Consider the following 113,988-nt stretch of genomic DNA (forward strand, 5'->3'; position numbering starts at 1 on the left):
GCGGCCCTGGAGTGTGTACAGGGCCTTGATGAGCCTGGACTCCACCGGCATGGGCCGCAAAGATGTGTCGACGACGGCCCAATCCTGGATTCACCCGTCGGTCGATAAGATGGACCATGCGCTGGAAAGCGCCCTGGAACGCCTTTCAGTCTCCTTCGAAGGAGGCCTGACCCCAGCCAACCTCTGACCATTTCAACACCAAGATCAGCCGCTAAGCTGGCACTCCCGGCGCGGTGGGCTGGAGGGCGGAAAGAGCGGCGGCTACCAGGGGATGGGCGTCCGTGCCGGACCGGACGGCGGCTTCGATCACGCGACCCCTTCCGGGCAGGGGCAGGAGCGCCGTCCCAGGTGGGGGATCCACGCAGAGCAGGCTCGGCAGGATCATGACTCCGAGCCCGATCGAGATCAGTGACAATGCCGCGTGGAGATCGCGATAGCTGTGCTCGACCGCAGGTGTGAAACCGGTGCTCCGGCATGTGTGAAAGAGGATCTCACGACATGCGCTCGGCCCAGGAGTCGCCACCCATGCCTGGTCTCGGAGTACGGCGATGCCGCCGCGTTCGACTGCGCCGCGCAGGGCATTGGGTACGGCCACCATGAGCGGGTCATTGAAGAGGGGGTAGAGCGTAACCCCTGCGGGCAAGGGGGTGCCGAGTTGTTCGTATCTATAAATGATCGCCAGATCGAGGTCGCGCCGTTTGAGGAGAGAGAGGCTTTCCTCGGGCTCCGCTTCGAGGATACAGGGCCGTAGACGAGGATGCCGGCTCTGAATCGTGGCGGCGAGCGAAGTGGCGACGCCTCGCAGCGCGCTGGTGAAACACCCGATGACGATGTTCCCGCTGATCTGGTCGTCGAGCGCACGTACCGCGCCGTGCGCACGCTCAAGGGCCGCCAGTACGTGCTCGCACTGGGCGGCCAGAGCGACTCCCGCGGCGGTGAGGCGAACCGTGCGGCCTTCCCTGATCAGAAGTTCGGCTCCCGACTCGGCTTCGAGTGCCCGCAGTTGCTGGGATACCGCCGACGGGGTGACCTGGTTGAGCTCGGCAACCGCGGTAACCGTGCCGTGTTCGGCGAGGTCCCGCAGAAGGATCAGCCGCTTCACATCCAACATGAGCTTATCTTAAAAGGCTTTTAAACATAGGTAGCTGGACTTAAACGTACGCTCCCCGTCATAGTCCCCGTCATGGGTCGTGCCAGTTTGTGGATGCGTGGAGGGAGGCGGCGGTGATACCTCTGGTGCTCGGGGTCCGCCAGACCGGCGGCGCGAGCGTCGTGCACGCGTTGTGCGATGGGGTTGGCACTTTCTTCGAGCCGCTCTTGTCCGCCTTTCCCGACGCCGCATCAGCCGAGGTCTCCCGCGCGGCCGCGCTCGATCCGGAGGCTATTCAGCGTGACGGCAGCTGGCGGCTGCACTTCCACGCCTTTCTCATTCAACTGGACGACGGCAGCACCATCCTGGTGGACGCGGGGATCGGCGACGTGGACGCGCCGGCGAACAGTTGGGCACCGACGCCGGGCCGGCTGCCGGACAACCTGGTGGCGCTGGGTCTGACGACCGCGGATGTCGACACGGTGGTGCTCACCCACCTGCATTCCGACCACGTCGGCTGGTCCGTATCCGGAGGCCAGCCGGGTTTTCCCAACGCGCGGTATGTGGTCCCCAGGGCGGACCACGATGCGGTGGAAAGGCTCAACCCGCGCATACGGGATGAGATCTTGAGACCGCTCGCCGAGGCCGGCCAGCTCGACCTGTGCGAAGGGAGTGTACGGCTGCACCGGCAGGTGATTACGATGCCGACACCAGGGCACACCCCTGGCCACACCTCGGTGCTGCTGGAGCACGGCGATGAGGCGGTCGTGTTCTCGGGCGATGCTGTTCTCAACGCGTTGCAGCTGGTCAAGCCGCACTTGCGTATCGCTACGACGACGACGCACTGGCGGCCCGGGCCACACGCCTGTCCCTCCTGGAACGCCTACGGTCGAGTGGCGCCTGGCTCGCCACCTCGCACATGACGGAGCCTTTCGCGCGCGTGTGAGGCGTCGGTGCTGGATCCAATCGGGGACCAAAGTACACAGGCGCCGGGACCGCTGGGCCGCCGGATGCAAGGTAAGGAGTCTTGAGAGATGATCCGTCCCGCAAACACGGTCGAAGCGCGGGTCCTGGATGCCGTCGACGATGCGGAGATGGTGCACCTGCTGGCTGAGGCCGTGCGGATTCCCAGCGTCACCGGGACCGACGCTGAGTCGGATCTCCAGCACTGGTGCGCCCGCCTGCTCGCCGAGACCGATCTCGACGTCGACGTCTGGAAACTCGACTTGTCTGCGCTGAAGAAGGCGGACGGCTTCCCCGGCATCGAGGCGCCGCGCACTGAGGGGTACGGCGTGGTTGGTGTGACCGAAGGGGAGGGCGTACCGGCTCTCGTGTTGCAGGGGCACGTCGACGTGGTTCCGACGGGTGACCTGGCCAAGTGGGAGGGCCACGACCCGTTCACTCCACGGATCACTGGGAATGTCCTGCACGGCCGCGGGGCCTGCGACATGAAGGCCGGGCTGATCGCCAACCTCGCTGTGGTCCGAGCGCTGCGAAGGGCCGGCGTACGCCTCTCGCGCCCACTCGCGATGCACTGCGTGGTCAGTGAGGAGGACGGGGGCCTGGGGGCGTTCGGCACGCTGGCCCGTGGTCACACCGGAGAGGCAGCGGTGATCACCGAGCCGACCGGCGGCAAGGTGATCAGCGCCAACGCCGGGGCGCTGACCTTCCGCATTGAGGTGGGGGGCATGGCCGCGCACGGCGCCACCCGGCACGAGGGAGTCAGCGCCATCGAGGTGTTCTGGCCGGTGTTCGAAGCGATCCGCAAATTGGAGGCAGAGCGGAACACGCGGCTTCCCGCGCTCTTCGAGGGCAACCCACTGCCGTACCCCATCGAGATCGGTACCGTCCGCGCAGGCGACTGGCCGAGCAGCGTGCCGGATCTGTTGGTGGCCGAGGGACGCATGGGTGTGCGACTGGACGAGGATCCCGCCGACACCCGGATCTCGCTGGAGGAGGCGGTCATGACGATCGATCACCCCTGGCTCCGAGCGTACCCGCCTGTCGTTTCGTGGCCAGGCGGGCAGTTCGCGAGTGGGCGCCTGCCCGACGGGCATCCGCTGCTCGGCGAGATCTCACGCTGCGTCGCCGACGCGACCGGCGTCATCCCGGTGGAGGGAGCTGCGTCTTACGGGAGCGACCTGCGACTCTACGCGGCTGCGGGGATTCCCTCGCTTCACTACGGACCGGGTGACGTACGGTTCGCGCACGCGCCCCGGGAGCAGGTCTGGTTGCCGGAGTTGAGGGAGGTGGTTCGTGTGCTCGCCCTGCTCGCCGTACGCCGCTGTGGTGCGTACTGAGATCCTTGTACCGATTCCTCCAGCAGCACCGCGCAACTTCTAGTGATTCCCTGGCCAGGAAGCCCGTACAGGCCGGCGACGGCGTCGACCACCACCGTGCGAAGGAGTTGGCAGAGCATCAGCACCGGCCACATCGGCTGGCCCAGGTGGCTAACAACACTTGGAGCTTGTGCAGCATCTTGCAGAAGCTCAGGCCGCGCCAGCCGCTTTTGGGCTGGTCAACCGCAGCTCAGTGAGGAACAGGTGGGTAGCCGAAGCCAGGGTGACATGGCGATGCCAACCGGGTCGAAGGCAACGCGAACCGGATCATGAGGATCAAGAGGGACGGCAATGGACGCGTCGGCTTCGATCTGCTGCGCCTTCAGATCCCCACGCCGAATGAGCATGATCACGCTCTGTCGCCGGGTCACAGGAAGTGGATCAGAACCGAGCTTAAGGGCCATTGACACACGCACACACCACGGAATCTTGGCAGAGCCCCTGAAGTGGCGATCTCACGGGGAAAGCGCAGCGTGTCGCAAGAGGCACGACAGCTGTGAGAGAGAGTTGTGAAAGGTGATTTCTGAATACTGATGGCTGCCAGGTTCGCCCTTAGATCATATGGAAAGGGAGGAAGGTACTTTGAAAATCAGAAAAGGTATCGTGATGGCGATCGCCGCCGTTGGATTGGCGGGTGTCGTGACCTCTCCCGCGCTGGCCGCGACGGGGCGTCTCGTCCTGAGTGGAGCCGACGGTTATCAGAGGGTTGTCTCCAACCCGCCGGCCGGTTGCATCTCGACCGGCACGGGATTCATGCAGGTGGCAAATAGGACGAACGTCCCAGTCTCCGTTTATGATGGTGCGGTGTGCAGTGGGCCGCCCTTGGTCATCGCGCCGGGGGCGGACGCCTACGTGGGTCTTCGCCACAGCTTGTCCGTCCCTCGGTGATAGGCGGGCGCCACCCTCGCGGTCGCCGTCGGCGCTCGCCATAGGCGCCGCTCCCGCTCGGACCGCTTCATCGTCGGTCGAGGTCATCGCGGCTGGTGCACGGATCGCGCTGGGCCTCAGGGCATGCAGCGTGCTCGGGACAGGATCCTCGAACTCTTGACCCGGTCGCGGGTGCTGTTGAGCAACGACGTGGTAGCGCAGGAACTCAAGGAGTTTCTGCGGGGCGGAGTGGCATACTTCCAGTGCGCACACTCAAATCTCCCTTGCAACAAGATCAGGGAGTACGTCACTGAGCGGATGGCGATCTTCATCGGAAAGCGACACAAACGCGGGCGCCTTTGAGGCTGAACACGGTCGCCTACTCTTCGCCCAATCGACTCGGGTTGATCTCCCCGTCCGGAACCGGTGGCACCTGGGCCAACAAGCCCTCGCGGGAGAGACCGCATGCCGACGGTGAACGGCGTCGGTGAGCTGGGTGCGGGAACTGAACCCCAGTTCGAGGTAACGGACGCAGGAGAAGGAATGACCTGGCCCCGGTCATCAGGGAGAGCACAGCCGACCGGGAAACCGGCGGACGTGCCCGTCCCCCCGATATTCGACGGCGCCGGACCTTGAGGCCAGGCGCCGCCGCGGATGGCCAGGTCAGCCGTGCGTGGAGCCGCTTGTGGCTGATGTGTTCAGCTGCGCGCTCGTCCGGCCGGTGAGCTCCTCGAGGGAGACGTTGTGCCGCGACCCGTCCTGGAGGATTGCCGTGACGCTCTTGACGCCGCCACGAGGTGAGAGATCCCCGCGCTCCACCGTCGTCGGCGAGTCCGGCCACCAGGCGGCGAAGTAGCCGCCTGTGACGGTCGCGGTGACGCTGCCTTTCGTCTCCGTGGTGAGCTCCAGGCCTATCACGCCGGCGCCGATCCTGCCGGTCACGACACGCACGCTCTCCTCACTCGTGCTCATGACCGTGCCGAGGTCGGCCCGCGCCGATCCCGCGGGAACCGGCGCAAGCGGTTGTGCGTCGGGCCCCGGCATGCTGCCCGTCGAGCCGACGAGGTCGCCGTCGCGGAGCAGGCAGGTGATCTCGGCCAGATGGCTGCCGTCGTCGTTGACGTAGACGAGCGTCCATGGTCCCCGGCCCTCGGTCACCACGGGCCGGAAGCCGAGGTCGCGCCCGGTCGTCTCCTTGGCGGCCTCCTGGGCGTTGTCGAGGCACTTCTCCTGGGCGTCGGTGGCTCGGTCACCGCTCACCGTGTGCGGCGTCGCGGTCCACGCGGCTATCGCTGAGCCGCCGCCGAACACGCCGGGCAATAGCAGTGCTGCCGTGATGCCGGCGGCCACCCCTGCGCCGACGGCGGTTAGCCGCCCTCTGGTGAGTAGGCGAGGGCTGTGGGGCGCTGGTGCGGGCGTCCCCATCGGATCGGTGGCCACCACCCTGGCCAGCAGGGCCCGGGCCTTGGGGTCGGTGCTGGTGTCCAGGTCGGCGGGGGTGACGGCCGGGTCGAGGTCGCGCAGAGTGTGGTCAAGGGTGTCGTTCATCGCGTGCTCCGGGAGTTGACGGTGGCGGTCGCCACGGGCTGGGGTGTGGTGGCGGGGGCCGCGTCGGCGTGGTGGCGCAGGGCGCGTCGGGCCCGGGTGAGCCGGAGCCGGAACGCGACGGGGGAAATGCCGAGCACCCGCGCGGCCTGTGGCGCTGTGAGGCCGTCCCACACGGCCAAGGCGAGCGTCTCCTGGTGGCGTGGGCTGAGCCGCCGCCACGCTTGGACGAGGTCGAGCCGACCTGCCACCAGCTCGGGATCCAGTCCAGCCGCCGCGGCGCCGTTCAGCCGGTCGTCGGCGATGCGGACGGTGAGCGCCTGCCGCCGCTGGTCGGCCCGCAGCCCGTTGCGCAGAGTGCGGTGCGCCACGCCGAAGAGCCAGGCCCGCGCCTCGTCCGCCGCCAAGGGCAGATCGTCCAGGCGCCGCCAGGCGACGAGGAACACGTCAGCGACCACATCCTCGGCATGGGAGGGATGGACGCGACGCTCGACGAACCGCAGCAACGCGGCATACGTCTGCTCATAAAGGCGGGCGAAGCGCTGGGTGCGTTCCGGTAGCCCGGTGTCGGTGACGTTCATGCTTAGGTCATGTCCGGCAGGCCCACAGGTGTGTCGCGAACCATCATGACGAGGCGTTCGCCACGACCTGCTCCCTGCTCTCGCCGGTGACATCGTGCGCGGCCCCGTCCGCGAGCGCCTCTCCGCCCAGGGGATCGCCGGGGCAGGTGTCCAGGCGCCGACCGTCGGCCGCCTGGCCCGAGAGCCCGGCCATGTCCATGTCGCCGATCCACCGCTCGGCGCCAACCTCCGGCGCCATCCCGGCCAGCAGCGTCGATCACCTCCTCCAGGACGGTATCCGGCCGCAGATGTAGCCGCAGCCGGCGTATGGCCTTGCGGAGGTATCGGTGCCAGGAGCGGGGCCAGAAGGCGCGCTCCTCCGGAGCGAACGTCACCCTGGCGTCCGTGCTGAGCTGTCTTTCAAGAATGGTGATCTGGTGGCGGAGGGCGAAGGACCTCGATGTCCTTGTCTCGACATCGGCAGCCACAGTCACCGACCAGGTAGACATGCGGGTGGTTTGCCGGATGAGCACACCGGCGGTTGGTACCCGCGGTTCCATCACGAGTCCGTTTGAGCCAGGGCCTGACGTTGCCGACCACTCCCATACCCTTCCGGCCTGGGATTTCTCATCGTTCCCAACCTTGCGGTGAGAAGATGATCTCGATTTGTGGCTCGCTGGTCCTCGATTGCACGGACCGGACGCCGCTCCTGTGCGGACGGTGCTTCGGCGACTCGTTTGTTCATCCTCCTGTTGAACCCACACCAACTGCACTCGGTCGGGCCATCCCGCCGCACTCGTGAGCGAGCCGACGTGGTTCGGCTGAATAGTGAGACTCACGTGGCATGGACTCGATCCGCTCAAGAAATAATGCCTACTCCGGGCTGGAAGACGCTGAGAGTGAACCGCGCTGGGCCATCGGCTGCGACTGCATTCGCATAGCAGTGGGTTTGGTCTCCATGAAAGCTGACGGCGTCCCCTGGGAGCAGACGCGTCTCGTGGTCGGCGACGTGGAGGTGAACTTCACCGCTGATCACTAGGAGATGTTCGATGGTGCCTGCAGTGTGTGCCTCGCTGCTGTGTGTCTCGCCGGGAAATAGTGTCCAGTCCCACAGTTCCAGTACGTTGGGCGGCCCGCTCCCGGCCACGAGATGAGCATGCCCTCCGTGGCTGCCCTGCCACAGTCGCGGGCCGTCACCGGCCCGTACGACACGCGGTTTGGGCAGTTCGGGAAGCGCCACCAGGTGGGGCAACCCTATCCCTAGGGCGTCAGAGATCCGCAACAAGGTGGCGATGTTGGGGTTGGCTTGGCCTTGTTCTATGTGCACGAGGACGCGCCGGCTCACACCGCAACGCTTGGCCATCTGATCGAGGGTCCAGCCGCGGTCCTGGCGAGCGGCGCGCACGTTGGATGCGATCACCTGCGCCATGTCGTCCACGCTCGTCATCCGCCACCTCTTGAGTGGATGCACTTTATAGTGCACTATAATGCATCATCGAGGTAGAGACGACCAGTGAGGCGCCGATGCAACGAGACCTGGCCGATATGGGCTTCAGCACGATCGCTGTTCATGGTGGGGTTGGCCTTGATCCTTCCACGGGTGCCATCGGACCCCCCATCGCGACTTCCGTAAACTTCGCGGCCGAGTACGGAAGCATTGGCTTCAGCGCGGAGGCGACCGTGGGGCAGGACGTGCCGTTCGCCTACGCGCGAGAGGGGCATCCGAACGCCGCCCAACTCGAACACAAGCTAGTCCTGCTGGACGGCGCAGAGGCGGCTGTGGTGTTCGCCACCGGCATCGCGGCGATCTCCGGTCTGATGCTGCAGGTGCTCTCCCCGGGGGACCATGCGCTGGTCAGCGATATCAGTTATGCGGGCACCGCCGAGTTCACCCGTGGTCTGTTGCGCCGTCTAGGCATCGAGGTGAGTGTCGCCGACATGTCGGACCTCGACGATGTCCGGGGGGCGTTGCGGCCGAACACCCGCCTAATCTACGCCGAGACGCCGTGCAATCCGGTCCTCAAGCTGGTGGACATCCAGGCGCTGGCAGATGTGGCGCACCGGCACGGGGCGGAGCTGTGCATCGACGGGACCTTCGCCACGCCGGCGGTCACCCAGCCCCTGCATCTCGGGGCCGACTATGTTGTCTACTCCCTGACCAAGTACATGGGCGGCCACGGCGACGCACTGGGAGGCGCGGTACTCGGCAGGGCAGAGCCGATGGACAGGTTGCGACGCGAAGTCGGGGTCCACCTCGGCGGCACTCTCAGCGCGTTCAACTGCTGGCTGATCCTGCGAGGACTGGAAACCCTACCGATCCGCATGGCCGCGTACGCGCGAGGCGCTACGCAGGTCGCACAATTTCTTCAGGACCATCCCAGGGTGGTTTCGGTGCGATATCCCGGATTGCCGTCCCATCCGCAATACGCCTTGGCTCAGCGGCAGATGAACAGCCCGTCCGGCATGATCGCGTTCACCGTCACAGATCATGAACGGTTCGGCAGGGGTCTGAAGAACCAGTTGCAGGTCTTCTACTTCGCGGCGTCGCTGGGATTGTCGCGAAGCCTCATCCTCGAGGCGCGTACGGCGGACCTCCAGCACACCACCTTCAAACTTGACGAAGCCCACTTGCGACGTTATCGCGAATGGGCGGGCGATGGATTCTTCCGCCTGTCGATCGGCCTGGAAGATCCCGAAGACCTGTGCTCTGATCTGGATCGAGCATTGTCGGTGCTGTAGCCACCCGGCGAGCCGTAATCGGTTCAGGTCGGTTCCAGAATAAAAACGCTCCGAGTTTCTTGGCGGCCTCCACCAAATCCGGTGCGTTCATACACTCATTCCCGCTTTGGCTGCGGCATCGGCGTCCTCCATCATCACGGCGCCCACTCAAGCCATGTACACATAGCGGCTGAACAGCCATTCACCGAACGGTGAGCTTTGTAAGTCCCAGAGAACATTAATTCCACTGGTACGACCAAACTCAAGGAAGGATCCGAGACATGGCGATGACCCTGGAGCGCCTGGCCGAGTTCGGCGATGCGTGGCGCGACAAGAACCTCGACCGGCTCATGGAGTTCATGACCGACGACTGCACCTTCCGGGCCTCCGTCGGGCCGGAGCCGGGCACGACGTTCCGGGGGCGGGCCGAGGTGCGCCGCGGGTTTGAGCTGATGCTCGCCTACGACGCCGGCTTCGAGTCACATGCCGGCAACGCGTTCATCGCCGGCGAGCGCGGCGCTGGGCAGTGGTTCTACACGCGCACGGACGAAGACGGGCAAGTGCACCGGGTGGATGGCTGTGACCTTTACGAGTTCGACGGCGACCGGATCCGGGTCAAGGACGCTTACCGCAGGGTTCACGGAGATATCGGGCATGCCCCTCCCCATCAGTCTTGATGAGGGGATCATCCGGGCATCGCGCTGATCCACCATTTCGTCAGCACTAAGAATCCGCGAAGCTTCGTCATCCCCACGGACAGCGGCTCATCTCGCCCGACGCCCGGCGGCCTGCGCGGCTGTCCAGCATGCTCCCGCTGGAGCCGACTCGGCAGATCATCCTCGCGCTCGACCAGGAGGGCACCTCATTGTTGCAGGTCCCAAGTCCTATGGCGACGGGCGTCCGCGTCCAGCACTTCCCGCGTGGCTCTGACGAAGGCGTCGATGCGGGCGTTGGGTTTGCGGTGAGCCACACCAGCGCTGTCTGTAAGCGCGGGATTCCGGTGATCGGCACGAACGTCACATCCGGATACTGGTCCTTCCGCGTCAGAGTCAATGAACCAGTCCCGGTCCGAAACACTTATCCGCCGCGGGTAGTTTGATCATCCGGTGGAAGAGGTTGGAGCAGGTGACAGGATCACAGCAGGACCCAGGTCGCGTACGAGCGGACAGGTAAGCGTACACGCCCCGCCGGGGCGGCTGGTCGGTATGGCCGTCGGCGACCTACCTGGGCCTGGATCACGTGCGGGTACTGCGCTGGCAGGCCGCGCCGAGGCCAGCCGCCTGCACGAACGCCGCCGTATCGCCGACCGCGACGCGGCGGCGCTGCTGCAGGAAGAGATCGACGACGACCGTCGTTGGACCGTGGCCCGCCGTCACCCGCCCGGCTGGATCGTCACGGTGTGGCGGGTTCCGGCACTTCCGCCGCGGTCCAGGCGGTCTGTGATGTTCAATTGGCATGTCTTCTCAAGAGTCCACGTCATGCGACGCTGCCATCCTCAGGGCTAAGTGAGTGTTTGAGAAGCGGCCAGCGGATGAATGTCTTGAGGGAAGCCGACGTGGAACCGGCCTGGCAGGTGAAGGAAGGCGTGCTTGCGGTGGACGGTGCCCCTGAACCTCTTCAGGGAAGCCCAACAAATACGACCGAGCTACGGGGTGTGGGCCTGTAGTGCGGTGTCAGTCGAGCGATGGGGACTTGATGGTGCTGCGTCACTTCGTGACGTTCATAGATGGAAGCCTGCTTGAGGAGTCGGTTGAGCAGAGCGGCGCGTTCGGTGGCGTCGGTCAGCATGGTGATGTCGACGGGTATCTGCTCATCAAAGAGGGTCGCGGCAGTGGCGGTGCGCAGTGCGGCCGAGATTCCAGTCTCGACCTCTGTGGCCAGGACAATGTAATCGTCGCCGTCCGGGAGGTAACACACCATCACGGTCTCGCCGACGGGCGCGGCCGGTCCGGTGATGGTGAGGAGCGCTCCCGGCATGCCATGGAAGCGATAGAGCACCACGCGGCCCCTGGAGAGTGCGAACATCGCCTGATTGACATAGCCAATGATGGACAACAGCGCGGTATCGATGGCCTGACGCACAGTGTTCCCCTTCGCCGAACAGCCTGCCCCGTGTCGGGCCAGTATCTCAGCCAGCAGGTTCGAGGAGGCGAGGGCCGGGGCGAGTGGCCGGTCTGCCGCGGGCCAGACGGCGGGCCATGGTGCTGATGGCGGCCCAGCGGATCATGGCTTCGGAGTTGGCGGAATGGCGTTCATAGTCGCGGGCCAGGCGGCGGTGGCTGGTCAGCCAGGCCAGCGAGCGTTCCACCACCCAGCGACGAGCGATTACAGCGAACCCCATCTGACCGGGTGCTTTACGCACGATGTACAGCGTGGTGGCCAGGACGCGCCGGCTCCACTCGACCAGGGCGCCGGCGAATCCGGCGTCAGCGTAGATGATCCGGACCGGCGTGAGCAGGTACGCACTCAGCAGAGTGGTCTTTGCGCCGTCGCGGTCCTGGACCGAGGCCGCCATCACGCACACCACCAGCAGCAGGCCCAGGGTGTCTGTGACGATGAACCGCTTGCGGCCGTTATCTTGAGTCCCTCTCTGGCTGTTTGTGACGTACTCGACGAACGTCCGAGCCTGCCCGATCATCGTCGTGGATGCGATTACCTACCGCTGTCCAGCACGCAACAGCGGGAGGGGAGATGCGCGTTCAGCGAGTACTCATGCCGGACTCGGAGGAAGAGTCGTGGACTGTCCTCGACGATGATCAGGTCCCGATCGAGCCGGTGGAGCAGTTCCTGGCCTTCCTGACCTCGATCGAGAAATCACCCAATACCGTCAAGGCCTACGCCCACGACTTGAAGGACTGGTTCGCCTACCTGCATGGGCACCGCCTCAGCTGGCGCGTGGCGACGCTGGAGGATGTCGCCGGGTTCGTCGCGTGGCTGCGGCTGCCGCCCGAGACACGCACCGGGAACGTTACGGTGCTGCCCACGGTCGCCCACCACTGCTCGGCGGCCAGCGTGAACCGCAAGCTCTCCTCCTTAACCTCGTTCTGCGAGTTCCACGCTCGGCACGGCGATGTCGAGCTGGCCGGACTGTTGATCACTATGCAGCCCGGGCGACGTCGCGGAGCCGCGACGTCGTTCAAATCGTTCCTGCACCACGTCACCAAAGGCGAGCCGGAGCGGCGCGGTGCGATCAAGCTGAAATCGTCTCCACCTCGGCCGAAGGTTCTGACCGCCCCGCAGGCCCAGGCCGTCTTGGACGCCTGTGAGCACCTGCGCGACCGGCTGCTGTTCGCCGTCCTGCTGGATTGCGGCCTGCGGATCGGCGAGGCCCTGGGTCTTCGGCACGAGGACATGGGAATCGCCGATCAGACCATCACCGTCACACCCCGCTCGAACGCCAACCGGGCCCGCGCCAAGGCCGGCATCTCACGAACGATTCCGGCCAGTGCCGAGCTGATGCGGCTTTATGCCGACTACCTCACCCGCGAGTACGGCGCGCTGGACTCCGACTACGTCTTCGTCAACCTCTTCGCCGAACCCTACGGGCGGCCATGGGCCTACCCGGCCGTCTATGACCTGGTCCTGCGGCTGCGCCGTCGCACCGGGATCGACTTCGAACCCCACCAATACCGGCATACCTACGCGACCTGGCTGCTGCGCCGGGGCGCCGGAATGGAGAGCGTGAAGGAACTCCTCGGTCACGCCTCGATCACCACGACCATCGACACCTACGGCACCTCACCATCGAGGACGCCCGCCGGACCCTCGAGGCCGCGGGCTGGTTCACCGGACGGGAGGTCCGGCTATGATCGCCGGATCGATCCCCGCCAGGGCGGGTCTGCTGGAGACGCTGCTGGCCAGCGTGCGTGCCGAGTTTCGCGTCGAGGTCTACCACCCCGACCCCCACGACCCGGTGTTCATCACCACCGAATGCGCGGTGAGCGACTGTGATCGCCTCGTCGCCCAGCACGGTCTCTGCAACGGCCACGTCATCCGGTGGCGGCACCGCGGCCGCCCCGACATGGCCGACTTCCTCGCCGCTCCCGGCCCGCCGGTCCGAGGTCACGCGAGCCTTCGCCGATGCGCCGTCGCCGACTGCCGCTTCGGGGTCAACGGTCGCGGGTTGTGCTGCAAGCACTACGACAAATGGGCCCGGCATGGCCGTCCCGACCTGGCGACATGGATCGAGCAGGCGGTCGTCACCACAACCGGGAGCGCCGAGTGCGGCATGCCGTTCTGCACGCTCTGGGTGGAGAACAGCGCCAAGGTCTTCTGCCTCAGCCACCAGGATCGGTGGGAGCGCGCCGGCTGCCCCAACCCGGAGGACTTCATCATCGACTGCCAACTCGCCGGCAGCCCCACCATCGACCTGCGAGGACTTGCGCCCCAGCTGATGCTGGAGTTCCAATACGCGCTCCAGCACCGCCACGATCAACGGCTGCGCACGGTCACCCCACAGTTCGTGGCCGAGGCGATACATCGCGCTCAGGCCGCCGGCGTGTCCTCGCTGCTGGATCTCTCGCCGCAGGAGTGGCGCGCGACGTTCCACTCACGGATGCGCTCGGGTGGGATCTTCCTGCTGGATGCGCGGGAAGCCGTGGAGATTTTGCGTGACGGCGTCGGGTGGGAGGTCGAATACCCTCGTGATGTCTGGCGTCTTCACCTGCTACCCGGCGTCGAGATGCCTCCCGGCCACCCCACCGAACGCGCCCATCTGCGCTTCGACCGCATCACCCAGCCCTGGCTGCGCGAGCTGGCCAAGCGATGGCTTCGGCTGCGGCTCTCGTCCGGGCTCAGCCCCGCCATCGCCAAGGCCGGGCTTGACGCGCTGGCCTGCTTCAGCCACCTGCTCACCACGGCCGCCATCACCTGCCTCGCCCAGGTCGACCGGCCGCTGCTGGAACGGCACTTGGCCTGGGTAAACAGCGGACCGGGTGGCCTTGGCGTCAAGAACACGCGGATCGGGCAGCTCAACACCTTCCTGCGCGACATCCGCCGCAACGGTTGGGACGACACGCTGCCCGGCACCGCGACCTTCTTCCCCGGCGACACCGCGCCGGTCCCTGAGAAACTCAACCGTCGTCTGGCCGAGTACGTCATGGCGCAGGTCGAGGCCCCGGAGAACCTGGATCGCTGGCCCGACCCCGCCGGGCGACTCATCACGTTGATCCTCATCCGGTGCGGCCTGCGCATCTCCAGCGTCCTGGGGCTCGCCTTCGACTGTCTCCTGCGCGACGGGCAGGGCGCTCCCTACCTGCGCTACCTCAACACCAAAATGAAGCGTGAGGCGGCCGTCCCCATCGACGAACAGCTCGAGGCCGAGATCATCGCCCAGCAGTGCCGCGGCCTCGAGCGGTGGCCCGAAGGGACTCCGCACCTGTTCCCGCGGCCGAACTCCAACGCCATCGGGAAGATCCCGGTCCAGCCCGTCAGTTTCCGCGGCTCCCTCAACCGCTGGCTGGACAGCTGCGAGATCCGTGACGAGCACGGGCGTCCGGTGATGCTGACCCCACATCAGTGGCGGCACACCTTCGCCTGCCGTCTGATCAACCGCGACGTCCCTCAAGAGGTCGTCCGCGTCCTGCTGGACCACGAGTCCCACCGGATGACGGCCCGCTACGCAAAAATCACCGATCAGACGGTCCGGCGGCACTGGGAACAAGCCACCAAGGTCAACATCAAGGGCGAGCGGGTCACCCTCGCCCCCGACGGGCCGCTCGCGCAGGCACAGTGGGCCAAGACCCGCGTCGGCATGGCCACGCAGACCCTGCCCAACGGCTACTGCGGCCTGCCCATCCAAAAGAGCTGCCCACACGCCAACGCCTGCCTGACCTGCCCGGTCTTCATCACCGGACCGGAGTTCCTCCCAGAGTTGCGCGAGCAACGCCACCGGACCCTCACCCTCATCGACATCTCCCAGAGCAAAGGCCAGGCCCGCGTCGTGGAGATGAACCAGCAGGTCCTCACCAACCTGGACCGCATGATCGGCGAGATCGAGAAAAACGAGCCCGCTCCAGGGACAGCCGATGCGAGCTGACAACACCCGCCACCTCATCGCCGCCGCCCAGCAACGCGCCGAAGACACCCGCCGGCGGGCCCTGGCCGCGCTCCGCCGCATGGACGCCACCGGAAAACGGATCAACTTCGACACCGTCAGCCGCGAGGCCCGCGTCTCCCGGTCCTGGCTCTACGCCCAAGCCGACCTCCGAGCCGAGATCCAACAACTCCGTGAACGCTCACCGCGACCGGCCAGCCCGGCGCCGCCGGAACGTCAACGCACCTCCGAAACCTCGCTGCTACGACGCCTCGAGATCGCCACCGCCCGCATCCGCACCCTTGAGCAGGAGAATCGACAGCTCCGCGACGCGCTGGCCCGCGCCCTCGGCGAACGCCGAACACGCGACATCCTCGGCGAACCCGGCAACCGCGACACGCCGAAGAGAAAATCCTCGAAAACGATCGGACCGTGTTGAGCGGGAGGCCAGACGCCTTCGTCGAGGACGCCGTCTCTCTCGTTGAGCGCCAGGTCAACAGCGTGATCATTTCCACGACTCAAGATAACGGCCGTTGATCTTCTTATTCGCATCGTAGCCACGCGAGGTGCACGGGACAGTGTCGGCGCCCTTGACGCTCTGGGAGTCGATGATTCCGGCCGAGGGCTCTGCAGCACGCCCCTGCTGGGCACGAACCCGCCGGCGAAGCACTGAAAGAATCTGCTCGGTGACCTTGGCCTGCTCCCAGCGAACGAAGTACCAGTACACCGTCTGCCAAGGCGGATAGTCGAACGGCAGTTGCCGCCAAGCACACCCGGTCCGCACCACGTACAAGATGGCGTCGACAATGTCGCGGCGCGAGTGCTTCTCGGGTCGACCGCCCGTCCGGGGCGGGGGTAACAGGGGCTCGATCAGCGCCCACTCGGCATCGGTGAGATCAGAGGGATAGCGGCGGTCCCGCAGCATCCGTCTACTATCGCCGCCTTGCCGCCCGACGCAGCAGCGACACGCCCGCCGTTATCGACCCTTCTCAAACACCCACTAAGTCCCGCGAGCACCTTATGGATCCACATAGTTCACCCCACCTGGTCCCACAGGATAGCCTCGATGCGCTCGATGTGCTCCTCGCCCCATTCCCCGAGCGGCGCCATCGCGGTGTTGAGGGAATGGCCGAATTCGGTGAGCGAATATTCCACCTTCGGCGGGACTTGGTGGTAGACCTCGCGATGCAGCAGTCCGGTGGTCTCCATCTCCCGCAACTGAAGGATCAGCACCCGCTCGCTGATGCTGGGCACTGCGCGCCGCAACTCCCCGAAGCGCAGGGGACCTTCCTGGAGCGCGAACAGGATGAGTCCCTTCCACTTGCCTCCCATGATGGCGATGGCGGCGTCGAGACCGCAGGTGAACGTCCGCTTCTTTATCTCCTTCACCGGCCTATACTTACATATATGTCAGTATACGGCAAAAATGTGGGTACTTGAGGGAATGTAAGTGCTCCAGCCAGAATGAACCAGACGCCGCGCCAAGACCACGACGGTCTCCTGGGCGGCGCGCTTGCCTCCGTATCTCTGTGGCTGGAGTTTGCATATGATCGCAAAAAACGTGACATCGGTGACCGTCATCGGACTGGGCTCGATGGGCACAGCACTGGCCGAGGCCTTCGTGAAGGCCGGGCACCCGACCACCGTCTGGAACAGGACTGCCGCCAAAGCCGCGCCCCTCGTCGCCATGGGAGCCAGGCATACGGAGGCCATCGAGGACGCGGTGGCGGCAAGTCCCCTGGTCATCACCTGCCTGACCACCTTCGACGACACCCGGGTGGCACTGCGGCCGGCCAGGGCGTCCCTGCGTGGGCGGGCCCTGGTCACCCTCAACAGCGGTTCCCCGTCCGGTGCCCGCGAGACGGCCGCCTGGGCCCTCGACCACGGCGCCCGCTTCCTGGCCGGGGCGGTCAAGAACGTGCCCTCGGCGGTGGGAGCGCCGGACACCCTGCTCTGCTACAGCGGCGACAAGAGGGCCTTCGAGGAGTTCGAGACGACCCTGAAGGTGCTGGGCGGCGACACTGTCCACCTCGGCGACGAGGCCGACCTAGCCGCCCTGTACGAGATGGCGGTGGGCGCCATGCTACTGCCGGCACTCGTCGGCTTCTTCCAGGGCGCCGCCGCGGTCCAGGCGCGCGGACTGGAGGTGAACACGATGGTGCGCTTCACCGGCAAGTGGCTGGACATGATCAAGTCCCAGCTGCCGATCTACGCCAAGGAGATCGACAGCGGCGTTTACACCGACGCCGCCTCCTCGGTGAATCTCTTCCTGGCGGCGGCGGCCCACGACGAGGACCTGGCCAAGGAGACGAACGTCGACACGGCCTGGCTCGCCCCGCTCCATGACCTGATGAGGCGGGCGGCTGAGGCAGGCCACGGCGATCACAGCATCTCTGCCCTCACTGAGGTACTCAGAAAACCGGCGCGACAGCCATAAGGCGGACAGGTTCGAGCCCGGACAAAGCGTCCATTCAAGGACGCACCTGACGGACTGGCCGGACCAGCTCAACTCATCGGCAGGAGCCGATGAGGCGTGTGAGGTGCCTGCCAGCGATCTCCAGCGATGCCTCGCCCTGGGGCACCTGTGCCGACAGCTCCGCGCCCTCCAGCATGTTGATCACGCTGTGGGCTAGGTCGTGCGCTACCTCGACGGCGGCTACGAGGTAACCGTGTGGAACCGCACGCCTGCCAGGGCGGACCAGTTGGTGGTGCGGGAGCGCGAGGAGAGCGGGACCCGTCGAGGCGGCGCTCATCGCCAACGAGCTGATGGTGTTGGGCCTGATCGATTACGACGCGATGGATGCCATCCTGGCGCAGGCCCCGCGTACCGCCCTGGACGGGCGTACCCTGGACAGCCCCACCTCCGACACCCCGGACATGGTCCAGGCCCAGGGTCGCCGCCGCTCGGCGGGTTGACCAGCCGCCTTCGCGGGCCGCGGGCTCGACGAGCTCCAGTAGATCAGCCTTGACGGATGCGTCGACTTGCGGCGGGACCAGCCGGCGTTCAGCCCCAAGCGATCTTCCCTGGTGCAGATGGATGACGACGGCCTGCTCGGTCACCGTCGCGCGCAGCCGCTCGATCTTCTTGTGGGCCGCCTCCAGCTCGATAGCCTCGAGACTCCTTCCGGGACGGCCGACCGTCGAGGCCCCGGCGAGCGCGTCGAAGGCGCCCTGCTTGACGGTCATCCGGTTCGCGCCGCACTTCTCAGCCGCCTCGCCCTGGGGGACTGGCCAGTGAGTACCTCGACGAACACCTGATACTTCACCGACGGCGCCAGCCGCGTACGCTTGCCTATCCCGTTCGTGCGCGACGGGGACTCTTAGAGTCCTGCTGTGGTCCTGCCACCTGCTCCAACCTCGTCCACGGGGTCGTCAAACTACCCCGGCTGATGGGTGTTTCGGACCAGAACTGGTTCATCAACTCCTCTGACGCGGAAGGCCGAGCTCAGTGCTGTTGGATAGAGGCTGGCTCGGTGTCACGGCGGCTTTGATGCATCAGGATTCGCATGGCGTCGGCGGAGCTTGAGTCGTTCGGGGTGTAAATCTCGAGCCGGTGGTCGGGACTGTCGGGCTGGAGCCAGATCTGGTAGGCGAGGCTCACGGCGCCAACGGTGGGGTGCTGAAGGTGCATGGTTCCGACGGTGCAGTCAGCGACCTCCCCTATCGTCCACATCCTCGCGAACTCGTCGCTGCGCATCGTGAGCTCGCCGATCAATTCCGCCAGGCGTGCGTCTGTGGGGAACCGGCCTGCGGTGAGCCGGAGATACGCAACGTGGACGCGGGCGAGCTCGTCCCAATTGCGATGCAGGTCACGGGTGAGTGGATCAAGGAAGAACATCCGCGGGACGGAGGGGCGGCGCGCCGGCTCCTGTGGCGAGTCGAATGCGATGTGCTCGGCAGTGAGCGCGTGGCCCGTACGGTTCCACGCGAGCACGTCGCCACGCCGGCCGAGCACGACCGCCGGCGTCGCGTCTCCTAGAGATTTCAGGAGCGCGAGAACTCGTGGATGGGGCTCCTCTTGGGGGGGTTCGGACAGACCGGGATTCGTGGGTTGTCGAGCGAGATTGTGAAGGTGAACCGTCTCGATCCGGTCGAGCCGCAGCACCCGCGCGAGGGCGTCGAGCACCTGCTTGGAGGCGGTCTCTGCCTGCCCCTGCTCCAGGCGCGTGTAATATCCGACGCTCACTCCCGCGAGATGGGCGAGCTCTTCACGTCGCAGGCCGGGAACCCGGCGAGCGGTGCCGAAAGTGCGTAGCCCGATATCAGCAGGTGTGACCCGATCACGTCGACTTTTCAGAAACGCTCCCAGATCCTCCATAACATCGAGCCTAGGCCGACAGAGAACGCTGGTGGGTATACCTGCTGGGTGTACCCACGGCAGGGGAGTGGTTGCCGAGACCCTCCTGCCGGACCGTCGAACCATGTCTCAACAGCACGCGCACAACTCACCGGCCATGCGGGCCTGGCTCGGCCTTCTGGTGATCCTCGGGCCCGTACTGCTGGTCTCGATGGACGGATCGATCCTGTTCTTGGCGATGCCCCGGATCAGCCAGGCCCTCACACCGACCGCTGACCAGGCCTTGTGGATTCTGGACATCTACGGCTTCGCCGTCGGCTCCCTGCTCATCGCGTTCGGCAACATTGGCGACCGGTACGGTCGGCTGAGGTTGCTCATGATCGGCACGGCGGCTTTCGGCATCGGTTCCGCGGGAGCGGCGTTCGCGCCGAGCCCTGAGCTTCTGATCGTCGCCCGGGCGCTGATGGGAGTGGCGGGTGCGACTCTCCTGCCATCGGCTTTGGCCGTGTTGAGCGAGCTGTTTGCTGACCCGCGGCGGCGGGCGCAAGCCATCGGCGTCTTCGCTGCGGCATTCGCGGCCGGGTTCGCCATTGGCCCCGTCGCCGGCGGCATCCTATTGGAACGGTTCTGGTGGGGCTCGATCTTCTTGATCAACCTTCCCGTCATCGCCCTGTTCCTGCTCTTCGCGCCGATCCTGCTCCGTGAGGTCCGTGCGACTCGCCCCGGTCACGTCGACGCGCTCAGTGTCGTCATCTCCGCGGTCGGACTCCTGCTCACGATCTACGGCCTGAAGTTCGCCGCCGCAGAAGGCCTGTCGACTGTCCCGGTTCTCGTGGGGATCGCAGGGCTGGTGCTGCTGGTGTGGTTTGCGCGCAGGCAGCGGAGCCTTCGGCATCCGTTGATCGAGTTCTCGCTCTTCCGCGACCGTGTCTTCACGGTGGCGATCATCACCGGGCTGCTGCCGTTGGCAGCGTGGTCCGCGGCCGCGTACCTCGCAGGCATCTACCTCCAATCCGTCCTTGACTTGCCTGTCCTGCGCGCGGCTCTCCTCGCGCTTCCTGGCGCCGTGGTTCTCACCATCACCTGCATCGTCACGCCCTTCGTGGTCGATCGCATCGGAAAGCGAACCGCCCTCATCATCTGCCACTTCTCCATCGCGGCGGGTCTGCTGTTCCTGCTCCCCACGGCAATCACGGGCGGGATCGGCTGGTACGTCGCTTCCACGGCCATCGGGGGCATTGGCTACGGCATCTGTTTCAGCGTCGTCGCCGACACCGCCGTCGGTGCCGTTCCCACGGAACGAGCCGGCTCGGCGGGCGCGATTGCGGAGACCAGCAACGAGATCGGCAACGCCCTCGGCATCGCGCTCCTCGGCTCACTCGCTGCCCTGGTCTTCCGACTCCAGGGGCCGGACCTGGCACCCACCCTGGATGAAACCCTCCAGCTTCCGGACCTTGTGCCTGCGACGGCCGTGGAGGCGAAGACCGCCTTTGTCACTGGCCTGCACGTGGCCGCCGCAGCGGCCAGCGGCCTCCACATAGCGCTCGGTATCCTTGCCCTTCGCTGGCTCCCCAGATCAATGGCAGCACATGCCGACTCTGATACCCGATTCGGGGATACGACAGATCGAGCAGAAAGCACGACTCGATGAGTCGCCAGCAGACCTCTATCGATCGAGAGCCGGCGGCGTCTTGGGGAGCGATGCAAAAGCCGTCCCTTGCCTAGGTGGCCGGCGGAGATAGGCCTCTCACGGGTATGCACCAGCAAGCGGATGAACAGACAACGCCGGTTCGCCGAGCTCATCGCAGACCCGAACCGACTTCAGCAACTTGATCTGGCCGTCCTCGACCAAGTAACCACGTTCGTTTGGCCAGCCCTAGCTATTTAGTACGGCGTGGGCTGCCACACGATCGAGCAGGCTCTGGGTCGGTCGTGGGCCCACGCCGCGTAAGCCGCTGCTGCCTCGCCGGTCCTATGTCATGTAACGTGCCCGGGGACCAGACGCATTTCTGGGTCAGCTCGCGGCGCGGTCGCCGAGCGGGCGGCGGCGCAAGGCGGGGTCGGTCAGGGGCGCGGGGCTCCAGAGGCCGACAGGGTGGTAGACGTTGGTGCCGGGCGGCACGAGCTCGTCGATCCGGTCGAGCACGGTGTCGTCGAGCACCAGCGAGGCGCCCTTCAGCAAGCCATCCAGCTGCTCCATCGTGCGCGGGCCGAGGATGACCGAGGTGACCGCCGGGTGTGACGCGACGAAGGCGATGGCCAGCGCCGGCAGGGTGCAGCCGAGCTCGTCCGCCAGTTTCACCAGTTCCTCGACGACCTCCAGCTTGGCTGCGTTGACCGGGGTAGACGGGTCGAACCGTTCTGGCGCGAGCGCGGCGCGGCCCCGCGACAGGTCGACCTGCTGCCCCTTGCGGTAACGACCGGTCAGGAACCCCCAGCCCAGCGGGCTGTAGGTGAGCACGCCCATGCCGAGCCGCTGCGCCGTGGGAAGGACGTCGCCCTCGATGCCGCGGGCCAGGATGTTGTACGGCGGCTGCTCGGTGCGGAACCGGTACAAGCCGCGCTGCCGGGCCACGTGGTAGGCCTCGACCGTCTCGTGCGCCGGGAAGGCCGAGCTGCCGAAGGCCCGGATTTTGCCCTGCCGGACCAGATCGGTCAGTGCCGAGAGGGTCTCCTCGATGTCGGTCCGGTGGTCGGGGCGGTGGATCTGGTAGAGGTCGATCCAGTCGGTGCGCAGCCGCTTGAGACTCGCCTCGACCTCGCGCATGATCCAACGCCGCGAGTTGCCGCTGCGGTTGGGCCCCTCCCCCATCTGGAAGTGCACCTTCGTCGCCAGCACCACCTCGTCTCGCCGGCCCTGCAGCGCTTTGCCCACGATCTCCTCGGATTCGCCCGCCGAGTACATGTCAGCGGTGTCGACGAAGTTGATCCCGTGGTCGAGGGCGGTGTGGATGATGCGGATGCTGTCATCGTGGTCGGGGTTGCCGGCCGAGCCGAACATCATGGTGCCGAGGCAGTGGGTGCTGACCTCGATACCAGTGCCGCCGAGGATGCGATATCTCATACTTCGGAACCGTAGAATCTAGAGCCGACTCTAGGTCAAACTGGGCCACATGTCGGCTTTGAGCATCGGCCAGGTCGCCGAGCGCACCGGGCTCAGCGTGCACACACTCCGGTTCTACGAGCGGGAGGGGCTGCTGGCCCAGCCGGTACGGCGGGGAGCCGCAGGGCACCGGGTCTACAACGAGGGTGACCTCGACTGGCTGGCCGATCCGTAAGCTGCGGGACCTGAGAGAAAGGGCAATCTTTGTCGCCCGCTACGACGAGCCCGGCACCGCGCCCTTCGATCGGTGTGTCGGTCTCGATGGCGGCGGGCTGCCCATCCGACAGCGGCACCAACCAGAAGCTCGTCCGTATATTGTCGATCGTTTGCCAGACGATCCGCCCCCGCCACCCCGTACCACAAGGCGAACACACCCTTCGACGTACGATCTGTGATCTTCCGGTCTGGCCGGTCTCGACGTCATAGGCGTAGAGGGCATCGGCCTTCTTCGAAGCTCTGCCACCTCTCCAGCAGGAGTACGACCGTCGATCAGCGTCCACGGGCGGCCTTTGCGAGCAGCTCGCAGATGACGGCAAGCGGCAGGGGGCGGCCCAACGCCGAAATGAGGTCCGCCCTTGCTCGTCGACTATGACGTCCAGCAGATCGTTCACTAGCAGTGGACACTGCTGCTGCTCCGGTCGTCCCCCTGAACCTCCGCTTTCTCTTGGAGATTTGGGGCTTTAGCGGTGATAAAGGCTACTTTCGGCGGCTTCCACGAGCGGGCATGTATTCGATTCCACGCTTCGTCGCTGTCATTGAGAACCTCCAAAGCTCGACCAGTGATCTGCAGTTAAGCACTAGGCACTGTCGCGAAGCTTTCGTCAAGCCGTCTATGCCCAATTTGACTGTTATGCACTGTCTCTCCTTTGTGCTTGCAGCGTGAAGGAGGTGAGTCCTGCAAACGAGGCGGTTCTGTTGCTGCTGACGAGCGCCACCCCGACCCCATGGGCAGCTGCACAGGTTGAATTCTTAGGGTCGGTTATGGCTTTGTCGGGGTGTCGAGGGTGATGTCCAGTCTGGGCCAGGCAGTCGGTGAGCAGGTGGTGGAGCCGGTACTGGATCTTCTTCAGCTTGCGTTTGACGATCCGGGCGAGGTTGGTTAGGTCGGTGACGGCGAAGTGGCCAGGGAGCGGCGGAGCAATGACCACACGCCCTCGGCGGGGTTCAGTTCGGGTACGTAGGTGGGGAGTCGGAAGGTGAGCAGCCTCGATGCCACCCAGCGGCTGGTGAACCGCGCTCGTTGGGCCACCCTGGGCGCGACGAGCGCCGTCCGCCGCTTCGCCATCTCCCATTTGGATGCCGTCGCCCGGCCCTGCCGGCATGACCGTGGGAGCGCTGGATGAATCAGGCCAGGAGAGGCAAGGCACAGCCAGCGCTGACGCCAAGCGTCAGCTGCCTGACCTGCGAGCAGTGGTGGCCAAGCACTGCATGCCCAAACACGCCTGGACCAACTACTGCTTCATCCCCGAAGATCAGCCCGCTACCCTCTCCCGCCTGATCACCGTAGCAGGCGATCCTGCGCCACACCGTGCTGGTCATGGCCGCCCTGGCCATCTGCGCGGCAAGCGCCGCAGCCGCCCGACGTCGCACCGACACTCAAGCCCCACCATCCACCAGGCCCGACCAACAGCAGCAGCCAAGCCCGGCATAATTCCGCTGACCGTCGCCGAGATCAAGAACCTGCTCAAGTCCGCCACCAGCCGCATCACGCCGTTAGAACACATCGCCCGCTGGCCAGCCTGGCGACGCCGCCACCAAGCCCGCGCTCGCCCGGGCACCGCATATATCCGGCTCAGCTAAACGCATGGCGGCTGCTGCCGCTGCAGGGACTCCCTCGCTAGCACTCCATGTCAAGTAGACCATGACTTTACATCGAAATGTCATGGTTTACTTGACATGTGACAACTTCGGATGACTTCCGCGCGAGTTCTATCGGCTACTCGCTCCACGGCCTGGCCCGCCTCGCCATGTCCGCCGCTGCGTGTGAACTGTCCGACGCCGCGCGGGCCGCAGTGCCCACCAGCGTCGACGCCTATCACCATGACCATGGCCATTGTGATGGGGGCAGCTGGCTAGAGGTGGCTGCTCGCATCGCTGCTGAGGGCCGCGATTTCCTGACCGCCACCGTGGTGTTCGAGCGGCTGCGCGGCGCTACCTGGGAAGAAATCGGTAAGGCCCTTGGAGGCATCACCCGCCAGGCCGCGCATGACCGATACGGGACGGCTGTCGCCGAGTGGGAGGCCCGCGCGATACGCGCCTGGCTCAATCCCGACAGCGCATCCCAACTCCTCGGCCCTGCCGTCGGCGATCCCGCGGGAACCATCCGCCGCCTCAATGAGTGGGTTACGGGCCACGAAGGAACCGAGCGCGACGCCCATGAAGATCAGGTGGGCCTCGGCCTGGGTGCCAATACCCTGCACGATCACTATAAACTTGTCATCGCGGCCGCCCGCCTGCTCCTGGACACCTCTACACCCGCTGAGGAGCGTGCCACGCTGGAACTCGCCTATGCCCGCCGCAAGGCGGAGCTGTATGCGCGCATGAACGCCAAGAGCAACGAGAAAGCCCAGCGGCTGTTCGCCGAGATCCGCGCTCGACTCACCGAGTTGGAAGCGCAGCGGTGACACTCAACCTCATCGACGTCTACCGGCACAGACGCACGCCCTCCCCACAAAGACCCAGCTCAACTACCGAATGGGGGCTGGCGTACTATGTGCACGTTCAGGTTGTCCCAGCACCACACGCGTCGTGCGCCGAGCTGCTGGTGGGTGGCCACGATCAGGTCACGGTGGTCGATCCAGGAGAACGTCTTGGGTTCGCTTTTGCGGCCGTGGTAGACGTGCAGTTTGTAGAAGAGGTGCGGCCGCTCGCCGTCTCGGATGCAGACGACGCCGGCCATGTTGATGCGGCCGGAACCTCTGCCGCGGACCGTCACCACCGGTCGGGCGCCGACCGGCGCCCAGATGCGTCCTTTCGGCGGCTTCAGGCCCTGCCCGGCTTCGTCTTCGAAGCACAGGTAGGCGCCATGTCCGCCGCGGTGGCTTTGCCGCCGGCCACACCTCGGCTTTCCACAACGCGATGGCCTGCTCGTCCCGCTCGATCGCCCGCCGGGAGGGCAACTGCACCGACCAGCCGTGCCGATGCAGCAGCTTGTCCACCCCCTCGATGGTGTAGCCGATGTGGAACAGCCTGGTGGCCGTCCAGCTGGGCGCCGTGCTGACCGCGGCCGTTCACTCGGCAGGGCAGGCGGCCCAATGATCAACAGGCTGCCGCCGACCACGACCGTGGCTCAGCCGGTGAACGTGCTGGTCCTGTCCACCGGAAAGTGCCGTACGGGTTGATGTCCGACCGGAACCGCGCGGTCAGTTCGCGGCGGTCCTCCTCGGCGAGCAGGTCGAGGACCGCCCGTTCGGCCGGCCGATCATCCGAGGACGAGCGGCAGTTTCGCGGCCAGCTCGCCCAGTTCGGCCTTCTCCGCGTCGGTCGCAGCACGCCGTCCGGTGCCGACCAGCAGCGCGTCCTTGTCGGAGAAGGACGCGGGGAACACGGTCCCGGCGATCTCCTCCAGCATCTCGCGGCACCGGGTGAGCCCCTCCGCGGGTGGTCCCGCCGCATCCGGGAGGTACGCGACCAGGTCGAGGTGGTGCAGCGTCCACTCCATGACGTACGCGGAGAGGTAGTCGCGCACGGTGAGGACCTCTTCGCGGGTGGCGACCCGCAGGCCCGGGTCGACGAGTTCGGCGGCGCGGCCGGCGGCGGAGCCGACGTCGTCGAGGTGGAACTTGAGCAGCCGGGGCTCCTGGTACGCGGCGGCGAGCCGGACGGTCAGCGCGTCGAGCGGGTCGTCGCCGGTCGGCGGCGTTTGGGTGACATCCCAGTAGGTCACCGCGTCGCGGGTCGGTTCTGTTTCGGCGGGGGTCACGAGGGTGATCAGGACGTCTTGAGCGTCGATGATCAGGTGGCACACCAGGTCCCGCACGAGCCAGCCGGTACAGCCGGACGACTGTGCGAAGTCCTCGTCCGAGAGTTCGGCGACCGCCGTACGCAACGCCGTCCAAGAGCGTGAGAAGAGATCCACATCGGCAAGGTAGCGCGGTGCCGCGATGACGGACAACCGCACTTGGACGGTCGGCCCGATGATCGTCACCCTGCCCTGGCTACCCGCCCACACGATCACGCTCACCACCGCCGGATGCTCAACTGTTCCCGCGGGCCGGTGGCACCGCGTGACGGGTCAGCCGCTGCGCCGACGTCCACGCCTTCGAACAAGGGCGCAGCCTGCGTGGCGGTGTCCAAGGCCCAGCGCCCGGTGCTGATCAGCCCCAGGACCAGGATGCCGACGCCGAGTCCGAGCACGAGCCACCACACGCCGCGCTCCGCGCTGGTGAACGCCGTCCCGCCGCTGCCCATGGCCGGTCCCACAATCGTTCCGGAGATCGCGACGCCGAGGGCGGTGCCGGTCTGCCGGCCTGTGGAGGCGAACGAGGCGGCCACCCCGGCCATCGAAGCGGGCATTTCGGAGACCGCCGAGTTGATGATCGGTGGGTTGTCGGTCCCCAGGGCGATGCCGAACAGCAGATCGGTCGCGAGTACGGCCGGCAGCGCGGTGGCCGGTCCGAGCCAGATCGACGCGCCGCAGCCCAGTGCCAGCGCGGCCCCGGAGACCACCAGCGGCAGTCGAGGGCCGCGCCCGCCGACCACCCGGCCGGTGAGCGGGGGAGAGGACCACGATCAGCACCCCGACCGGGAGCAGAGTACAGCCCGGCCTCCAGGGCCGACATGCCGCGCAGGTCCTGGAGGTACGGGGCGGTCACGAACAGGAAGTCGCCGAACCCGTGCAAGGCAAAGAGAGCCATCGCAATCGCCGAACTGAACGGCACGCTCCGAAACAGGCGCAGCTCCAGCAGCGGGTCGACACGGCGCGGTGCGGCCTGACCAATCGTCAACTGCTCATCCAAGACGGACTTGACGACCTCGCCCTTGAACTCCTCTGAATATCTCTTGCCCGCGGGCCCCTTCTTTCCAGACCACTTGGCACCGTGTCCAAAAGTTTGAGTGCACCTCAGATGCCGCCGTTCGGCGTTCTCAGTCTCCCGCGTCGGCTGCTCGCTTGCGGTTGAGCTCACCCGCAGATTATCCCACGGACTGATCACGCTCCAGCGTCGTGGAGAGGCGTGAACTGCCAAAGGAGACAGCAGGAAGACAGTCCAGCGACAGCCGCGGAGATTACTCTATTCGTCGTCGTACTTCCTGCTCCAGAAAGTTAGACTCCCGCGAGATTCGCTAAGTATGTGGTGCCACTGATGCTCATTGCTGCGGCCGTTCAGGCGACAGCAATGTGGCATTAACTTCTTCCCGATTCTCTCCTGAATTGCCCCGACGATATGCGAAAAGGAGTATCGCATTCATGATCAAGAACCTCGGTGATCGACTGCTCGCCGTGATGGTGCCGCGAACCGAGGCGAGCGCCGACCAGTTCACCCAGTGGTGCGGCTGTTGGCAGACCCATCATTACTACCGCACCTGCTGGTGGGAGGGTCCGGTGGGTGGGAGCTACAGCTGCGGCGCATGCTATGACAGCGGGATTTTCTGCTGAGCGGGTGATGGCGGCCGCGTGACCCTCGGGTGGCCCGCTGTCACCGCGGGCGTCCGTTTCCTTCCCAGAATTGCTCCGACATCCTTCCCGGAATTGTCCGACGGAATGCGAAAGGACTTCGCGCTCATGATCAAAAAGCTTAGCGACCGGCTGCTCGCCGTGCTGGTGGCGGCCACCGAGGCTAGTGCCAGCGAGTTCACCCAGTGGTGCGGCTGTTGGGAGTATCGGCAGTTTTACCGCACCTGCCGGTGGGACGGCCCTGTGGGAGGGTCGTACACCTGTGGCCCCTGCTACGACAGCCTGATTCTGTGCTGAGCGGGTGATGGCAGCCGCCTGACGCTCGGGGTGGCCCGCTGTGACCGCGGGCCACCGCTTTTCGTCGGAGTCGGGTCGGGCTTGCTGCCCAGCTGGCCCGTCGCTGGCCACCGCCGGGCTGTCGCCGGGCTGTCGCGACAGCCCGGCACACGACAGCCGGGTGACAGTGGGTGTCTATAGCATTTCCCGGAGTTGCCCAACGGCATGCGAAAGGAGTTTCGCGCTCATGATCAAAAATCTTAGCGACCGGCTGCTCGCCGTGCTGGTGCCGCGCACCGAGGCGAGCGCCGACGAGTTCACCCAGTGGTGCGGCTGTATTGAGCGTTGGCATTACTACCGCAACTGCAGGTGGAATGGTCCGGTCGGAGGGACGTACCACTGCGGGCTTTGCGTCCAAAGCATTCCCTGCTGAGCGGGTGATGGCAGCCGGGTGAGTTTCGGAGTGGCCCGCTGTGACCGCGGGCCACCGCCGTTTCGTCGGGGTCGGGCCCGCCACGCGCGTTCGTGGAGCCCGGTGGGCTCGGTAGGTTCGTCCCGGTCGAGATATGCCGGGAGATGTCAGGAGATGGAGGCCGGCATGGTCTACATGGTCGTTGGTGTGGTGTTCGTCGGGGTGCTCTGCGTGCTGAACCTGCTGCTGACGTACGGCGTCATCCGGCGGCTGCGCGAGCACGCCGCCCTGCTGTCCCGCGCCGGTACGGCGGGCGCGACGCCGGGCGGCGCGGGCGGGCCGGACAAGGTCGTCGGCACGGTCGCCGGCGAGTTCAAGGCGGTGACCACCGAAGGCGCCGTCATCACCCGGGACCGGTTCGACGGCGCGGCCGGCGCCTACCTGGTTGGGTTCTTCCTGGAGAGCTGCGCGCCCTGCAAGGAGGAGCTGCCGAAGTTCCTCGATCGGGCCGCCGGTTTCCCGGGCGGGCGCGACCACGTCTACGCGATCACCCGCGGTGTGACCGATGAGGCCGTGGCCGCCCTGTGGGCGGTCGCCCACGTGGTGACCGGCGAGGCCGGCGATGAGATCGGCACGGCGTTCGCGGTCACCGGCTATCCGTCCTTTTTCCTGGTCGGGGAAGGCGGCCTGGTACATGCCGGCGCCTTCAAAGTTGAGGCGCTGCCCGCCGCCTCGCCGGTGTGACGTATCGAAAGGATGCACAAGCCGATGCATGAGTCGGCCCGCGGCGTGTCCGTGTCGGATGTCCGGGCAGCGTTGGGCCTCGCCTGGCGTGCCGCGCCTGGCACGCTGGTCCTGGGCGGGGTGTGCGCGCTGGCCGCCGGCACGCTGCCGGTGGTGGCGGCGTGGCTCACGAAGGCGGTCGTCGACCGGCTCGCGGTTCCTGCCGCCGGCTCGGGCGGCCTGGCGATGGTCGCGGCCGGGTTGGTGGCGGCCACACTGCTGGTGGCGCTGGTACCCCGGCTTGCGCAGTACCTGCGGGCGGAGTCGGACCGGGCGGTGGCGCTGCTCGCTCAAGAGCGTCTGTTCACGGCCGTGGACGGTTTCCACGGCTTGGGCCGATTCGAGGATCCGGGTTTCCTCGACCGGCTGCGGCTGGCCCAGCAGTCCGGCGGGCGCGCCCCTGGCCAGGTCGTCCACAGCCTCTTCGAGCTGGCCGCCGGGATCATCACGGTCTGCGGCCTGCTGGGATCGCTGCTGCTGCTCAGTCCGGTGATGGCGATCGTGGTCACGGGCGCGGCGGTTCCCGTGCTCATGGCCGAACTGAGCCTGTCGCGACACAACATGGCGATGTTGTGGGGAATCAGCACGGTCGAACGACGCGAGTTCTTCTACGCGAGCCTGCTGTCGACCGTGCAGGCGGCCAAGGAGATCCGGCTGTTCGGCACGGGCGGGTTCCTGCGCCGGCGGATGCTGGACGAGCGCCGCGCGGCAGACGCTGACCGCAGCCGCATGGCGCGGCACGAACTACGGGTCCACGGCGGCCTGGCTCTTCTGTCGGCAGGAGTCGGCGGAGCGGGCCTGGCATGGGCGATCGTCCTGGCCGCAGGCGGTGGGCTCACCATCGGAGATGTGACCATGTTCGTCGCCGCGGTGGCTGGTGTGCAGGCCGCAGTGGCGAAGGTGACGTCGGCGACCGCGCTCGCGCACCAGCAAATGCTCATGTTCAGCCACTACCTCGCGGTCCTGCGCGCCGAGCCCGACCTACCCGCCCCGGCCGTCCCGCAGGCGCTGCCGGAGTTGCGGCGCGGCATCGAGCTCCGCGACGTGTGGTTCCGCTACTCCGACGACCATCCGTGGTCGCTGGCCGGCGTCGATCTGTTCATCCCGCACGGCCGCGCCACCGCCCTGGTGGGCCGCAACGGCGCGGGCAAGAGCACTCTGGTGAAACTGCTGTGCAGGTTCTACGACCCGGGCAGGGGGCGCATCCTGTGGGACGGCGTCGACATCCGGCACGTGCCGGTCGAGGACCTGCGGGCCAGGATCGGAGCTGTTTTCCAGGACTTCGTGTGCTACGACATGAGCGCCGCCGAGAACATCGGCCTGGGCGACGTGACGGCGATCGGCGACCAGGCGCGGATCGAGAAGGCGGCCGTTGCCGCCGGGGTCCACGACGTGCTGGCCCAGCTGCCGCACGGCTATCGGACCCCGCTCACCCGAATGTTCTCCGGTGATGCCGATGACCATGACCCGGAGACCGGAGTGGTGCTCTCAGGCGGGCAGTGGCAGCGCGTGAGCCTGGCCCGCTCGCTGCTGCGCGACCGGCCCGACCTGCTCATCCTGGACGAACCCAGCTCCGGGCTCGACGCGGTGGCCGAGCACGAGATCCATACCGCGCTGCGGATGCAGCGGGCCGGCCGTACGTCTCTGCTCGTGTCCCACCGGCTCGGCGCGGTCCGCGAGGCGGACCAGATCGTCGTGCTGTCCGGCGGGCGGGTCGCCGAACACGGGACCCACGACGAGCTGATCATCCGCGATGGGGAGTACGCCACCCTGTTCCGGCTCCAGGCGGCCGGATACGCCGCGACCCCGACGCTGACCGGCGAGCCGGCGCCATGAGCCACATCGAGATCTTCGCCCGGTGCCTGATCGGCCTGGTGTTCTGTGCCTCGGCGATCGGCAAGCTCCGGGGCGCGGAGGCGTTCCTGGCATTCGAGCGGTCGGTACGCGACTTGAGGCTGCTGCCGCTCGCGACGATACGCCCGACAGCACGGGCGGTCGTGGGCGCCGAGCTGACCGTCCCCGTACTGGTGACGGTGCCGTATACGGCCCAGGCTGGGCTGGCCACCACACTCCTGCTGCTGACCGGGTTCACCGTCGTCGTCGTGCTGATGCTCCGCCGAGGCACACCCGCGTCCTGCGCGTGCTTCGGCGCCTCGGGCGCTCCGTACGGCAGGCGGCACGTCGTGCGAAACCTCGTTCTCCTGACCGTGGCGGCGGCCGGGATCGTCACCCCTGAGTCCGCCCTCCACCCCGCCGGGCTGGCCATCGCTATCGTGGCCGCTATCTTGGCCAGCGCCGTCGTCGTCACGCTCGACGAGCTGGCGGACTTGTTCGCCAGTACGGCGGAGCAGGGCCGGAACCAATGATCATCGCGATCTGCGGGCTGCTCGCGATGACGGTGACGGCCGTGGCCCTGATCCGCCGCTACCTGACGATCGTCACGGTGCGCGGGGAGAGCATGACGCCCACGTACCGGCCCGGCGACCGGCTGCTTGCCCGGCGATGGGGTCTGCACCGCCTACGGCGCGGGGACGTCGTCGTGCTCGACGGCGCGCGCATCGCGGGCCCCCGTACGCCGGTCCCCGGCGACCTGGTGCTGAACGACAGGATCCTCAAACGCGTCACCGCGTTGCCCGGCGACCCCGTGCCGTACAGCCGCATCGACGACCGCGTCGCCGATCAGCAGACCGTCCGCGTACTACCGCGGCACATCGTCGTCCTCGGTGACAACCCCATGCTGAGCGCGGATTCACGCGTCTTCGGCCCCGTCGACCAGGACCACGTCCGCGCCGTGGTCATCCGCCCACTGGCCACCAACCTCCAGCCCTCGCCGGACCGCCGCTGACCACGCGGAGTTTGTCAGGTGTCCCACAGATACGGGAGTCGCGTGATGCTGAGCTGAGGGCCAATTTGAGATGGGTGCGGCTCTCCCTCAGTGAGTGCCTGAGCTGGGCTTCTGTAGACATGACTGTTTGATCGGGGAACCGCCTTTTACTGTGAGTGCAGGCCCGTGAGGCGGTGGTGACGATGAGCTCGTTGCTCGAGGAACTGGCACGGCGCGAAGCCGCGGCCCGCCGGCGGATCGAGGAGATCCGCGAGCAGATCGCCGCGCTCACCTCACAGATGCAGGACGAGCAGGACCGCTTGTCACGGCTGACGATCACACGGGAGACCGTCGAGGAAGTCCTGGGCGAAGCGGCCCAGCTGCTCGATGAGCCCAATGGACAGGGCGAGACCGCCGACGCGGCCGGCACCGCGCCGCCGGCACAGCCGCCGGTTCTGGGTGTGGTGACGGTGCCGCACTGGCAACCCGGCATGAATACGGCGGTGCTGCCGCGCGCGTACCGGGACGCGGTGGAGATCATGGCCGATGCCGGGCGGGCGATACGGGCCGGGCAGATCGCGGTGGCGATGGGACTGCCGGATGAGGCCGCCAAGCGGGAAGGGCTGCGCTCCAAGCTGAAGCGGCTGGTGGAACGCGGCTGGGCGAAGGAAGAAGGGCCGGGACTGCTCACGGTGACCGAGCCGGTGGCCCGCGAGATGGCCGGGCAGGATGGCGCAGGGTCACGGGACGCAATCGCGTCGTTACCGGGCGGGTGATTGCGGCGGGGCTCTCCCGCCGTCAGGTTCGAAGGTGCCACCCAAACGACCCCGACGAAGGAAGAGCCCTATGCAGGCACCGTACGACACCGAGGCCACCGCTGACGTCTTTGCGAAGGCGAGGAACACCTTCAACTGGCTCATCGGACACCTCAGCGACGCGCAGACCGGGACGCTTGCCCATGACCGGCTGGAGGAGACCATCACCGAGCAGGGCCGGGAGCTGCAGCGCCTGCTGCTGCAGGCCCACCTTGACCTGCGCGCGCTGCGCGCGCTGCGCGAGCTGGAGCAGGTACACCACGCCCGCCACCCCGACGGTGGCGCCGCGGGCGTGATCGGCGCGGACGGGGTGATCCGGCGGCGGGTGGAGCTCGGGCACCACCGCCTGCTCGCCACGGTGACCGGGACGGTGACGCTCACCCGGTGCGCGTGGCGGGCCCCGGGGGGTGCGCAACGTGTATCCGGCGGACGCGGCGTTGTCGCTGCCGGCGGTGCGGCACTCGGCCGGGCTGGCCAAGCTCGCGGTCATCGAGACGGTGCGCGGCTCGTTCGACGTCGCCCTGGCGGCGATCACCACACGGTGCGGTCAGGTGATCGGCAAACGGCAGATCGAGCAGCTGGTCGCCCAGGCCGCGGCCGATGTCGACGCCTTCTACACCGCGCAGACGGTGCTGCCGTGCACGGCGTCCACGGTGCTGGCGATCAGCGTGGACGGCAAGGGCATCGCGATGCGCCCCGAAGCGCTGCGGCCCGCGACCGCCAAGGCCGCCGCCCGCGCCCGGGCCACGTTCCGCACCCGGCTGGCGGCCGGGGAGAAACCGGCGCGCAAACGGATGGCGACGCTAGGGGTGGTCTACGACGCCGAACCCGCACCCCGGCGGCCGCACGATGTGATCGCCGTCCCGGGCGGGCGATCCGGCCGGCGCCTGCCACGGGCCCGGCCGAACGCGACGCGCAAGTGGCTGTGCGGCTCGGTCGTCACCGGCCCCGGCCCTGTGATCGCCAAGGTGTTCGATCATGCCGAGGCTCGTGATCCCGCGCATGCCCGTCCCTGGGTCGTGCTGGTCGACGGGGCCCGCCACCAGCTCGACCTGATCATCGCCGAAGCCGCCCGGCGCCGCATCCGCGTCCACATCGTGATCGATTTCGTGCACGTGCTGGAGAAGTTATGGGCTGCTGCGTGGAGTTTGCACCCGCCCGCGGCGCCGGCCGCGGAGGACTGGGTCGCCGGGCATGCCCTGGCCCTGCTGGCCGGGCACACCGGCCAGGTCATCACCACGCTGAGGGCGCAGGCCGCCACAGCCGGCGCGCAGTACCGTGACGGCATCGACGCGTGCATCCGCTATCTGTCCAACAACGCCGGGCATCTGCGGTATGACCAGGCGCTGGAGGCGGGATGGCCGATCGCGACCGGGGTGGTCGAGGGCGCGTGCCGTCATCTGATCGCCGACAGATTCGACCTGGCCGGGGCACGCTGGGGCCTGGCCGGAGCCGAGGCGGTGCTGAAGCTCCGCGCGCTGGTCGCCAACGGTCATCTGGAGGAGTACTGGGCTTTCCATCTCGCCCGACAACACGAACGCGTCCACCAGACCGGCTACCAGGACGGATACACCCTTACGGCTTGATCGCTTCACCCGCGTTCTGCAGCTAATCGCCGATCCAGGGCACGTTCGGACGCTAAACTGCACGTCAGAAGGTCGCAGGCTGGCGAAAATCGCGAAAAGCCCTAGTGACACGACTTCCCGAAAATGGGGTATCCACCTGCGGCGATGTTGCTATGGTCTGGTGACATGCCTGGCCGAGGCGGCTATGCCGAAGGAACAGGGCGTCTTGGCTCTGCAACGTGTCGCAGATCATGAGCACACTCAACGAGCGAGTTGGCCCACCGCGTCTTAGCTGCACTCGTCCCTGAGCGCAGCTTCGGCTCAGAACATGATCCTCGAACTCGCCTCGCCTTGGTTCCCTGACCAGGCATGATGCCGAGCCCTAGTGACACGCCGTATCAGCGTGATCGACGGCGTCCTCGCAGCTCAAGCCCCAGATCCGTGTGCTTTTCCTCTCACACACCTGCGGAACGCGGGCTTCAGTCACTCAGGAGGAGCCGCACCCAATTCGCACTGTCCCCGGTGGGGGTGCGTGGCGGCGTCGCAGTCGTAGGAGCCAACCCGGACAATTACGAGAGATCGAAGAGGGCGGACCTGCATTACGTGGCGAAACGATCCACGCCGTAAAATAACGACCTCGCCGCCATGCTCGATGAAACCCCGAACCTTCAACCCTTCTCTGGAGCTGTATTGCACTCGCCGCGACAGGTCTGCGACAGTTCCGCGAAAGCGAGGTCGTGTAATTTAAGGTCATCGTCAGCTGACGATCAGGACTCGGACAAGAGATTCGCCTGAAGGAGGAGACTTGACGAATCCGAAAGGCAGGTTCGTCCTGCTGGTCATGTTCCTGGTAGCTTCGGTCATGAGCGTCGCGCCTGCGAGCGCCAGTGGCGGGACGGTGGGCCGCCACACTACTGAGCGGACGGCCAGCAGGGCGGATGACCCCGTGGGTACGGCAGGTATCGGTCAGCGCGTCGAAATACAGCATCAGTATGCGCACCGGAGCCTGTTCCAGTGTCCGGCGGACATCTGTAATCTCGGCGACGCCTACCGCGGACACAGTCTGTCCGTCATCTGCCAGGAGAGCGTGTACGTTCTCGTCTTCAACCACTGGAACAAACACGTGGGATTCATTCAGCCTAAATGGTTGACATCCCATGCTCCGCCGCCTAGGTGCTCGGATGCCGGCCGCGTTGCCCAGGTCCGCGAAGGCTTCTTCGAACCTCAGGCGGTCTACCAATGTCCGGCCGATATCTGTAATTCCGGACATATCCCACACGAAAGGATGTATGTCAGGCATATCTGTAGATATGGCACTTCAACATACCACTTGCTTTACGTTCCGGAGAACGGTTACGTTGGCTTCTATCCGGGCTTCGTCCGATTCCCCGATGAGGTATCTCCCACCCTCAAGGACTGCGACGAATTCCCCTAAACGGAGGCTTATTCAAACTCGACTTTGGCCGTTATCCCGTCGCGTAAGTCCAGGTCAGCTCGTCGTAGCTGATTTTCACGGGGTCGGCCACCCCTGCGGAGGAGTCGGCCGTACTCCTGGCAGCCGACCGGTGCCCCAGCACGACCATCTCGGTCGCGAGGTACTGACCGGTCGCGTGAGCCGTACAGGACGTGTTCTCCTGTACGGCTCGCTCCTCTTTCCCGTACGGCTCGCGCAGCCGCCTGTCCGGAACGACCCGCCGGCGCGCGGTCTCGTCCATCACCTGCCACGACAGCGGCGCACACTTCTTGTCGGGAAGGCCATGACAGCACCGGGTCCCGCTCGCGCCACTCCCAGCATTCCCGGCCGTTGTCGCGGTTCGATTGCGGGGCCCTGACCAGCAGTCGGGCAACGTAGTGAACCAGTGCGCAGCAGTGGCCTCGCCCTCGAAAGGCGAGGCCACTCTTGCTATGCGGAGCCACACCCAAAGATCAATATGCCACGTACGCGCTCCAGTTCCAGTCGGGAGACTCTCTAACGCCCCAATATTGAAGGCCTCCACCAACGACCGGCTGGAGCCATTGCCTGCGGCCATTCACGACTATGCCCATCATGTAAGTTGTTGTGCATCGATTTCGTACTGTGTACCAGACAGCACCGTACGAGTCCGGGCCGACTGGTCCTGCCGATCTGACGGCGCAACCTCCAGGATCCATGGAAGTGGTTCCGGTCGCGTGAGCAGCAGTGGGTGCGAGGAGCAGGCTTGCCACCGCGGTAAGTACAGCGAAGGTAAGTTTCAGGGGGAGCGCAGCTTGAGCGCGTTTCCTGTCCATGATGGCGATCATCCTAGAAGTGCGTCGTAACATGTTGTGTTGATCCTTTCGAGGTCTCACCTGACGAGGTCGAGTAGGGGGCGTAGTTGCCTAGCGGACCTGTTATAAGCACCGTGTCCTGCGAAGAACAAATAGACCGCACACCACTGTCAAACACCGGGAGTTCTCCTCAACGCTCCGCATATATGGGGTAATTGGTGGCCGTCATTCTCTCTGTCGAGTATGATTACCTTCACTGTCAAAGGAGACAGCTGGAAGACAGGGCAGCGACAGCTGTGGACGTTACTCTATTCATCGTCGTACTTCCTGCTTCAGAAAGGAGGGTTCCCGCAAGATTCGCCGACTGCGTAGTGGCATGGATGCTCGCTGCTACGGCGGTTTAGGCGACAGCAATTTCGAAATTACCGCGACGGAAGGCGAAGGGGCTTTGCGCTCATGATCAAGAATCTTAGCGACCGACTGCTCGCCGTGCTGGTACCGCGCACCGAGGCTAGTGCCTGGGAGTTCACCAAGTACTGCCTCTGTTTGAATGGCTGGCATTACTACAAGACCTGCTCGTGGCTCGACCCGGCGGGAACGGAATACAGCTGCGGCGGCTGCTGGAACAGCCAGGTTCGGTGCTCGTGATGGCAGCCGGGTGAGTTTGGGGGTGGCTCGCTGTGACCGCGGGCCCGACCGTGCGGTCGAGGCTGCACCGGGCCAAGAAGAAGGCACGGGCCGCACTAGGCAGTGTTTTGAAAGTGATCAATGGAAGCCTGATGCAGGCTGGTAGGGTTCCGCGTCGGGTCTACACGCCGTCTTTCTGCAGCAGGCGATGAAGTTCGAGGCGGAGGTCGTCCAGGTCGCTGTGCAGGGAGTCGACCCTGTGGAACAGGGCGGTCTGAGCGTGGTTGAGATGTTCGTTGATCTGCTGGCGAAGGCCGGCGACCTCGTCGCTGAGAGCTGCTAGGTCTTGGGTGATCTCGGCCCGGCTGTCGACGACCTCAGCCCGGGTACCGATGATCTCGGTGATCGCCACGGCCAGGGCGATCGCGAAGAGTCTGGGGTCGATTCCGCGGGCGCTGTCGGCACCGGGAGCGGTGTCGGCTTCGGCTGCTTGCATTCGGAGCCTCAAGTTGAGGATCTCCGCCTCTACACGTTCGGGACTGTACGGTTTTCGGCTCTGTCTCTCTTTCGGTGGTGACGGAACGTTAGGCCAAGAGGATGCGGTGGCGGATTCTCTGAACTTTGATTTGATCATGGTCTGCGGAAACTAATTCGCGACTTCAAGGACTCGCATGTGAGGATCGAAGTGTCCCGTCAACAGGCGTCGCTGGGGCGCCCGAGGCTCGGAAGGGCCGAACCGGTGGGAGTAAGAGGCGGCTCACGGGGCGGCCGTATGCGTGACACGCGATCGGTGTCCTGAGTAGACCCCATCGGAACCCGGCTCACCCCTCTCGATGGACGCTTGGGAAGCCGAGGTCGACGGTGGTGCCGGAACGGCGGTCGATCTGGGCAAGTTTGTCCTCTGCTCCGGCGAGGCTAACCTTCAGACCTTCGACCTCTCCGAGCCAGCCTTCGCGTTCGGCTTCGGCGATGCGGGCGATCAGGTTGTCGCGGATCTCGGCGATGCGGGGCCGATGGTCGGTCGAAGGCCAGTGCAGGGGGCACCGCAGACAACTGTGCTCGTGAATACATGGGGTGCCGAACGCGCGCCCGCAGGTCCCGGTCGCCACCTTTCTCAACTCGAAGTGGCCGAGGAACTCTTGCCATTCTTCGTCGGTAGGGACCCGGTATTCCTCGCTAGGACGCAGCGCCCGGCGTCGGGCGAGGAAGGCCAGGTGGGCCTGGATGGCTTCATCTGGATAGACGGCCTTATAGCCGAGAGTGACGTTGATATCTTGGTGCCCGGCTATGACCTGGGCGATGTGGGGCGGTAGCCCGCTGAGAATGGCATCGGTCAAAAACAACCTCCGAAAGTCATGGGGTGTGTAATGCAGCGGCTCGCCGGTCGCGGAGTCGATGAGACCGGTATCGGAGAGCGCAGTGTTGAGCAGGTGCCGGACGGTGCTGGGGTTCATGGCCTGGAGTTCGCCGCGCAGCAGCCGCTGGAACAGGAACGGTGCGGGTGTCCGCCACGCGCATTCACGGACGTCGTAGGAGGCGACGAGCGGGATGCTGCCGGTGGCGGCGCGGAGCCTGCAGATGATGGCGCTGAGGACATCCGCCAGCTCCGGAGAAACAAGGAGCAGTCTTTCGGTATCGGTCTTGGACGGGGCGATCTGCAGCAGCGGCACGACTTCACCGGTGGTGGGCAGCTTGTATTGGACCAGGCTGTGATGGGTCAGCTCGAGGAGCTCCTCGACGCGGACGCCGGTCGCTCGCAGGACCTCCACGATCGCGAAGCTCCAGAAGGCGCGGTCCTCCTCAAGGGTCAGGTCGCGACGTTTGCCGGTGGCGGGGTCGTCGGCCCAGATCTTGCCGGAGCAGGCCCGGCTGGAGGTGGTGGCGCGGAACAGGGTCTGTCCGGCGGCGGTGAAGCTGTCGCCGGGAGCGGTCTGGCGGGCGGCGGCCAGCAGCGCCGCTGTGTCCATGCGCCGCTGGTCGACAGTGCGAACCAGGATCGGCAGCACGGGAAGTCGTTCGCGGGTGCGGGCATCCATCCGCGACTTGCGGTGCCGTTTGGCCTTGCGACGGTCGACCTCTTCGCTTCCGACGGGGCAGGGGGCCACCCACCGGCCCCAGCGGCCCGGGTCCTCGATCGCCCACTGGGCCAGGTCGAGATAGAAGGCCCGGACCGGCGTCAGGCATTCGCGGAAGCTGATCCGCGGCACCGACGCCTCGGTCTTGCTGCCGTCGGGAGCGGTGACGGTCTTGGTTCTGGTGCGCAGCCGCTGCTTCCATGCATCGGCGACCTCGGCGGCCAGGTGGAGGCTGTCGATGCCGGGATGGTGCTCCTCCAGGTCGGCCCAGAACCGTTTGCCCAGGAACATTGAGAGCGACACCAGGCTGGTGTAGTCCAGCGTGGGCTGGCGTTCGCGCAGGTAGTCCACCAGCAGGTCGCGGATCGGGCGGCAGACCAGCCCGTATCGGTCGATCAGTTCATCGGGGGTGCGGGGCCGCGCGGTCCGCAGCGCACGGAGGCTGGCCGGCGCCTGATCGTCGAAGGCTCCCAGCGTCCGCAGCATCCGGTAGAACGCCGCAGTGTCGCCGACCGGCTTGGCATAGACCTCATTCTCGATGTCCAGCAAGTCCAGGACGTCCCCAGTGGTGATTTCGGTGAGGACGCCGCCCTTGGCCGCCAGGATCAACGCCGCGCGGTGGATGGTCCGCTGCGTGGCCAGCGGACTCACCTGCGGATCACCGTCGGCAAGGGCTCGCAGCCGGGCGAACCCGCTGCTGTCGCGGCACTGGGCCAGGACGCTGGTCAGGGCTCCCGGGCGGGGACGGCAGGTGAGCAGCCAAGGCAGGGACGGCCGGATGAGATCGCCGCCGATCGCGACGAACACCGCCGCCGACAACTCTCCGGACCTCCACTGGGGCTGGCCTCGCTCGCGTAGCCACGCGTCGGGGAGCTGCCGCCATGAACCGGCGGCGGCTTCCGCGCCGCTGGTCCGCCACCGTTCCTGCCAGGTGTCTCCCGGCTGATCTTCCAGCCAGTCCAGCAGTGACGCCAACCCGCGGTTGCGGCAGTACTGGCTGTTGGGCTTGTCGAGGGTGAACGGCGCTCGGGTTAGCCGCGCGAACACCTCCGCGCGTTCCTGCCGGGTGGCCACCCAATCCGCCCCGGTTCTTCGCGCCGACACCAGCGGCGATGCCGCCGCAGGTGGGAGGGCGACGTCGGGACTCCCGGCTTCGTCGAGGACCACGATCGGCGTCATGAGGTCCTGGTCCCGAACAACACGTCGAGCGTCTCGGGCCGGTAGCCTGCCGCTGGTGTCGGCGTGACCCGCTGAGCTGCTTGCCGGACCTGTTCGGCATGGTGAGCCAGGACCCGGCGGATCACCTCTTCCTTGCGCGGCGTCAAGTAAATCTGAGTGGTTGTGAGCAGGGCGTGCCCAAGGACTGACTGGACATCGGTGAGCGGCAGGTCAGGGTCCTCGGCCATCCGATAGGCCGCCGTGTGACGCAGGGCATGCAAGGTCGCCGTACTTCCGGCCGCTTCACCGGCCCGCTCGAACATGCGGTGCGCCGCGTGATAGGTCAACGGCCGCAAGGGTCTGCGCAGGGTCCACCACAACGGCTGACGTCGTCCCTTGGGGAGCAGTTCGTCCATCTCCACCTGGTAGAGCCGCAGCCAGACGAACGCGTCACTGGACGCCGGAAGCTCCTGGACCGCCCCGCTGCCCTTACGCGTCACCGTGATGAGCTGCCGGCCGGGATCGACGCCGCCCTGCGTCGCCGACAACAGCTCCGAGGCCCGCGCCCCAGTCGAGACATAGAAGGCGACCAGCGCCCGATCCCGATGCGAGGGAAGGCGGGCGAAGATCTCGTTGAACTCCGCGTCCGGGATATTGCGAGGGATCCTGGTCGGCACCTTCGGCCGATACAGCCCCGTCCGCTCGTTGCGGTGCGGTTCCATCGGATTGTGGTGCGCATGCGCTCGCCCGGCCCGCCGCGACCGGTCTAGCGGGAACGGGTTGATGATCGGCCCGGTGCCCGCGTCGAGGTGGAAGTCGTAGAAGCGGCGAAGCACCGTCTCGCTGTGAGCCCGGACCGACGGAGCATACGCCTCGCCTACCGTACCGGCGGGCGCTTCGTCTGGCCTGCGCCAGTGCGGCCGCGCCGGTTTGCCCGCCACCAGCATCCACCGGCAGAAATCACGAGCCTCCGCCCGGGTCGCCCTGTCCCAGGGCGACCCAATCGCCCAAAGGAACCGCATCCACCTCAACAAATCCATCCCATAGGACCTGAGCGTCGCCTCGCTGCGATCTGCCGCCTGCAGGTCGCGCAAGAACACCGCGACCGGCTGCACCGCTGCCCCCGCAGGATCGATCAGCCGGAACGGCTCCCACGGATCGCCCGTCTCCTCCAGGGCACCCACGATCGGGACCAGCAACTCGGCCAGATCCCGCTGCGACTCGTCTTCGAGCATGAGCACGGACCGTAACTGACCCCTTGCTCTCCTGTCCTGTGAACTGGGAAAACTCCTCCGGCAGTTCAGTCAACGGGTAGTCCTCCAGGCTCCAGGGCGCGGGCAGGCTGGCGAAGCGCAGGTTGTTGTCGGCCCTGCGTGCCGCGCTGGCACTGGCCTGCAGGCCCAGCAGCCGCTCCAGTGCCCTTCATAGACGCGGCAGAGCTCACCGAGCGTGCCAACGGCCGCTCCGGTGGCGTGATGGCTGTGCCGCAGGTAGCCGTGGCTGGTCAGCACCTGGAAGACCTCGAGGATGAGGCCCCAGGTGAAACGCTTGTCCAGCACGTCGGGCTCGGTGACGTCGGGCTCGGTGACGTCGGGCTCGGTGACGTCGTTGTCCATCGCAGTAGTCCCCTCTCAAGACGGCGTGGTGGTTCAGGGGGATCGGACCGGCGGGCGTCAGGACCGGGCGTCCGGGGCCGGTGAACGAGGGGTCAACGGACGTGCGGCGGCGGCGTAGGCGGCGAAGTCGGCCACCGGTGCCGCAGCGGCGCCGGTGCCGCGCAGCCGGTCGGCTTCGGCGCGGGCGGCGGGCGAGAGTGGCCGGCGGGTCTTGTGCGGGCAGGGCCCGCCCCCACCCAGCCGGGCGCGGGCGGCCAGGACCTTGGCCTCCAGCGCGGCGACGTGCCCGGCCGCTTCGATCACCACGCCGGCGTGATCGACGGCCCGGGCGTGCGCGGCCAGCACCGCTCCGCCCGCCGTAACCACCTCCAGCACGCCGGTGCCCAGCCGGTGCCGCACCAGCATCACCTCGCCCGCGTGCCCCGGCGGCACGGAGTAGAAGTTGCCGCGGAAACTCACCAGCGCCTGCGGCGAGACGACCCGCCCGACCTCCAGCACCGCCGGGAACGCCTGCGCCGGCAGCGGCCTCAGCGGCTCACGGCGGGCCAGCTCGGCCACGCTCACCTTGCCGCCATCGATCTTCCGGATCCGGATGTCACCCCTGCGGCGGCACCACTCATCCAGCGTGCCCTGCGCCCGGCCGGGCGACAGATCCTCGCCCACGGTGCGCCACCAGCGCTGCGCCGCGACATGGTTGGCCTTCTCCACGCTGCCCTTGCGCCAGCCCCGCCGCGACGGACAGACCCGCACGATCACCCCGTAATGCTTGGCCACCGCCGCAAACGACGCCGACACCTCGCCACTGCCGGGATCACACACAGTGGCCATCCGATCAAAGCGCCACTCCGCGCTGACACCGCCCAGCCGCTCACCCACCCCGCGCAACGCCTCGATCAGATGCGGCTGATCTTCGGACTCGGTCAGCACACCCCGCCAGATGCCCGAGTACGGCAGCGTGCCGACCAGCAGATGCGCCCCCTTGTCCCAGCCCCATCGGGCCGGCGGATCGGGCAGCTCCAGCCAGTCCCACTGAGTCTCCACGCCGGGCGGGTGATCGATCCGGACATACTCGACCGGGCCACCCGCGTGCGCGCACCGCTCACAGACCGGCCGCAACCCCCGGGCCCGCAACGCCCGGGTGAAGGTCGAATAGCCACCGCCATATCCCAGGCCGACCAGTTCGTCGAACAACGTGGTGCCCCACACGTGCGGATCCCCGGTATCGGCGTCCAGCCGCAGCCGGCAGTACTCGGCGTACGGCTCGAACGGATCAGCTCCGCTTCGCCGCCGCTGTCCCGGCACCCGCTCGCCGTTCAGATACGCCCGGATCGTCGGCCTGCTGCGGCCCAGATGCCGCGCGATCGCCGAGATCGACCAGCCACGTTTACGCAAAGCCTGCGCTTCCACGTCTTCCCCCTGTGTGAGCATCGAATACGGCTCCCCCGACTCGCTTCGAAACGTGATCATCCGAAGCGTCGAGGGAGCCCACCGAGACAAGAACGATCTCTCCCGGCGAGTCGCTCACCTGGCAAATTTCAGGGCTCTGGCGATCTTTATGTGGTGCCGTCACGGATCGTGAGCACTAATGGGCGCAGAGGATGATCTTCCTGAGAAGGTCGAAGTTGGCTCGACCGTAGCGGCTCCTCTTGAGCGCCTTGACTCTCGTCACATTGCCCTCCACCGCGCCTGAGCTGTGCGGCAGGGTGAGACCGTTGACGACGGCGTCCAGGTCGCGGCGGATGCCGTGGGTGAAGGAGTGCAGGGCGGGCAGGTCGTCGGCGTCGACGGCCGCTATCCACACCTGCAGGTTCTCGGCCGTGCCGCTCAGCGTGGTCATCAGCTGAGCGAAGGCAGCGACATGGCTAGCGGTGGCATCCAGGCGGGGACTGCGAGCGCGCAGGTCGGTGAGTCTAGCCTGCTCGTCAGAGGTGAGCCGGTCGGGGCGGCTGGTGATCCACCGGGCGACCTCGCGGATGGTCGGGGCCGAGGACGGGGCGTGGGCTGCGGTGGCTGAGGACCGCAGCGGGTGCAGATAGCGGCGGACGGTCTGTGGGCTGCCCTGGTACCCCTGAGCCTGGATCTCGCGAGTGAGGCGGGCAGCGTCGGTGCAGCCGTCGTTGAACCGCTGGACCAGATAGGGCAGATAGGGAGTGAGCAGGTCGGATCGTCCGGTCGCTTTGGTCAGCAGATCCTCCACCGACGCGGCGCGGGCGAACCTGCGGACGGTGGGCCGGGACAGCCGCAGCGCGCGGGCGATCGCCGAGATCGTCCAGTCCTTGGCGGCGAGTTCCTGCACCGCGGTGTAGCGTTCACGAGTCCGGACGATGAGCCGGCATTCCTCGTCCGATGGCTGATCCGGCATCGGCTCTGGCGGGAGCGCGTGGTCGAGCTGTTGGTCGCCGGATTGTTCGTGGGCGGGTTCAGCGGCATCGGCGTCGGGTTCACGCAGGTCGGCGCGGCATGCGATGACGGTCTTCTCGACCGCGTCGCAGAGGTTCTGCCAGAGATGGAAGCGATCAGCAATGTGAATCGCCTCGGGTGCCCCGGCTCTGGCCCCTGCCGCATAGGGTCCGGCCCGGTCTCTGCAGATCACCTGCACGCCTGGATGGTCGCGTAACCACTGCTCCAGGGCGTCGGCGGTCCGGTCGTCCAGCACGTCGATGGGCTGGTGGGTGTCCATGTCGATCAGCACGGTGGCGTAGGAGCGCCCGCGCTTCTTGGAGAAATCGTCAACCCCGAGCACGGTGACCTGGCCGATCTCGGGATCGGGCAGGGCACGGACCAGACCGATCAGCGTGTCCCGGCAGACGCGTACGCCGAGTCGCTCCAGTAGTCGGGAGGCGGCGCGCCCGGCCAGTGCCAGCGCCATCAACTCCAGCAGCCGGCGCAGCAGTTTCGTCCGGCGGGCGTAGCGCCGGGTGAGACTGGGCACCGGTTCGGCGAACGTCCGGACCGGGCACGCCGGATTCTGGCAGGTCAGGCGGCGGACCGTGAGCGCGATCAGGACCGGGCGGCCCGCAGCGGGCAGATCATGCAGCAGCCGGCGGTAGCGGCCATGCACTCGCGAGGAGGATGTGTCGCACGCCCGGCAAGCCGCCGGCCCGCCCTTGGTATGCGCCGTGACCAGCACGTAGTCCCCGTGATCGGTCACCTCCTCGATGACCAGTTCGGCCAGATGGGGGAAGAACATCCGCAGGCAGCAGGCATCGCCCGCCACCGCATGCTGCGCACAGGGCACAATGAACCTCGCGGCCGCTCAAATGATGATCACGTTCTTGGTCGAACAAGATCCTCACGGGGCGGCCGCGCCTACGCGCGGCCAGTTACACGATTGCGATCAGCCCCTGAATCGACGTCCCGGCCACCGTCTGTAACGGCACCACATAAAGATCGCCAGAGCCAGACCCCCAAAGCGCCATCAAGGTTGCCGGGTTGGGTGAGCAGGAGCCGGGCCAGGCGGCGTGGGGAGATAGGCAGGCGGTCGGCTTCGACCCGGCCTTGAGTGATGTAGCGGTAGAGAAGGTTGAAGCTGCCCGGGTAGCCGAGGGCTTTGATCTCGTTGAACAGGTGCAGGACGGGAACGGCAGGGTCATCGGCACGGCGGTGCCGAAGGTGGTCACGGTAGGGATCGACGAGGGTGGGCCGGTACTGCGGGGCGCGTTGCAGGCGTTCGGGTTCGGGCACACGCGCGTAGCGTTTGACTGTATTGAGGGCCAGGTTCAGCCGGCGGGCGCACTCCAGCAGGCCGACGCCCTTGTCGAGTAGGTCGTGGATCTGGTGCCAGCGCTCGCGGGTGGTCTGCGCGCGCTTGCCGTCCTGCAGGGGCGGTCCGGCCTTGGCCCAGCAGGCGCTGTGCCCGGCGACTTCCTTCGAAACGGCCTCACCGAAGTTGTGCCACAGGTGCCAGCGGTCACCAACTTGGATGGCGTCCGGCAGGGCGCGGCGGATCGCTTCGGCGTAGGCGCCCGAGCCGTCCCGGCACACGACCTGCACTCCGGGGTGGGTGCGCAGCCAGGCTTCCAGGACGTCGGCGGTGCGGCCGGGCAGGACGTCGATGCGCTCGCGGGTCTCGGCATCGATCAGCACGGTGGCGTAACGGTGGCGCCGACGCAGGGCGAAGTCGTCCACTCCCAGCACCCGGGGTACTCGCGGCTGGGGCAGGGGCAGACGTAGCAGGAGGCGCAGGGCGGTATGCCGGGACAGGCGCACGGCCAGCGCGGACAAGACCCGTGTGCCGGCGCGTCCGGCCAGTTCGCGGACTACCGCGCCGATCTAGGGGGCCAGGCGGGGCGTGCGCCGCTGATAGCGCTCCAGAACGCCGGGCAGCTGTTCACGAAACGTTTGGCGGCAGCCGCGCGTCGGGCAGACCAGGCGACGGATCCGCACCACCACCAGCACACGGCGTGCATTGACCGGGCTATCAGTCAGACTGCGCTCGTGGTAGCTGTGCACGCGAGCTGTCCCGGCTCCGCAGGCCGGGCAGGCGACCGAGCCGTTCGGGGTTCGCGCTCGTACCCGGATTTGCTCGCCCTCGTCCGCTATGTCTTCCACCACCAGCGGCGATAACCCTGAGAACACCGTATGCACAAGCTCGTTGACATTGATCACAACTCAGCGTGACGTTACGGCACCTTCCGTCACCACCGATAGAGAGACAGAGCCGAAAGAGAGACAGAGCCGTTTTCTGGACAGGCCCCTATATAGGTGCACTGTAGAAAGCTGCTTTGAGCACACCTTCCGCCTGCTCAAACAGACCCTCGGCTGGACCTGTCCCAAGATCCGCGATCCGCGGGCGGCTGATCGTTGGACCTGGCTGATCCTGGCCGTCTACACCCAACTCCGGCTGGCCCGTCCCTTGGCCGCCGACCTACGCCGTCCTTGGGAGGAGCCTGCATCCCCGCAGCGTCTGTCGCCCGCTCGCGTTCGTCGAGGGTTTCGGCACCTGCGCGCCAAGACGCTCAGTCCGGCCCAGGCACCGAAACCTTCCCGGCCAGGCCCGGGACGGCCACCAGGGCGCCGCAACAACCAACCCGCCCCACGCCACGACGTCTACACTGCCACCGGCCTGACCACCACGAAGACCCCGGCCCGGAAACCGACGACGAAGAAATCCGCGAACCCACGTCCTCGACGCACAGGGTCGGGTGGCCCAGGGGAATCCCACCCCTGGGCTCCCACAGAACCGTGCGTAACAGTCGCCCGTTACACGGCGCTTCTCATCCTTTCCAGAGGAAGTTGCTCTCCCAAGCCCAGTGCTTGAACAGGCCGGGGTCTCGATCGAGGATCCCGGTCCACCAGGCTTTGAACCGTTTGAGGGAGCGCAGCCGCTTGTATTTCTTCCGGGCCCAGCGCGCCAGGTAGGTGTTGACGTGCCGGAGGAGGGGATACAGCTGCGACCGGTAGAACCGGCCGTAGTAGGTGATCCAGCCCGTCACGATGGGGTTGATCCATCCGGCGAGCTCAGCGAGATCGGACCTGCCGCGCATGTGGATCCGCCAGGAGCGGAGCCGTTGACCCATCGCCTTGAGTGCCGCCGCGCTGACCGCGGGCAGAAAGGACGTGAACGCCTTCCCATCCGGATAGACGGCCTTGCGGGGGCGGAAGGTGTAGCCGAGGAAGGTGAACGAGATGTGCTCAAACGAGCCTCGTCGCCTCGAATCCCGGCAATACACGATCTTGGTTTTGTCGGGATGCAGCCGCAGCCCGACCTGTTCCATTCTCTCGGCGAGTGCGGCCAGCACCTGACGTGCCTGCCGCTCGGTCACGCAATGCACCACTGCGTCGTCGGCGTAGCGCTCGAACTCCACTGTCGGGAACTCGCGTGCCAGCCAGGTGTCGAACGCGTAGTGCATGAACAGGTTGGCCAGGACGGGCGAAACCGCTGAACCCTGTGGGGTTCCCCGGTGCCGCTCGACCAGGGTTCCGTCGGCCTGCTGGATGGGAGCGGCCAGCCACCGCTTCACATACAGCAGGACCCAGCGCTGCTCGGTGGTGATGTTGGCCTGCACCGCCTTGACCATCAGGTCCCACGGCACGCTGTCGAAGAACTTCTCGACGTCGAGGTCGATGATCCAGTCCTTCTTCCAGCACCGCTGGCGGCACGTGGCCACCGCGTCCAGCGCGGAGCGTCGGGGCCGATACCCGTAGGAGTCGTCGTGAAAGATCGACTCGGTCCGGGGTTCCAGCGCCAGCGCTGCCACTGTCTGGGCGATCCTGTCGGCCACGGTCGGTACTCCTAGAACGCGAGTGCCTCCCCCGGCCTTCGGGATTTCCACCGCCATCACCGCGGGAGGAAAGTAGGTGCCCGACGACATCCGATTCCAGATCTTGTAGAGGTTGTTCCTCAGATCGGCCTCGAAATCCTCGATGGACTGCCTATCCACTCCGGCGGCGCCCTTGTTGGCCTTGACGCTCTCGTATGCCTCCCACACACCAGCCGCTTCGAAATATCGAACGGCTTGTCCTTCGGTTCCGACATGCCCACCCGCTTCCTCCCAGACCAACGTCCGGTTGTTCGCGCGAACAGATCGACAGATGAGCCGGCCCCTTCGCTCCACCCCCATTACCGGGGCTTCGTCACTACTACGAGCCGGTCCGCCGGCGGACGCCGCGACGGTACTCAACGCCTCACGGTTTCTGCCGCCCGGCGCGCTCCCTCTCGCCCCCCCAGCACCATTGGCACCGGGACGGCGCTGTCGGCATCCGCCTTCCCACGTTCCATGCAGAAGCCGCAGACCGGACTCGCGCCGCCTCTACGCCGGACACCACCTGGCCAATAGGCGGGCACCCGCCAGGCTCATCCCGGGCCCTTTTAACCACCCCGGTTTTGATGTCGTCTACTTGTTTCGACGCGTCTTCGACGGTTCGCTCGCGCTCGCCTTCCCGGTCCCCACCTGACGCATCACGTGCGCCTTTTCCTCAACGCTCACCACGACGGTCTTCAGCCAACGCAGCTTGAGGCGGTTTGACGTCTCCCCCCGCAGGGCGACGCCGAAGGGCCAGACCTTCATCTCCTGCACAGCACCGCATCCAGCAAGGTCACCTACACAACAACCTCGCCTTCTGCGCTCATGGCGCACTTAAAGATCAAGCTAGGAGACGAGGAGCTGTGATGAGCACGATCAAGGACCTTAGGCGTGACACTCCGCCGATGACAGCGCAGGTGGAGACCGCCGCCCGGGCGCGGCTGCTGGCGGCGGCGCGCGGTCCCGAGCCCCACCGCGGGCCGCGACTTGTCAGGCGGCTCGGTTGGCGGGTTGCGATCGCGGGCGCGCTGGCCGTGGCGGTCGGTACCGGCGTGGTAGTGGCACGCGATCAGCCGCGCGTGGTCCCGGCGGCGAACGTGCAGGAACTGGGCGAGCGGGCTGCGCAGGCCGCCTACGACGACCGCGGGCAGGTGCCGAACCCGGGCCAGTGGCTGTACATCAGGGAGCGCCAGGCGCCGCAGTCCAAAGATGGCAGCTACGGCGTGGACGTCTCCCGGCGCGTCGTCTGGGAGCAGTGGACCAGCGTGGACGGCAAGCAGGTAGCCGCCCTGATCAACGGAAAGTTGCTCGTGCAGGGCAACCACCCGGGGCTCGGCGCCGCCGAGCTGGCCCAGCAGCCGATCACCCCGGAGGGAGTGCTCACGAAAATCCGCCAAAAGCTAGAGGATAAACACATTGCCTGGGGGGGATCAGAGCCGCCCCACACCATGGACGAGCAGCTCTTCCAGGCCGTGTACCAGCTAATGGGAACCCAGGCGTTGCCGCCGGAGGTGCGGGCAGCGCTGTTTCGCGGCCTGGCCACAATCCCCGGCGTGAGCTTCACCGAGGACGTCGCGGACGCCGACGGCAGGCAGGGGGTCGCGTTCAGCTACACCGGTAAGTGGGCCCGCTACGACCTCATCCTCGACCCCGTCGACTTCCACTTTCTCGGCACGTACGGCGTCCAGACCACGGAGTACAACGACCCCTCGTCGTCCGTCATCAAAGCGGGCACGCCCCTCACACTGACGGCCTGGTTGGATGCCAAGGTGGTGGACGGCCCCGGCCAGAAATGAGCCTTCCCGGGGCGTGGCGGTAGCACCGCGGCGAGAGCGGCTTCGGCTGATGGTGCATCGCGGGGATGGGCTTCGAGGCCCGCCGGCGGCGCAGCTTGGTCAGCGCTGTGGACGACGGCAGATTCCAACCCGCGGCCCGAAGCCGATCTCACCGCCCGGAAACCATCCGGGCGATCACGCTCTCATAGCTTGACCCACTGAACAGGCATAGCGCCAACACGAAATAGACGCCCAACCGCGACGGCAAAGCCCGGAACCTCCGCTGAGCCCACCCGGTCTCCTCCAGCACCTCATCGACCAGACTCGGGGGGATCTGCCGGGTCAACACCCCACTGAGGATCTCTGACGGCAATGGCTCTCAGCGCGATGCTGGGAGTCGTTGCCGTGTCAATAAAGCGATACCGCAGCTCAGTGGCACGTCGTCGGCGCCGAGCTCGCTGTCGGCGAGGCCGCCGCGGTGTAGTGCTCCGCCGCAGGTCAACGTCACGGCGCATCCGGCGTCAGGATGTCTGCTGCAGGGCCCGGTAGATGGTGCCGCGGCCCACCCCCAGAACCTTGGCGATCTCGGCCACGGTGGTGTCCTGCGCCGCGTAGCGTGAGCGCGCCAGCGCGATCTGCTCTGGCGACAGCTTGGCGGGTCTGCCGCCGAGGCGGCCTCGGGTGCGTGCGGCGGCCCGGCCCACCGCCGCTCGTTCGGCGATCAACCCCCGCTCGAACTCCGCCAGCGCCGCGAAAATATGGAAGACCAGCCGGCCAGTGCTGGTACTGGTGTCGATCCCTTCGTGCAGGGAGGCGAAAGCGACCCCGCGCCCGGCCAGCGTGTTGACGATCTCCACCAGATGCCGCAGGGACCGGCCCAGCCGGTCCAGCCGCCACACCACCAGCGTGTCCCCGGCCCGCAGGTACTCCAGGCACCGCGTCAGCTCGGGCCGCTCGGTCAGCTTCCCCGACGCGGGTGTCGGCGAAGACTTACTCGCAGCCCGCCGCGTTCAGCGCGTCGGTCTGCCCGTCCAGGTTCTGCGACGCGCTGGAGATCCGGGCGTAACCGACCCATTGGCCGGCGAGAGGATGCACAGGGAGGCTCACAGTCTCGATCATGTACCGAAACCCGGCTCAGTGACGGCTGTTTTGCGACATTGATTCCGGTCGGGGTTTCGGACGCTTTCCGAGAGTTCGACGACCACTCTCACAGCCGATTTTCGATCTTGTCCGTTACTGAGGACTTCCGGACACGAAGATCACCATCACCAGGCGTCACCCACCAGCCGGTCCACCCCGAAACCATGATCACACGCGAGCTGCCCCGGAACGGAAACGTACGCTAACGACTCCATGCAGGCCCCGTCCGGCACCTGTCCCGGCCTGCGGGAAGGCGCTTACCGTAGGAAACGGTTCCGTTGCAGGTCCACCCCCGGTACGACAAGGCCGTCGATCACCTGGCGAACCTTCTCCTCCACGTTCTCGTCGCCGAGCCTGAAGGCGATGTTGGCCGCACAGAGAACCGCGTCGATCTGGAACGCGGCGAGATCGGCGTCTACCTCGGTGATCTCCCCGGCGTCGGCCGCGTGCCGCAGCTCGGCGGCGATGAGGCTCAGCCACCCCTCCTGCCGCTCGAACAGCGCGTCGTGGACCGGCCCAGGCCTGTTGTCGAAGTCGGCGAGATTGGCCACCCAGAAGCACCCGCCAGGAAACAGAGGGGCCCCGGCGTAGGCGATCCAGTTGTCGACCAGCGCGCGCAGCCGGGCCACGCCGTGCGGCACGCCTTGGGCCGGCCGTACGACCGCGTCGACGAACGCCTCCCTGGCCGCCTCGACAGCGGCCAGTTGCAAGCTCTCCTTGGTGACGAACAGCGTCTGCACGCCGCTCTTGCTGAGCCCGAGCTCGGCTGCCAGACGGCCGAAGCTGAGCCCGTTGAGCCCTTCCAGTGAGGCCACGTCCACCGCGTGGCGGGCGATCATCCGCCTGGTCCGCGCGCCGCGCACGAGGCGCTGATCCGTCCGTTCGCTCATCGACATCATCCTTCCATACAAAGGGTTGCACAAAGCGTACGGTCGACCGTACGTTTACTTTATGCCCACATACCCCGCAGAGGAAACCGACCCCTACTGCCTGTCAGCCGCGGACGCGGCTCGTCTGCTGGCCGGCGCGCCCTGGCGCCGCTTCGCCTCCATCGGCGACAGCCTCGCCGCCGGGATCGGAGACCCCAGCCCCGGCTACGCCGACCTGGGATGGACCGACCGGCTCGCCGCTGTCCTTCACAAGGTTCACCCCGACCTGGCCTACCTGAACGCCGCGAAGATCGGCGCGACCACTGTCAGGACTTTGGAACTGCAGGTAGGCCCGCTCCTCGAGTTCACCCCCGACCTGGTCCACATCTCCTGCGGTGCCAACGACATCTGGCGGCCTGCACCGGACTTCTTCCGGATCGCCCATACCATGCGCCAGATCTTCGAACTCGCCGCCGGGACCGGCGCGCAGCTAACGACGTTCACCCTTGGCAGGGCCTTCGTGGTGCCCGGCTACCCCGAATGGCACAAGCGGGTGCGCGCCGTCAACGACATAACCCGCGCGCTGGCGACCGAATACGACGCCGTACTCGCCGACATGTGGGATCACCCGGTCAACTCCCGGCCGGGCCTGCTAAGCGCCGACCGCGTTCACTTCTCCACTTCTGGTCAGGCCGTGATGGCGGCCGAGCTGGTCAAGGGACTCGCCGCGCGAATGCACGTGACGGCATGAAGGGGACCCTCACCGCACCGGCCCGCATCCAGTGGCGCCCGGTCTCGATCGTGATGGTCGCATCATTCATGGCGATCCTCGACTCGTTCATCGTGGTCGTCGCCGGACCGGCGATCCAGGCCGATCTTGGCACCTCGAGCGGGGAGCTGCAGTGGATCCTGGCCGGCTACCAGCTCACCTACGCGGTGATCCTCGTCACTGGCGGTCGCCTTGGCGACATGTACGGTCGCAAACGGATCTTCATCGTCGGCATGGCGCTCTTCATGTTCTCCTCCTATGCCTGCGCCCTGGCTGCAACGGCCGTCGTGCTCATCGTTGCCCGGCTCGCCCAGGGAGTCGGTGCCGCGCTCATGGTCCCGCAGGTCTTCGCCATCATCACGCTGCTGGTCCCCAGTAAGCAGCTGCCCCGCGCCTTCGGCGTGCTCGGCATGGTGATGGGCCTGGCCACCATCGGCGGGCAGCTCATCGGCGGCCTGCTCATCGGCGCCGACCTGTTCGGCTCCGGCTGGCGGCCGGTCTTCTGGATCAACATTCCGATCGGCCTCGCCGCGATCCTGCTTGCGGGCCGTTGGATCCCCGAGTCGCGCGCCGCGGACGCCCGCAGACTCGACCTCACCGGCGTCGCCGTCCTCAGCGGCGCGCTCTTCCTGCTCGTCTTCCCCCTCATCCAGGGTCATGAGTACGGCTGGCCGTGGTGGACCTGGACCGCTCTCGCCACCGCCATCGCGGCGTTCGTTGTGTTCGGCTACGTCGAGCGCGCCATCGGCGCCCGCGGCGGTGATCCTCTCCTGCGACCGTCGCTACTTTCCACCCGATCCTTTTCCGTCGGCCTCGTCCTCGTGCTCGCCGTCTACGTTGTCATAACCTCGTACTACCTCGTCCTGTCCGTCGCCCTGCAGGAAGGATTGGGCATGTCGGCGCTGGGGGCCGGTCTCGTCTACACGCCGGCCGCGGCGACGTTTTTCACCTTCAGCCTGATCGCCAGCAGGCTCGTCCCCCAGTACGGGCGGCGTGTCCTGGAGTTTGGCGCCATCATCCTCGCGATCGGCTACGCCTCCACCGCCCTCGTCCTTCTGTCAGGCCTTCCGTTCGCCCCCGGGGTAATCATCCCCACGCTGATGCTCCAGAGCGTCGGCGGCGGCCTCCTCATCACCCCGTCCCTCAACGCGGTCCTGTCGCGCATCAACCCCGACGACGCCGGCATAGCCTCCGGCGCCCTCTCGACGGCCCAGCAGGTCGGCGGTGCTCTTGGGGTGGCCATCATCGGCGTCGTGTTCTACGGCTCGCTCCACCCGTCGGCCGACGGCAGAGTCGTAGCGGCGGCCCACGGCCTGGCCATGTCCTCAATCTTCACCATGGTGACGGCGCTGGTGGCAGCCGTGCTCGTCTTACTGCTCCCCACCCTCCGCAGCCAATCTTCCTGACGGTAGCGGCCGGGTCCACAGGTCTGTGATTTGACGAGCTTCCAGGTCGTATCTCTTGTCTTGGGATGAACGCTGGCCGTGGCCGTACGAGCTGGGGGCGGCCATGCGCCGTATTAATGGGTGCACGATTTTGATCGAGGGCGCGGTCTGGGGGTCGGCGAGCTGTCCGAGGAGACAGTTGAAGGTGTCGATCGCCGCTGCAAAGACGTCAGCGGCCGCGTCTGCACAGTACGGTTCCACCGCAGGGCTCTTCTCGTGGGCGGTTTCGACTGGTTGGCACCTTCGAACCTCCCTGGTAGGAAAGCCCCGCCACAATCACTGCGGCGGTGAGGACCGATGCCATCACCGGAAACAGCTGGCCCCCTCTTCGATGCGCGGCCGGTCACCTGCGCGGCTACCTGCTCGGTCACCCTGAACAACCCGAGAGGCCTACCAGCATCTGGCGGCGGCCCACGATCGGCGTATCACGGTGGCCATCGGATCGTCCGTCACCTTCGGCCCCGTCTCCTCACCTGCTGAATCTCCTCCATTTGGACGCGGCGGCATCACCTCGGACGCCCGCCCGGCCGCCGGTGAGGCTGATGCAACGAAGCGGGTAATGCTTGGCCAGATCGACCTTGAGCCGCGCAAGAGAACGGAACCCAAAAGTGGAGTTCCCGAGGGAGCCTTGGCGTAGCCCGGCGGTCCGCGCACAATGCTCCGACCCGTGGCCCCTATGGCTTGCGTACGACCCCGCACCACTGGTCAACCTCGACCGGCATGCTGCGGTCCCACTCTAGCTCGGGGCGCCACCGCGAGCACGAGACCCACCCCGGTTCCACCGCCTCAAGGTCAGCGAAGAAACTCCGCGATCCGCTCGGGGCCCCGCCGCTTCAGCTTCGGCTGCGCGTCAATATTCCACGCGCGCACCGCCTCGGCGGTGGCCTCGCCGTTGACCGCCGAGGCGGTGTTGGCCACCACCTCGTAGCTCCCAGACGGCACCGCGGCCAGCAGCTATTCGATGATCCCTGCAGCTCATCGTCGTCGCCGATGAAATGCATGATGCCCAGCAGCATGATCACCACCGGCTGGGAGAAGTCCAGCGTCTTGGCCGCCTCCCGCAGGATGATGTCCGGGTCATGCAAGTCTGCGTCGATGTAGTCGGTGGCGCCCTGCTCGGAATTGGTCAGCCGGGCTCGCGCGTGCCAGCACCAGCGGATCATTGTCGACGTACACGATCCGCGACGGGTGTAGCTCCACCGCACCCATCGGCTTCCCCTCCGTGCACGAGACGCTGGGGACCTGCATCGCTTGCTTGGCGTCAGCCGCTTGACGATCTGCAGGTACGCTCCTGAAGTCTCGCCCGGCCGCCCTGCCGTCGAACCGCCATCAGCGCGCACCAGGTTGGAACCGGACAGCTGATACCGCAGCTCAGGGCCTGTTTGGCGGCTACTGCCACGTTGATAAACATTGCTCAAGGTAAAGGGAGTGCAGGTGGACTGCTGGACCGGCTTGACTCCATGCTCGCCTTCGCCTGGGCCTCATCGCCGGCAATCCGGCAGGAGTGCGTCCGGCGTCGTCAGCCTACATGTGCTCGTCATCGCGTAGGATCCGCCACACATGTCAGGTCAAGCGGACGCGAAGTTGTTCAGGACCGCGGAGGACAAAGTTCTGCCGAAAGCGCGGATGCTCCGTGACGAGTGCGAGCTTCGGGGCTCGGCGCAGGAGCGTCCCGATGGCCAACTGGGCTTCCAGCCGGGCCAGTGGTGCGCCGAGGCAGAAGTGGATACCGGCGGCGAAGCTGAGATGAGGATTGTTGCGCCGCGCGACATCCATCCGATCGGCGTTGGCGAAGACTTCGGGATCACGATTGGCCGCGCCGATGAACACCAGCATACGATCGCCGGCCGCAATCAACTTTCCGCCGACCTCGACATCTTCAAGGGCGGCGCGGGGCACCAATTGCACCGGCGCGTCATAACGCAGCAGTTCCTCGATCACCGCTGGCATGCTCTGGGGATTGTCACGCACATGGGCGAGTTGGTCGGGATGGCGTAGCAACGTCAGGATGCCGTTGCCGATGAGGTTGACGGTGGTTTCGTAACCGGCGTTGAGCAGCAGTACGGAGGTGCCGACCAATTCCGCATCAGTAAGGACATCAGCATCGGCATTGTCGGAGCTGTTGGCTGCCGCAAGGCTGCTGAGCAGATCGCCGCGAGGATGTCGCCGACGTTCCTCCGCCAGGTCGAGGAAGTAGCTGGATGCCGCGCGGCCCGCCGCGCCGAGTTCCTGCCTCGATGGACGCGATCCAACGTCCAGTCCCCGTACCAGAACGTCAGCCCACGCCTGGAACGAGTCCCGATCACGTGCTGGAATCCCGAGCAATTCACAAATGATGGTGACGGGCAGGGGACGTGCCAGCGCCGAGACGAGATCCGCCTCCGTGTTGCCCAGCACACCATCCAGCAATTCGTCCACGAGCACTTGGATGCTCGGGCGTAGGCGCTCTACCCATGTAGGGGTGAAGACCTTGCTCACCAACGCGCGGATATGGGTGTGCTCGGGGGGATTGAGCCCGATGAAGGAGACCAACGGACGGCCATCGGGACCGATGATCCGGTCAGCTCCGTAATCGCGCGGGTCATTGTGACCGATTCTTCGGTCGCGGAGCACGAACGCCACGTCGCGATGGCGGCTGATCAGCCACATCCCGCTTCGGCTGTCCGCTATGGGGCCCATGCGGCGCATCTGGGCATAGACGGGATAGGGGTCGGCCCGGAAGGCGGGGTCGACGGGGTCGAACAGCGGGTGCGTGGGGTTGCCTCCTGCGATGCGGTCAGGCGGGTCGGCCATGGTTGGAGCTCTCCTCTCGGACTGCACAGTGTTGCTGATCACTTTCGTGAGTAGCTGGCACCGTTTCTCGGTACGTCGCCTGCAAAGCACTACCAGAGCAATTAGGCCGATGGCCTTTCCATGCAGCTTCAGGCAATGGCAGCAGGGGCCCACATGTCGGAGTGAGCCCCTGCTGCTCATATGAGCCTCTATGATCGTTCTTACTGCTCCTTCGTCCGCATGGTGGCTTCCCTCCTTTCCCCTCCGCGTTGGGTCGACCGAGGCCTCTATGGCGCGTCACCTGGTGCGTCCTTGTCAGTGCGGCTGTTCGCGGGTGGCGGAGGAAACCATCCCCTCCGTCGGGCCTGGAAGCGTTGCCGTCCGGCGCAGGGCTGCCGCCCACGCCCACGCCGGGTAGGCGCCGCACACGATCCCGACCAGCCCGGCGAGTGAGACGGTCATGACCGGTCCGATCCACGCTGCCGTCACACCACCCGCCAGGATGCCCAGCCCCTGCACCGTGATGAGCCCGGAGGACAGCACCCCCATCCCCTGAGCGCGAGAATGATCGGGAAGGATCTGTACGAACAGCGCGCCCACCTGCATCTGATAACCCATCGAAAAGGCACCCGACAGCCCGAACAACACCGCCGAGACAGCTAGGTCAGGCCGGAGCACGCAAACCATTAACGGTACGCCGGTCAGCAGCGCCAGCACGCCTACCGCCCGGCTGCGCGCCGCCTCCGGGACGTACCGGCCGACGATGAAGGCGCCGATCACGCTGCCGACCGGATCCGCCGCCATGATCACACCGACCGCCACCGCGGAGCCGTCATTCAACGCGTCCGCGTACGGCGCGGCCAGCCCCTCCGGCATGATGTAAAAGCCGGCCAGCCAGCTCAGCGCGATCAGTGACCGCAGCCGCGGATCTCGCCACACCCCCGCCAGGCCGAACCCGCCCGCAAGCATCCGCCGTGGCCCCCGATCAGCGGCCGCGGCCTGCCGGTGCTGCACGCCGAACCGCACCAGCAGGGCTGACATCGCGAACGTCGCGGCGTCAAGGACCAGCCCGGTGGAGGGCGTGAGCCCTTGGGCCAGCAGGCCGCCGCCGAGGAAGCCGGCAATCTGGGCCGACTGGATGGTGATCTGCCGGATAGACAGTCCCAGCACGTACTGCTCGCCCTTGAGTACATCGGCCAGCAGAGCCAGCTGCGCCGCCTTGAACGGCCCGCTGAGCGCCGTCATGGCCGCAAGCAGCACACCCAGCACTGGCAGCGGCGCACCCGGCAACGCCATCAACCCGACCAGCGCCGCACGCAGCAGGTCAATCACGAAGATCACCTGACGGCGGGGATAGCGGTCACCGATCCAGCTCAACGTGAGCCCACCAACCAGAGAGGGAAGATAGGTGAGCGCGTACGTCAGCCCTGTCAGCGCCGCCGAGTCGGTTCGCTGGTAGACCAGCACCGCGATCGCGACCCGGGCGACCTGGTCACCAAGCTGGGAAAACAGCTCCGCCAGCCACAGAGCCCGGAACTCTCCCACCGCCAGCACATCGGCGAAGGTCACCCTCTCCCCTGAAGGACCCGCCCTCATCCCATATCCCGATCTCGCCGTACGAGCCGAGCTGCCGCGGCGTCGACCAGCCGAGACACGGCAACTACCCACGCACACGCCACCACCACGACCCCCCTGCACTGCAGCGATCACTCGAAGCACCGCAATCAGTCTGCATGTTGGCCCTGTCTTCTCCTTGTCGTTTTCCTGTCGTCCCCACCGGCAGCCGCAAGGGGGTTGTGCTGGAAAATGTCAACAGCCCAGCCTGTGCGGGCGTGCAGGAAATGGATCTGCGTGTCGCCGGCCAGCTTCATGGGGTCGCTCAGGAGGAGTTTCTGCCACGAGCATGGGCCACCCGGTTGCCAGTGATGGGACCACCCGGCGTGCCGGCGTCTGGGCGGTTGATCACTTTCGGGGTGGAATGGCGTTTCGGGAGGTTTCGGCCTGGAACCGCCGTGGCCTCGGTTCTCGAAATGGCCTGCCGAAGTCTCGCCAACGCTGGAACGGCACACCGCCGGTGTCGCGTAGCGCTCCGCCTGGTCGGTACCGTTATACGACGGCCGCGGTTGCGCCGGCCCTGGCTGTCCGCGCGCGGCGGAAGCGCGCATGAGGCAGCGCCCACGGCTTGCCGGTGGCAGTCGCATCACAGATTCAGCGCGATGACTTCCGGAGGGTGCGGGCCGGGCCGGGACTGGATCTCGTTGAACTCGTCGGTCGTGATGAGCCGGAGGTTGTGCAGGATGGCGGCGGCTCTGCGCCAGCAGTCCTTCGCCTCGTCTTGTTTGTCCAGGTCGTGCAAGGCGCGGCCGAGGCCCCACAGGTGCTCAGCCTGCCAATAGGTACCGGTGTGCCCTTCGGCCTCGTCGACGGTGAGTACTTGCTCGAAGCAATCGACTGATCGTTGCGGGTCACCTGCCTGCCGGTGGGATTCGGCGAGCTTCCCCAGCGGATCCACTCTGGCCTCCAGCTCTCCGATCTCCTCCAGAATCTTCGCCGAACGCGTGTGCGCCGTGATGGCATCCTCATACCTGCCGACGCTCTGGTAAACCAGCCCCAGGTTGGTCAGGGCGGCGGCTTCGTTGAACCGGTTCCCCAACTGCCGATTGAACTCCAGCAACTGGAAGTGGTACTCGATGGCCTGCCCGAAGTCGCCGAGCTGACGGTGGGCGACCGCGAGGCCGGACAGCGGTCCCGCCCGGCGGTTGAGAGCGCCGATCCGGTCATAGGCCTCCACGGCTTGGCCGAGATCCGTGATTCCCTCAGCCAAGCGGCCCACCCGTACTTTGGTCCATCCCAAGTCGGTATGGGAGATCCCCCGATGCAGCGGATCGCCGGAGCGGTGGGCCGCCTCGGCCGCTCTCTCCGCGAGCGCCAGTTCGTCCCGCCAGCGGCCACGGCGATCCAGCGGGGTGTCCAGGGCGGCCGCAAGCGCGATCGCGAGAGCCGGGCCGTCGTCCGGCAAACGGGCCGCTTGAGCGACAGCAGCGATCAAGTTCCGGATCTCGAAGTTGATCCAGGTCGTGACCTCGTTGCCGCTGGTGAGGACTTCTCCGGGATGGGTCAGCGACTGAGGGTCAAGCTCGGTGCGCCAGCCGGCCGAAGGGATGAGGTTGGTAGCGGTTCGAGCGGTGGCCAGATAGCAGTGAAGGACTCGCCGTACGGCCTGGTCCCGGGCCTGTTCGCTCTCCTCTTGGTGCGCTCGTTCACGAGCGAACAGCCGCAGCAGGTCGTGCATGCTGTAGCGGTTGCCGACGTTCGTGTTGATCAGGTGTACGTCGACCAGACGGTCGAGGAATTGCTGAGCCACCTCGGTGGGGATACCGCCGGCGGCAGCGGCCGCGCTGAGGCCGATGTCGGGCCCCTCCAGTAGGCCGAGCAACCGGAATATGCGGGCGGCGCCGACGCCATCGGGACCGTCCAGCAGATCTTGATAGCTGACATAAAAGGTGGCGCGCACTGCCCGATCGTCGATCTGCAGCTCGGCCAGTCGGTGGTGTTCGAGGGCAAGCCGGTCGGCGAAATTCTGAATGGGCCATTCGGGCCGCGCGACAAGGCGGGCGGCGGCGATGCGAATCGCCAGGGGAAGTCCTTCACACAGCTCGATCACCCGTGTGGCAGCACGGCTTTCCGCCCGCTCACGATCATTGCCAATCAAACTGCCCAGCAGCGTCCTCGCTTCTGACTCTGAAAGGACGTCGAGCTGTTCGTGACTGGCACCGTCAAGTGAGGTCAGCATCCTGCGGCTGGTGATCAGCACGGCGCTGGACCCACTACCGGGGAGCAACGGACGAACTTGAGCGACGTCGCGGGCGTTGTCCAGCACGATGATCATCCGCTTGCCGCCTATCAATGAGCGAAATCGTACGGCGGCCTCGTCCGGCTCTGAAGGTATGGCTGAGTCGGCGACTCCAAGAGAACGCAGGAAGCGGGCGAGTGCTTCGTGCGGGTCGAGCGGCTTGGCATCGGGCGTGGCGCCGTGCAGGTTGATATACAGCTGTCCGTCCGGGAAATGTTCGGAAACGCGGTGGGCGATGTGAGTGGCCAGCGCGGACTTGCCGACGCCCCCCACTCCGCTGATCGTGACCACTGGGGCCTGCCCGAGGGAGGTCAACGTTCGCCTCAGACGCTCCACCTCGGGTACGCGTCCGGTGAAGGTGGGAATGTCGGCCGGCAACTCGGCCGGGTGAGGCAGCCAAGCCGGCTCGGCTGGAGACGCGTCCGCTGTCGAGATCTTGGCTTCCGGACTGGTCACGCTGAGCGGCCCGGGGGAGGGGGGAGTGTGCTCCGGCAGGATCAGGGCGGGGTCTGCAAGGAGGATGGACTGGTGCAGGTGGCGCAGTTCGTCTCCCGGATCGACGCCCAGTTCCTCTCGTAGCAGGCTGTCTATGGTGTGATACGCCTGCAGCGCCTCGGCCTGGCGGCCGCACCGGTACAACGCGAGCATCAGCTGGCCCCACAGGCGTTCGCGCAACGGGTGAGTCGTGGTCGCGGTCTTCAATTCCCCGACCAGCTGTTCGTGCTTGCCGGACAGAAGGCAGAGCTCGAGCCAGCGTTCCAGCGCCTGCATCCGTTCTTCGCCCAGAGGGTCGGCGTAGGCACGACGCAGCGACTCCGACGGAACGTCGGCCAGGGCAGGTCCATGCCACAGGGCCAGCGCTTGGTGGAGCAGGCCGATCTCGGTGCCTACCCCCGTCGTCTGTCCTGCGCGGCGGACGAGATCGCGGAACTCGATGACGTCGAGATCGGTGTCGCGGACCTCGACAAGGTATCCGTGGTCCCGGGTGTGGATCAGCCGCTCACCGCTGTGGTCGTCGCTGAGCACCTGCCGCAGCCGGGCGATGTGCGTGCAGAGAGCCGCCCGCGCGTCCTTCGGCGTGTCGCCCTGCCACATGTGCTCGATCAGCTGTTCAACGGAGACGTACTGGTTGGCGTGCAACAGGAGGGTCGCCAGCGCGATGCGTTGCTTGGTCGCTGGTACGGCGACAGGCCGCCCTGCTCTGACAATCTCCAACGAGCCCAAGATCCCGAACCAGGTTCCGGAGCCTTCCCCGGTCCTTGGATTCTCCTGGTGGAGCAAGCGTTCTCCCATGGTCGTGGTGCCTGCCGTTCAGCGGATGCGGATGAATCGGACGGCACCAACGAAGCCTCTGGGCGAGCCGAAAAGCTTTTCCCTTGTTGCGATGCTGGACATCCCGCCTCCTGTCGAGAGGTGCTTTTCGAAGTGGTGGCGGCTCCGGTTCGCTGACCCCCGCCCCCGGGCGTCGAACCGTGATGGCAGGAGGAGCATAAACTGGCAGAGGGAGGCTGTGTCAACCGTTGTTTGAGATGGTTGATGGTCCGCCCAAACATCAGTTGGGAGGTGTGCATGTCCGACGAACATCCGCGGACTTTGGCTGACAAGCTCAACCACCTGTTCGCGACGATTCACCCCGCTGGGCGAGGCCCGTACTCGAACACTGAGGTCGCAGCTGGAATCAGCGCGAAAGCCGAGTCGATCACCGACGCTTACATCGGGCTGCTGCGCAGTGGCAAACGCGCCAACCCCACCTACCATCATCTCAAGGGTCTGGCCGAGTTCTTCGGGGTCAGCGTCAACTACTTCTTTGACGACGAGATCGCCGCCAAGATCGATGCCGAACTCGAGTTGGTTGTCGCGATGCGCGACAACGACGTGCTCCAGATCGCCCTGCGCAGCAAGGACCTGACTCCGAAGAACCGCGGCGCGATCCTCACTATCATCGATCAGATCCGGCAGATGCAGGGCCTGCCCCCGGCGACGTAGCAGTGAGTAGGAGCCTGCGCGGGATCTGCACGGCCAAGCTGCGACAGCTTGACCTTCCCTCCCCGCTGACCGTTCCCCGCCTGTGCGCCCACTTGGAGGCAGTCCGGCAGCGGCCGATCACGCTCATGCCACTGTGCGGCCTCCCGCCCGGGGGCCCGTGCGGCATCTGGGTCGCCACCTCGGCCACCGACTTCATCCTGTACCGCGACAGCACCTCACCGGTGCATCAGTCGCACATCATCCTGCACGAACTCGCCCACCTCATCTTCGAGCACTCGCACGGCCTGGACGGCGACTACCGCCGCCTGCTGCTGCCCAACCTCGGCGAGACCGCCATCCAGCGGATCCTGGGCCGCTCCGCCTACGCCACCCCCGAGGAACGGGAAGCCGAGACACTGGCGTCCCTGCTCGCCCAGCGGATCAGCCACCCGCCCGACGACACGACAGCCGAGTCGGCAGACGAGCAGATCTTGCGGACACTGCTCGAATGACCGGCCAGGAACGGGGATTCCGTGGTCCTGCGCCTGATGCACATCAGCATCGCCACGCTCTTCTGGCTGGTCCTGATCGTGAAGACGGCCGATCTCCTCCGGCAGCCGCACAACTGGGGCTTGCGTCACCTGGTTATGCTCTGCCTCGGTCTGAGCATTGCGCTGACCGTCGGGATACCGCCGATCTATGCCACCATCGATTGGCTGACCCATGTTCCCAATCTGGCCAAGCTACTCCAGCACCTGGCCACGATCAGCGCATGCGGTGCTGGCAGCGTCATGATGATCCGCCTTGACCGCGACGCCCCTCGTCCGGGCGCACGAGTCAGGCGGCGCATCGCCTTGGCCGGTGCCGTCGCGACCGCGATGACGGTGCTGTTCTTCCTGGCACCCGTTGACGAGTCCGAGCCGATCCGGTTCGCCGACCGGTATTCGACGGCCGCATTCATTCCGCAGTACATGCTGTTGTTCATCGCCATGATCGCCGTCGTGTGCGCAGACGTTGCGATTTCGACGTGGCGGTACGGGCGACGGCGGCGCGGCGCCAATGTCCCCCTGCGCATGAGCGTCGGACTGATGTTCGCCGCCGCGATCTTCGGTATCGCCTATTGCCTCTTCAAGGCCGCCTATATCGTCATCCGACTTCTCGGTGAGTCTCCGCTGAAAGGGGAAAACGCCCTTTCCACGCCGTTGGCGCTTGCGGCGGTGATTCTCGGAGCCACAAGTCTGGCCCTGCCCAAGGTGGGTGCCTCCATCGACGCGATCCTCCATCGGCTCGACCGCCTGCGCGCCTATCGGCGATTGCATCCCTTGTGGTCGGACCTCTATGCGGCCATGCCCGAGATAGTCCTGAACCCTCCACGCGGGCGCGACCTGATGGCCATCCTCGACATCGACTACCGGCTCTATCGCCGGGTGATCGAAATCAGCGACGGCATGCTCGCCCTGGGCATCGTCGGCCTCCCGCGTCACGCGCACCCTGACCCTCGTCGGGCCGCGGCCGTGGCCGAGACCCTGGCCACCGGACTCCAGCGAATGGAGAAACCGGCGGCTGCGAGCGCTGTCACCACACAGGCGCCCGCCCAACAGGACCGCTCACTCGACGACGAGATCAAGTGGCTCATCCTGGTAGCCGACGCCTACGAGTGGCAGACGAGCCACCCTTCCAAGAGCGCAAGTGAATGGCACAGGTGATGCGCATGCTCGGCATCGGCGGACGGCAGGGAGGGCCGCGCGGGAAGATGCGCACCACTGCGCCCAAGCCATCGCACCAGAAGGTGCCCGGCCTGCCCCAGTGAATCGCCCCGATGGTTCGGTGGAGACTTGATCTCTTGAGAGGATCGAGTCCATGCCAGGTAAGTCTCCCTACCCCGCCGAGCTGCGTCGACGAGCGGTTCGCATGGTCGCCGAGGTGCGGCCGGATTACCCGACCGAATGGGCCACGATCAACGCGGTCGCGACTAAGCTCGGCATCGGCACCGCGGAGACACTGCGCACCTGGGTCCGCCAGGCCCAGATCGATGAGGGCAGCCGGCCCGGCCGCACCTCAGATGAGTCGGCCGAGCTGAAGCGGCTGCGCCGGGAGAACGCCGAACTGCGCCGCGCCAACGAGATTCTGAAGGCCGCGTCGGCTTTCTTCGCGGCCGAGCTCGACCGGCCACACACGCACTCGTGAGCTTCATCGACCAGCACGCCGACGTGTTCGGTGTCGAGCCGATCTGCCGTGTCCTGACCGAGCACGGCTGCCCCATCTCCTCCAGCACCTACTACGCCGCCAAGAACCGTCCGCTCTCGGCCCGGGCCCTGCGCGACGCCGAACTGGATGAGCACATCACTCGCATCCACGCCGACAACTACGGCGTCTACGGCGCCCGCAAGATCTGGCAGCAACTCCAGCGCGAAGGGCATCCAGTCGCCCGCTGCACCGTCGAGCGGCGCATGCGTGCCCTCGGCCTGCAGGGCGTCCGGCGCGGTAGGAAGGTCCGCACCACCGTGGCCGACCCCGGCCATGAGCGGGCGGCAGACCGGCTGCAGCGCGACTTCACCGCAAGCCGGCCGAACGCCGCCTGGGTCGCCGACTTCACCCACGTGGCCGCCTGGTGCGGAGTGGTCTACGTATCAGTTACGTGGTCGACGTCTACTCACGGGCGATCGTCGGCTGGGCCGCCTCGCTGTCCAGCAGACCAGCCTGGCTCTGGACGCGCTGGACATGGCCCTGTGGCGACGCCAGCGCACCGGCCGGCCCGTTGAAGCCGGGCTGATCCACCACAGACGCCGGTAGTCAATACACGTCTTTCCGGTTCACCACGCATCTGCTGGCTGCCGGGATCGACGCCTCCATCGGCACCGTCGGCGATTCGACAACGCCTTGATGGAATCGCAGATCGGCCTCTACAAGACCGAGCTGATCAAGCCCCGTGGCCCTTGGCGCAGCCTGGCCGACGTCGAGCTGGCCACCGCCGAATGGGTCGATTGGTTCAATGCCACCCGCCTGCACTCAGCGATCGGGCACCTGCCACCAGAGGAGTACGAAGCTCTCTACTACGCTCAATACCAGCCCAGCGAACCCGTCGGAATCAACCGTTGAGGTCTCCATCAAAGTCGGGGCGGTTCACAGAGTGACTTCACCACGCCCACGCCCGGCCGACGCTACATTGGCTGACGCGCCGCCGAGGCGCTCAACTGAGAGCGACAGGTTCAAGTGAGGCACGCGACAGAACGCGATGAAATCGTGGTTCTCGAAGGTCGCAGTTGAGCTATGCGAGGAGGAACTTTGTGGAGGTAATGCGGATCGCCACGCTGATGGGTGCGACCATATCCATGGGCCTCGTGGCAGGGGTGTTCGGCCTCTACGCGCACACGATCATGCCGGGCCTTGCGCGGACGGACGATCGGACTTTCGTCGGTGCGTTCCAGTCCATCGACAGGGCGATCATCAACCCCTGGTTCCTGGGAGGTGGATTCTTCGGTGCCCTGGTGCTCACCATTCTCGCCGCGGTCGCGCACATCGGACGTGATGGCCTGCCCTGGGTCGCCACCGCGCTCGCCCTGTATGCGATCACTTTTGTGATCACGATCGCGATCAATGTGCCGCTCAATGACGCGATCAAGGCGGCGGGGGACCCCGACCGTATCGACCTGACCGCGGTCCGCGAGAGGTTCGACGAGGTGCGGTGGGCGAGTTGGAACATCGTCCGTGTGATTACTTCCACGACCGCGTTCGGATTGTTGGCCTGGGCCCTCACGCTGCCTGGACGGCCGAGCTAGCGGTAGTCCGTTAGATCAAAGATGTGGGCGCGGGTAGAAGCTTTGTGCGGGGCTTCCGTCTGAAGGGAGCTGGGGTGATGACCAAGGCCAAGCCGTGTCCGCCTGCGCCGGGCGGTCGTCCTCAGGTCCGTTCACCAGGTCGGTGTCCAACTTGTCCCTCGGTTCGGGCGTCTCGGTCATCTCCTCTTCGCAGGCTCACCAGACCCGCGTCAGCACCCTTTCAGGTCAGGGCATCAGCCCCTATCCGACCAGTTATGCGGCACCCGCCGGCGGAGGGGCCGGCATTGGGGTGTCGCCCACCGGCATTCGCTTCTCGGGTTTTCCTGCGCCTGCTGGGGAGTTACGCCTTCCTCACGGTCGGCCTACCAGCCCGCGTCAGGTGGTCTGGACCCCATCGGGGTTGTCGCGTTCCGCATGCGAGAGATACGACCGGGGAGGGGTCGGGTAGCGGGAGCGCATTGCTGCGCCCCCGCCCCCTCAGAACCGGACAAGCCCGCTTTCCGGGCATCTCGGCTCAAGCAAGCCCAAAGGCTCACAGGCAGGCAGAAGTGCCGTTCCGCTGCACGCGCTTGCTGTTAACTCGTCGCGCGCAGTGGGTGTGTATGAGTCGGAGTGCGACGGTCTCGTCCGACGCGCCGACGCCCGTATCGATGGTGATCGCCTGGCGGCGGATCGCCGTGCGGGTGACCTTGACCCATTGCTCCCATTCGGAGGCGGTTTGTGGCTCGTGGTCAGCGTCCAGCAGCAACCCTCGGCAGAGTGGACAACGGCTGTGCTGCGCCTGGAGCAGGCGTAGTCGTGCGGTGTCCAGCGGCGGCTTGCGGCGGCGACGCCGTTCAGCCCAGTACTCGGTTAAGGCCGGATCGTCTGGCGATGCCGAGCCTTTGACCACCTGGTGTCGGACGATCGGTGTCCAGGCGAACTTGTGGAGGTAGGCGCCGCTGTCGCGGTCACCGAACACCCATCGGTCGTTCCTGGACTTTCTGAACGCGCCGAAGTGCCGGTCGACGACCCAGCGACTCGACTTGTTCGGGTGGCTTCGCTTCGCCCAACTGAAGGCGAGCTTCCACATGTGGGTGTCCAAGCGGACATAGGTCTTCTTGGACACCACCGTCCGGTAGTACGCAGCCCAGCCCCGGATGATCGGGTTCAGCCTGCGGATCACCGCCTGAGCGTTGGCCCCTCGCAGGGCCCTCATCTCAGCGGTGAGTCGTGCCCGGAACCGTTGCACGGCCGCCTTGCTCGGTTTGATCAGCAGCTTTCCATTGCGATATCGGCGGACATGGAACCCCAGAAAGTCGAAGCCGTCTTCGAGGAAGACGATGCGCGTCTTGTTCTCGTTGATCCTCAACCCTCTGGGTGCCAGCCATGCGGCCAGCCGCTGTTTGACCTGCTCGGCCTGCTCGCGACTGCCGCACATCGCGACAAGATCGTCTGCTTATGCCGAGTGGCGGGTTATGCCGAATGGGGTGGCGAAGTGCTGGCCGGCAGGGGTGCTGAGGAACAGCTGGGCGGCATAAACGGTGTGATCGTTTGAGCCTTCGGTCTGGAGGTTGCGTATCCCTCTTCAGACAGGAGGGCGTCATGGGCGACCGAAATCTGGCTCGCGGTGCGGTGTCCGGGCCGTTGGGTGCGTATGAGACCGAGCTGCGTACGGAACTGGCGGGGACGGGGTACGCGGCGAAGTCGGTGGCCGACATCGTGCTGATGATGGCGCGGTTGAGCAGGTGGATGGAGACGCACGGCGTGGAGGTGGCCGAGCTGCGACCTGCGGTGGTGGAGGAGTTCCTGCGCTGCCGGCGGGAGGTGACTCGGGTCGAGGGGGCGGCGCGGCGGGGGCTGGGGCCGTTGCTGCGTTTCCTGCGAGGTCGTGAGCTGATTCCTGGGGAGGAAGTCCTTGATGGCTCACCGGTGGAAGAGCTGCTGGCCGCCTACCGGGATTATCTGGTCGGCGAGCGGGGCCTGGCCGCGGAAACGGTGCGGTGCTATGTCCTGCAAGGACGCAAGTTCCTAGCTGAGCTGAGAGAGCCGCTCGACGTCGCGCTGGCGCGGTTGGACGCGGGCGCGGTCGTGGCGTTCGTGATGGAGCATACGCGCGGGGCGGCGAGTGTCTGGTCGGCCAAGACTCTGGTGACCGCGACTCGCTCGTTGCTGCGGTTCCTGCACGTTCAGGGCTGGATTGCGGTTCCGTTGGCAGCGGCCGTTCCTGCCGTTGCGGGATGGCGGCTGGCCGCGGTGCCACGGGGGTTGGAACAGGACCAGATCGAGGCGGTGCTGGCCGGCCCGAAGGTCTCGTCCGCAGCGGGGCTCCGGGATCGGGCGGTGCTGCTGGTGCTGGCCCGGCTTGGATTGCGTGGTGCCGAGGTTGCCGCGCTCGGTTTGGCCGATGTCGACTGGCGTGCTGGAGAGATCATCGTGCGGGGCAAGGGAGGCTGCCTGGAGCGGGTTCCGTTGCCGTTCGAGGTCGGTGAAGCGCTGGCCGCCTACCTCACCATTGCCAGGCCGTCGTGCTCCTGCGCGTCGTTGTTCGTCACGGCTCGTCCGCCCTACCACGGGTTGAATGGATCCGCGGTTCGCGCGATCATGGGCCGGGCCTGCGGGAGGGCGGGCCTGCCGCGGCTGGGCGCTCATCGGCTGCGTCATTCACTGGCCACCCAGGTGCTGCGGGCCGGTGCGCCGCTGAGTGAGGTGGGGCAGTTACTGCGGCATCGCAACCAGCTGTCCACCACGGTCTATGCCAAGGTCGACCATGCCGTGCTGCGCTCGCTGGCCCGGCAGTGGCCGCTGCCCGCGCCGGCGGCGGCTGATGGGAGTGCCTCGTGACCACGCTGCGGCGGCAGGCCGAGGAGTACTTGGCCATGCGCCGGGCGCTGGGATTCAAGCTCACCACCTGGGGACAGCGGCTGATGAGCTTCATCGGCTACCTGGAGTCCACCGGCGCCGGGCACATCACCATCGAAGCAGCCCTGACCTGGGCGACCTCGACCCCAGCCAGCACCGACCCGGTCTACTGGGCCCGCAGGCTGGACGTGGTACGGATCTTCGCCCGGCACCTCAAAACACTGGATGCGGCCACCGAGATTCCACCCCTTGACGCCCTGCCGCATCGCTATCGGCGGATCACTCCCTACCTCTACTCACCCGCTGAGATCGTCTCGTTGATGGGCGCGGCCGGAGCACTGAAGCCCCAGCTACGGGGCCAGACGTGGCAGACCGTGCTGGGATTGCTGGCGGTGACCGGGATGCGGGTCAGCGAGGCATGCCGTCTCGATCGCCAAGACGTCGACCTGGACAAGGGCGTGCTCGCCGTCCGGGACTCCAAGTTCGGCAAATCACGCGATGTCCCGGTGCACCCCTCCACGACGGCGGCACTGCGCCGCTATGACCGCCTCCGTGATCGTCTGTGGCCCGCCCCTGCCTGCCCGGCCTTCTTCATCTCCACCCGGGGCACTCGCCTGGACGCCTCCAACATGCCCGCCGACTTCGCGAAACTGCTGCACCCCGCAGGCATCGCCCCGATCCCGGGACGGCGCCGCCAGCGCATCCACGACCTGCGCCACACCTTCACGGTCGCCACCCTGCTGCAGTGGTATGAGGACGGCGCCGACGTCCAGGCCCGGCTACCGCTGCTGGCCACCTACCTCGGCCATGTCGATCCCAAATCGTCGTACTGGTACTTCAGCGGATCTCCCGAACTGCTGGCCCTGGCGGCAGACCGTCTGGAACGCGCCTTCACCCCGGACACCCACGGAGGTGGGACGTGACCGGTGATCTGGCGCCTCTGCTCCAAGGGTTCTTCACCGACAAGCTCATGCTCCAACGCCAGGCCAGCGACCACACCATCGCCGCCTACCGCGACACCTTCAAGCTGCTGCTGGCCTTCCTGACCGAGCGCACCGGACGATCCCCGTCCGCGCTGAGCATCACCGATCTGGACGCCCCCGCCATCGGCGCGTTCCTGACCCACCTGGAAACCCGCCGGGGCAACACGGTCACGACCCGCAACAGCCGGCTGGCCGCCCTGCACTCCTTCTTCCGGCACGCCGAACTCCACGCCCCTCAGCACGCCGCCATCATCCAACGAGTGCTGGCCATCCCGCCCAAACGCTTCGACCGCGCGATCGTCACCTACCTGACCATGCCCGAAGCTGAAGCCCTGGTGAACGCACCCGACCTGACCACCTGGCACGGACGGCGCGACCACGCCCTGCTCCTGGTCGCGATCCACACCGGGCTGCGCGTCAGCGAACTGACCGGCCTCACCCTCGCCGATGTCCACCTCGGTGCCGGACCTCACCTGCGCTGTCACGGCAAGGGCCGCAAGGACCGCTGCACCCCACTCACCGGCCCCACCGCCAAGGTCCTGCGGTCCTGGACCAAGGAACGCCAAGGCCAGCCCGACGATCCTCTCTTCCCCACACGCCGCGGAACCCGGCTCAGCCGCGACGCCGTCGAACAACTCGTCACCAAACACACCCGCACAGCCACCAGCCGATGCCCCTCACTGGCCGGCAAACACGTCACACCACACACCCTGCGCCACTCCACCGCGATGGCACTGCTCCGCGCGGGCGTCGACACGTCGATCATCGCGCTCTGGCTCGGCCACGCCTCACCGGAAACCACACAGATCTATCTCCACGCCGACATGGAGATCAAAGAACGCGCCCTCGCTCGCACCACCCCACCCGGCGGCACTCCCGGCCGCTACACCGCCCCCGACAGCCTGATCGCATTCCTCGACACTCTCTGACCCACCCGGATTATGCCGCCCAGCTGGTCCTCGGCACCCCTGCCGGCCAGCCCTTCGCCACCGCATTCGGCATAACCCGCCACTCGGCATAAGCCGACTTATGCCGACGTCGGCATAAGTCCGCGTATCTCACCAGCACGGGACTGCCCGGCATCACCCGGTCGGCGTTGACGCCGAACGTTCGATAGCGGACCCCGGCGGCCTTTTCCATACCATGCAAAGCGATATTCAGTAGGACGGGACTGATCACACCACCCTGGGGCGAGCCCTCCTCTGTTGGAGTGAACCAGCCTTTCTCGATTACGCCGGACTTCAACCATTTCGCGATGAGTTCCCTGGCTGGGAACGTGCCGAGCTGATCGAGGATATCGCGATGGTCGATGCGGTCGAACGCCGCCGCCAAATCTGCGTCGAGTATCCATCGCCGTTGCGGGTTTTTCCCGCTTACGGTGTTGAAGATGGCTTCGACCGCATCATGGCAGCCACGGCCCGGGCGAAAGCCATAAGACTTCGGCTCGAACCGCGCCTCCCACTCGGGCTCCAGCGCGTTGACTGTAATGGCTTGAAGCATCCGGTCAGCGATCACCGGAATTCCAAGTGGTCTCTGTTTTCCGCCTGGCTTTGGTATATACACACGGCGAACGGGTTTGGGTGTCCACGATCGCGACCGGAGTTGTGCCCAGTTGGCCCACCCGGGTTTGTCCTGAGACAACAGCACGGTCTTGCCATCGATACCCGCCGTTTTCCGTCCGGCGTTCAACTCCGTCACCCGCCGCACGCTCAGCAATGCGTTGGCGCGGGAGCGGAGCATGAGCTTCTGCAGGTTGCGGACCTTCTTCAGGTCCCCCGCCTGTGATGCCGCAAAGATTCTCTGTCGAAGCCGTCGTACGTCCTCCTCGACTTGCCGCCAATCCACGGCATCCCAGTCCAGAGGCTCGCCCTCGGGTCCGTTCACCACAGCGTCAGTCACGGCCGCAGCCGTCTGCGTCATGGCGTCCAACTTGTCCCTCGGTTCCGATGCCATCGATCATCAAGTCTTCGCAGGCTCACCCGACGCGCGTCAGCACCCTTTCGGGCCGGGCCATCAAGACCCGTATCCGAGCGGTTATACGACACCCTCGCAGGGAGGCTGCGGCACTCGATGTCGTTTTCCCGTTGCCTTTCGACATCCCGGCATTCGCTTCTCGCGTCATCCTGTTCCCGCTGAGGAGTTGAAGCTCTCCTTGCAGTCGGCCTACCAGACATGTGCTGTCTGGACCTCAACGGGGTTACCACGTTTCGCAGGAGTGAGACACGATCGGGGTGGGCTTCTCCTCTATCCCGGGGTGACGGTGTCCTCCCGGCCGACAGGGCATAATCGGCCGGCGCCTGCCGCTTCCCAGCGGCCAACCCTTCACCCTCGCCGCTACATTCCATCGCAGAGGGAGGTATTGACGAGACATCAACGGAGATTCACGCGATTAGCCCGTCCGATCTTTCCCTGACCCGTAACTCCCGGATGGAGCGGGAATCCTTTGGCTTTCCCCTGGGCTTCACACCCCGCCGTTACCAGCGACGCATGCCAAGGCGGGAACAAGTCTCACGGACACTGACCAGGGACTACACCTTCGATATCAACCGAACCTCCATTTGGTAAGTCCACTCACAACCTGCGACCTCGTGTCGCACCGTCCTCTGAACCCCGGGGACGGTGGTGCGCTCCCGACCGGCCAGATTCCTCTGGTCGGCACCTGCCGCCTTGCAGCGGCCGGTCCCTATCTCCCGCTCCTGCGATCCATCCGCGAAAGTGCTAATGACGACGCGTCATCGAGGCTTCACTTGCGTTCACCCGTCCGGTCTTCCCCAGCCTGTGACCCCGGGATGGAACGAGGGTCCTTGGGCATTTCCCCGGGCTTCGCACCTCGCGGTCACTCACAACGCACGCCAGGGCGGGGACGGTCCATTGCGCACTGGACCGGGCATTATGCCGTCGACATCACGCGACCTCCTTCGGCATATTCCACCCTTCGCATGCGACCTCGTGTCGCACGACCTGGTTGATCCACGAAGAGCCGATTGGAGTGAAGTGCATGTGGAAGCGGGGATGGCGAGCCACGCCTTGATCGCCGGTGTCTTATGGGTGCCGTAGTTGTTGCAGATCAGGTGGACGTCCAGTTTCGGTCGTAAACACCTCATCGAAGATGAGTGGTGAACTTGCGGTCCCGGTCTCTGATCAGGAATCGGCAGTTACCGATCCGGTCGCCCAGGTCGAGTATCGGGTTGCGGGCTTGCTGGGCGACCAGCTTGATTGCCTCAGCCGCCGCGCTGTCCCCAGCGACCGGTCGTAGCTGATCACGCTTCTCGCGTACCATGCCCGTCAGTGTGTGGGCATCGGCCTGGCAACTCCAGTTCGGCAAGTTCCTTCGTTTCTCGGCGGAGGTAGTTGATCTCGGACGCCTGGAACCAAAAGAAGCCCAGGACTTCCAGATAGTTGGCGGTTAAACGTCCACGATGGGAACCCCAGATCCACGCAATACCCGCCAGGGACTTGCGGCCAGATCCCGCTGAATGTCACGGTCGGACCCTTCAGCGTCGGGCACACTGTGAACACATGCGAGAAGCTCGTCCCCTCGCCTGGGCCTCGAGAAGAGGACTTTAAGGTGAGATGGGTAGGAGACTCCTACTGGGACACAGACGTTCGCGAAACCGCCAGCCTTTTATCAATAAGCGACCAGGCGCCGCCGGGGTCCGCCCATGGCTTTCCCAGCTATTATATTGTGCACGTCGCCGGATATAAATACTCGCAGTGCAATCCTCCGCCGCAGATCATCGACATGTGCAACTTCTAACACAGGCCATGACGCGCCACCGAATCATGTGGGCTCTTCGGAGTTGGTCGGGTAGCCCGGAGGAATCTCACCTCCGGGCTCCCACAGATCCGTGCGTAACAGTCTCCCGTTACACGGCTCTTGTCGTTCTGGTCATCTGACGGCCGGTTTTGCCCAGGCCCAGTGTGCGAAGTACCACGCCCTGCTCCTGCTCGCCGTCCAGACCGGCCTGCGGGTATCGGAGCTCACCACACTCACCTGCCAGGACGCGCACTTGGACACCGGCCCGCACGTTCGCTGCCACGGCAAGGGACGCAAAGACAGGGCGACCCCGCTGACCAGCCAGGTTGTCAGGGTGCTGAAAACCTGGGTGCCCGAGCTCGGCTCCGCCCCCGGCGGCCCGCTGTTCCCCACCAGGGCCGGAGGGCGGCTTTCCCGTGACGCCGTCAAGCGACTCGTCGCAAAACACGCGGCCACGGCAGAAGCCGCCTGCCCGTCGATCAAGGAGAAGAACGTCACCCCGCACACGCTCAGGCACACCGCCGCCATGTCACTCCTGCACGCCGGAGTCGATACCTCGGTCATCGCCCTCTGGCTCGGCCACGAGGGCGTCGAGACCACCCAGGTCTATCTCCATGCCGACATGAGTATCAAGGAACAGGCCCTCGCCCGCGTCCAGCAACCGAGCACCAGCCCCGGACGTTACCGCCCGCCCGACACCCTGCTCGGGTTCCTCGACACCCTCTAGCCACCGCCAGGAACAACCGGGTTATGCCGATCCAGGAACGGCGAACTTCCTGCTGACCAGGGAATTCGACAGCCAGGTCGGCATAATCCGGGCCTCGGCATAAGCAGACGACCACCTGCTGGGCTTCATCGGACCGAAGGCCGAAGTCGAGGACATCAAAGATCAGTTGGCGACATTTCTGCGTGACGAACTCAACCTGGAACTGTCACCGAGCAAGACCCTGATCACACACGCCCGGACCCGGGCAGCGCGATACCTCGGCTATGAGATCATCACCCAGGACAACAACACCCGTCTCACCAACGGCCGACGATCGGTCAACGGAATAATCGCACTGCGGGTGCCTCTCGATGTGATCAAGGCCAAATGCGGCCCCTACCTGCGCCACGGCAAACCCTGGCACATCAGCGCCATGCAAAATCTCGACGACTACGACATCGTCAAGAGCTACGGCGCGCAATACCGGGGCATCGTCCAGTACTACCTGCTCGCCATCGACGCCTGGCGGCTACACCGGCTCAACTGGGTCGCCCAGACGTCGATGCTGAAAACGCTGGCGGCAAAGCATCAATCCTCGGTGTCGAAGATGGCGGCGAAACACAGAGCCAAAATCCAGACACCGCACGGGATACGCACCTGCTTTGAAGCCCGCGTCGAACGCGATGGCAAGCAGCCTCTGGTCGCCCGGTTCGGCGGGATACCCCTCGCACGGAACAAGGACGCCAAGCTCGACGACCGCGTCCTGACCCCGCGTCCTCTTCCTCGCAAGGAGCTGGTCACCCGGCTCCTGAAACGGAGATGTGAGCTCTGCGGCGATCCCGCCAAGGTGCTCGTCCACCAAGTGCGCAACCTCGCTCAGCTCGAAGGACTCGGATCAGACCAGCCCGCGTGGGCGGCCCTCATGACCAGGATGCGGCGCAAAACCCTGGTGGTCTGCCACCCCTGTCACGAGGCCATCCACTACCGGCACCCCGCCGCGAACGTGGCGTAGATCGCTGGAGAGCCACGTACTGGGAAACCAGTCCGCGTGGTTCGGAGGGAGGCCGCGCCGGAAAAGGACCTGAATGCCAGGCACCTCGCCGCGCGGCCCACCCTGTTCAGGTCAGCCCGTTCTCAGTCGTATACCTTATACAAATAATAGTATGTTAGAACTTGAGTGGCCTGAAAGCATCGTGCGGATACATCAAGATACCATTCCACCGACTTCCTGGCGATCTCACAGGTCGCCTCCCCAAAATAGTTCCTACTACTCTCCCACCGCCACCCCATATCCAGAAGGGTGCCCGATACGGCTTGGCTGGAGGTGGATGATTGAGACCTGATCTCGGAGCCGGAAGAAGCCGATGCCGTGTCGCCGCCGCCCAGAACGGCAGCGGCAGCGAGTGCTAGCGCCACTGCTTGATTGGCGAATTTCAAGGGATCCTCACTTTCTAGAGCAGGAATACCACCACGAGCAGAGTAACCGTCACAGCTATCGTTTAACTGTCTTGCTGCTGTCTCCTTTCTGCGAAGCAGCCGTGGCCAGCGATCCCAAATGGTCGGGTAGCCCGGAGGAATCTCACCTCCGGGCTCCCACAGATCCGTGCGTAACAGTCTCCCGTTACACGGCTCTTGTCGTTCTGGTCATCTGACGGCCGGTTTTGCCCAGGCCCAGTGTGCGAAGTACCGAGGTTGCCGGGTCACCGCGTCACGCATTGCCCGGGTGGCCTTCCTCCAATTGCTCAACCTCTTGTACTTGTTCATGATCCATCGCAGCAGGTAGGTGTTGATGCGATGGAGCAGGGGATACAGCGCATGGCGGTAGAAGGCTCCGTAGTAGGCCATCCAGCCCCGCACCATCGGGTTGATCATCCGGGCGAGGCCCGCCGCAGTGCCGTTGACCCGGCGGTGTAACCGCCAGGACCGCACCGTCGCGCTCATCTTCTTCAGGGCGTCCTTGCTGACCGCCGGGAGAAAGGACGTGAAGTGCTTGCCGTTCTTCCCTACTGCCGCCCGGGGTTGGAAGGTGTATCCCAAGAAGGTGAACGACACCTGCTCGAACGAGCTGCGCCGTTTGCTGTCCTGGCAGTACACGATCTTCGTCTTGTCCGGGTGCAGCTCCAGTCCGACCTGGTTCATCCGTTCGTGCAGGGCTGCCAGGACTCGTCTGGCCTGCCTCTCGGTCGAGCAGTGGATCACTGCGTCGTCCGCGTAGCGCTCAAACGCGACGGTCGGGGCGAACTCCCGCTCCACCCACAGATCGAACGCATAATGCATGAACAGGTGCGCCAGGACGGATGAGACCGCTGATCCTTGTGCGGTTCCGCGGTCCCGCTCCTGCAAGGTCCCGTCGGGCAGCTGCATGGGAGCGGCCAGCCACCGCTTGACATACAGCAACACCCAGCGGGCGTCGGTGTGCGCCGCCACGGTCTTGAGCACCAGGTCCCACCGGACGCTGTCGAAGAACTTCCGGATGTCCAAATCGATCACCCAGTTGTACTCCCAGCAGCGTCTGCGGCAGGTAGCCACGGCGTCCAGAGCCGAACGGCGCGGCCGGTACCCGAACGAGTCGGGATGGAAGATCGGCTCCACCCGCCGTTCCAGGTGGGCGGCCACCACCGTCTGCGCCACCCGGTCGGCGACGGTGGGCACCCCGAGCACCCGCGTGCCTGCGGCACCGTGTGCTTTAGGGATCTCCACCGCCCTGACCGGCGGGGGGATGTAGCTCCCCGAGGACATCCGATTCCAGATCTTGTACAGGTTGTTCCGCAGATCGGCCTCAAACTCCTCGATGGACACCTTGTCCACCCCGGGCGCTCCCTGATTCCCTTTCACCTTGATCCAGGCGTCCCACACCTCCTGCTTGGAGATGTCGAACGGCTTGCCAGATGCTTTCAGCTCGTCCATCGGGCTCCTCCCAGTGCACTGGTTGACCAAACAAACGACAGCCTCGATCCTCTTCGTGCGGGTGTTGACGCCTTCGGTTCGACCGTTGTGGTGCGGGAGGGTGAGTGCGGCGTTCACCGCGTCGCGATCGAGTTCGATGCCGTTGGCGAAGCCGTGCAGGTGAGGCAGATCAGCGGCTCGGAGGGTGGTGATCCAGGCGGTGAGCTTGGCGTCGTTGCCGTCGGCCGGGGTGAGGAGCTCGGCGAAGCTGCGGACATGGCGGGCGAGTTCGGCCAGTTCGGGGCAGGCGGCTGTGAGCTCCTGCACCAGCTGGGTGTCGCTATCACGCAGCCGGTCGGGGTGGGTGAGCAGGAGACGGGCGAGGCGGCGTGGGGTGATGACGGGCCGCTCTCCTTCGGCTCGGCCTTGGGTGATGTAGCGGTAGAGCAGGTTGAGGCTGCCGGTGTAGCCGAGCTCTTTGATCTCTCGAAACAGCTGCTGGACGGCAACGGCCGGATCGGCGGCGCGCCGTTCTCGCAGGTGATCGCGGTAAGGATCGACGAGCGTGGGCCGATAGCGCGGAGCGCGGCGCAAAGCCTCGGGCTTGTGGGTGCGGGCGTAGCGCTTGACGGTGTTGAGGGACAGGTTCAACCGACGGGCGCACTCCAAGAGACCGACGCCCTTGTCCAGCAGGTCGTGGATCTGCTGCCAACGCTCACGGGTGGTCTGTTCATGGACGCCGGCGGGCCGCGACGGGTTAACCGTGGCCCAGCAGGCGCTGTGGGACCGAACCTCAGCAAGGGTCTTGTCGCAGAAATTCGCCCACAGGTGCCACCTGTCCCCGACCTGCACCGCATCCGGCAGAGCACGTCGAACCGCCTCACCGTAGGCGCCCGACCCGTCGCGGCAGACGATCTCGACCCCAGGGTGGGATCGCAGCCACGTCTCCAGCACATCGGCACCGCGGCCGGGCAGGACATCGATCCGCTCGCCCGTCTCGGCGTCGATCAGGATGATGGCATAACGGTGGCGGCGCTTGAGAGCAAAGTCATCGACACCCAGCACGCGCGGGATCCGTAGCGGGGGCAGCGGCAGCCGCACCAGCAGTCGCAGCGCTGTGGACCTGGAGATCGTGACGGCCAGGACCGCCGAAAGCCGAGCACCCGCCCGGCCGGCCAATTCCTTCACCACCGCGCCCAGCTGGCCGGTGAGCCTGCTGGTTCGACGCTGGTAGCGCTCGATCAGCCCGGGCACCTGCTCACGGAACGTCTGCCGAGGGCATCCCCACTCCGGACAGACCAGACGCCGTACCTGAACCGAAACCACCACCCGCCGCCCGTCGACCGGGACATCCGTGACCGTCCGGCTCACGTAGCCGTGCACCCGACCGGTCAGCGCCCCACACACTGGGCACGGCACCGGCTCGTCGCGAGTACGAGCCATGACCCGAATGAGGTCGTCCTCGTCCTCTACTCCCTCGATGACCAGGGCAGACAGCCCCGCAAACACCACACCCGCAAGATCGTCGATCTTCAGCACGGCCCAGCCTGGCAGGGATCACTCAGTGCCACCACCGATTACGGGCCAGAGCCGAAAACCCGTACAGTCCCGGGCACGGCCGGAAATTCCGGCCGGATACGATCTGCCCCCCTGGTCATGACGTCACTTTGAAGACATGGCCTAGCCCTGGGGCTCTTCCGCCGGGCAGCGGGTGCCCTGTGCGGGCACGGTCAGCGAGATCAGGTAGCTGTCCATGGCAGCCGTGGTGCACTGGGTCATGCCGTAGATGCCGTGCCCCCAGCCCTCGTACGTGAGCAGCGTGGCCTTGGAGCCGAGCTGGCGGGCCACGTTGGCCGACCACTCGTACGGCGTGTCGGGGTCGTGCATGGAGGTGCCCACCAGCAGCGGAGCGCTACCCGTGTACCGCAGCCGGTGCTGCGGGTTGTTCACCGGGTGGCCCTGGCAGATCGGCATGTCGCCCATCGGCATCGGGTTGTACCGCATGTCCGGGGCCACCGCGTTGGAGCTGCGCATCACGTCGGCGTACTCGTTGTAGTTCCGGAGCGACAGATTGAAGTCCTCGCAGAGGATCGCGGTGGGGAGTTCGGCGGACTCACCGTTCACGGGCCCGTTGCCGGGAGGGCCCGGCATGTCATCCGGGACCGGCCCGCCGTCCAGGGCGAGGAGCACCTTGGCCTCCTGCCGCCAGGCGGGCGCCTCGTTGAGCACCACGCCCAGCCAGAGGAGGTTGTGGGCGCTCACCGGGCGGTCGGTGACGCCCGGCCAGTACAGCTGGCCGCGGTCCGCCTTCTCGAGCAGTCCCTTCCACAGTGCCCGGACGTCGCGCCCGTGCAGGACGCAGTCGGTGTCCCGGTCGCACCAGGCGACGAACTCGTCGAAGCTGTCCTGGACGGTGGCCGCCTCGGTCACCTGGAACGCCTTGACGTTCAGGCTGTGGTCCATGTTGCTGTCCAGCACCATGGCCCTGACCCGGTTCGGGAAAAGCTCGGCGTACATCTGCTGGGCCAGCGTGCCGTAGGAGATGCCGTACGAGGTCAGCTTGTGCTCGCCGAGCGCGGCGCGAATGGCGTCCATGTCACGCGCCACGTTGGCCGAGTCGATGTGGTCGTACAGGGGGCCGGTGAGCTTGCGGCAGTCCGCGTGCAGCTTCTTGTCGAAGGCGACCCATTTGTCGTAGTCGGCCTGGCTGGTCATGACCGGGGACGGCATCTCGTTGTACACCGAAGCCGAGCAGGTCACCGAGCCACTGCGGGCGACGCCCCGGGGGTCGTAGCTGACGATGTCGAATCGCCGCTGGACGTCCTCACTGAAGCCGGAGGAGCGAAGCATGTCGTTCACGCCGGAGTTGCCGGGTCCACCCGGGTTAATCAGCAGGGATCCGATCCGCGCGGAGGGGTCGATGGCCTTGCGCCGGGCGAGGGCCAGGTCGACGGCGGGTCCGTTCGGCTTGGACCAGTCGATCGGTACGGCCAGCGTGCCGCACTCGACGGTGGGCTCCTCCTCGCACGGCCCCCAGGTGATGCCGCGCTTGCCGACGGCATCCGTGACGTCCGCTCCGGTTACCGTCGCGTTGGCCACTCCCGCCATCGGGGCGGTTAACAGCGTCGTCATGGCCACAAGGGCAGTGGCGAACAGGGAAGTTCTTCTTGGCACATTGCTCCTATCGTTGATCGGCTGGCCGGGCTGCTCACACGGCAGACGACTGGTCCTCATCTCGCTGCACTAACCGGCCGCGGGAGTAGGATTTAAAGCCCCGCCGAAGGGTCGTCGATCCTCCTCGAGCCGAAGAGCACCCTCCTACGCCTCAGCGGCCCGTGGCCGGGCCGTTGACGCGCCTCTCCTTGATCATGACTCCCGAATCTAACAGGCGGCGGCTCCGCCGTTGACGCCGAGGCAGGAAAGGACACCGATGCCCGGTGAACGCCCTCGTCATCTGGAAGTTGTCAATCGAACTACCGCTCCGGAGGTGTTGGTTCCCACAGAGCAGGGCAAGGTGTCTTCCTGCTCGCGCCGAGGGATACGCTTCCGCCGTTCATCTGTCACGCAGAGTATTATCTCAATTACTGATGTGGGCGCATCGGGAATGAGAAGATCAGTCCAGTAATCTAATTTCCCCTTAGGATGCTACAGGCGCGTGCGAAAGGCGACGGCTCCTAGAATACCCGGCGCTGCCGCATCGGTAGTGAGATCCAGATCGTGGTCAGGACGCCACGATTCCACGCGAACCAAGCCGGGCTCCACCAACTCAAGCCCTCGGAAATAGTCCATGATTGCAGCCCAATCACGCATCGTAACTCCAGCATGCGCCCGAGCGTAAATCGATCTTCCAATCTCCATCGCCTCGTCATCAAGCATGCCCCGGAAACCGTGAGAAAGGACGAACGCCCCACCGGCTGGCAGACTCTCCCGCAGTATAGAGACAATATCTCCCGCCGCCTCGTCATCCTCGACAAAGTGCACGATGGAACACAGGATGATCGCGAAGGGCCGGTCGAAGTCAAGGTGGGCCCGGACCTCTGCCCTGCCAAGGAGGTCCCGCGGTGAGCGTAGATCACCCTCGGCCACGATTGTCTGGTCGTGGTTGGCCAGCAGAGCACGTGCATGGGTTAGGACAATGGGGTCGTTGTCGACATAGACCGTCCGCACATCTGGGGCGACTCCTAAAGCAACCTCATGAACGTTTTGTTGAGTAGGAAGCCCGGTCCCGATATCAAGGAACTGTCGGATACCGGCCTCGGTGAGGAAGCGTACCGCCCGACCTAGGAATTCGCGATTCTCCCTTGCTATCTGCCGAACGTTCGGCAACACACGAAGGATCTGCTCTGCAGCCTCCCGGTCGACTGCGAAGTTATCCTTACCCCCGAGACAGTAGTCATAGATCCGTGCCATGCTTGGCACTGTCGTATCAATGACTGGAATTGGCTCATTCACCTGTCAAGCTCCTCCTTGCACACATATTGGCGCGTCTTTATCGTGATAACTCGATCGCTGCGCCAGCAAATTTTGCCAGTGTCTTGAACCTAGAAACCGCGTAACGTATCTAGACTGCGACGGCGAAGCAGCCGGACCACACCTACCTCCAGCCTCAACGTTCTGCACAGAATACGCACCGCCGATCTTGAAGCTGCTTCGCCGAATCTCGCGCGGACTTCGGCCACGTCGATGACGTCGGGGTCTCCCGCTGCAGCGCGGCCACGATCCAAGGCAGGACATTCCGGCCGATGTGGGTGAGCAGGGGCCAGGAGGGTGAACAGCAGCGCGCCGAAGAAGCCGCCGCCCAGGAACCACGGGTTGATGATTGCCCGGTCGATCGCCTGGAACGCCCCGACGAAGGTGCGGTCGTCGGTCTTCCCGAGGCCCGGCATGATCGTATGGGCGTACAGGACGAACACCCCCGCGACCAGGCCCGTTGAGATCGTGGCGGTCATCAGCAGGGTAGTCCGCAAGCCGTCCACGGGCCCTCCTTCAGGATGCGTGTGCCATATGGTCCCATCGCCGCCTTTCGCGAACCTGTCGTGCACTTGTCGGCCTCACGGACGGGGAGGCTGGCGACAGTAGGCGTCGGCGACCTGGATGAGCCATGTGATCTCGTCGTCGAGTTAGCGGTCCTGCTGGGCGGGCGGCTGCGTGGTGACATCGCGTGCCGCCGCCGGTTTCACCTTTCCATGGAGGCTTGGGCCAGCGGCTCGGCTGCGGCCGCGGCCGGCCGAGGGTCGGGCTGGACCTGACGCGGCAGGCCGGCGATGCCCAGGGCGAGCATTCCGTCGCTGATTTCGATCATCCGGCGATACAGCAGGTAGTCGATGTCGAGGATGGCCGGCAGTTCGCGTCCGAGTGGAGGGTGTAGGGCTATCTCCGGCATGGCGGCGTAGAGGTCCGTCCACAGGGGACGCAGACGCCGATAGGCGCGCAGGCGGCCGAGCCGGTGCCGGTCGCGTCGATCGCCGTGCCTGCCTTGGGCAGGGCCAGGCCGATCGCACCGAGGATCACCGATGCCAGCGGCGTGGAGACGGCGTTCTCCCCGCTCAGCGGGGTCAGACCGGAGAGCCGGAACACGATTTAGGCGGCTTTGAAGAGGCAATAGGCGAACCCGAAGACCGCGGCGGCGGAGACCAGCCGGACGCTCAGGCGCAGGCGGACATTCCCGCCGTGCCGCCGCCCGTGCCGCCAGGTCGACATCGCGATGTCGGCGCACGCGAGCGCGATCATGGCGATGAACAACAGCATGTACTGCGGAACGAACGCGGCCGTCGAATACCGGTCCGCGAACCGAATCGGCTCGGACACGTCGACGGGCGCCAGGAAGAACAGCGCCGTCATCGCGGCCGCGACGGCTCCGGCCAGGGCGGATGCGCAGCAGGGCGCGCGCCGGCAGGGGCTTGTCGTGGTCGAGGTGGACGAGCATGACGCCGGTGGCGCTGCACGCGGTGATCGTGGCGAGGTGCTGGATCAGCTTTGCCAGGTTCGGGATGTAGGTCACCGGTCGCTGACCCGGCGCAGGGCCTTGAACGTGACGGTGAGCAGGGCGTTGGCGCGTTCACCGACTCCGCGCAGGCCTCGGAGGAGCTTGTTGTAGGCGTGCTGATCGTCGCTCAGCTTGTGCTGGCCGGCCTTCTTCTTGATCGGGACATGGATGATGTCGGCGGCGCCTTCGTAGCCCAGGTCGGCCGGCCCGTGGTGGTTGAACCGGCCGATCCACCGCCGCACCGTGCCGGCATCGCACTCCAGCAGGTCAGCGATCTGGGCCGGGGACAGTCCGCGCACCGACAGCAAGACCATCATCGCCCGCCTGGCCTGCCGCCACCGGCCGCGCAGCTGCGCGCGTAACTGCTCGATCGAGTCCTCAGGACCGTTGGCGAACACGCTGACCGGGCGCATACTGACCACGACCTCGCCGGGTGGGCGTTGTAGGCAACTTCGATCCAACCCCCGGCGAGGTCCCTGTCAATGCCTATCCGCGTCTGCGATCTCACGCCTCGTTACGCGCAGGACTTCTGGAATGCCGCTTAGTTGGTAAGTATCGAAGGCTGGCAGGCGCCGATCGAGTCGGCCTCCGACTGCCCCAACGGGCCCCTCGTCAACAGCCCGTCGGCGTAGGCCACCGGCAGGACGGCGACGGCCACGCCCTTGAGGAGGGGGTGACGGCGCGCTGCGGCCGCCGGGCTTCATCTCCTCGAGACGGTCGTCCTCGCTTTCGGGGGTGATGCAGGCCAAGCTTGTATTCATGGCCTTGTATGGGCGATGCAGAGATACCCGGACAAAGATCGACAGCCGGCCTGACCAAGCCACGTGGTCTCACGTACATGTGGAGCTGACCCGCGACGCGCTCCAGACCACCCGCCCCGCGAACGCCACGACGATCAGGCCGACCGTGCCGAACACCAGGTCGCTGACGAGTTCGAGCGTGGGCGTTGTCCCCAGCTCCGGCCGTACCGGGAACGCGGCCCAGATGTAAGTCAGCGTCGCCCCCGCCGCCAGCGCGTACCGGTGCCGCGCGTCCCACCCCTCCTGCCGCGACCACCGGAGCAGGAGCAGCATCCCACCCACCGCGATGACACACCACACCGCCACCCCGACCCACTCATACCACTCGGCCGTAACAAGCACCGACGGCCCCCAATAGAGGCTGGTCCCGATGAGCGCCGCCGCCCCTGTGGCCAGCGGTGAGGGCGCCCGCCCCGCCACCGGCGGCCGCCGCCGCGATCGCACGGCGAAGGCCAGCGTCACCAGCCCGACGATCACCACCCCCACCCCGAGGAACTGGCCGGGCGAGGCCATGAACCGCTCCTCACTGTAGTTTCCCCAGAACACCAGCGCCGCCCCCAGCACGTAGCCCACGGTGGTCACCGCCAGACCGGTACGGCCCAGCCACGGTTCGGTCCTGCGCCGGAGCACGAAAGACTCCATCAGGGCTATGGGCACACAGATGCTCCACACCCCGTGCAGCGCCACCACGCTCAGCGTGAGCTCCACGCTCATCCCCAGCGCCGGAAGGTAGGTCGGACCATGTAGATAATCGTGACCCGCGTAGGAGGCGTTCCACAGCAACTGGTCCACCGGTCCCTCCTCGATCAGCGCGTAAGCCGCCGCCAGCAGGGCCATCGTGGGCCACCCGCCCCCGGCTCGGCGTGTCGTCTCCCGGATCAGCAGCGCTCCGAAGCCGTACAGGGGCGCCAAGAACAGCCCGAGCCACAGCCCGTCGAGGGCGATGTTGCCCAGCAGGTACTCGCCGACGAACGGCGCTAGCAGGAACAGTCCCAGAGCGGGAGCGACACGACGCATAGACGAACGCTACGTGGGGCCGCGCGCCGCCCACATCGGGCAAAGGTAGCGGTGCCGGGCGGACGGGACAGAATTACAAGGCGCCGGCGGGCCAGCCATCGAGGCTCAACCGCCAGCCACCGCCGGCCAGGCGATATCGTCGACCACAAGCCACGGTTCGCCAGCCACGGTCGCCGGGGTCATCCCGGTGAACGCCACGACGTCCCGGTGCAGGTGGGACTGGTCGGCGTAGCCGACCTCCGCCGCGACCCTAGCTGCGCCTTCGCCCGCGGCCAGCCGGTGTGCGGCGTGGTCGAAGCGGACCAGCTTCGCCGCCAGCTTAGGCGGCAGGCCGATCTGCGAACGGAACCGTGACCACAGGCGCTTGCGGCTCCATCCGACCTCGGCCGCCAGTTCGTCGACCCGGACCAGGCCGCGGCCGGCGACGATCCGCCGCCAGCTCCAGGCTACCTCCGGGTCCACGGACGCCTTTGTCTCATGCCGCCGGGCGAGCAGCAAGTCCGTCAACGCGAAGCGTTCCTGCCAGGAGGAGGTCTCGGCCATTCGCTCGCGGATCCGTTCCGCCTCTCGGCCCCACAGGTCGCCGAGGGGCACCACGGTGCCGACCAGGTCGACCGGGGCGACGCCCAGGATCGCGCGGGCGATCAGCGGGGACAGGCGCACCTGCACGGCCTCGAAGTTCTCGCCCCGCACCCAGAGCTCGCCGAGCCCGAACCCGAGCCCGGCGACCAGGCTTCCCCTCCGCTGTCCTCCGGCGGCGTCGTCCACGATGAGCGGCCCGGCGCCGAACTCCAGCGCCAGCGTCACGCCCGGATGCGGGACCGCGCGTTGGCCGCTGGCTGCCCCCGTGCCACGGTCACGGAACCCCGCCATGCCGACACCGGCGATCCGGCTAGGCCGCGCCGGCCGCGCGACGTCCCACACAGCCGCATCGGCGCGCATGCTCACATGCTAGGCGATCCGGCAGCCGGGAACATTCGTTCAAGCCACCGGCGCGCACGAACGGCGACTGTGGGCCCATGACTTCTTCCTCAGCGCACAAGCAGGTGGATGAGACCAGTCCGGACGTGAGCCGCGCGGGACGCCGCCGCCGGCGCCGCCTCATCGCCTCGGCCGTCCTCCTCACCGTCGTTGGGCTGCTCGTGACGAACGCGGTCGTGGTGTCACGCCAGGACGCCGAGGCCACGGGAAACCAGATCCTGCCTCTTGACGGCGGGAGCATCCACGTCAGCCAGGACGGCCCCCGCGACGCGCCGGCACTCGTGCTGATCCACGGGCTCGCCGGGTCGAGCCGCTGGTGGGACGCGCTGGTGCCGGCGCTAGCGAAGACCTACCGGGTCATCCAGGTCGACCTGCTCGGGCACGGCCGATCCGCGAAGCCGGCCGGCGGGGGCTATACGATCCCGGAACAGGGACGCCGGGTCGGCCAGGCGCTGGACCGGCTCGGCGTGCGGCAGGCCGTCGTGGTGGGCCATTCCACCGGCGGCTCGGTCGCCACCGCCCTCGCCGAGCAACGGGGCGACCTGGTGACCGCGCTCGCACTCGTCAACTCCGGGCCCCGTACGGACGCGTTCATCTCGGACGGGTTCGTCGGCCAGCTCTTGTTCCTTCCCGGCATCGGGCAGCTGCTGTGGCGGTTCCGGACCGATAAGATCCTTCGGCAGGGTCTGGACACGGCCGTCAGCCGCCACGGCTACACGATCCCGCAGCAGCTCGTCGACGACGTACGCGCCACGACCTACCACTCGCTCACCGCGACCTCCCAGGCTGCCGACGACTACCTGCGACAGGGCGCGCTCCCCGAGCGGCTGGCGGCCCTCGGCAGGCCGCTGTTGGTGATCTTCGGCGCGGAGGACCGGAGATGGCGATCCTCCGCGGCCGCCGACTACCGCGCCGTTCCGGGAGCGCGGGTCGAGCTGCTGTCCGGGGTCGGGCACTCACCCATGCTCGAGGATCCGCCGCGGACCGCCACGTCCCTCCTAGCCTTCACCGCGATCCACGTACGGAGTGAGCCCTAGGTATGGACCTCGCCGGGCGGCTCCGCCACCAGGGCGCAAGCTGGACGACCCGAGCGCCACCTCGACGACGAAGAACAACCACAACACCCGCGTGACGCCCTGGCCCAGCGCGTACGCCTGCCACATCGCGAACAGCGTGCGCGCGGCGCCGTCCAACGGTTCCGTGCACCGGCAGGTCGTACTACGCGGAGGTAGGTGGGACGGGGCCTGTCCAGAAAACCGTACAGTCCCTAACCCGACCCTCGGCATAACGCTCCGCCCTGGTCCAGGACCGAACCCGGGAGAAACAGCGGCTGGAAAAGATCCTCGAAGACGCTCAGATCAAACTTGGGTTTCCCCTTGTGTCGTTGAGACATCGCCTAAGAGGAGGACCGGGCGATGGCAGAGACATGACGAAGGTTCGATCCCGACTTCCGGGACGGCAATGTCCGGATCGTCGAGGAGACCGGCAAGCCGATCGCGCAGGTGGCCCGGGACCTGGGAATCAATCCCGGGACGCTGGCCAACTGGGTGAACATGGCCCGCAAGCGCAAGGCACAGACTCGCTGGGCTGAAGCTCAAGCATGGGGGACCAGTGGGCGGCGGCCTGTCAATGGTCAGGTGCGTACATGGCCGCGGACACGGCCTTGATCCCTCTTCCTCTTTCGGTGGATGGGCCCATCATTGGGACGTCGTCGCTGCTGTCGGCCAGCCGCTATGGCAGGAGTAGTGGGTGACCGGGACAGATCGCAGACAGGGCAACGACAGGAAGTCGTCGTAGGCTTTCCTTGCTCGCAAGGCCATGGGTAACGAGCGAGAGAGTGTCAATTCTCTGAAGCGTGGAGACGGTTTTGTGCACAGCGGCTCTCAGCCGGGCCGACGAGGCGTTGCTCGTCTCTCGCGTGGTGAGCTGCCAATGAAATGGTCAGCTGGTGCAGGCCGCGATGGACCTTGCGAGCTGATCCGGCTTCCGGCACATGCCAGGGGTCAGAGTCGTTCGCGGCCCTGACCCTCTACGCGCGAAACACCGCTACCCAGCACGTCCGAAAGTTGCACATCGATACGGCTGTCAGTGCGCCGTCAGAAGCCGCATGAGGTCGTGGCCACGCTTAGGACGCGTCGCCAACCAAGGCCATCAAGATCAACTATGTCATGGACCCTGTCAGGCCATGATTGGAGCAACGTGCGAAGAAGGACATCATTGCTCACCGCCGCCTTCCTGGCGCTGGCGGCGATCTTACCCGTTCCAGCGGCCGGCGCGGCGACCGAGACGGAAACCGGCGCCACGACGCCCACGGGGCAGAGCATCATCACCTGGGCGCCCTGCGAGGAGGAGCCCAGCGCCGAGTGCGGCAAGCTGACCGTCCCGATCGACTGGTCCAGGCCGGAGGGCGAGACCATCGACCTAGCCATCGCCCGGCGCAAGGCCACCGACCCGGCGGCCCGTGTTGGGTCGCTGGTGATCAACCCGGGCGGCCCGGGCGGATCGGGTGTGGAGGCCGTGTACGGTGCACCCGACTCCTACACCGAGGAACTCCAGAAGCGGTTCGACATCGTCGGATTCGACCCCCGTGGCGTGGGCCGCAGCCACCCTGTGATCTGCACGGCGTCGGTGTACAACCAGATGCCGCACACCGTCATGAAGAGCCAGGTCGACTTCGAAGCCTGGGACGCCTTCACAAAAAAGCTGCACAAGGACTGCCGGGAGCGTACCGGCCCCCTGTATGACCACGTCGACTCGCGCAACGTCGCCCGCGACGTGGACGCCCTGCGCGCCGCCCTCGGCGAAGAGAAGCTCACCTACTACGGCATCTCGTACGGAACCCTGATCGGCCAGATGTACGCCGAGCAGTTCCCGAACCGTATCCGGGCCCTCGCGCTCGACAGCAACATGGACCACAGCCTCGGCGTCGCGGGCTTCCTGGCCACTGAGGCGGTCGCTGTCGAGGACGCGTTCGACGAGTTCGCGGGCTGGTGCGAGGCCGACGAGAGCTGCGTCCTGCACGGGCGTGATGTCCGCGCGATGTGGAAAGACCTGCTGGCCAAGGCGCGGCGCGGGGAGCTGTACTACCCGACCGCCCCAGACAAGCCGATGACAGAGCTGCAAGTCATCTACAACGCCGCGCTCGGCACCGAGGGGCCCGACTGGCGCACGCTGAGCGAGGTCATCAACTGGCTGAGTGGCGGCCCTGAGCCGTCGTGGGTGCCGCCGTTGCCGGGCCGGGGGCCGGTGGAGGGCGACGTGGCCGAGCTGCCGACGCGGATCCTGTGTCAGGACTACAACCTCCGGGTGCGGAACTACACGGAGTACGCCGCTCTCATGCGCGTCTCCAACAGCCTGGCGCCCGACGTGCGGTACCACCCGTACCCGATCGACGACATGCCGATCTGCCTCAACTCGACGACGACTAACCCGCCGCACCGGTTGAAGTACACGGGCGACGCCCCGATCCTGCTCGGGAACTCGCTGCACGACCCTGCCACTCCGTACACATGGTCCGCCAACGCGGCCCGGCAGCTCGGATCGAAGGCGGTGCTGCTCACGTACGAGGGCTGGGGGCATCGCATCTACGGCAAGGACAAGTGCCAGACGGACATCATCGACGAGTACCTGATCTCGTTAAAGACGCCTCCGCCCGGCACGCGCTGCGCCGTGGGCACAACTGCCGAGACCATGCAGCAGCAGCCGCAGCCGTGGCCGTCCAGCTCAAACCACTGGGCAGCGTCTCCTGCTAGGCCGGCGACGCGCGGCTGAGCTGAGCTGCGGGTCTCTACGACGGTCAGCGGTTACATCAAACGACCGCGATCGTGCAGGCGATCCCGCTCCTGCAGCTCGTCGAAGAGGGCCGTTACCCAGGACGAAAGTGCTCACGGTTTCGTTCGGTAACGGCCCATCTCATAGTGAACATCAATCTCTCCGCGGCGGCCCAACAACTCGATCCGGGTGGAGGGCATCATCCCATTGGGCGCCGAAGCGTACAGGTGTCCACGCAGATCAATAACTCTTTCATAGCCAGCAAGGGACAATATAAATTATGGCCCGCAATGATCGACGTTCAGCAGGAGAGATGTTGTCCGTGCTCGCCACCGTGTGGGTGTTGGGCACGCCGTTCTTATTCATATTCACCGTCACCTTCGGCCTGGGAGTCGGAGAAACTGAACCTGACAATATGCCACTCGCCATGGTCTTAGGGGTCGCTATGTACATAGTAGGAATTGGCATCCCTCTAGCCGGGACCTTGATTTCCATGCTGGCCGGAAAATTCATACAAGCCGGTCTGTTCGCAATCGCCCTGATCGTGGCTGTGCTGGCCGCGTGGCAGATTAGACTATTCCCGTTCAGCTTTGAGAGTGCGGTTCGCGAGTCCATGTCGGTGATGTCGCTGTGTGATCGGATGGATTTGTAGCGTTGTTGCCGGTCGGTGGGCTCGGATGTGCACGGATGTGCTGGGATGGCCGCGTGACCGAGCGCAAACGGAAGGGAGCATTGAGACCGAGACGTCCTCTCGGCCAGCGCGTCGTCCCAGCGTTGCGGCAGGAAGAGCCGCCAGTTCAACGCGGCCAAGCAGGCATCGGTGACCACGTGCACGCTGACCGCGATCTGGCAGTTGGTCACATTCCCCGCGGTCCCAGTGTACTGCCGGGCCACCCCTGGGGAGGCATCATCGTCCTTCAGATGCCCGCGGTGTCTTCCAGCACGCCCACCCGGGCGCCACTACATCGACGGCACGCTGCGCCAGGCGCCTGCGAACCGCCAGGTGATCCCAGGTAGAGGAGGTAACGAACTGCTGCAACCGTTGGGGATCCACCCCCAGCCGCTCGGCCATCGGCACCATCGACTTACGCCGCCCGTCCAGCATCAGTCGCCGCAGGTACAACCTCGCCGTTGGACCGCTGCTCCCGACGTGCGAGGGAGCCGAACACCTCACCCGCGAAATCTTCTGGCCTCGGACATCAGCCAGCCCCGCCGGAGTCATGCGAGGACCGTCTCACACAATCCCAAACTAACAAAGTGCTACTAAATGGTCCCGCCGACGCCCATGGACCTGTGAACATGACGCGAGCAGCCGGCGACATTGACACGACAGCGAGGCGAAAGGGTCCTTTGCTAGAGTGCCCCTGTGTGGCAAAATATGATACCTAGAACAATCCGTCGCGGTCCACTTCAAGTGGAACTGCTGACCCCGATCAAGACCTGGTTGCGTCTAAAGCCGTCGGCGATCGACCTCCGAACCATCGCTGAGCAATCGCCAAACTTAGGATGAGCATGAAACGCTGCATTCTTGGGGAACTTGCTGTCACCCTATTAGCCATAACAATCTTACCAGGACTCGCTTCTGCATCGCTCGCTGTTGCGGAACCTCCGCTAGCGCAAACGGATGCCGTACTGATTCAAGATCTCGCTAGAGATGTGAAGTCCCGTTGGGGTGTAAGCATCGACCCCAGAGACTATGACGTACAAATGACGCCGGCTGGAAGGCTCGTCAAACCTAAGGGGCCCGAAGTGGCGGTGAAGGTGACAACCGAATCCGATGGCTCCACACACGTCGCCATGTCCGCGCCTTCCGACTCGCGTGACGTAAAGCAGTTGACCCCGGCCACGGGCTCCACAATGCAGGAAGGCGTCACCTGGCCTTATCCCGCCTGGTGCTCTCAATTCTTCTCTGATGAGGATGGGGTCGGGCAGATGAGATGGTGTCATCAACAAGGTTTCACGACCTATCCCGGAAATCCCAAACGGTACTGGGTCACCAAAACGTGGGCAACATGCTCGGCTAAGAAAGGCGGCCCAGATTTCTGGGAAGTAGACGAATGCTATTCCGGGACCCAAAGAAGGCCAGGACTTCCCGATAGTTGGCGGTTAAACGTCCACGATTGGAACCCCAGATCCACGCAATACCCGCCAGGGACTTGCGGCCAGATCCCGCTGAATGTCACGGTCGGACCCTTCAGCGTCGGGCACACTGTGAACACATGCGAGAAGCTCGTCCCCTCGCCTGGGCCTCGAGAAGAGGACTTTAAGGTGAGATGGGTAGGAGACTCCTACTGGGACACAGACGTTCGCGAAACCGCCAGCCTTTTATCAATAAGCGACCAGGCGCCGCCGGGGTCCGCCCATGGCTTTCCCAGCTATTATATTGTGCACGTCGCCGGATATAAATATTCGCAGTGCAATCCTCCGCCGCAGATCATCGACATGTGCAACTTCTAACGCAGGCCATGACGCGCCACCGAATCATGTGGGCTCTTCGGAGTTAGGTGGGGTCGGTGGCAATCCCCTCGAACCGTAGAGGCTCTGGTTGATCATCTTCGGTCTTTAGGATCTTGCTCGTGCGCCGCGCGTCCTCGCGATGGGCAGGCCTTGTCCTGCCCGCTTCTCCTGCCCACCGGGTCGCAGAGGCTCCGGGGTCAAGGGCGGCCGCAGGCCGTCGCCGTAGGCCGATCGCGAAGCGACCCTTGAGGCCGGAGAGAGCGGGCCCCGGTATGCTGCGCGGCGTATCCCCCAGCCCGCACCCGGCAAGGGAAGAGCGCGGCGGCTCATGCCGCCTCCTTCTTGTCCTTCTGCCGCGCAGCGGCCCTGCGCTTGCGGCGAGCCTGCTTCTTCTCAGCGATCCGGGCGCGGATCTTGTCCTGCTCAGCCACGTCCAGCTGCTCGAACTCCACCGGCGGGCGCAGACCGTTGGCGGTATGCAACCGCTCATGATTGAAGTCCTCAACCCAGGCGGCCACCGCGGCGCGGGCCTGCCGGTGCGTGTCGAACGGTCCGGCCAGGCGCAGCAGCTCGAACTCCATCGAGGAAAACAGCGCTTCGGCGGGCGCGTTGTCCAGCGCCGATCCGGTGCGGCCCATCGACTGCTCAACTCCCAGCCGCCGGCAGGCCTGCCGGAACAGGCCCGCGGTGTACTCGCTGCCCCGGTCGGTGTGCATGACCACCCCCGCCACGTCCCCGCCCCGCACGGCCACGGCCATCTGCAACGCGCCCAGCGCCAGCGCGGCGTCGTGATGCTCGCTGATGGCGTAGCCCACGATGCGGCGGGAGAACAGGTCCGAGACCGCCGCCAGTTGCAGCGGGCCCTGGCCGGTGGGGATCTCGGTGCCGTCCCCGACCCAGCGCCGGTTGGCCGCGGTCGCCGAAAGTCGCGCCGCAGCCGGTCGCCGGCGTGCCAGCGGCCCGAGCCTGGGCGGGTGGTGCTCTTGCGCTTGCTGCCCGGGCGGGCGGCCAGCCCATGCTCGCGCATGATCTTCGCGACCGTGTTGTCGGAGATCCGCCAGCCTTCCCGGCGCAGATGCTCGGCGATCCGGGGCGAGCCGTCGGCGCCCTTGCGCCGCCAGAACATCGAGATCACCGCCTCGACCAGGCGTAACCGCCGACGTTCCCGCGTACTGGGGCCATCGCGAGCACGTCCCAGCCACTTATACAGCCAGGCGGGCGAGACGCCCACCGCCCGGCATGACACCGCATAGGGGATGCGGTGATCACTCCTCTGGGCGGCGATGAAGCGGGCCAGGGCTACCGCTGCGTCGCTTCCTTGACCCAGAGGACGACGCTGCGTTTGAGCACATCACGCTCCATCCGCAGCTCGGCGTTCTCCTTGCGCAGCCGCGCCAGCTCGGCCCGCTCATCGGCATCCAGCCCGCCGTTCCCCAGCGCATTCCGCTTGCGAGCCATGTTCACCCAGTTGGCCAGCGTTCCCGGGTTCATCCCCAGATCACGAGCCACCTCAGCGATCGACTTGCCGGTCTCCTCCACGATCCGGACCGCACCGTCCCGGAAATCCGGATCGAACCTCCGTCGTGTCTCTGCCATCGCCCCTCCTCTTAAGGCGATGCCTCAACGATACGAGGGGAAACCCAGTCGGGGTTTCCGCGGCCGCGTGGGTGGTGGTGCAGCGGGTGCGTAGGCGTTGGTTTTCGGGGTTGCGGAAGCCGTGGGCGTCGCGGGCGGTGATCTTGATGACGTGGTTGGTGCCTTCGGAGCCGGTGTTGGTGATGCCGGTGTGGAGGAAGGCGAGAATTTCGGGCCATCAGATTTTTGATGGTGGTGGCCGGGCGGCGGAGTGGGGGCAGGCCGCAGGTGGCGCAGCGGTCGTGGAAGCGGGACAGCCGGTCGGTGATGAGCGTGCGGTCGGGGTGGGTGCGGGCCAGGGCGAGCAGGTCCAGCAGGTCCAGCAGGTCTTTCTTGGCGTTGCACGCGGTCGGGATCGGCCGGCCCAGCCGTGCGGGCAGGGCTTGCAGGTCATCGATCATCGGATCCGGTTGAGAGCCGTGCATCCGGGCTGCGGAGCGGGTGAACCGGTTGCGCAGTTCCCATTCCCGGTTGCCTGTGCGTCCGCGTCGGCCGCAGATCTGGACGGTGAGCGCGGTGTTGGCCAGGTGCACGAGGTGAAAGTGATGGGCCACCAGCGTGGTTCGCGGTAACGCGGCGCGTACGGCGGCTTTGAAGATGGTGCACGTATCGATCGCGACGAAGTTCCCCCGCGCCCGCCAGGCCGGGTCACGCTGGTTGAGCCAGCTGGTGACGGCGGCGATGGTGCGGCCTTCGACCTGGCCGAGCAGGCCCTGTTCGCCGGACAGATCGACGAACCCGGTGTGCCGGCGCTTCAGCGCCGTCGTCCACGTGCCGGTGGCCTCTTCCAGCATCCGCCGCGGCCGGCCGCGGCGGGCCTTCATCGATGCTCGGAACGGCGACCGGCTCGGGCTGGGCGGGCGGCGCCCGGCGGCGTGCGCGGTGAAAGCGCCGAGACGATCGGCCAGGACATCTCGTGATCCTGGGCCGATGGGATCACCGTCGGCCCGCCATCTCCCACGACGGTGCCGGCGGCTTGGCGTAATCGCCGGGTCAGCCGGGAGCGTGCCGGGATCTGCGGCGCCTGTTCGGTGAACGTCTGACGCGGGCAGGACGCCTGGTCACAGCACCAGCGACGCTTGCGCCAGCGCAACGCACACCGCCGCCCGCCGCCCGGCAGGTCCGCGGGCGGGTGCTCACCCATTCCTTCATCCGCACCGCGGCAACTCCGCACTGCGGGCCACATCTGGCCCGTTCATCCGCGGTGGCCAGGTGCACCACCGGCCCGTCCTGCACTCCGTCACCTGCGGCGACGACCTTCGCGACACTCATCCCATCCCGGCCGAGCAGCAGCGCCGTATCGTTGACAAGCTCGCGGCTTCTCTGACGTGATCTTCCTATCTCAACAACAAGAAGGATCACCGAGAGCCACGAACTCCCTCGAGCCCCCTGGAGCCCGGTGCACCCTCAAACCCCGATCAAGTTTCGAAGAGCCATCGTGTGGAGCCCGGCAGGTGTTCTCATAAGGCGAGTATGCGGTGATACGCGCGGCCAAGCGCCCTGGCTACCCGTATCTCGTGCTGGACGGCACGCTCATCCCCATCGATCGGGTGGCCGCCGACCGGCCGTACTATTCCATCAAGCACAAGAAGTACGGTATGAACATCCAGGTGTCCTGGCCGCTCCTGATGGCACACTCTTGTGGATCTCCGGCTCCCTACCAGGCTCGGTATACGACCTCAAAGCCCCCCGGATCTGGGGCATCGTGTGCCGCCTACAGGCGGTCGGCTGGTCACCCTGGCCGATAAAGGCCTGATCGACCGACTCGCCGCCACGGGCTCCGTGCTTCGGGTGACCGACCCGCACGACACCTCACCGACAGGGTTGGCCGCGACAAGCCGATCCCGCAGGAGCCATCAATGGCCAGCCTCCGATCACGTCAGCAGCGCGACAGGGAAACGACAGAGCGAACTGCCAGACTTCTGGCCGCGCGGGGCCGCCCTTCTTTGCGAATTCACCCGGGCAGGCGAACTCGTCCGGGCAGCGAGGCCGGACGGCCCGCGTCTTACAGTTCAACCTGAATCGGAGTTCCGTTGAAGAACATTGTCATGCTCGCGCTCGGAGCCTTCACCGCCTTGGCACCCGCACCTGTCCTGGCCTCCGCCGCATCCGCCGCATCCGTACAGGTTACGGTGGACAGCCATCTCCGGCCGGGGGAGACCCTCAAGGCGGGTCAGACCCGGCGCTCGCCCAACGGGCAGTACCTGCTGGCCATGCAGGCCGACGGCAACCTGGCCTTCTACAACAGCGCCAAGAAGGGGCTCTGGTCCACCGGAACAAGTGGCAACAGGGGTGCCACCGCAGTGATGCAATATGACGGCAATCTCGTGGTCGTGAGCGCCGGAAGGAAGGCGTTGTGGTCCACGGGGACGGCGACCGCTCCGGGTGCGTCGCTCACCGTCCAGAACGACGGCAATCTGGTCCTCTACAGCAAGGACGGGGACCCGCTGTGGGAACGCAGGGCGAACTTCGCCAGGCTGACCTCAAACCGGATGCTGGAGCCGGGCGAGTACATACGCTCTGCCAAGCGTCAGTACATCCTGCTCATGCAGAACGACGGCAACCTGGTCATGCAGCACAAGAACACCGCGCTATGGAGTAGCAAGACCGCTGGCAACGCGGGCGCGTTCGCCGTGATGCAGAACGACGGCAACTTCTGTGTCCATACCCGAGATGAGAAGCCGCTGTGGTGCACGAAGACCTCCTCCAACCCTGGCGCCTTCCTGCAGATTCAAGACGATGGCAACGCGGTGGTCTACAGCGCAGCGGGGAAGCCGCTATGGTCTTCCAACACGTGATGTAGCTCAGCACCTGTAGAGCAGGGCCACGGCGAAGTATCGGTAACAGCCTGAGTGTCCGTTTCGTGGAGTGACTGTTCCAGGGGTGTAAGAGGGTCAAGACTCGTCTGAGGACGAGAACAGGCACGACCTTCGAGATCATGAGGGTCTCGACGCCTAATGATCTCCAGAGAAGACCGTGCCTGTCCCCTCATCATCGCCGATCAGTGCTGCCCTTGGCCAACTGGCCGAGCGTGGGCTGGTGGCCGCCTCCTCTGCCGACTGCCTCAGCCTGCTGGAGTGCTTCCAGCGACTTCGCGACCCCCGTGATCCGCGTGGTGTCCGACACGCACTGGCGTCGTTATTGGCCGGTGCCGCGGCTGCTGTGCTGGCCGGTGCGCGCTCGTTCACCGCGATCGGTGAATGGATCGCCGATGCCCCCGCCCAGGTGATGGCCGTCCTCGGGGTTCGGCGGGATCCGCTGAGCCGGGCATGGCAGCCGCCGGACGAGTCAACCGTGCGACGTCTGTTCGAGCAGATCGACACCGACGCCCTGGATCAGGCGGTCTGCTCCTGGCTGGCCGGGCGAGCCGCCACGGCTGGCGCCTTCACCGACGGCACCTTCACCGACGGCCCGGCTCGTGCGCGTCGCCGAGCCGTGGCCGTCGACGGCAAGGCACTGCGCGGCACACGCAACCGCGGCGGTGAGCCGGTCCATCTGCTGGCCGCCTTCGGCCACGGCAGCGGCCTGGTCCTCGCGCAGACCGACGTAGATGGCAAGACCAACGAGATCACCCGCTTCCAGCCCTTGCTGGAGCCTCTCGACCTGGCCGATCACGTGGTCACCGCCGATGCCTTATGCCGAAGTCGGCATAAGGCGTCTTATGAGGACCTGCGGGTTATGCCGACCTCGCTGTCCGGGGAGGTGCCTGGAACCGTTGTCGTGGACGGCGAGATCGGCATAATCACAACCCTTCCAGGAAGGCCATGACGGTGTCGGAGGGACGGAAGCGGCCGGGAGCGGTATCCAACGGCGCTGTGCGGGCGAGTGCCTTTTCCTTGAGCGCGAGGTCGGCGTGGATGTAGATCTGGGTGGTGGCGACGCTCTCGTGGCCCAGCCATAGGGCGATGACGGTGCTGTCGACGCCAGCCGCGAGCAGCCGCATGGCGGCGGTGTGCCGCAGCACGTGGGGTGAGATCTTCTTCTGGTTCAGGGTCGGCTGCGTGCGCCCGGCGAGTCCGGCGTACTGGGCCAGTCGACGTTCCACCGCGTCGCGGCTCATCGCGGTGCCATGCCGACTGGGGAAGAGCGGGTCGGCGGGGGCTTGGGGGCGTTCGGCGAGCCAGGCGCGGAGCACGGTTGTGGTGGTGGAGGTCAGCGGGGTGATGCGTTGTTTTCGTCCCTTGCCGTGGCAGGTGACGTGAGCGCCGGTTCCCAGGCGGATGTCGGCTCGGGTGAGCGCGGTGAGCTCGGAGACTCGCAGCCCGGTCTGCAGGGCCAAAACGAGCATGGCGTGATCACGGCGTCCGGTCCAGGTGGTGGTGTCTGGTGCGGCGAGCAGCGCGGTGATCTCGGGCTCGGTGAGGTAGGTGACCAGCCGGTGGTCGAAGCGCTTGGGCGGGATCGCCAGTACTCGCTGGATTACGGCCGCGTGGTCGAGGTGGCGCAGGGCCGCGAAGCGGAACAGGGCGTGGATCGCGGCCAGTCGGGCGTTGCGGGTCCGGACACCGTTGCCGCGGTCGTGCTCAAGGTGCTCAAGAAACGCGCCGGCCATCGGCGCATCCAGATCGATGATCTCAAGATCGGAGGGCTGCTTGCCGGTCTGCTCAGCGGCAAAGGCCAGTAAGAGCTTGAGCGCGTCCCGGTAGGCGGCGATGGTGTGCGCGCTGGCGCTGCGCTGCCGGGTCAGGTAATCGGTGAAGAACGCCTGCACGGTGGATGCCAGAGTACTCATCGGGGATCTTCCTGGTGCGTCTCGAGGCGGTCGGCCGCGAGAGCGAGCAACTCCGGAGCGGCGGACAGATACCAGTAGGTGTGCTTGGGATCGGTATGGCCGAGATAGGTCGACAGGCGCGGCAGCATCGCCGGAACATCGGCCCCGGTCCGATACCACTCCAGCAGGGTGGTGACCGCGAACGTGTGTCTCAGGTCGTGAATGCGCGGGGTGCATCCCGATGACCGCGACCTCAACCCGGCGCGGATCACCAGCGCGTGGAAGATCTCCCAGACCCGGTTGTAACGCAACCGGCAGCCCCGGGTGGACAGCAACAGGGCAGATGATCGCGGGCAGGGTATGACCTGGTCACATAGCCGCAGGTAGTCCCGCAGCCCAGCGGTAGTCGTCGGGTGAAGCGGCAGCTGCCGGGTCTTCCCGAACTTGGTGTCGCGCACCGACAACACGCCGAGCGTGGCGTCGAAGTCCTCGCGGTCGAGCCGGATGGCTTCTCCGATGCGCATGCCGGTGACGGCCAGCAGCCGGATCAAGGTCTGATAGGTCGCGGCGGGGAACGGGACGGGCAACTGTCCGGCTGCCCGCGCCAAAGCGGCGATCTCGTGATCGGTATAGAGGTAAGGAACGACGTGTCGGTGGCCGCTGGGGATTAACCCGCGGGGCGGTATCTGATGTGCTGGATCGATCGCATGCAGGTGGGCCGCGAAACCGCGGACCATCGACAGGCGCATCGCCCACCAGCGCGGGCGCGCTGAGCTCGGCAAGGCCGCCCAGGCCAGAGCATGGTCGACGGTAACGGTCGTGGCTTGGCTCGCCGCGAGATACTCCAGGAACTGCCGTAGCAGCTTGGCGTGCCGCTCCATCTTGAACCCCATGGCCCGGCGGATGGCCAGGTACTCCTCCAGTCGCTGATGCAATCGGCTCACGTGGTCGCTCACGTGCTCTCCCCGGGCCAGGGACGAGCCAGCGCACGGAGTCCCTCGTAGTCGACCTTGGCGTATTGCGCGGTGGTGATCGCGTGCTGATGACGCAGTACCTGGCCGATCTCTTCCAGCGACGCCCCGGCATGGAGCATGCTGGTCGCCGCGGTGTGACGCAGTCGGTGCGCGAAGATGGTCCCCATGCCGCAGCGGCGGGAAGCGCGAGCCACCGCCTGCGTGACCGCGCCACGAGTCAAGGGCCGGTGCGGGGCACGAATCCCGACGAATACCGCCCGGGTTTTCGCCGGAGCCGGGCGACCTGCGCTCAGGTAGGCCACCACCGCCTCTCCGACATCGACTGGGAGCGGCAGACGGTCGTGCCGGTTTCCCTTGCCGCGCACCACGATCTCGCCCCGCCGCCAGTCGATGTCGTTCAGGCGCAGAGTGGCCACCTCACCGGCCCGCAGCCCCAACCTGGTCAGCATCAACAACATCGCCCGATCGCGCCGCCCGACCGGGGTGGTCAGGTCGCACGAGGCGAGTAGCCGAGTGACCTGCTCACTGGTGAGGTACTTGGGAAGCCCGGACAGCTTCCAGTTGGCGGCCGTAGGCACGGCTCCCACCAGTGAGGAGCCAGTCACTCCGCGCAGATGCAGGAATCGCAGCAGCGATCGAAGCGCCGTAGCCGTGCGTTGCACCGTCGCCGGTGCGACGTTCTGCCCGCAGGCCAGGATGAACGCAGTCACATCGACGGCAGTCAGTGTCTCCAGATTGAGGCGCCCGTCGCGGATCCGTCCGGTCAGGAACGGACGGATCAAGTCCGCTTCACGCTGGATGGTGGCTGAGACCAGTCCGCGTTCTCGAGCGAGATAGACCGCGTACTCGGCCAGGAACGACTCCACCGGCCCGAGCGCCTGCTCCCGCCCGGGCAACGGCGCGATCCCGATCTTCTGCAGATACTCCGTCAGCGGTCGCAGCGCCCGTAGTGACAGCCCATCGCGACACCCGCCGGCCCGGCGATCAGCGACGAACTCCTTCAGCAGCGGCGTACGCACCGCCGAACAGTCCATGCCGCGTTCTCCCAGCCACCGGCTGAGACCCGCCATCAGCCGAAGATGGACGACCCGGACTTCCCGTGAGTAACCGACCAGCTCCAACTCGTCGCTGAAGCCTGCCCGGAACGCCGCCAGTGGTCCCAGAACCTGGACCAGTGCTGGATCTCTCATGTTCCTCCCCTCTCCACGTGTTAGGAGAGGCAGAAACATGATCGAGAGCCTGTTATGCCGACCTCATCGTCTGGATACTGCTGGCCACTCAGGAAAACCAGCAGGAGGTCGGCATAACCCGTAGGTCCTCATAAGACGCCCTGCACACCCAGCGCGAGCACGCCACTTTCCTCATCGAGCAAAACGCGCGCACTACGTCTTGATGGTCAAGAAGAACCAGCCCAGCTTGTACGCGCAGGTCAAGCGGTTGTCCTGGAAACAGATCCTCGTACTGCACCGCGAACGCGACCGCGGGCACGGACGTGAGGAACGCCGCACCCTCAAAGTCGTCACCGTCACCACCGGACTGCTATTCCCTCACGCCGTCCAGGCGATGCAGATCAAACGCCAGGTAAGGGACGGCAGAGTGGGCAGATGGCGGACTGTGACCGTCTACGCGATCACCGATCTGCCCGCCTGGCAGGCCCCTCCCGCCGACCTGGCCGCATGGATCCGCGGCCACTGGAACATCGAGAACCGACTGCATTACGTCCGCGACGTCACGTACGCCGAAGACCACAGCCAGGTCCGTACCGGCAACGCGCCCCGCGCCATGGCCACCCTGCGCATTCTCTGAACTAAATATGATCATGATTCGCTTGGCTCTTCGGCGCACTGGCTGGCATGCCGAGGTCGATGGCGGATGATCGGCGATTCAGTTGGGCGAGTTTGTCTTCGGCGCCGACGAGGCTGATCTTGAGTCCTTCGGCTTCGCCGAGCCAGCCTTCGCGTTCGGCTTCTGCGATGCGGTCGGTGAGATTGTCCCGGATCTCTTCCAGGCGTGGTCGTTGTCTTGGATCGGGCCAGAGCATCGGGCAGCGGATGCAGGCGTGTTCGTGGATGCAGGGGGTGGCGAACGCGCGGCCGCAGGTGCCGGTGGAGACTTTTCGGCGTTCGAAATGGCCGAGGAATTCTTGCCATTCATCGTCAGTGGGGACGCGGTATTCCTCGGTGGGGCGCAGCGCCCGCCGCCGGGCCAGGAACGCCAGGTGGGCTTGGATCGCTTCGTCGGGGTAGATCGCCTTGTAGCCGAGGGTGACGTTGATGTCGCGGTGACCGGCGATGATCTGCGCGATGTGCGGGGGCAGCCCGCTCATGATGGCATCGGTGATGAAGATCCGGCGGAAGTCGTGCGGGGTGTAGTGCAGTGGTTGCCCGTCTGCGGGATCAATCAGGCCGGTGTGGGCGAGAGCGGCGTTGAGCATGTTGCGGATGGCGCCGTCACAGATGCGGCGGTTTTCGACGCCGTATCTGCGCTGGAACAGCCACGGTGAGGCGGCCAGCCACACACATTCGCGGCGGTCGTATGCGGGGATGATGGGGATCGCCCCGGTGTCGTCCCGGACGCGGCGGATGATGGTGGACAGCACCTCGGCCAATTCCGGGCTGACCAGCAGGAGTCGTTCGGTATCGGTCTTGGACGGAGCGATCTGCAGCAACGGCACGAGTTCGCCGGTGGTGGGCAGCCGGTATTGGACCAGGCTGTGATGGGAGAGTTCGGTCAGCTCCTCGATGCGGACACCGGTGGCCCTGAGGATCTCCACCGCGGCCCATGCCCAGAACGCCAGATCTTCCTCCATGCCCAGGTCGCGACGTTTCCCGGTGAGTGGATCATCCACCCAGACCTTGTCCGTGACGGGGCGCGCGATGATCGATCGGGTCAGGGTCTGGCCGGCTGCGGTGAAGGTGTCCCCGGGCCGGGTCCGGCGGGCTGTCTGCAGCAGTGATTCGGCGTTCTTGCGTCGCTCGTCGACGGTGCGCACGAGCACCGGCAGGACAGGAAGCCGTTCACGGGTGCGGGCGTCCATTCGCGATTTGCGCTGCCGGGCGGCCTTGCGCTGGTTGATCTCCTCTGCGCCGATCGGACACGGAGCAACCCACCTGCCCCAGCGGCCGGGGTCTTCGATCGCCCATTGGGCCAGATCCAGATAGAAGGCCCGGACCGGCGTCAGGCAAGGGCGATAGCCGATCCGGTCGACGGTGACGATCGTCTTGTCGCCCGTGTCCGTGGGGATCGTCTTTTGCCGGGTGCGCAGGCGTTGCTTCCACGCCTGGGCGACCTCGGCGGGCAGGTTCAGACTGTCGATCCCAGGGTGATGGCGTTCCAGGTCTTTCCAGAACCGGTTCGCCAGGTCGGCCGACAGGGTCCGCAAGGTGCTGTAGTCGATCGCTGGCTGGCGTTCGCGCAGATAGTCCACGAGCAGGTCGCGGATCGGACGACAGGCCAGGTGGTAACGGTCGATCAGTTCTTCGGGTGTTCGCTGCCCCGCACTGCGCAGTTCCCGCAATCGGTCGGGAACTCCAGCGCCGAAGACGCCCATCTGGCGAAGCACCCGATAGAAGGCGGTGCCGTCCACCATGGGCCGTTGATGAACGGTCATCTCAGTGTCCATCAATTCCAGGACGTCACCGATGGTGATGTCGGCAACCGCGCCGCCCTTGGCCGCGATGATGATGGCGGCGCGGTGCAGCACATGGCCCGCGGCCGTGGAGGAAAGGTGGGGGTCGCGATCGCACAGGTCCCGCAGTGTTCCGCGCCACGCTGCATGAGGACGTAGTGGGGTTGTCGGTCGCTGATGGTGTTGATCAGTGACCGAGGGGTGGGTTGGGCGTGTCCGGTTTCGTGTGCGACGCCATCGTGAGCACGACCGCCCGCGTCTGAACTCGTGATCATGGTTTCAGTCGGGTGGCTTGGGCTTTGGGTTGCTCATGGCGCTCAGGGCCGCATGTCCCCGAGGCGTATTCCAGGGGTGTGCTATGCCCGACGGTGCGAGGTGTGGTGGACGGTTGCCGACCGGATCGACCGGGACACGGTTGCCGTTCCCGTCACCGTGGGGGCGTGAGAAATCCTGGCGTTCAACAAGTCGGGATGATCCCATTTCTATAGGCTCGCAAGACATGACGAAACCCTCCGGCCGCTCTGCCTTGATGGCCCAACTCGCTGCCACTTGCCGATCGGATTCCTCGGATTGATCGATTTCCGGTATCACATCGCCTCCATCGTCTCGATCTTCCTTGCGCTGACGGTGGGCATCGTGCTCGGCACCTCACTGCTCCAGGAACCGGCACTCAAGACGACCCAGGACCTCACGGCACAGCTGGCCACGACGAAGGAGGAACTGCGCACTCAGATCAAAGCGCTGGAGCGCCTCCAAGCGGAGAATGACGCGTTCATCGCCGCCGCGACGCCAGAGCGAGTAGCCGAGTTGCTCAGGGGTGAGCGGGTCCTACTCATGGAGGCGCCGGATGCGAACCCCGCCGAGCGCGAGGCGATCCTGGACACGCTCATACAGGCCGGCGCCGACTACGCCGGCCAGGTCACGCTCAAGGACGCGTACGTTGACCAACAGCGTCTCGACCAGCTCGGCATGCTGGTCAACAGACTCATGCCGGTCGACATGCCCACCGATACCGCAGCCACCCCCTATGAGAAGGCTGCCATGCTGCTCGGCGCCGCGCTCATGACCAACGACCCCGCTCAAGCGGGAACTCTCAACAAGGAAAACCCCACAGTGCTCGACGAGTTCGAGCGGGCTGGACTGCTCAGCATCGACCGGGAGCCGGGCAAACGCGCGACGATCGCCGTCATGATCCCTCCCGAGGATCCGTACGAAGGCGAGCACGCCGAGGCGCAGGCCAGCGCACTCGTCTCGCTGGCAGCCAGGCTCGACGCAGCGAGCCGAGGCACCGTACTCGCTGGCGGCAACACCGCCACCCTCCCTGGCGGCCTCATCGCTGCCTTGCGCGACAAGAACGAGACCATCAAGCACATCACTACCGTCGACACCGCCGATACCCCGTTGGGGCGTATCACGGTCGTCTACGCCCTGCGAGAGCAGCTGACCGGACGGGCCGGCCATTACGGCACGGGCCCCGGAGCTTCGTCATTCCCGCTCACGACGCCCTCGAAGGCATCGACCCCATCGCCTCACCGGTAAGGGATTGCACCATCACCGAATCGAGATCAACGATCGGGATGTGACACGAGCATTGAGATCCCGGGTGAAGGCTGCGGGTTGGTGACGGTAGGAGATCAATCGGATCGTCCTGGTTGATCGTCGGGGAGGCCGGCCGTCACGGTGACCGTGTTCTGAGTGACGTGAGTCACATGGCAACGGCCCTCCCGGTATCGATTGGCAGCGAGCTCGGAAGGGCCGTGCGTGCGTGCCCGGAGGCACCTTGATCACGGTAGAGGTCGACGCGGCTGAGGTCGAGCGGCGATTACGAGCAGGTGAGATCACGTGCCCGTCGTGCGCTGGCGTGCTGACCGGGTGGGGCTTCGGGCGTCGGCGCCGGCTGCGGAGTATGGGCGAGGCGCTGATCGAGATCAGGCCGCGGCGGACGCGATGCGGCTCGTGCGCGCGGACGCACGTGTTGCTGCCGGTCACGGGGTTGCTGCGGCGAGCTGACGGGGTCGAGGTGATCGGGGCCGCATTGGAGGCGAAGGCCCGTGGCACAGGGCATCGCCGGATCGCCGCCGACCTGGGCCGTCCGCCGTCGACGGTTCGAGGCTGGCTGCGACGCTTCGCCGCGTCGGCCGGGCGGGTGCGGGCCGCCTTCACCACGGTGCTGGTGCGGGTGGCGGGCAGCACGCAACTGGTCCTTCCCGCGGCGGCGCCGACCGCGTTCGCCGACGCGGTGGCCGCCGTCGTCGCCTTGTCCATGGCCGTGGGGCGGCGCTTCGCCAAGGGCTTCTTCGTCAACGCGTTGTCCCCATGGCTGGTGGCCTGCGCGGCGACCGGCGGCCGTCTGCTGGCGCCGCCCGGGCGAGGCGAGTTGATCAACACGAGTGCGCTCTTGGGAGCGATGATGTGAGCGCGGCACGATTCCCGGTGATCTTTGTTGTCGATCATCGAGGAGTGGTGCGAGGGTGTCGAAGGCCGATGAGGAAGCGCGTCGGCGAGCCGAGCGCGCCCAGAAGGTGGGGCTGTGGCGATATCAGCTCATCCGGGAGGCCGCTGATCCGGAGCTGACGACCAGGCAGCGGGGCCGGCTGGTGCGGGCGCTGGCCGACAGCACGCGCGAGGGCCCGTTCGGGGAGCCGATGCTGGTGTCGCGGGGGACGATCGATCGGTGGATCCGCGATTGGCGGGAGGGCGGGTTCGAGGCGCTGGTCCCGCATCCGCGTAACGTGACGCCGCGCACGCCGGAGCAGGTGCTGAACCTGGCGGCGGCGTTGAAGCGGGAGAAGCCGGAGCGGACCGCGGCGCAGATCGTGCGGATCTTGCGGTCCACCTCGGGCTGGTCGCCGTCGGCGCGGACGCTGATCCGGCACTTCGACCGGCTCGAGCTCAACACCCGCCCGGACGGCCAGGCCCCGCGCGCGTTCGGCCGGTTCGAGGCCGACCACCCAAATGATCTTTGGACCGGGGATGCGCTACACGGCCCCAAAATCGCAGGTCGAAAGACGTTTCTCTTCGCGTTCATCGACGACCACAGCCGCCTGGTCGTCGGTCATCGGTGGGGCTATTTCGAAGACACCGTCCGCCTGGCCGCCGCGCTTCGCCCGGCGCTCGCGGCGCGCGGCGTCCCGCAGATGATCTACTTCGATAACGGCAGCGCGATGGTCGATGCCGCGGTGAAGCGAGCCGCGGCCCGCCTCGGCATCAAGATCGCGCATTCGGCGCCGGGCCGGCCGGAAGGCCGGGGGAAGATCGAGCGGTGGTTCGGCGAGGTCAGGCGCCAGTTCCTGGTCGAGATCGCTGGTGACGGGGAGACGTCGGGGACGAAGGTCACCAGCCTGACCGAGCTGAACCGGCTGTTCACGGCCTGGGTGGAGACCGCCTATCACCGGCGGATCCACTCCGAGACCGGTCAGACACCCCTGCAGCGCTGGATGGCCGGTTGCGCGGACGCGCCGTTCCCGACCCCGACCCCGGCGGCGCTGACCGAGGCGTTCAAGTGGAGCGAACGCCGGCAGGTCCGCAAGACCAGCACGGTTCAGCTGTTCTCCAACTTCTACGAGGTCGACGCGTCCTTGATTGGCCGCACCGTTGAGCTGGTCTTCGACCCGTTTGATCTGAACATGGTGGAGGTCCGCTGGAACGGCAGGCCGCAGGGGATGGCGATCCCGCAGGCCATCACCCGCAACGCCCACCCCAAGGCCAAACCCGAGATGCCCGCGGCTCCCGAGCCGGCATCGACCGGCATCGACTACCTGCGGCTGCTGGAGACCAGCCACGACCAGCAGGTGGCCACCGGCATCAACTACGCCGCCCTGATCGACCCTGCTCAGCAGGCCTCTGACCAGGGCAGCGGTCACGATGTTGACGAAGAACACCCGGGCGATGACGCGCAATGACCGGCCAGGTCGACACCCAGCTCGGCCTCGACCCCGGCAGCGATCCTGCACCTGATCCCGGCCCGCAGCCTCTTGACCGACCTGCCCCGCAGGCCGGCACTCCGGTCCTGCCGACCCCAGTACCTGACCCCTCCAGCGCCCGCTCTGCCCGGTCTCGGCGGCGAGAAAGTGACGACGACTCTCCCATGATGGACAAGCTCCAGGGCTACTTCGGCCTATCGAAGACCCCGTTCGGGCGGGGCCTGGCCCCCGCCATGCTGCACCGCCATGCAGCCCACTCCGAAGCCATCGCCCGCATCGCCTGGTGCGTCGCCGAACGAGCATTGGGCGTGGTCACCGGCGAAGTGGGAGTCGGTAAGACCGCCGCGACCAGGGCCGCGATCTTCGGTCTCGACCCGGCCCGGCACCTCGTCATCTACCTCGGCAACCCCGACGTCGGAGTACGCGGCATCCACACGGCCATCGTCACTGCCCTGGGCGGTGTCCCCAAGAACCAGAAGGCCACCCTGATCCCCCAGGCCAGCGACATGCTGGCGACCGAGCAAGCAGAGCGGGGCCGCACACCCGTGCTCGTGATCGACGAGGCGCACATGCTGGCCCACGATCAGCTCGAATCGGTGCGTATGTTGACGAACTTCGACATGGACAGTTCCTCTCCGTTCGCCACGCTGCTGATCGGCCAGCCCACGCTCAAACGCAAGATCAAGCTCGGGGTGCTGGCCGCCCTCGACCAGCGCATCTCCGTCCGCTACCACATGACCGGGATGACGATCGAGGAGACCGCCGACTACGTCCGGCACCACATGACCCTGGCCGGCCGCTCCGACCCGCTCTTCAGCGACGACGCCATCGCTCTCATCCACGAAACCGCCCGCGGCTATCCCCGCTCGGTCAACAACCTCGGACGGCTGTCCCTGCTGGCCACCTACGCCGCCGGCAAGACCATTGTCGACGAATCCGCCGCCCGCACCGCCGTCAACGAATCCGCCGCGCCAGAGTGAGCATCACCACGCCAGCTTGAACACCACGACCCCGCCCGAGCACCCTCGGTGGGGTCGTTCCACATCTGGCCATGCTCAACGCCGGTGTCACTTTCATCAACATCTTGAGTGACCGCGCACACGCAGCCTCGCCAGCCCTTCGACGTCACCGGCCTGAGCCATGAGCCGAGCGAGGTGACCGCCGCGCATGATGGCGGCCACGAACCAGGATAGGGAAGGACGCACGATGTCGGCGCAGATCGCCACTGTCAACGCCGAGCCGAGCAACTCGGCGTGCCCTCGGGCGTGCTGACCCTGCTCGCGCAGCCATTGAGCGGGGATTTGCCGCCAGGAGGCACCGGCGGTATCGGCGCCGCTGGCCAGCCATCGTTCCTGCCAGGTCTCACCGGGCTGGCCGGCCAGCCAGTCCAGCAAGAGCCCCAGACCCCGGCGTCGCTGTCGTTGGCCGCCTGCGCTGTCCAGCACGAATGGCGGGCCGGTCACCAGCAGGAACACCTCGGCACGACCCTGGTGGGTAACCGGCCAGTCCACCGCCGCCGATCGGGCTGGGAACCGGGCATCCACGACCACGCGTCCCAGCGTCGCGGTCGCGGTGATGGCAGCGGGCGCGTCGATGCCAACGTCAGTGCTCACGATGCCCCGCCCCCGAACAGGATGTTGAGCGTCTCGGGCCGATAGCCGGGTGCGGGCGCGGGCCGGATCCGCTGCTCGCTCTGGCGGACCTGCTCGGCGTGGTGGGCCAGCACCCGCCGGATGACATCTTCCTTGCGCGGCGTCAGGTAGATCTGAGTGGTGCTCAGCTGCGCATGCCCGAGCACGAGCTGGACATCGGTGAGCGGCAGAGCCGGGTCCTCGGCCATCCGGTAGGCCGCCGTGTGCCGCAGCGAATGCAACGTCGCCGTGGTGCCGGCCTTCTGGTTGACCCGCTCGAACATGCGGTGCACGGCGTGATAGGTCAACGGCCGGATCGGCCGGCGCAACGTCCACCACAACGGCTGACGCCGACCCGGGGGAATCAGGTCGGACATCTCCACCTGATAGAGCCGCAGCCAGACGAACGCGTCAGTGGAAGCAGGCAACTGCTGCAACTCGCGGGTCCCCTTACGGACGACCGTGATCAGTTGACGTCCCGGATCGACCCCCGCCACCGTGGCCGACAACAGCTCCGACGCGCGCGCCCCGGTGGACACATAGAAGGCGACCAACGCGCGGTCCCGGTGCGATGGCAACGCCGCGAAGATCTCGTTGAACTGCTCATCCGGCACACTGCGCGGGATACGGCTGGGCACCCGCGGCCGGTAGAGCCCGCTGCGTTCGTTCCGGAACGGCTCCATCGGGTTGTGGTGCGCATTCGCCCGCCCGCCACGCCGCGACCGATGCAACGGGAACGGATTCACGATCGGACCCGTGCCCACATCCTGGTGGAAATCGTAGAAGACCCGCAGCACCGTCTCGCTGTGAGCACGCACCGACGGCGCATACGCCTCACCCGCCCGGCTTGCCTGCAACCACCGGCTGAAGTCCCGAGCCTCGATACGAGTCGCCCGATCCCAGGCGACCTCGACCGCCCATATGAACCGGAACCAGCGCAGCAGATCCATGCCATACGAACGGACCGTGGATTCCGACCGGCCCGCCGCCAGCAGATCCCGGAAGAACGCCGTCACCGCCTCCACACCCGTCCCATCGGGGGCCGACGATCCGGTAAGGCTCATAACGATCGCCAGTGGCCACCAGCCGACCAGCCCGAGGCACCAGCAACACGGCCAGATCTCTGGACGGGCCCTCTTCTTCGATCATGGCTGGCCACTCTGACAGGACAAGTCGTGATCTATCCCCTGAACTGCAGAAACTCCACCAGTAGTTCAGTCAATAGGTAACCTCGCCATCGGCGCCCTACGCCTGAACGGCGCCGACAACATCGCCCAAGCCATCCGCCACATCTCCCGCGATGCCACCCGCATCCTCACCGTCCTCGACCTCGCATGATCGACAAGCAAGAGAAAACTCCACTTCGCCGGAGCACTGGGGTCATGGGACCTTCTCCCGTGCTCTCCCAAGCCATCTGTTCGCCTGCCCGAGCTGCCGCCGCCTCGCTTGATGTGGTGGCAGACGCTCCCGTCCGCGCTGCTTATGATCGGTGTCAGGATGGGAACAGGTGGCGACCCACGAACTCATCGGAGGCGACGATTGACACCGCAGAGCGCTCCCAACCACCAGCTGTCGATCACTTCGCGGCAGCGCCTCGTGTTGGTTGTCGGGGCCAGCCTGGGTGCTCTCGTCATGTTCGTGCTCATGTTCTTCGGTCTCATCGAAATCGGCTGGGCCGGGATGTGCGGTGGTAACACCTGTGCTGGGGGATTGCACATCAACTTCCTGCAGGCGGCACTCGTCCTGCCTCCCATTGCCGCCCTGCTCTTCGCCTATCACTGCTCGTTCTCCCGAACGGGAATCGTCGGCAGACTGCTCGTGGCCCAAGCGTTGGCCTTCTCGGTGGCCGTGATCGTATGGTTCGTCTCGGCGGGAACTCTCATTTATGTTGAGGACCTCGCCCTCTTCAGATGACTCCCCGGCCGCCCGGCTCTGGAGATCCCTTACCGCGTAGGCGACAGGCCTTGATCTGCTCTTGTGCGCCGCTGTTCGTCGAGCCGCAGGGGTGGCCAACGCCACCGCCGGGTGCCGCTGGTATAGCCTGATGTGGGTCGTCCTCGCCCATCTCGGGAGAGAGCATCGGCGCGTCCTGGGCGCTGGGCTGAAGATGGACCGCCCGCGAACCGGACATCACATCCTTTAACGCCACCACGCCGAAGCCCTGACCTGTAGAGGGGGCCGGGCTGGCCGGACTTCGTGTCGTCCCGCGCCCGGGACGCGTGCAACCCGGCGTGATCGGAGGCCCAGGCGGCGCCTGTTCGCTGAGGGTGAGGTCGGCGCCAGCGACTCGAAGTGCTCCACCTAAGTGGTCGTCTCCGTAAACCTCACGGGGATTACGCGGCTGGGGCAGTCCGGCAGGCTGATGCTCGCAGTCGATGGGCTGCTGGGAGTTGCGCTCTTTCTGCTCGTGTCGCTCGATACGGGCCAGTAGGTCCTCGAGGTCGGCCGGGGTGAATTTCCATCGGAAGGGCCGGGCAGTCTCGTTGTAACGACGCTCGAAGGCGATTAGCCGGTCTTCGACCTGGTCAAGACTGGTGAAGTCGTTGGGTGTGACGACCTTGGGCTGCACGATGGACAAGTAGATCTCGTCGGGTAGCCGGAGCGCGTTACCGCGCCCCGGCCCCCTCAGAAGCGGCCGTGCCCGTTTTCCAGACCTCGGCGGCACCCTGCTCATGCACGGCATGGCCGTGATCAGGCATGGGCGATCAATCGGCCTCCCCGGTCCGGTGCGTAGCCGTTGATACCGGCGGCGATCGCCTAAAGCCCATCGGCTTCCCGGCACAGCCACCCATCAGTCACCAGCCGCTGCAACCGCGACCGCACCCCCTCCACCTGGGAGCGGGTGTCCGGCTTGCCGATCGCCTGCACGATCTCCCGCGCCCGCATCGGCTCATTCGCCGTCGCCAGCAACGTCACCACCTGCTGCCGGAATCCATGCAACGCCGGCAGTGGCGACGACGGCTCTGCCTCGCAATCGCCGCGGGTGAGGTCGGCCTGTTCTTTCTCGACGACGGCGGTTTCATCGCGGTGATCGACGGTGAACTCTGTCAGGGTCTCGCGGGTGATGGCCCGTCGCCGCAGCCGTTCCTCGACCACAGCCAACTGCGCCCGCAGGTCATCCACCTGCTGCAATGCGGCCGTCTCGGCCTGGGCCACGCGTTCCAACAGTGACGCCACCATCGCCTCCCAGAAGAGGAGCAGCCACATCCCATTGCCGCATTCACGCCATGCAGTCCAACAACTCCACACTGTAAACGGCAAAGCACTGGCAGTCACAAGCGCACCAAAGATCCTTACCAGCTGACGTTGGAGTGGAACGGCCACCGATGTGATTGTGAAACCCAGACCTACTCGCGACCCGCTGGCCGGCATCGACTGGCCCTGGCGCGCTCTGCTCGTCCTGGCCCGCCGGCATCCCCAGCGTCTCGCGAGTGATGCGAAAGTGCTCGACGTCCTGCTCGGCCGTCGCCACCTGCTCGTGGAGCTCCTGCAACCTGCCCGCGCCACTCCGACCGCACCTGATCAGCCCTACTCAAGAACGGGCTCCGAGTGGTCCGCGGGTTAGCTTCCCGGCACTGATAGTGGGGCTGATGCGCTTGGTCCTGGCATCGGGCAAGATCCCTCCATGCGCCTGACTCGCAACCCCCTCGCCCTGCTCTTCACCGCGGCCACCGGACTCGCTTCGCTCCTGACGCTCATCGAGGCGAGCACTCCCGGCCTGTCCTACTGGGCATTGGCACTGGCGCTGTACTGGCTGGTGCTCGCCATCGCCATGGCCTGGTTCGTACGGATGTTGGGCCCTGGCGAGCGCCGGCGGGCGTGGAAGCCCTGGATGTTCGTCCCAGTCGCACTGGCGCTGGGCGCCGTGCTGCTGGTCAAACTCGACGCGCCCCTTCACGCGCGCTTCGCCCTGTCGGAGCCGAGCCTGGAGCGCTACGCCCGGTCGGTGCGCGATGACTATGACAGCCGTCGGTGGTGGGGCCTGTATTGGGTGGACGACGTGGAGAAGATCCCCGGGTGAGCGAGGTTCATGGTCACCTCGCTCACCATGAATTGGAAGAGCTACGGCTTCGCCTACGCCCCGGATCGGGTACCGGGCCCAGAAGAGGGAGTGTATGAACACT

General features: G+C 66.2%; 105 protein-coding genes and 15 pseudogenes. 55 read left to right on the top strand and 65 right to left on the bottom strand.

The features are described 5' to 3' along the window. The first annotated feature begins 28 nt into the window (after window positions 1-28). Window positions 29-187 carry a hypothetical protein gene (locus OHA25_RS07185; RefSeq protein WP_327586803.1) on the top strand — a complete coding sequence of 53 codons (159 nt, stop codon included), beginning with the start codon at window positions 29-31 and terminating at the stop codon, window positions 185-187. Between the two features lie 24 nt (window positions 188-211). On the opposite strand, the gene OHA25_RS07190 is transcribed toward OHA25_RS07185, so the two are convergent. Then, window positions 212-1,111, bottom strand: a complete 900-nt coding sequence (locus OHA25_RS07190) for a LysR family transcriptional regulator (RefSeq protein ID WP_327586804.1) — start codon at window positions 1,109-1,111, stop codon at window positions 212-214. A 113-nt stretch (window positions 1,112-1,224) separates the two neighbouring features. Here OHA25_RS07190 and OHA25_RS07195 point away from each other — a divergent pair, with 113 nt between their 5' ends. The 3 genes from OHA25_RS07195 to OHA25_RS61140 all read left to right on the top strand — a co-directional run bounded on the left by OHA25_RS07195 (window position 1,225) and on the right by OHA25_RS61140 (window position 4,659). Beyond that, window positions 1,225-2,013, top strand: a complete 789-nt coding sequence (locus OHA25_RS07195; protein ID WP_327586805.1) for an MBL fold metallo-hydrolase — start codon at window positions 1,225-1,227, stop codon at window positions 2,011-2,013. Between the two features lie 111 nt (window positions 2,014-2,124). Beyond that, window positions 2,125-3,390: an ArgE/DapE family deacylase gene (locus tag OHA25_RS07200; protein ID WP_327586806.1), complete on the top strand. Its 1,266-nt coding sequence runs from the start codon at window positions 2,125-2,127 to the stop codon at window positions 3,388-3,390. A gap of 1,050 nt (window positions 3,391-4,440) precedes the next feature. Continuing rightward, on the top strand, window positions 4,441-4,659 hold the full coding sequence (locus tag OHA25_RS61140) for a group II intron maturase-specific domain-containing protein (protein WP_442942068.1): 219 nt from the start codon (window positions 4,441-4,443) through the stop codon (window positions 4,657-4,659). Window positions 4,660-4,959: 300 nt separating this feature from the next. On the opposite strand, the gene OHA25_RS07205 is transcribed toward OHA25_RS61140, so the two are convergent. The 4 genes from OHA25_RS07205 to OHA25_RS07220 form a co-directional block, all read right to left on the bottom strand. Beyond that, on the bottom strand, window positions 4,960-5,844 hold the full coding sequence (locus OHA25_RS07205; RefSeq protein WP_327586807.1) for a hypothetical protein: 885 nt from the start codon (window positions 5,842-5,844) through the stop codon (window positions 4,960-4,962). Further along, window positions 5,841-6,422, bottom strand: coding sequence for an RNA polymerase sigma factor (locus OHA25_RS07210; RefSeq protein WP_327586808.1), 582 nt, complete (start codon window positions 6,420-6,422; stop codon window positions 5,841-5,843). The genes OHA25_RS07205 and OHA25_RS07210 overlap by 4 nt, the downstream gene beginning before the upstream one ends. 43 nt (window positions 6,423-6,465) lie before the next feature. Further along, window positions 6,466-6,660: a hypothetical protein gene (locus OHA25_RS07215; RefSeq protein ID WP_327586809.1), complete on the bottom strand. Its 195-nt coding sequence runs from the start codon at window positions 6,658-6,660 to the stop codon at window positions 6,466-6,468. Between the two features lie 600 nt (window positions 6,661-7,260). Continuing rightward, window positions 7,261-7,848: a helix-turn-helix domain-containing protein gene (locus OHA25_RS07220; protein ID WP_327586810.1), complete on the bottom strand. Its 588-nt coding sequence runs from the start codon at window positions 7,846-7,848 to the stop codon at window positions 7,261-7,263. Between the two features lie 77 nt (window positions 7,849-7,925). Here OHA25_RS07220 and OHA25_RS07225 point away from each other — a divergent pair, with 77 nt between their 5' ends. Next, on the top strand, window positions 7,926-9,140 hold the full coding sequence (locus OHA25_RS07225) for a trans-sulfuration enzyme family protein (RefSeq protein WP_327586811.1): 1,215 nt from the start codon (window positions 7,926-7,928) through the stop codon (window positions 9,138-9,140). Window positions 9,141-9,400: 260 nt separating this feature from the next. Then, window positions 9,401-9,796: a nuclear transport factor 2 family protein gene (locus OHA25_RS07230; protein ID WP_327586812.1), complete on the top strand. Its 396-nt coding sequence runs from the start codon at window positions 9,401-9,403 to the stop codon at window positions 9,794-9,796. Window positions 9,797-10,736: 940 nt separating this feature from the next. Here OHA25_RS07230 and OHA25_RS07235 read toward each other — a convergent pair. Together OHA25_RS07235 and OHA25_RS07240 are read right to left on the bottom strand one after the other, a co-directional pair. After that, the gene (locus OHA25_RS07235) at window positions 10,737-11,201 is read right to left on the bottom strand and encodes a hypothetical protein (RefSeq protein WP_327586813.1); all 465 of its coding nucleotides are present in this window, start codon (window positions 11,199-11,201) and stop codon (window positions 10,737-10,739) included. A gap of 46 nt (window positions 11,202-11,247) precedes the next feature. Continuing rightward, window positions 11,248-11,757: a transposase gene (locus OHA25_RS07240; RefSeq protein ID WP_327586814.1), complete on the bottom strand. Its 510-nt coding sequence runs from the start codon at window positions 11,755-11,757 to the stop codon at window positions 11,248-11,250. 53 nt (window positions 11,758-11,810) lie between these two features. Here OHA25_RS07240 and OHA25_RS07245 point away from each other — a divergent pair, with 53 nt between their 5' ends. The 3 genes from OHA25_RS07245 to OHA25_RS07255 all read left to right on the top strand — a co-directional run bounded on the left by OHA25_RS07245 (window position 11,811) and on the right by OHA25_RS07255 (window position 15,592). Then, the gene (locus tag OHA25_RS07245; RefSeq protein ID WP_327586815.1) at window positions 11,811-13,070 is read left to right on the top strand and encodes a tyrosine-type recombinase/integrase; all 1,260 of its coding nucleotides are present in this window, start codon (window positions 11,811-11,813) and stop codon (window positions 13,068-13,070) included. A gap of 1,147 nt (window positions 13,071-14,217) precedes the next feature. Next, a complete protein-coding gene (locus tag OHA25_RS07250; protein ID WP_327590939.1) occupies window positions 14,218-15,156 on the top strand; it encodes a tyrosine-type recombinase/integrase in 939 nt (312 codons plus the stop codon). Continuing rightward, window positions 15,146-15,592, top strand: coding sequence for a DUF6262 family protein (locus OHA25_RS07255; RefSeq protein ID WP_327586816.1), 447 nt, complete (start codon window positions 15,146-15,148; stop codon window positions 15,590-15,592). Before OHA25_RS07250 ends, OHA25_RS07255 begins: the two co-directional genes overlap by 11 nt. An 87-nt stretch (window positions 15,593-15,679) precedes the next feature. On the opposite strand, the pseudogene OHA25_RS07260 reads toward OHA25_RS07255, so the two are convergent. Together OHA25_RS07260 and OHA25_RS07265 are read right to left on the bottom strand one after the other, a co-directional pair. Continuing rightward, window positions 15,680-16,075, bottom strand: a pseudogene (locus OHA25_RS07260) (IS5 family transposase); the annotation flags it as partial. A gap of 113 nt (window positions 16,076-16,188) precedes the next feature. Then, complete coding sequence (locus tag OHA25_RS07265; protein WP_327586817.1) at window positions 16,189-16,542, bottom strand: winged helix-turn-helix transcriptional regulator; 354 nt, start codon at window positions 16,540-16,542, stop codon at window positions 16,189-16,191. A gap of 181 nt (window positions 16,543-16,723) precedes the next feature. Here OHA25_RS07265 and OHA25_RS07270 point away from each other — a divergent pair, with 181 nt between their 5' ends. Beyond that, window positions 16,724-17,590 (top strand): NAD(P)-dependent oxidoreductase, encoded by an 867-nt coding sequence (locus tag OHA25_RS07270; RefSeq protein WP_327586818.1) that lies wholly within the window; start codon window positions 16,724-16,726, stop codon window positions 17,588-17,590. Window positions 17,591-17,663: 73 nt separating this feature from the next. Here the strand turns inward: OHA25_RS07270 and OHA25_RS07275 are convergent, their stop codons facing one another. Beyond that, a complete protein-coding gene (locus OHA25_RS07275; RefSeq protein ID WP_327586819.1) occupies window positions 17,664-17,912 on the bottom strand; it encodes a hypothetical protein in 249 nt (82 codons plus the stop codon). Between the two features lie 7 nt (window positions 17,913-17,919). Between OHA25_RS07275 and OHA25_RS07280 the strand changes: the two genes are divergently transcribed. Then, the gene (locus tag OHA25_RS07280; RefSeq protein ID WP_327586820.1) at window positions 17,920-18,069 is read left to right on the top strand and encodes a hypothetical protein; all 150 of its coding nucleotides are present in this window, start codon (window positions 17,920-17,922) and stop codon (window positions 18,067-18,069) included. A gap of 117 nt (window positions 18,070-18,186) precedes the next feature. Continuing rightward, a complete protein-coding gene (locus OHA25_RS07285) occupies window positions 18,187-18,411 on the top strand; it encodes a hypothetical protein (protein WP_327586821.1) in 225 nt (74 codons plus the stop codon). A gap of 187 nt (window positions 18,412-18,598) precedes the next feature. Here the strand turns inward: OHA25_RS07285 and OHA25_RS07290 are convergent, their stop codons facing one another. After that, window positions 18,599-19,471 (bottom strand): helix-turn-helix transcriptional regulator, encoded by an 873-nt coding sequence (locus OHA25_RS07290; protein ID WP_327586822.1) that lies wholly within the window; start codon window positions 19,469-19,471, stop codon window positions 18,599-18,601. Between the two features lie 103 nt (window positions 19,472-19,574). Between OHA25_RS07290 and OHA25_RS07295 the strand changes: the two genes are divergently transcribed. Next, window positions 19,575-21,101: an MFS transporter gene (locus OHA25_RS07295; protein WP_327586823.1), complete on the top strand. Its 1,527-nt coding sequence runs from the start codon at window positions 19,575-19,577 to the stop codon at window positions 21,099-21,101. Between the two features lie 363 nt (window positions 21,102-21,464). Here the strand turns inward: OHA25_RS07295 and OHA25_RS07300 are convergent, their stop codons facing one another. Further along, window positions 21,465-22,514, bottom strand: a complete 1,050-nt coding sequence (locus OHA25_RS07300) for an aldo/keto reductase (protein ID WP_327586824.1) — start codon at window positions 22,512-22,514, stop codon at window positions 21,465-21,467. Between the two features lie 49 nt (window positions 22,515-22,563). Between OHA25_RS07300 and OHA25_RS07305 the strand changes: the two genes are divergently transcribed. From OHA25_RS07305 to OHA25_RS07315, 3 genes are all read left to right on the top strand, one after another. Beyond that, complete coding sequence (locus OHA25_RS07305) at window positions 22,564-22,728, top strand: MerR family DNA-binding transcriptional regulator (protein ID WP_327586825.1); 165 nt, start codon at window positions 22,564-22,566, stop codon at window positions 22,726-22,728. A gap of 1,145 nt (window positions 22,729-23,873) precedes the next feature. Beyond that, window positions 23,874-24,353: a hypothetical protein gene (locus OHA25_RS07310; protein WP_327586826.1), complete on the top strand. Its 480-nt coding sequence runs from the start codon at window positions 23,874-23,876 to the stop codon at window positions 24,351-24,353. A gap of 98 nt (window positions 24,354-24,451) precedes the next feature. Next, entirely contained in the window at window positions 24,452-25,177 is a 726-nt protein-coding gene (locus OHA25_RS07315; RefSeq protein WP_327586827.1) for a hypothetical protein, read from the top strand. A gap of 59 nt (window positions 25,178-25,236) precedes the next feature. On the opposite strand, the gene OHA25_RS07320 is transcribed toward OHA25_RS07315, so the two are convergent. From OHA25_RS07320 to OHA25_RS07330, 4 genes and pseudogenes are all read right to left on the bottom strand, one after another. Next, window positions 25,237-25,452, bottom strand: coding sequence for a hypothetical protein (locus OHA25_RS07320; protein WP_327586828.1), 216 nt, complete (start codon window positions 25,450-25,452; stop codon window positions 25,237-25,239). 172 nt (window positions 25,453-25,624) lie between these two features. After that, window positions 25,625-25,741 (bottom strand): annotated as a pseudogene (locus OHA25_RS61145) (helix-turn-helix domain-containing protein); the annotation flags it as partial. 233 nt (window positions 25,742-25,974) lie between these two features. Beyond that, window positions 25,975-26,631 (bottom strand): maleylpyruvate isomerase N-terminal domain-containing protein, encoded by a 657-nt coding sequence (locus OHA25_RS07325; protein WP_327590940.1) that lies wholly within the window; start codon window positions 26,629-26,631, stop codon window positions 25,975-25,977. Window positions 26,632-26,732: 101 nt separating this feature from the next. Beyond that, window positions 26,733-27,221: a hypothetical protein gene (locus OHA25_RS07330; RefSeq protein ID WP_327586829.1), complete on the bottom strand. Its 489-nt coding sequence runs from the start codon at window positions 27,219-27,221 to the stop codon at window positions 26,733-26,735. Window positions 27,222-27,960: 739 nt separating this feature from the next. Here OHA25_RS07330 and OHA25_RS07335 point away from each other — a divergent pair. From OHA25_RS07335 to OHA25_RS07380, 10 genes and pseudogenes are all read left to right on the top strand, one after another. Beyond that, window positions 27,961-28,149 (top strand): hypothetical protein, encoded by a 189-nt coding sequence (locus OHA25_RS07335; RefSeq protein WP_327586830.1) that lies wholly within the window; start codon window positions 27,961-27,963, stop codon window positions 28,147-28,149. Window positions 28,150-28,275: 126 nt separating this feature from the next. Continuing rightward, the gene (locus tag OHA25_RS07340) at window positions 28,276-28,464 is read left to right on the top strand and encodes a hypothetical protein (protein ID WP_327586831.1); all 189 of its coding nucleotides are present in this window, start codon (window positions 28,276-28,278) and stop codon (window positions 28,462-28,464) included. 226 nt (window positions 28,465-28,690) lie between these two features. Then, a complete protein-coding gene (locus OHA25_RS07345; RefSeq protein WP_327586832.1) occupies window positions 28,691-28,876 on the top strand; it encodes a hypothetical protein in 186 nt (61 codons plus the stop codon). A gap of 165 nt (window positions 28,877-29,041) precedes the next feature. Continuing rightward, a complete protein-coding gene (locus OHA25_RS07350) occupies window positions 29,042-29,599 on the top strand; it encodes a TlpA family protein disulfide reductase (protein WP_327586833.1) in 558 nt (185 codons plus the stop codon). 24 nt (window positions 29,600-29,623) lie between these two features. After that, window positions 29,624-31,474: an ABC transporter ATP-binding protein gene (locus OHA25_RS07355; protein WP_327586834.1), complete on the top strand. Its 1,851-nt coding sequence runs from the start codon at window positions 29,624-29,626 to the stop codon at window positions 31,472-31,474. Next, a complete protein-coding gene (locus OHA25_RS07360) occupies window positions 31,471-32,004 on the top strand; it encodes a MauE/DoxX family redox-associated membrane protein (protein WP_327586835.1) in 534 nt (177 codons plus the stop codon). Before OHA25_RS07355 ends, OHA25_RS07360 begins: the two co-directional genes overlap by 4 nt. Continuing rightward, window positions 32,001-32,483 (top strand): S26 family signal peptidase, encoded by a 483-nt coding sequence (locus OHA25_RS07365; RefSeq protein ID WP_327586836.1) that lies wholly within the window; start codon window positions 32,001-32,003, stop codon window positions 32,481-32,483. The genes OHA25_RS07360 and OHA25_RS07365 overlap by 4 nt, the downstream gene beginning before the upstream one ends. A gap of 191 nt (window positions 32,484-32,674) precedes the next feature. After that, the gene (locus OHA25_RS07370) at window positions 32,675-33,238 is read left to right on the top strand and encodes a hypothetical protein (protein WP_327586837.1); all 564 of its coding nucleotides are present in this window, start codon (window positions 32,675-32,677) and stop codon (window positions 33,236-33,238) included. 70 nt (window positions 33,239-33,308) lie between these two features. Further along, a pseudogene (locus tag OHA25_RS07375) lies at window positions 33,309-34,863 on the top strand (ISKra4 family transposase). Between the two features lie 784 nt (window positions 34,864-35,647). After that, window positions 35,648-36,277, top strand: a complete 630-nt coding sequence (locus OHA25_RS07380) for a hypothetical protein (protein WP_327586838.1) — start codon at window positions 35,648-35,650, stop codon at window positions 36,275-36,277. Between the two features lie 31 nt (window positions 36,278-36,308). Here the strand turns inward: OHA25_RS07380 and OHA25_RS07385 are convergent, their stop codons facing one another. After that, window positions 36,309-36,557, bottom strand: a complete 249-nt coding sequence (locus tag OHA25_RS07385; RefSeq protein ID WP_327586839.1) for a hypothetical protein — start codon at window positions 36,555-36,557, stop codon at window positions 36,309-36,311. Window positions 36,558-37,545: 988 nt separating this feature from the next. Between OHA25_RS07385 and OHA25_RS07390 the strand changes: the two genes are divergently transcribed. Beyond that, window positions 37,546-37,737, top strand: a complete 192-nt coding sequence (locus tag OHA25_RS07390; RefSeq protein WP_327586840.1) for a hypothetical protein — start codon at window positions 37,546-37,548, stop codon at window positions 37,735-37,737. A gap of 160 nt (window positions 37,738-37,897) precedes the next feature. Here the strand turns inward: OHA25_RS07390 and OHA25_RS07395 are convergent, their stop codons facing one another. The 9 genes and pseudogenes from OHA25_RS07395 to OHA25_RS07435 form a co-directional block, all read right to left on the bottom strand. Further along, window positions 37,898-38,212, bottom strand: coding sequence for a hypothetical protein (locus OHA25_RS07395; protein WP_327586841.1), 315 nt, complete (start codon window positions 38,210-38,212; stop codon window positions 37,898-37,900). A 325-nt stretch (window positions 38,213-38,537) separates the two neighbouring features. After that, window positions 38,538-40,970 (bottom strand): tyrosine-type recombinase/integrase, encoded by a 2,433-nt coding sequence (locus OHA25_RS07400; RefSeq protein ID WP_327586842.1) that lies wholly within the window; start codon window positions 40,968-40,970, stop codon window positions 38,538-38,540. After that, window positions 40,967-42,184: a tyrosine-type recombinase/integrase gene (locus OHA25_RS07405; protein ID WP_327586843.1), complete on the bottom strand. Its 1,218-nt coding sequence runs from the start codon at window positions 42,182-42,184 to the stop codon at window positions 40,967-40,969. Before OHA25_RS07405 ends, OHA25_RS07400 begins: the two co-directional genes overlap by 4 nt. Before the next feature lie 69 nt (window positions 42,185-42,253). Then, window positions 42,254-42,565 carry a hypothetical protein gene (locus OHA25_RS07410; protein ID WP_327586844.1) on the bottom strand — a complete coding sequence of 104 codons (312 nt, stop codon included), beginning with the start codon at window positions 42,563-42,565 and terminating at the stop codon, window positions 42,254-42,256. 57 nt (window positions 42,566-42,622) lie between these two features. Then, a complete protein-coding gene (istA, locus tag OHA25_RS07415; protein ID WP_442942072.1) occupies window positions 42,623-43,972 on the bottom strand; it encodes an IS21 family transposase in 1,350 nt (449 codons plus the stop codon). A 175-nt stretch (window positions 43,973-44,147) separates the two neighbouring features. Further along, window positions 44,148-45,782 carry an ISL3 family transposase gene (locus tag OHA25_RS07420; protein ID WP_327586846.1) on the bottom strand — a complete coding sequence of 545 codons (1,635 nt, stop codon included), beginning with the start codon at window positions 45,780-45,782 and terminating at the stop codon, window positions 44,148-44,150. A gap of 203 nt (window positions 45,783-45,985) precedes the next feature. Beyond that, window positions 45,986-47,173 (bottom strand): annotated as a pseudogene (locus tag OHA25_RS07425) (ISL3 family transposase); the annotation flags it as partial. Window positions 47,174-47,781: 608 nt separating this feature from the next. Next, window positions 47,782-49,188: a group II intron reverse transcriptase/maturase gene (ltrA, locus tag OHA25_RS07430; protein ID WP_327586847.1), complete on the bottom strand. Its 1,407-nt coding sequence runs from the start codon at window positions 49,186-49,188 to the stop codon at window positions 47,782-47,784. A gap of 213 nt (window positions 49,189-49,401) precedes the next feature. Next, the gene (locus OHA25_RS07435) at window positions 49,402-49,584 is read right to left on the bottom strand and encodes a hypothetical protein (protein ID WP_103964968.1); all 183 of its coding nucleotides are present in this window, start codon (window positions 49,582-49,584) and stop codon (window positions 49,402-49,404) included. Between the two features lie 92 nt (window positions 49,585-49,676). Between OHA25_RS07435 and OHA25_RS07440 the strand changes: the two genes are divergently transcribed. Further along, the gene (locus OHA25_RS07440) at window positions 49,677-50,606 is read left to right on the top strand and encodes a CU044_5270 family protein (protein ID WP_327586848.1); all 930 of its coding nucleotides are present in this window, start codon (window positions 49,677-49,679) and stop codon (window positions 50,604-50,606) included. A gap of 148 nt (window positions 50,607-50,754) precedes the next feature. Here OHA25_RS07440 and OHA25_RS07445 read toward each other — a convergent pair whose 3' ends face one another. The 3 genes from OHA25_RS07445 to OHA25_RS07455 all read right to left on the bottom strand — a co-directional run bounded on the left by OHA25_RS07445 (window position 50,755) and on the right by OHA25_RS07455 (window position 52,615). Continuing rightward, window positions 50,755-50,934, bottom strand: coding sequence for a transposase domain-containing protein (locus OHA25_RS07445; RefSeq protein ID WP_442942073.1), 180 nt, complete (start codon window positions 50,932-50,934; stop codon window positions 50,755-50,757). A 172-nt stretch (window positions 50,935-51,106) separates the two neighbouring features. Then, window positions 51,107-51,547 (bottom strand): recombinase family protein, encoded by a 441-nt coding sequence (locus tag OHA25_RS07450; RefSeq protein WP_442942169.1) that lies wholly within the window; start codon window positions 51,545-51,547, stop codon window positions 51,107-51,109. Window positions 51,548-51,982: 435 nt separating this feature from the next. After that, complete coding sequence (locus tag OHA25_RS07455; RefSeq protein ID WP_327586849.1) at window positions 51,983-52,615, bottom strand: TetR/AcrR family transcriptional regulator; 633 nt, start codon at window positions 52,613-52,615, stop codon at window positions 51,983-51,985. Between the two features lie 61 nt (window positions 52,616-52,676). Here OHA25_RS07455 and OHA25_RS07460 point away from each other — a divergent pair, with 61 nt between their 5' ends. Both OHA25_RS07460 and OHA25_RS07465 read left to right on the top strand, forming a co-directional pair. Next, on the top strand, window positions 52,677-53,345 hold the full coding sequence (locus OHA25_RS07460; protein ID WP_327586850.1) for an SGNH/GDSL hydrolase family protein: 669 nt from the start codon (window positions 52,677-52,679) through the stop codon (window positions 53,343-53,345). Continuing rightward, entirely contained in the window at window positions 53,342-54,769 is a 1,428-nt protein-coding gene (locus OHA25_RS07465) for an MFS transporter (RefSeq protein WP_327586851.1), read from the top strand. The genes OHA25_RS07460 and OHA25_RS07465 overlap by 4 nt, the downstream gene beginning before the upstream one ends. 713 nt (window positions 54,770-55,482) lie before the next feature. Here OHA25_RS07465 and OHA25_RS61150 read toward each other — a convergent pair. The 6 genes and pseudogenes from OHA25_RS61150 to OHA25_RS07485 form a co-directional block, all read right to left on the bottom strand. Then, window positions 55,483-55,590 (bottom strand): hypothetical protein, encoded by a 108-nt coding sequence (locus tag OHA25_RS61150; RefSeq protein ID WP_442942074.1) that lies wholly within the window; start codon window positions 55,588-55,590, stop codon window positions 55,483-55,485. A 10-nt stretch (window positions 55,591-55,600) separates the two neighbouring features. Further along, complete coding sequence (locus tag OHA25_RS07470) at window positions 55,601-55,729, bottom strand: hypothetical protein (protein WP_327586852.1); 129 nt, start codon at window positions 55,727-55,729, stop codon at window positions 55,601-55,603. 62 nt (window positions 55,730-55,791) lie between these two features. Beyond that, window positions 55,792-55,971, bottom strand: a pseudogene (locus OHA25_RS61155) (SAM-dependent methyltransferase); the annotation flags it as partial. A 400-nt stretch (window positions 55,972-56,371) separates the two neighbouring features. Continuing rightward, complete coding sequence (locus OHA25_RS07475) at window positions 56,372-57,601, bottom strand: cytochrome P450 (RefSeq protein WP_327586853.1); 1,230 nt, start codon at window positions 57,599-57,601, stop codon at window positions 56,372-56,374. Between the two features lie 294 nt (window positions 57,602-57,895). Beyond that, window positions 57,896-59,149 (bottom strand): MFS transporter, encoded by a 1,254-nt coding sequence (locus OHA25_RS07480; RefSeq protein ID WP_327586854.1) that lies wholly within the window; start codon window positions 59,147-59,149, stop codon window positions 57,896-57,898. 631 nt (window positions 59,150-59,780) lie between these two features. After that, on the bottom strand, window positions 59,781-62,648 hold the full coding sequence (locus tag OHA25_RS07485) for an AfsR/SARP family transcriptional regulator (protein WP_327586855.1): 2,868 nt from the start codon (window positions 62,646-62,648) through the stop codon (window positions 59,781-59,783). Window positions 62,649-63,002: 354 nt separating this feature from the next. On the opposite strand from OHA25_RS07485, the gene OHA25_RS07490 reads away from it, so the two are divergent. The 5 genes and pseudogenes from OHA25_RS07490 to OHA25_RS07520 all read left to right on the top strand — a co-directional run bounded on the left by OHA25_RS07490 (window position 63,003) and on the right by OHA25_RS07520 (window position 67,177). Then, a complete protein-coding gene (locus tag OHA25_RS07490) occupies window positions 63,003-63,419 on the top strand; it encodes a helix-turn-helix domain-containing protein (protein WP_327586856.1) in 417 nt (138 codons plus the stop codon). 2 nt (window positions 63,420-63,421) lie between these two features. Beyond that, window positions 63,422-63,910: a hypothetical protein gene (locus OHA25_RS07495; protein ID WP_327586857.1), complete on the top strand. Its 489-nt coding sequence runs from the start codon at window positions 63,422-63,424 to the stop codon at window positions 63,908-63,910. 21 nt (window positions 63,911-63,931) lie between these two features. Continuing rightward, window positions 63,932-65,104, top strand: coding sequence for an MAB_1171c family putative transporter (locus tag OHA25_RS07500; RefSeq protein ID WP_327586858.1), 1,173 nt, complete (start codon window positions 63,932-63,934; stop codon window positions 65,102-65,104). Between the two features lie 154 nt (window positions 65,105-65,258). Next, window positions 65,259-66,497 (top strand): annotated as a pseudogene (locus tag OHA25_RS61160) (IS3 family transposase). Window positions 66,498-66,694: 197 nt separating this feature from the next. Then, window positions 66,695-67,177, top strand: coding sequence for an anthrone oxygenase family protein (locus tag OHA25_RS07520; protein WP_327586860.1), 483 nt, complete (start codon window positions 66,695-66,697; stop codon window positions 67,175-67,177). A 532-nt stretch (window positions 67,178-67,709) separates the two neighbouring features. Here the strand turns inward: OHA25_RS07520 and OHA25_RS07525 are convergent. Together OHA25_RS07525 and OHA25_RS07530 are read right to left on the bottom strand one after the other, a co-directional pair. Then, window positions 67,710-68,408 (bottom strand): group II intron maturase-specific domain-containing protein, encoded by a 699-nt coding sequence (locus OHA25_RS07525; RefSeq protein ID WP_327590942.1) that lies wholly within the window; start codon window positions 68,406-68,408, stop codon window positions 67,710-67,712. Between the two features lie 60 nt (window positions 68,409-68,468). Then, window positions 68,469-68,603, bottom strand: a pseudogene (locus OHA25_RS07530) (RNA-directed DNA polymerase); the annotation flags it as partial. 158 nt (window positions 68,604-68,761) lie between these two features. Between OHA25_RS07530 and OHA25_RS07535 the strand changes: the two are divergent. From OHA25_RS07535 to OHA25_RS07545, 3 genes are read left to right on the top strand one after another with little or no spacing between them, the layout of a single operon-like run. Continuing rightward, entirely contained in the window at window positions 68,762-70,000 is a 1,239-nt protein-coding gene (locus tag OHA25_RS07535) for a tyrosine-type recombinase/integrase (protein ID WP_327586861.1), read from the top strand. Next, window positions 69,997-70,941: a tyrosine-type recombinase/integrase gene (locus OHA25_RS07540; RefSeq protein ID WP_327586862.1), complete on the top strand. Its 945-nt coding sequence runs from the start codon at window positions 69,997-69,999 to the stop codon at window positions 70,939-70,941. Before OHA25_RS07535 ends, OHA25_RS07540 begins: the two co-directional genes overlap by 4 nt. Continuing rightward, complete coding sequence (locus tag OHA25_RS07545; protein ID WP_327586863.1) at window positions 70,938-71,930, top strand: tyrosine-type recombinase/integrase; 993 nt, start codon at window positions 70,938-70,940, stop codon at window positions 71,928-71,930. The genes OHA25_RS07540 and OHA25_RS07545 overlap by 4 nt, the downstream gene beginning before the upstream one ends. 10 nt (window positions 71,931-71,940) lie before the next feature. Here OHA25_RS07545 and OHA25_RS07550 read toward each other — a convergent pair whose 3' ends face one another. From OHA25_RS07550 to OHA25_RS07560, 3 genes and pseudogenes are all read right to left on the bottom strand, one after another. After that, the gene (locus tag OHA25_RS07550; RefSeq protein ID WP_327586864.1) at window positions 71,941-72,921 is read right to left on the bottom strand and encodes a reverse transcriptase N-terminal domain-containing protein; all 981 of its coding nucleotides are present in this window, start codon (window positions 72,919-72,921) and stop codon (window positions 71,941-71,943) included. A gap of 1,032 nt (window positions 72,922-73,953) precedes the next feature. Next, a pseudogene (locus OHA25_RS07555) lies at window positions 73,954-74,084 on the bottom strand (IS630 family transposase); the annotation flags it as partial. A 17-nt stretch (window positions 74,085-74,101) separates the two neighbouring features. Beyond that, window positions 74,102-74,281 carry a hypothetical protein gene (locus OHA25_RS07560; protein ID WP_327586865.1) on the bottom strand — a complete coding sequence of 60 codons (180 nt, stop codon included), beginning with the start codon at window positions 74,279-74,281 and terminating at the stop codon, window positions 74,102-74,104. Window positions 74,282-74,849: 568 nt separating this feature from the next. Here OHA25_RS07560 and OHA25_RS07565 point away from each other — a divergent pair. Both OHA25_RS07565 and OHA25_RS07570 read left to right on the top strand, forming a co-directional pair. Then, window positions 74,850-75,485, top strand: a complete 636-nt coding sequence (locus tag OHA25_RS07565; protein WP_327586866.1) for a tyrosine-type recombinase/integrase — start codon at window positions 74,850-74,852, stop codon at window positions 75,483-75,485. Between the two features lie 352 nt (window positions 75,486-75,837). Further along, window positions 75,838-76,476, top strand: a complete 639-nt coding sequence (locus tag OHA25_RS07570; protein ID WP_327586867.1) for a group II intron reverse transcriptase/maturase — start codon at window positions 75,838-75,840, stop codon at window positions 76,474-76,476. Window positions 76,477-77,108: 632 nt separating this feature from the next. Here the strand turns inward: OHA25_RS07570 and ltrA (OHA25_RS07575) are convergent. The 11 genes and pseudogenes from ltrA (OHA25_RS07575) to OHA25_RS07625 all read right to left on the bottom strand — a co-directional run bounded on the left by ltrA (OHA25_RS07575) (window position 77,109) and on the right by OHA25_RS07625 (window position 87,095). Next, window positions 77,109-78,371, bottom strand: coding sequence for a group II intron reverse transcriptase/maturase (gene ltrA, locus OHA25_RS07575; protein ID WP_327590943.1), 1,263 nt, complete (start codon window positions 78,369-78,371; stop codon window positions 77,109-77,111). Beyond that, window positions 78,357-79,889, bottom strand: a pseudogene (locus OHA25_RS07580) (ISL3 family transposase); the annotation flags it as partial. The pseudogene OHA25_RS07580 and the gene ltrA (OHA25_RS07575), both read right to left, overlap by 15 nt. 141 nt (window positions 79,890-80,030) lie before the next feature. Further along, the gene (locus tag OHA25_RS07585; protein ID WP_327586868.1) at window positions 80,031-81,482 is read right to left on the bottom strand and encodes an alpha/beta fold hydrolase; all 1,452 of its coding nucleotides are present in this window, start codon (window positions 81,480-81,482) and stop codon (window positions 80,031-80,033) included. Between the two features lie 513 nt (window positions 81,483-81,995). Then, window positions 81,996-82,802 (bottom strand): SAM-dependent methyltransferase, encoded by an 807-nt coding sequence (locus tag OHA25_RS07590; protein WP_327586869.1) that lies wholly within the window; start codon window positions 82,800-82,802, stop codon window positions 81,996-81,998. Window positions 82,803-82,891: 89 nt separating this feature from the next. Beyond that, complete coding sequence (locus OHA25_RS07595) at window positions 82,892-83,326, bottom strand: hypothetical protein (protein WP_327586870.1); 435 nt, start codon at window positions 83,324-83,326, stop codon at window positions 82,892-82,894. A 200-nt stretch (window positions 83,327-83,526) separates the two neighbouring features. Then, the gene (locus OHA25_RS07600; RefSeq protein ID WP_327586871.1) at window positions 83,527-83,952 is read right to left on the bottom strand and encodes a DUF6545 domain-containing protein; all 426 of its coding nucleotides are present in this window, start codon (window positions 83,950-83,952) and stop codon (window positions 83,527-83,529) included. Beyond that, complete coding sequence (locus OHA25_RS07605; protein ID WP_327586872.1) at window positions 83,931-84,191, bottom strand: hypothetical protein; 261 nt, start codon at window positions 84,189-84,191, stop codon at window positions 83,931-83,933. Before OHA25_RS07605 ends, OHA25_RS07600 begins: the two co-directional genes overlap by 22 nt. Before the next feature lie 156 nt (window positions 84,192-84,347). Then, the gene (locus tag OHA25_RS07610) at window positions 84,348-84,533 is read right to left on the bottom strand and encodes a transposase family protein (RefSeq protein WP_442942170.1); all 186 of its coding nucleotides are present in this window, start codon (window positions 84,531-84,533) and stop codon (window positions 84,348-84,350) included. Further along, window positions 84,531-84,749: pseudogene (locus OHA25_RS07615) on the bottom strand (helix-turn-helix domain-containing protein); the annotation flags it as partial. The pseudogene OHA25_RS07615 and the gene OHA25_RS07610, both read right to left, overlap by 3 nt. Window positions 84,750-85,166: 417 nt before the next feature. Continuing rightward, window positions 85,167-86,153, bottom strand: coding sequence for a hypothetical protein (locus OHA25_RS07620; RefSeq protein WP_327586873.1), 987 nt, complete (start codon window positions 86,151-86,153; stop codon window positions 85,167-85,169). A 105-nt stretch (window positions 86,154-86,258) separates the two neighbouring features. After that, window positions 86,259-87,095, bottom strand: coding sequence for a helix-turn-helix domain-containing protein (locus OHA25_RS07625; RefSeq protein ID WP_327586874.1), 837 nt, complete (start codon window positions 87,093-87,095; stop codon window positions 86,259-86,261). A gap of 77 nt (window positions 87,096-87,172) precedes the next feature. Here OHA25_RS07625 and OHA25_RS07630 point away from each other — a divergent pair, with 77 nt between their 5' ends. The 4 genes and pseudogenes from OHA25_RS07630 (at window position 87,173) to OHA25_RS07640 (ending at window position 91,557) form a co-directional block, all read left to right on the top strand. Next, window positions 87,173-88,171 (top strand): alpha/beta fold hydrolase, encoded by a 999-nt coding sequence (locus tag OHA25_RS07630; RefSeq protein ID WP_327586875.1) that lies wholly within the window; start codon window positions 87,173-87,175, stop codon window positions 88,169-88,171. 405 nt (window positions 88,172-88,576) lie between these two features. Then, window positions 88,577-88,801: pseudogene (locus tag OHA25_RS61165) on the top strand (transposase); the annotation flags it as partial. Between the two features lie 532 nt (window positions 88,802-89,333). Further along, entirely contained in the window at window positions 89,334-90,905 is a 1,572-nt protein-coding gene (locus OHA25_RS07635; protein WP_327586876.1) for an alpha/beta fold hydrolase, read from the top strand. A 280-nt stretch (window positions 90,906-91,185) separates the two neighbouring features. After that, on the top strand, window positions 91,186-91,557 hold the full coding sequence (locus tag OHA25_RS07640) for a hypothetical protein (RefSeq protein ID WP_327586877.1): 372 nt from the start codon (window positions 91,186-91,188) through the stop codon (window positions 91,555-91,557). Window positions 91,558-91,625: 68 nt separating this feature from the next. Here the strand turns inward: OHA25_RS07640 and OHA25_RS61170 are convergent. From OHA25_RS61170 to OHA25_RS07655, 6 genes and pseudogenes are all read right to left on the bottom strand, one after another. Then, window positions 91,626-92,074 (bottom strand): annotated as a pseudogene (locus OHA25_RS61170) (transposase); the annotation flags it as partial. A gap of 1,614 nt (window positions 92,075-93,688) precedes the next feature. After that, window positions 93,689-94,483, bottom strand: a complete 795-nt coding sequence (locus OHA25_RS07645) for an IS3 family transposase (protein WP_442942171.1) — start codon at window positions 94,481-94,483, stop codon at window positions 93,689-93,691. Beyond that, a pseudogene (locus tag OHA25_RS61175) lies at window positions 94,369-94,608 on the bottom strand (IS3 family transposase); the annotation flags it as partial. The pseudogene OHA25_RS61175 and the gene OHA25_RS07645, both read right to left, overlap by 115 nt. 53 nt (window positions 94,609-94,661) lie before the next feature. Then, window positions 94,662-94,958 (bottom strand): transposase, encoded by a 297-nt coding sequence (locus OHA25_RS07650; RefSeq protein WP_327586879.1) that lies wholly within the window; start codon window positions 94,956-94,958, stop codon window positions 94,662-94,664. Further along, window positions 94,873-95,166: a transposase gene (locus OHA25_RS61180; RefSeq protein ID WP_442942173.1), complete on the bottom strand. Its 294-nt coding sequence runs from the start codon at window positions 95,164-95,166 to the stop codon at window positions 94,873-94,875. Before OHA25_RS61180 ends, OHA25_RS07650 begins: the two co-directional genes overlap by 86 nt. Window positions 95,167-95,185: 19 nt before the next feature. After that, window positions 95,186-95,821, bottom strand: a pseudogene (locus OHA25_RS07655) (transposase); the annotation flags it as partial. A gap of 687 nt (window positions 95,822-96,508) precedes the next feature. Between OHA25_RS07655 and OHA25_RS07660 the strand changes: the two are divergent. From OHA25_RS07660 to OHA25_RS07670, 3 genes and pseudogenes are all read left to right on the top strand, one after another. Then, window positions 96,509-96,690: pseudogene (locus OHA25_RS07660) on the top strand (transposase family protein); the annotation flags it as partial. Window positions 96,691-97,030: 340 nt separating this feature from the next. Then, window positions 97,031-97,795, top strand: a complete 765-nt coding sequence (locus OHA25_RS07665) for a hypothetical protein (RefSeq protein ID WP_327586881.1) — start codon at window positions 97,031-97,033, stop codon at window positions 97,793-97,795. A gap of 241 nt (window positions 97,796-98,036) precedes the next feature. Beyond that, the gene (locus OHA25_RS07670) at window positions 98,037-98,765 is read left to right on the top strand and encodes an ISAs1 family transposase (protein WP_327586882.1); all 729 of its coding nucleotides are present in this window, start codon (window positions 98,037-98,039) and stop codon (window positions 98,763-98,765) included. Here the strand turns inward: OHA25_RS07670 and OHA25_RS07675 are convergent. From OHA25_RS07675 to OHA25_RS07685, 3 genes are read right to left on the bottom strand one after another with little or no spacing between them, the layout of a single operon-like run. Further along, window positions 98,740-99,729: a tyrosine-type recombinase/integrase gene (locus OHA25_RS07675; protein ID WP_327586883.1), complete on the bottom strand. Its 990-nt coding sequence runs from the start codon at window positions 99,727-99,729 to the stop codon at window positions 98,740-98,742. The two genes, OHA25_RS07670 and OHA25_RS07675, sit on opposite strands and share 26 nt — an antisense overlap. Then, on the bottom strand, window positions 99,726-100,664 hold the full coding sequence (locus OHA25_RS07680) for a tyrosine-type recombinase/integrase (protein ID WP_327586884.1): 939 nt from the start codon (window positions 100,662-100,664) through the stop codon (window positions 99,726-99,728). Before OHA25_RS07680 ends, OHA25_RS07675 begins: the two co-directional genes overlap by 4 nt. After that, window positions 100,661-101,752, bottom strand: a complete 1,092-nt coding sequence (locus tag OHA25_RS07685; RefSeq protein ID WP_327586885.1) for a tyrosine-type recombinase/integrase — start codon at window positions 101,750-101,752, stop codon at window positions 100,661-100,663. Before OHA25_RS07685 ends, OHA25_RS07680 begins: the two co-directional genes overlap by 4 nt. Window positions 101,753-102,002: 250 nt before the next feature. Between OHA25_RS07685 and OHA25_RS07690 the strand changes: the two genes are divergently transcribed. Then, window positions 102,003-102,488 carry an ISAs1 family transposase gene (locus tag OHA25_RS07690; RefSeq protein WP_327590944.1) on the top strand — a complete coding sequence of 162 codons (486 nt, stop codon included), beginning with the start codon at window positions 102,003-102,005 and terminating at the stop codon, window positions 102,486-102,488. A 1-nt stretch (window position 102,489) separates the two neighbouring features. Here the strand turns inward: OHA25_RS07690 and OHA25_RS07695 are convergent, their stop codons facing one another. Beyond that, entirely contained in the window at window positions 102,490-104,385 is a 1,896-nt protein-coding gene (locus OHA25_RS07695) for a site-specific integrase (protein ID WP_327586886.1), read from the bottom strand. 495 nt (window positions 104,386-104,880) lie between these two features. Between OHA25_RS07695 and OHA25_RS07700 the strand changes: the two genes are divergently transcribed. The 4 genes from OHA25_RS07700 (at window position 104,881) to OHA25_RS07715 (ending at window position 109,213) form a co-directional block, all read left to right on the top strand. After that, on the top strand, window positions 104,881-105,849 hold the full coding sequence (locus tag OHA25_RS07700; RefSeq protein WP_327586887.1) for a copper transporter: 969 nt from the start codon (window positions 104,881-104,883) through the stop codon (window positions 105,847-105,849). A 241-nt stretch (window positions 105,850-106,090) separates the two neighbouring features. Further along, window positions 106,091-106,726 (top strand): helix-turn-helix domain-containing protein, encoded by a 636-nt coding sequence (locus OHA25_RS07705; protein WP_327586888.1) that lies wholly within the window; start codon window positions 106,091-106,093, stop codon window positions 106,724-106,726. A gap of 55 nt (window positions 106,727-106,781) precedes the next feature. Then, window positions 106,782-108,212 carry a DDE-type integrase/transposase/recombinase gene (locus tag OHA25_RS07710; protein ID WP_327586889.1) on the top strand — a complete coding sequence of 477 codons (1,431 nt, stop codon included), beginning with the start codon at window positions 106,782-106,784 and terminating at the stop codon, window positions 108,210-108,212. 185 nt (window positions 108,213-108,397) lie between these two features. Continuing rightward, window positions 108,398-109,213, top strand: coding sequence for an ExeA family protein (locus OHA25_RS07715; protein WP_327586890.1), 816 nt, complete (start codon window positions 108,398-108,400; stop codon window positions 109,211-109,213). A 96-nt stretch (window positions 109,214-109,309) separates the two neighbouring features. Here OHA25_RS07715 and OHA25_RS07720 read toward each other — a convergent pair whose 3' ends face one another. Next, the gene (locus OHA25_RS07720) at window positions 109,310-109,846 is read right to left on the bottom strand and encodes a hypothetical protein (protein ID WP_327586891.1); all 537 of its coding nucleotides are present in this window, start codon (window positions 109,844-109,846) and stop codon (window positions 109,310-109,312) included. Further along, a complete protein-coding gene (locus OHA25_RS07725) occupies window positions 109,843-110,928 on the bottom strand; it encodes a tyrosine-type recombinase/integrase (protein ID WP_327586892.1) in 1,086 nt (361 codons plus the stop codon). The genes OHA25_RS07720 and OHA25_RS07725 overlap by 4 nt, the downstream gene beginning before the upstream one ends. A 568-nt stretch (window positions 110,929-111,496) precedes the next feature. Here OHA25_RS07725 and OHA25_RS07730 point away from each other — a divergent pair. Continuing rightward, window positions 111,497-111,778 (top strand): hypothetical protein, encoded by a 282-nt coding sequence (locus OHA25_RS07730; RefSeq protein WP_327586893.1) that lies wholly within the window; start codon window positions 111,497-111,499, stop codon window positions 111,776-111,778. On the opposite strand, the gene OHA25_RS07735 is transcribed toward OHA25_RS07730, so the two are convergent. Together OHA25_RS07735 and OHA25_RS07740 are read right to left on the bottom strand one after the other, a co-directional pair. Then, on the bottom strand, window positions 111,771-112,442 hold the full coding sequence (locus OHA25_RS07735; RefSeq protein WP_327586894.1) for a hypothetical protein: 672 nt from the start codon (window positions 112,440-112,442) through the stop codon (window positions 111,771-111,773). The genes OHA25_RS07730 and OHA25_RS07735 overlap by 8 nt on opposite strands. A gap of 179 nt (window positions 112,443-112,621) precedes the next feature. Further along, the gene (locus OHA25_RS07740) at window positions 112,622-113,071 is read right to left on the bottom strand and encodes a hypothetical protein (protein ID WP_327586895.1); all 450 of its coding nucleotides are present in this window, start codon (window positions 113,069-113,071) and stop codon (window positions 112,622-112,624) included. A 127-nt stretch (window positions 113,072-113,198) separates the two neighbouring features. Here OHA25_RS07740 and OHA25_RS07745 point away from each other — a divergent pair, with 127 nt between their 5' ends. Further along, window positions 113,199-113,429 (top strand): hypothetical protein, encoded by a 231-nt coding sequence (locus tag OHA25_RS07745; protein WP_327586896.1) that lies wholly within the window; start codon window positions 113,199-113,201, stop codon window positions 113,427-113,429. A gap of 60 nt (window positions 113,430-113,489) precedes the next feature. Further along, window positions 113,490-113,885, top strand: a complete 396-nt coding sequence (locus OHA25_RS07750) for a hypothetical protein (protein ID WP_327586897.1) — start codon at window positions 113,490-113,492, stop codon at window positions 113,883-113,885. Window positions 113,886-113,988: the final 103 nt, after the last annotated feature.

This window comes from Nonomuraea sp. NBC_00507 (genome assembly GCF_036013525.1).
Taxonomy (GTDB): domain Bacteria; phylum Actinomycetota; class Actinomycetes; order Streptosporangiales; family Streptosporangiaceae; genus Nonomuraea.

Excerpts from the sequence above, each read along its gene's own strand:
- OHA25_RS07185 (WP_327586803.1), top strand. The coding sequence starts at position 29 with ATGAGCCTGGACTCCACCGGCATGGGCCGCAAAGATGTGTCGACGACG.
- OHA25_RS07190 (WP_327586804.1), bottom strand. The coding sequence starts at position 1,111 with ATGTTGGATGTGAAGCGGCTGATCCTTCTGCGGGACCTCGCCGAACAC.
- OHA25_RS07200 (WP_327586806.1), top strand. The coding sequence starts at position 2,125 with ATGATCCGTCCCGCAAACACGGTCGAAGCGCGGGTCCTGGATGCCGTC.
- OHA25_RS61140 (WP_442942068.1), top strand. The coding sequence starts at position 4,441 with ATGCAGCGTGCTCGGGACAGGATCCTCGAACTCTTGACCCGGTCGCGG.
- OHA25_RS07205 (WP_327586807.1), bottom strand. The coding sequence starts at position 5,844 with ATGAACGACACCCTTGACCACACTCTGCGCGACCTCGACCCGGCCGTC.
- OHA25_RS07210 (WP_327586808.1), bottom strand. The coding sequence starts at position 6,422 with ATGAACGTCACCGACACCGGGCTACCGGAACGCACCCAGCGCTTCGCC.
- OHA25_RS07215 (WP_327586809.1), bottom strand. The coding sequence starts at position 6,660 with ATGGCGCCGGAGGTTGGCGCCGAGCGGTGGATCGGCGACATGGACATG.
- OHA25_RS07220 (WP_327586810.1), bottom strand. The coding sequence starts at position 7,848 with ATGACGAGCGTGGACGACATGGCGCAGGTGATCGCATCCAACGTGCGC.
- OHA25_RS07225 (WP_327586811.1), top strand. The coding sequence starts at position 7,926 with ATGCAACGAGACCTGGCCGATATGGGCTTCAGCACGATCGCTGTTCAT.
- OHA25_RS07230 (WP_327586812.1), top strand. The coding sequence starts at position 9,401 with ATGGCGATGACCCTGGAGCGCCTGGCCGAGTTCGGCGATGCGTGGCGC.
- OHA25_RS07240 (WP_327586814.1), bottom strand. The coding sequence starts at position 11,757 with ATGATCGGGCAGGCTCGGACGTTCGTCGAGTACGTCACAAACAGCCAG.
- OHA25_RS07245 (WP_327586815.1), top strand. The coding sequence starts at position 11,811 with ATGCGCGTTCAGCGAGTACTCATGCCGGACTCGGAGGAAGAGTCGTGG.
- OHA25_RS07250 (WP_327590939.1), top strand. The coding sequence starts at position 14,218 with ATGGCGCAGGTCGAGGCCCCGGAGAACCTGGATCGCTGGCCCGACCCC.
- OHA25_RS07255 (WP_327586816.1), top strand. The coding sequence starts at position 15,146 with ATGCGAGCTGACAACACCCGCCACCTCATCGCCGCCGCCCAGCAACGC.
- OHA25_RS07280 (WP_327586820.1), top strand. The coding sequence starts at position 17,920 with ATGGTGTTGGGCCTGATCGATTACGACGCGATGGATGCCATCCTGGCG.
- OHA25_RS07285 (WP_327586821.1), top strand. The coding sequence starts at position 18,187 with ATGGATGACGACGGCCTGCTCGGTCACCGTCGCGCGCAGCCGCTCGAT.
- OHA25_RS07290 (WP_327586822.1), bottom strand. The coding sequence starts at position 19,471 with ATGGAGGATCTGGGAGCGTTTCTGAAAAGTCGACGTGATCGGGTCACA.
- OHA25_RS07295 (WP_327586823.1), top strand. The coding sequence starts at position 19,575 with ATGTCTCAACAGCACGCGCACAACTCACCGGCCATGCGGGCCTGGCTC.
- OHA25_RS07300 (WP_327586824.1), bottom strand. The coding sequence starts at position 22,514 with ATGAGATATCGCATCCTCGGCGGCACTGGTATCGAGGTCAGCACCCAC.
- OHA25_RS07305 (WP_327586825.1), top strand. The coding sequence starts at position 22,564 with ATGTCGGCTTTGAGCATCGGCCAGGTCGCCGAGCGCACCGGGCTCAGC.
- OHA25_RS07310 (WP_327586826.1), top strand. The coding sequence starts at position 23,874 with ATGACCGTGGGAGCGCTGGATGAATCAGGCCAGGAGAGGCAAGGCACA.
- OHA25_RS07320 (WP_327586828.1), bottom strand. The coding sequence starts at position 25,452 with ATGGCCGGCGTCGTCTGCATCCGAGACGGCGAGCGGCCGCACCTCTTC.
- OHA25_RS07335 (WP_327586830.1), top strand. The coding sequence starts at position 27,961 with ATGATCAAGAACCTCGGTGATCGACTGCTCGCCGTGATGGTGCCGCGA.
- OHA25_RS07340 (WP_327586831.1), top strand. The coding sequence starts at position 28,276 with ATGATCAAAAAGCTTAGCGACCGGCTGCTCGCCGTGCTGGTGGCGGCC.
- OHA25_RS07345 (WP_327586832.1), top strand. The coding sequence starts at position 28,691 with ATGATCAAAAATCTTAGCGACCGGCTGCTCGCCGTGCTGGTGCCGCGC.
- OHA25_RS07350 (WP_327586833.1), top strand. The coding sequence starts at position 29,042 with ATGGTCTACATGGTCGTTGGTGTGGTGTTCGTCGGGGTGCTCTGCGTG.
- OHA25_RS07355 (WP_327586834.1), top strand. The coding sequence starts at position 29,624 with ATGCATGAGTCGGCCCGCGGCGTGTCCGTGTCGGATGTCCGGGCAGCG.
- OHA25_RS07360 (WP_327586835.1), top strand. The coding sequence starts at position 31,471 with ATGAGCCACATCGAGATCTTCGCCCGGTGCCTGATCGGCCTGGTGTTC.
- OHA25_RS07365 (WP_327586836.1), top strand. The coding sequence starts at position 32,001 with ATGATCATCGCGATCTGCGGGCTGCTCGCGATGACGGTGACGGCCGTG.
- OHA25_RS07385 (WP_327586839.1), bottom strand. The coding sequence starts at position 36,557 with ATGGACGAGACCGCGCGCCGGCGGGTCGTTCCGGACAGGCGGCTGCGC.
- OHA25_RS07390 (WP_327586840.1), top strand. The coding sequence starts at position 37,546 with ATGATCAAGAATCTTAGCGACCGACTGCTCGCCGTGCTGGTACCGCGC.
- OHA25_RS07395 (WP_327586841.1), bottom strand. The coding sequence starts at position 38,212 with ATGCAAGCAGCCGAAGCCGACACCGCTCCCGGTGCCGACAGCGCCCGC.
- OHA25_RS07400 (WP_327586842.1), bottom strand. The coding sequence starts at position 40,970 with ATGACGCCGATCGTGGTCCTCGACGAAGCCGGGAGTCCCGACGTCGCC.
- OHA25_RS07405 (WP_327586843.1), bottom strand. The coding sequence starts at position 42,184 with ATGCTCGAAGACGAGTCGCAGCGGGATCTGGCCGAGTTGCTGGTCCCG.
- OHA25_RS07410 (WP_327586844.1), bottom strand. The coding sequence starts at position 42,565 with ATGGACAACGACGTCACCGAGCCCGACGTCACCGAGCCCGACGTCACC.
- OHA25_RS07440 (WP_327586848.1), top strand. The coding sequence starts at position 49,677 with ATGAGCACGATCAAGGACCTTAGGCGTGACACTCCGCCGATGACAGCG.
- OHA25_RS07455 (WP_327586849.1), bottom strand. The coding sequence starts at position 52,615 with ATGAGCGAACGGACGGATCAGCGCCTCGTGCGCGGCGCGCGGACCAGG.
- OHA25_RS07460 (WP_327586850.1), top strand. The coding sequence starts at position 52,677 with ATGCCCACATACCCCGCAGAGGAAACCGACCCCTACTGCCTGTCAGCC.
- OHA25_RS07465 (WP_327586851.1), top strand. The coding sequence starts at position 53,342 with ATGAAGGGGACCCTCACCGCACCGGCCCGCATCCAGTGGCGCCCGGTC.
- OHA25_RS07475 (WP_327586853.1), bottom strand. The coding sequence starts at position 57,601 with ATGGCCGACCCGCCTGACCGCATCGCAGGAGGCAACCCCACGCACCCG.
- OHA25_RS07490 (WP_327586856.1), top strand. The coding sequence starts at position 63,003 with ATGTCCGACGAACATCCGCGGACTTTGGCTGACAAGCTCAACCACCTG.
- OHA25_RS07520 (WP_327586860.1), top strand. The coding sequence starts at position 66,695 with ATGCGGATCGCCACGCTGATGGGTGCGACCATATCCATGGGCCTCGTG.
- OHA25_RS07535 (WP_327586861.1), top strand. The coding sequence starts at position 68,762 with ATGGGCGACCGAAATCTGGCTCGCGGTGCGGTGTCCGGGCCGTTGGGT.
- OHA25_RS07550 (WP_327586864.1), bottom strand. The coding sequence starts at position 72,921 with ATGACGCAGACGGCTGCGGCCGTGACTGACGCTGTGGTGAACGGACCC.
- OHA25_RS07560 (WP_327586865.1), bottom strand. The coding sequence starts at position 74,281 with ATGGTACGCGAGAAGCGTGATCAGCTACGACCGGTCGCTGGGGACAGC.
- ltrA (WP_327590943.1), bottom strand. The coding sequence starts at position 78,371 with ATGGACGAGCTGAAAGCATCTGGCAAGCCGTTCGACATCTCCAAGCAG.
- OHA25_RS07585 (WP_327586868.1), bottom strand. The coding sequence starts at position 81,482 with ATGACGACGCTGTTAACCGCCCCGATGGCGGGAGTGGCCAACGCGACG.
- OHA25_RS07605 (WP_327586872.1), bottom strand. The coding sequence starts at position 84,191 with ATGACGGCGCTGTTCTTCCTGGCGCCCGTCGACGTGTCCGAGCCGATT.
- OHA25_RS07620 (WP_327586873.1), bottom strand. The coding sequence starts at position 86,153 with ATGCGTCGTGTCGCTCCCGCTCTGGGACTGTTCCTGCTAGCGCCGTTC.
- OHA25_RS07625 (WP_327586874.1), bottom strand. The coding sequence starts at position 87,095 with ATGCGCGCCGATGCGGCTGTGTGGGACGTCGCGCGGCCGGCGCGGCCT.
- OHA25_RS07630 (WP_327586875.1), top strand. The coding sequence starts at position 87,173 with ATGACTTCTTCCTCAGCGCACAAGCAGGTGGATGAGACCAGTCCGGAC.
- OHA25_RS07640 (WP_327586877.1), top strand. The coding sequence starts at position 91,186 with ATGGCCCGCAATGATCGACGTTCAGCAGGAGAGATGTTGTCCGTGCTC.
- OHA25_RS07650 (WP_327586879.1), bottom strand. The coding sequence starts at position 94,958 with ATGGCAGAGACACGACGGAGGTTCGATCCGGATTTCCGGGACGGTGCG.
- OHA25_RS07675 (WP_327586883.1), bottom strand. The coding sequence starts at position 99,729 with ATGAGTACTCTGGCATCCACCGTGCAGGCGTTCTTCACCGATTACCTG.
- OHA25_RS07685 (WP_327586885.1), bottom strand. The coding sequence starts at position 101,752 with ATGGCGGGTCTCAGCCGGTGGCTGGGAGAACGCGGCATGGACTGTTCG.
- OHA25_RS07715 (WP_327586890.1), top strand. The coding sequence starts at position 108,398 with ATGATGGACAAGCTCCAGGGCTACTTCGGCCTATCGAAGACCCCGTTC.
- OHA25_RS07725 (WP_327586892.1), bottom strand. The coding sequence starts at position 110,928 with ATGAGCCTTACCGGATCGTCGGCCCCCGATGGGACGGGTGTGGAGGCG.
- OHA25_RS07730 (WP_327586893.1), top strand. The coding sequence starts at position 111,497 with ATGTTCGTGCTCATGTTCTTCGGTCTCATCGAAATCGGCTGGGCCGGG.
- OHA25_RS07740 (WP_327586895.1), bottom strand. The coding sequence starts at position 113,071 with ATGTGGCTGCTCCTCTTCTGGGAGGCGATGGTGGCGTCACTGTTGGAA.
- OHA25_RS07750 (WP_327586897.1), top strand. The coding sequence starts at position 113,490 with ATGCGCCTGACTCGCAACCCCCTCGCCCTGCTCTTCACCGCGGCCACC.